Here is a 113,776-nt window from a genome sequence, read left to right as displayed (position 1 = left end):
CCGGTACATGTCCTCCGGAGGATGGTCGGTGATCTTCAGTTCCTTCTCGGTGTCGCCCGGCTCGATGGTGTGCGACGGCAGCAGGCCCAGCCCCCCGTAGGTGGTGAACACGCCGTGGTCGACCATCGTCATGACCGTGTCCAGGTGCATGAACGCCCGTTTCCGCGGCATCCGCAGCGCGACGATCCGGGAGCAGGAACCGGCGGCGAACAGCGACTGGGCGAGCATCTCCACCGCCTGCGGCTGCGTCCGCTCGCTCATCCCGACCAGGACGGCCCCGTTCCCGATGACCAGGACGTCGCCGCCCTCCAGCGTCGCCGGCGCCATCGTCATGCCCCGGTTCCACACGTGGTACCCGCCCGTCCCGGGGCGGTCGTAGCCGCCCGCGAACAGCGGGTGCCACCGGTAGATCGCCTCCATGTTCACCGTCTCGCGCATCCGGGCCTTCTTGCGCATGGTGTTGATCGAGACGCCGTCGTAGATCCAGCAGGACGTGTCGCGGGTGAACAGGTGGTTGGGCAGCGGCGGCAGGACGAACCCGTCCGGCCCGATCGAGTGGAACGCGATGGACGCCGGCTCGGGCATCCGCTCCAGCATCTCCCGCTTGGTGATCCCGCCGACGAGGAACGCGACCAGATCCTCCAGGTCCATGGAGTCGAAGCAGTTGCGGATCGCGTCCGTGGCGATCGGGCCGAACCAGTGCGGGTCGACGACGGCGTCGAGGATGTGCTTGCGCGGCTCGGGGTTCTCGATCGTCTCGCGCAGCAGGTCGAGCAGCAGGTACGTCCGGACGCCCTGCGAACGCAGCACGTCCTCGAACTCCTCGTGCTCCTCGACCGCCCGCCTGACCCACAGCACGTCGTCGAACAGCAGGCCGGCGGCGTTGGACGGGGTGAGCCGCTTCAGCGACAGCTCCGGCCGGTGCAGCAGGACCCCCCGCAGCCGGCCGACCTCCGAATCGACGTGGAACGGCATCCCCACCTCCGTCCGGGCCCGGCCACGGCACCGAAGCCCCCGGTCGCCGGGGGCGGCCCGGCGACAGGCGGTCAATTCCCCGGCTCACGGGCGCGAAACTGGGCCGGTTCCGCCCCGCCACCGGATCGGCGTTCACCCCGCGGCTTTACCGGATCTTCACGGGCCGCACCGGCTGGACCCGGCGCGGGGCGGTCGTCCCCCGGTTCTAAACTCGTCACCATGACACCCCCCGGAGACGGCGCCGTCGAGCTGGATTCGCTCGTCAAGCGCTACGGCGCGGCGACCGCCGTGGACGGCCTGTCGCTCAGCGCCGCCCGGGGCGCGGTCACCGCGCTGCTCGGGCCCAACGGCGCCGGCAAGACCACCACGATCGAGATCTGCGAGGGGTTCCGGCGCGCCGACTCCGGCACCGTCCGCGTCCTCGGCCTCGACCCCGTCGCACGCGGGCGCGCGCTGAAGCCGAGGGTGGGCGTGATGCCGCAGTCCGGAGGCGTGCCCGGGACGGCCCGCGCAGGCGAGTTCCTGGGGCTCGTCGCGTCGTTTCACGCGACGCCGCTCGATCCGTCCGCCCTGCTGGAACGGCTCGGCCTGACCGAGCACGCCCGCACCCCGTTCCGGCGGATGTCGGGCGGCCAGCAGCAGCGCCTCTCCCTGGCCGTCGCCGTCGTCGGGCGGCCCGAGCTGGTCTTCCTCGACGAGCCCACCACCGGGCTCGACCCGCAGGCCAGGCACGCCACCTGGCGGCTCATCGAGGAACTGCGGGCCGCGGGTGTCTCGGTGGTCCTCACCACGCACAACATGGAGGAGGCCGAGCGCCTCTCCGACCACGTCGTCATCGTCGACCACGGCAGGGTCGTCGCCGAGGGCGCCCCCGAGGAGCTGACCGGCGCCGAGCGCCAGCTGCGCTTCCGCGCCCGCCCCGGCCTCGGCCTGGAGGAGCTGCTGTCGGCGCTGCCCGCCGGCTGCGCCGCCAAGGAGTCGCCCGCCGGGCACTACCTGATCGAGGCGGACGTGCGGCCCGAGCTGCTGGCCACCGTCACCGCCTGGTGCGCCTCCCACGGCGTCATGGCCGAGGACCTGCGGATCGAGCGCCGCACCCTGGAGGACGTCTTCCTGGAGCTGACCGGACGGGAGCTGCGTTCGTGACCATCCCGCACAAGGCCGCACCCCACGGCCCCGCGCCGCTGGACTTCACCCCGGCGCCGGCCGCCGTCCCCCTGCCGCGGATGATCCTGTCCCAGGCCGGTTACGAGTTCCGCACGACGCTGCGCAACGGCGAGCAGCTGCTGCTGACGCTGATCATCCCGGTGGTGCTGCTGTTCCTGTTCAGCGCCACGTCCCTGCTGGACCTCGGTGACGGCCGCCGCGTCGACTTCCTCACGCCCGGCATCCTCGCGCTCGCGGTGATGTCCACGGCGTTCACCGGCCAGGCGATCGGGACCGGGTTCGAGCGGCGCTACGGCGTCCTCAAGCGGCTCGGCGCCACACCGCTGCCGCGCGGCGGCCTCATCGCCGCCAAGACCCTCACCGTGATCGCCGTCGAGGCGGTGCAGGCGGCCGTGATCTGCGGCATGGCGCTGACGCTCGGCTGGCAGCCGCACGGCGATCCCCTCTCCGTCATCGTCCTGCTGCTGCTCGGCACGGCCGCCTTCAGCGGGTTCGGCCTGCTCATGGCCGGGACGCTGCGCGCCGAGGCCACCCTCGCAGCCGCGAACCTCGTGTACATCCTGCTGCTGGCCGCCGGCGGTGTCGTCTTCCCGTTGGAGGAGTTCCCCGGCCCGGTCCGTGACGTCCTCGGACTGCTGCCCATCTCGGCGCTCGCGGAGGGCCTGCGCGACGTCCTGCGCGACGGCGCGGCCCTGCCCGGCGGTCCCCTGCTCGTGCTCGGGGTGTGGGCCGCCGCGGGGCTCGCCCTCGCCGCTCGATTCTTCAAATGGGAGTAGTGGATGGCGCTCGCTGAGGCCCCCGGCGCGCGCGGCGGCGCGTCCCGGGCCATCGGCCGTGCCCGGTTCCTGTCGCTGGGGTCGGTGCCGCCGCCCGCGCTGATCCTGTTCGGGATCATCTCCGTGCAGACCGGGGCGGGCCTGGCCAAGCACCTGTTCGACCGGATGCCTCCGAGCGTCGTCGTGACGATCCGGCTGCTGACCTCGGCGATCGTGCTGGGGTTCCTCGCGCGCAAGGCGCTGCGGACCATCCTGCGCGACCACTCCCGCTCCAGCCTCGCCATCGCCGCCGGTTTCGGGCTGGCGCTGGCACTGATGAACTTCTCCATCTACCAGTCGTTCTCGCGGATCCCGCTCGGCGTGGCGGTGACCATCGAGTTCCTCGGGCCGCTGACGGTGGCGATCGGCGCGTCCCGGCGTCCCCGGGACGGGCTGTGGGCCCTCCTGGCGGGCGCGGGCGTCCTCCTGCTGGCCAGGGGCGGCACCGGCTCCCTCGACCCCGTCGGCATCGCGTTCGCGCTCCTGGCCGGGGCGTGCTGGGCCGCCTACATCCTGCTCACCGCCGCCACCGGCAAGCGGTTCTCCGGCTCCACCGGCCTCGCGCTGGCCAGCATCGTCGGGACGGCCGCCATGCTGCCGATCGGCGTCGCGTCCGCCGGCCCCGCCGTGCTCGACCCGCAGCTGCTGCTGATCGGCCTCGGCGTCGGGCTGCTGTCGTCGGTGATCCCCTACTCGCTGGAGCTGGAGGCGCTGCGGCGGATGCCGGCCCGCGTCTTCGGCGTCCTGATGAGCCTGGAACCCGCCGTCGCCGCCCTGGTCGGGATGGCGCTGCTCGGCGAGATCCTCACCGGACGGCAGTGGGTCGCGATCTGCTGTGTCATCGTCGCCTGTGCGGGCGCGACCCGCGGACAGAAGGACCCGCCCGAGGCGCCGGAGGCATGAGCGGTGCGTGAGAGTGGCAGGTGCGTGTGGCAGCGTGGAAGGATCGGAGCGCGAGGGTCGCCAGCGAGGGGAGAGGAGCCGCCGTGATCGGCCGGACCGAGGATCAGGGGATACCGCCCGAGTTCTTCGAGGCGGGGTCGGCGTCGTTCGTCGACCTCCTGCGCCTCCACTCCCCCGAGTTGCTGCCCGTCAACCGGGTCCCGCACGCCGGTGACGTTCCGGAGCTTCCGCACGGCACCACCGTCCTGGCGCTGACGTTCCCGGGCGGGGTCATGATGGCCGGCGACCGGCGCGCCACCCAGGGCAACCGCATCGCCTACCGCGAGCTGGACAAGGTGCAGCGCGGCGACGAGTACTCCGCCGTCGCGTTCGCGGGGACGGTCGGGCTGGCGCTGGAGATGGTCCGGCTGTTCCAGGTCGAGCTGGAGCACTACGAGAAGATGGAGACGGTCCCGCTGTCGCTGCCGGGCAAGGCCCGCCGCCTCGGCGCCGTCATCCAGGCCAACCTCGCCCAGGCGCTGCAGGGGCTCGCCGTCGTCCCGCTGCTCACCGGGTACGACCCCGACACCGGCGAGGGGCGGATCTACACCTACGACATCACCGGCTCCCCGCAGGAGGCCCGCGACTACCACGCGGACGGCTCGGGCTCCCCGTACGCGCTGGGCGCCCTGAAGAAGCTGTACCGGCGCGACCTCTCCCTGGAGGACGCCGCCGCGGTCTGCGTCCAGGCCCTCTACGACGCGGCCGACGACGACACCGCCACCGGCGGGCCCGACCCGGCGCGGCGCATCTACCCGACGATCGCGGTCGTCACCGACGACGGGTACCGGCGCCTGCCCGAGGACGAGGTGTCCGCGATCGCCGGCGAGGTCGTCCGGGGACGGATGGACAACCCCGGCGGCCCCCTGGCTCCGCTGCGGTGACCATGCCCGGGATCATGCCTGTGATCACGCCGCTTATCATCGGGAACGTCGTACCCGGCTTCTAGACTCGCCGTATGGCACGGGCAAACGACGAGGCTGCGGCACTCATCCAGGAACTGGCCGATCTGCTGTCCATCACGGGCGGCGACGCGTTCAAGATCAGGGCGTACGAGAAGGCCGCACGGGCGATCGCCGGCCATCCCGACGACATCTCCGGCCTGGATCTCGCCGGGCTGCGCAAGATCCAGGCCGTGGGCGAGGCGATCGCGAAGAAGGTCCTCGACTACAACACCACCGGCACCATCCGGCAGGTTGAGGAGCTGCGCACCCAGATCCCCGCCGGGGTCAGGGCGCTGACCGCCATCCCCACCCTCGGCCCGAAGAAGGCCCTCGCCGTCTACGAGGAGCTGGGCATCTCCTCGGTCGGCGAGCTGGAGACGGCGATCCGCGAAGGCCGGCTGCGCGGCCTCAAGGGATTCGGCACCAAGACCGAGGAGAACATCCTCCACGGCATCGAGCTGATGCGCAGCTCCGGCGAGCGGGTGCTGCTCGACGCCGCCGCCGGCGTCGCCGACGAGATCGTCGAGGTACTGTCCGCGCTCCCCCAGGTGGAACGCTGCGAGCACGCCGGCTCCCTGCGCCGGATGCGGGAGACGATCGGCGACGTGGACGTCCTGGCGGCCTCCCGCGACCCGCACCCGATCATGGAGGCGTTCACCGCGCTGCCGTTCGTCGCCGAGGTCATCGCGAGCGGCGACAAGAAGACGTCCATCCGCACCGCCAAGGGCCTGCAGGTCGATCTGCGCGTCGTCCCGCCCGAGTCCTGGGGTGCGGCCCTGCAGTACTTCACCGGGTCGCAGGCCCACAACATCCGCACCCGCGAGATCGCCGTGAAGGCGGGCCTCAAGCTGTCCGAGTACGGCCTGTTCCACGCCGAGTCGAACGAGCTGATCGTCTCCGAGACGGAGGAGGAGGTCTACGAGCGGCTCGGCCTCCCCTGGGTCCACCCCACCCTCCGCGAGGACACCGGCGAGATCGAAGCGGCCCTCAGGGACGAGCTGCCCCGCCTGGTCACCGTCGCGGACCTGCGGGGCGACCTGCACAGCCACACCGACCTCACCGACGGCATCGCCTCCCTGGACGACATGGTCGCCGCCGCGCACGCCCGCGGCCTGGAGTACTACGCCATCACCGACCACGCTCCCAACCTGTTCATGCAGCGGATGACGGACGAGAAGATGCTCGCCCAGCGCGACCAGGTCGCCGGCCTTCAGCGCGCGTACCCCGGCATGGCCCTCCTCCACGGCACCGAGCTGAACATCGACCCGGACGGCGAAGTCGACTGGGACGCCGCCTTCCTCTCCGGCTTCGACGTCTGCGTCGCCTCGATCCACTCCCACTTCACCCAGGACCAGGACGCCATGACCCGGCGCCTCGTCCGCGCCTGCGAGAATCCCCACGTCCACGTCATCGGTCACCCCACGGCCCGCAGCATCGGCCGCCGCGCGCCCGTCGACGCCGACTGGGACGAGGTGTTCCGCGCCGCCGCCCGCACCGGCACCGCCATGGAGATCGACTCGTTCCCCGACCGCCTCGACCTGCCCGCCGACCTGATCCGCCGCGCCAAGCGGCTCGGTGTGAAGTTCTCCGTCGACACCGACGCCCACTCCGTCGGCCACCACCGCAACATCCGCTACGGCATCGGCACCGCCCAGCGCGGCTGGCTGACGCCCGACGACGTCATCAACACCTGGCCGCTGGACCGCCTGCGCGACTTCCTCCGGAAGCGCTGACACGGTCCCCGGTCACACGGGCTCGGTCACACGGGCTCGGTCACACGGTGCGTCAGGCGGGCTGCGGCGATTCGGCCTTCGGGGCGGCGGCCGGGGACGGCTCCGCGGCGGGGACGGGGCCGCGGTCGCGGAGCGCGAAGAAGAGGCGGAACGCCGCGATCCACATCAGCACCGAGCCGAGCATGTGCAGCAGCACCAGGCCCTCGGGGACGCCCAGGAAGTACTGGAGGTAGCCGACGGCGCCCTGGAGGACGATGAGGACGGCCAGCTCGTGCCCGCGGCGGCGGGCGGCGGCCGGGGCGCCCGTGCGGTACAGCGCGACGAGGACGAGCACCGTCAGCGCCGTGGTCACCCAGGCCAGCACGCTGTGGATGCGGGCGACGTCGGTGATGTCGAAGCCGTACCGGCGGGAATCGGCGTCGCCCGCGTGGGGCCCGGTGCCGGTGACGACGGTGCCCGCGACGAGCACGGCCGCGCAGGCGACCAGCAGCGCGGCGGTGAGGCGGCGCGTCCAGGGGCCGGTGAGCGGCCGGGGCGGGGCGTCGCCCTCCCCCACGCGGATCCAGAGGGCCACGCAGAAGACGAGCAGGGCCGGTGAGACGAGGAAGTGCAGGGAGACGGCGGCCGGGTGCAGTTCGGTGAGGACCACGATCCCGCCGATGACGGCCTGCGCGACGACGCTCATCGGCTGGGCCAGCGCCCACCAGACCAGTTCCTTGCGGCGCGGCCGCAGCCGCAGCGCCGCGATGAAAACCAGCAGGCCGGCGGCCAGCACCACGAAGGTGATCAGCCGGTTGCCGAACTCGATCGACATGTTGAGCACGTGGTGCTCGGGATTGCTGGTGGGGACGAGGCTGTCGCCGGAGCAGCGGGGCCAGTCGGGGCAGCCGAGCCCCGACTTGGTGACCCGGACGGCGCCGCCGCTGACGACGATCACCACGTTGCCGATGACGCCGAGGAGCGCGAGCAGCCGCAGCGACCCGGTGGTCGGACGCCACACGGCGTTCCAGGTCCGGAGCGGGATGTTGGACGACTGTCGCTCTGCCACGGCACCAATCGTATGGCCGGGTCCCGGTGGTCGTGATCCGGCCCCCGGTCACCGTCCGTAGGGGCCCGGGGGGCTGGGCGGGAGGAACCCGGACGGGCCCTGCGCCGCCCACGGCGGGCCGGCACCCCGGTTCGCCCCGGGGCGCGGCGGGGTGCGCAGGAACGCCTGCCTGGCCAGCGACATCAGGTTGAGCAGCGAGTCGCGGCGGGTGACGAACCACCGCTGGTCGGCGACACCGCGGTCGGCGCGTTTGTGCAGCAGCGCCAGCTCCGTCGCCGCGAGCTGGTAGTCCGTCATCGCGCGCCCGGCGGGCGGGCCGCCGACGAGGCGGGCCCAGCGGCGGGCGGCGCGGCGGGCGGGGAGGGAACGCAGCATCCGGATGTCCTGCGGCGTCACCAGGCCCGTCGCGGCGTACGTCGGCAGGTACGTCTCGATGCGGCGGACGGTGCCCCGCCGTTCGACGAAAACGATCACGATCAGGGCGACCAGGATGCAGAAGTCCAGCGCGTAGACGACGCCGAGGCCGCCGAGCCCGTACGACGCCGAGCCGTTCCACAGCCCGTGCAGGACGATCGCGCCGAGCAGCCCGGCGAGCGGCGCGATGAACTGCCCCCGCCGGTGCGTGGCGGCGTAGGCGACGCCGAGGCCGGTCATCGAGGTGAACAGCGGGTGGCTGAGCGGCATGACGAGGCCGCGCAGGATGAACACCGCCCCGAGCTGCTGCGTGCCGCCCTCCTCGAACGCCCGCATGTAGTAGGTGATGTTCTCCATCATGGCGAAGCCGAGGCCGACCATGGCGGCGTAGATGATCCCGTCGGCGAATCCGTCGATCTCGTTGCGGCGGAACCAGAGCATGCCGAACAGGACGGCGCCCTTCAGCGTCTCCTCGATGACGGGGGCGCCGAAGGTGGCGCTGACGAAGTGGCCCTCGGACTCGCCGAAGATGGGGACGGTGACGTACAGCAGGCCGGCGGTGTTGAGCACCAGGGCGCCGAGCACGGCGACGCCCGCGCCCCACATGAACGAGAACGCCAGGGCGCGCGGCGGTTCGGGCTCCATCCGGTCGAGGGTGAGCGCGAGGGCGATCAGCACCGGGATCGGGACGATGGCGAGCAGCGCGCCCACCCAGAAACCCGGCCCCCCGGCCACGGCGATGACGCCGAGCGCGGTCACGGCGCACAGCCCGGACACGCTCATGCCGATGATGAGGCCGACCGGGGGCCTGCCGGGGATCCGCCCTTCGAGCACCGCCTTGGGGTCCACACGCGCCATGACGCGAAGCGTAACGGCAGGTAGCGCGAAGTGCTAAGTCCATATCGTCACGGACGGTCACCATCCGCGGTGAAAGCCGTGGTCAGTGCAGGATCGGGTCGACGGCCACGGCGGTGAACAGCAGCGCCAGGTAGACGTTGGAGAGGTGGAAGAACCGCATCGGCCTCAGGTGGACGCCGGTCACCCCGGCGCGGACCGCCTTCAGCAGCCGGTGCCCCTCGGCGAGGAAGGCCAGGCCGAGCACCACCGCCACGGCGCCGTACACCGGGCCCATCCCGGCCACCGGCCACAGCAGCAGCGAGCAGGCCACGGTGGCGTAGGTGTAGGCGAGGCTCTCGGTGACGACGCGCCGCTCGGTGGCGACGACCGGCAGCATGGGGACCTTGGCGACCGCGTAGTCCTCGCGGTAGCGCATGGCGAGCGTCCACGTGTGCGGCGGCGTCCACAGGAACACGACGCCGAACAGGACGAACGGCGTCCAGGCGAGGTCGCCCGTGACCGCGGCCCAGCCGATGAGGACGGGCATGCACCCGGCGATGCCGCCCCACACGACGTTCTGCGACGTGCGCCGCTTGAGCAGCAGCGAGTACACGAAGACGTAGAAGAGGATGGCGAACAGCGACCCGGCCGCGGCGACAGGGTTGACGGTGAGCAGGAAACCCGCCGTGGACAGCGCCGCGAGCGTGACCCCGAAGATCAGGGCGCGCGCCGGGGTGACCTGGTGGCGGGCCAGCGGGCGGCGGCGGGTGCGGCGCATCTTGGCGTCGATGTCGCGGTCGATGTAGCAGTTGATCGCGTTGGCGGCCCCGGCGGACATCGTCCCGAACGCCAGCGTCAGCAGGACGGTGGGCAGCGGCGGGACGCCCCCGGCCGCCAGGAACATCACCGGGATGGTGGTGATCAGGAGCAGTTCGATCACGCGCGGCTTGGTCAGCGCCACGTAGGCGCGTACGCTCGCGCCGAGCGTCCTGGGGGCGGCCTGCTCGGCGGGCACCGGCACGAGCGGGATCACAGGCGCCCCCGGCCCCTGCTCGTCGAGTTCGATCTCGACCCCGCGCTTGTTACTGAGCACCGTCACAATCGGGTCCACGTCCAACTAGGGATGGGAAATCGCGTACCACCTCGGCGGCGCCCCCGCGATCCGGGCCGGCCTCGGTTGTGTGCAACTTCGGCTTCGGTCTTGCTGCCACGGCCGCTGTCGTTCGGACCGCGTCCTCACTGTAGTGCGCCCCCTCCGGAGGCCGCGCACCGGGTCGCCGGACGCGCCGCGCGCCCCCGCAGGTGCCCGGCGGGCACCCGGAAGGATCACTTCCCGGGTGCGCTCTCCGGATCACCCGTGGGATCACCCGTGCGGGGGGTTAGTCCCCGGGGCGTTCGGGCAAGGGTGCTTGAAGCGGCGCGGCCCCCCGAGGACGCGGCGTCCTGTGCCCGCCTGCGGCGGCCCTCCCGCGCGATAGGCTCGCCGGGGGCGCGGCATGATCTTCGCCTGCGGCGGACGCGGCCGGCGCACGGGGCCCGGCGGGAAGACCGATCGCGTCGTGGGCTGCGCCCGGGGCGGGTCGTGCCCGCCGTGGCGGCGCACAATCTACAGAGTCGTACAACATTCGGTTCGAGAGGAGCCTGGCGTTCCGTGAGCAGGGACAACAGCACGTTTGAGTGGTCCGACCAAGACCGGCGGGCGGTGGACCTGGTCCGCATTCTCGCCATGGACGCGGTCGAGGAAGCGGGCTCCGGTCACCCAGGGACGGCGATGAGCCTCGCGCCCGCCGCCCACCTTCTCTTCCAGAGGTTCCTCCGGCACGACCCGACGGATCCGCACTGGCCCGGCCGGGACAGGTTCGTGCTCTCCTGCGGGCACTCCAGCCTGACCCTGTACATCCAGCTCTACCTGTCGGGCTACCCGATGACGCTGGACGATCTGAAGGCGCTGCGCAAATGGGGCAGCCTCACCCCCGGGCACCCGGAGTTCGGGCACACGGCGGGCGTGGAGACGACCACGGGCCCGCTGGGGCAGGGCATCGCGAACGCCGTCGGGATGGCGATGGCGGCGCGCCGCGAGCGCGGCCTCTTCGACCCGGACAGCCCGCAGGGCGAGTCCCCCTTCGACCACACCATCTGGGCGTTCGCGTCCGACGGCGACATCCAGGAGGGCATCAGCCACGAGGCGAGCGCGCTGGCCGCCCACCAGCGGCTCGGCAACCTGGTGCTGCTCTACGACGACAACAAGATCTCGATCGAGGACGACACCGCCATCGCGCTGTCTGAGGACGTCCTGGCCCGCTACGCGGCCTACGGCTGGGACGTCCACCGGGTCGACTGGACCGAGGACGGCGACTACGACGAGAACGTCGCCGGGCTCGCCGAGGCGTTCGCGGCGGCGAAGGCCGAGACGTCCCGCCCGTCGTTCATCGCGCTGCGGACGATCATCGGCTGGCCGGCGCCGAACAAGAAGAACACCGGCAAGATCCACGGCTCGGCGCTCGGCGCCGAGGAGGTCGCCGCGACCAAGCGGATCCTGGGCGTCGACCCGGCCGAGTCGTTCCATGTCCCCGAGGACGTCCTGGCGCACGCCCGCAAGGTCAGCGACCGCGGCCGCGCGGACCACGCCGAGTGGAACAAGTCGTTCGACGCGTGGCGGGAGGCCAACCCCGGGCGGGCGGCCGAGTTCGACCGGATCGCGGCGCGCACCCTGCCGAACGGCTGGGAGGACGCGCTGCCGGAGTTCGAGGCCGGAACCGCCGTCGCGACCCGCAAGGCGTCCGGTCAGATCCTCGCGGCGCTGGCGCCGGTGCTGCCGGAGCTGTGGGGCGGCTCGGCGGACCTGGCCGACAGCAACAACACGACGATGAAGGGCGAGCCGTCGTTCATCCCCGAGGAGTTCCAGACCAAGGAGTTCCCCGGTCACCGCTACGGCCGCACCCTGCACTTCGGTGTCCGCGAGCACGCGATGGGCGCGATCTGCAACGGGATCGCGCTGCACGGCGGGACCCGCCCGTACGGCGGCACGTTCCTGATCTTCAGTGACTACATGCGCCCGGCGGTCCGGCTGGCGGCGCTGATGAAGCTGCCGGTGACGTTCGTGTGGACGCACGACTCGATCGGCCTCGGCGAGGACGGCCCGACGCACCAGCCGGTCGAGCACCTGTGGGCGCTGCGGGCGATCCCGGGCCTGGACGTGGTCCGGCCGGCGGACGCCAACGAGACGGCGGTGGCGTGGCGGACCATCCTCGGGCACGCCGACCGCCCGGCGGGCATCGCGCTGACCCGGCAGAACCTGCCGACGCTCGAACGCGGCGGCGAACTCGCGTCCGCGGAGGGCGTCGCCAAGGGCGGCTACGTGCTGGCGGACGCCGACGGCGGGCGGCCCGATGTGATCATCATCGCCACCGGCAGCGAGGTCCAGCTGGCGCTGGAGGCCCGGACGGCGCTGCAGTCGGAGGGCACCCCGACCCGGGTCGTGTCGATGCCGTGCGTGGAGTGGTTCGACGCGCAGTCCGACGCCTACCGGCAGGAGGTCCTGCCGCCCGGGGTGCACGCCCGCGTGTCGGTGGAGGCCGGGGTCGCGCTCGGCTGGCGCGCCTACGTCGGCGACGCCGGCGAGTCGGTGAGCCTGGAGCACTTCGGCGCATCGGCCGACTACAAGACGCTGTTCCTGCAGTTCGGCATCACCTCCGAGCGGGTCGTCGCGGCGGCGAAGGCCAGCCTGATCAAGGCCGGTGTCAAGCACGCCGGGCGGGGCGAGACCACCGGCAACTAGGACCGTGACGAGGAGTATCGATGAGTGAGATTCTGAAGGAGCTCTCGGACGAGGGCGTGTCGATCTGGCTGGACGACATCAGCCGGGACCGGCTGCGGACGGGCAACCTGGCGGAGCTCGTCAAGGACAAGCACGTCGTCGGCGTCACGTCCAACCCGACGATCTTCGCGAAGGCGCTGAGCAAGGGCACCGCCTACGACGACCAGGTCCGCGACCTGGCGGTGCGGGGCGTGGACGTCGAGGAGGCGTCCCGCGCGATCACCACCTACGACATCCGCTGGGGCTGCGACGTGCTGCGCCCGGTGTACGACCGGACGGACGGGCTGGACGGCCGGGTGTCGATCGAGGTGGACCCGCGGCTGGCCCGCGACACCCGCCGGACGGTCGCCGAGGCGCGGGCGCTGTGGTGGCTGGTGGACCGGCCGAACCTGTTCATCAAGATCCCGGCGACGAAGGAGGGCCTGCCGGCGATCACGGCGGCGCTGTCGGAGGGCATCAGCGTGAACGTGACGCTGATCTTCTCGCTGGAGCGCTACGGCGAGGTCATCGACGCGTTCTTCGCCGGCCTTGAGCAAGCACGTGAGAACGGTCACGACCTGTCGAAGATCGCTTCGGTGGCGTCGTTCTTCGTCAGCCGGGTGGACACCGAGATCGACAAGCGGCTCGACAAGATCGGCTCGGACGAGGCGAAGGCGCTGCGGTCGAAGGCGGGCCTCGCCAACGCCCGGCTCGCGTACGCGCTGTACGAGGAGCGGTTCGGCACCGGCCGGTGGAAGGCGCTGAAGGACGCCGGGGCCCGTCCCCAGCGGCCGCTATGGGCCTCCACCGGCGTGAAGGACCCGGACCTCAACGACACCCTGTACGTGGACGAGCTGGTCGCGCCGGGCACGGTCAACACGATGCCGGAGGCGACGCTGGTGGCGGAGGCCGACCACGGCCAGGTCCGCGGCGACACCGTCCGGGGCACCTATGACGACGCCCGCGCCCACATGGCGGCGCTGAAGGAGGCCGGCGTCGACTACGACGACGTCGTGAAGGTGCTGGAGGACGAGGGCGTCGAGAAGTTCGCGGTGTCGTGGAAGGAACTGCTCGACTCCATCACCGGCGAGCTGGACTCCAAGAGGGCCGGCGCGTGACCTCGGTGGTGACCGCCGGGGGGATCTCGGTCACCATCCGCGGCACCGTCGTCGACGAGAGCGAGACGGTCCTGGGGCGGCTCGTCTCCGACGGCGTGCCGGGCTCGCTGACGTCAGGCAACGCGAAGCTGTGGGGGCCCGACGCGGCCCCGCTGGCCGCCCGCCGGCTGGGCTGGCTGGGCCTGCCGGAGACCTCGCGGTCTCTGGCGGGCCTGCTGGCCGAGCCGGCGGGCGAGGCCCGCGACGCCGGGCTCGACCGGATCGTGCTGGCGGGCGCGGGCGGTTCCGCGGTCGCCGCGGAGACGATGTTCCGGTCCGCGTCCGGTTCCGCCGCGGGGGCGGCGGAACTGATCGTCCTGGACACCACCGATCCGCACGAGGTGTCGGGCGTCCTGGCCGGCGACCTGCACCGGACGGTCGTGGTCGTGGTCGGCGAGAGCATCGAGGCGGAGTCGCTGCGGCGCGTCTTCGGGCGCGCGTTCTCCGAGGCGGGGCTGGGCGGCTCGGAGCTGGCCCGCCGGTTCGTCGTCGTGGCGGACGAGGGGTCCGCGCTCGAACGCGCCGCCCGGGAGGTCGGCCATCACCTCATCCACACCGAACCCGACGTCGACGGGCGTTTCGGCGCGCTCGGCGCACGGGCGCTGGTTGCGGCGGGGCTCGCCGGCGTCGACGTGGACGCGCTGCTGGACGAGGCGTCCCGGCTGACGCCGACGCTCCGGCAGCCCTACGACAACCCGGCCCTGGCGCTGGGCGCGGCGCTGGGCTCCTCGGCGCTCGGCGCCCGCGACAAGCTCGTCATCGCCGACCACGGCTCCGGCCTGGACGGCTTCGGCGGGTGGGCGGAGCAGCTGGTCGGCGGCGCGCTGGGCAAGGACGGCAAGGGCCTGCTGCCGGTCGTGGTGGAGGGCGCCGACGCGCCCGGCTTCGAACTGGCCGGCGACCTGCGGCGCGTCATCCTGGGCCGCCGGCGGGACGAGCCCGGTCCCGGCCGCGAGGCGGGGGTGAGCGTCGCGGGCCCCCTCGGCGCGCAGTTCCTGCTGTGGGAGTACGCGGCGGCGGTGGCGTCCCGGGTGCTGGGCGTCGACCCGTTCGACGAGCCGGACGTCGCCGAGTCGGTGGACAGCACGGCGGCGCTGCTCCGGTCGGAGGAGGGCACCGCCCCCACGGTCGTGCGGAGGCCGCCGGAGCTGGTCTCGGGGGCCGTGGAGGTCCACGCCGCCGAGGGCGCGCTGCGGGGCGCGCAGACGCTGATCGAGGCGCTGGAGGTCATCCTGGAGGACGTCCCGGACGGCGGGTACCTCGCCGTCCTAGCGTACCTGGACCGCCGCGGCGACGCGGCGGCGGCCGGGTTGCGGCCGCTGCTGGCGGCGCGGTGCGCCAGGGTCCGCAGGAACCCGGCGCCCGTCACGTTCGGGTGGGGGCCCCGCTACCTGCACACGGCCGGCCAGTACCACAAGGGCGGGCCGCGGAACGGGGCGTTCCTGCAGGTCACCGGTGCCGTCGCGGAGGACGTCGCGGTGCCGGGGCGGCCGTACAGCCTCGGCGAGCTGCAGCTCGCACAGGCGTTCGGCGATCTGCGGGTGGTCCGGTCGCTCGGCCGTCCCGCCTTCCGCCTGCATCTGCGTGACCGCGCGGAGGGCGTCGCGCAGCTGGCCGAGGCGCTAGCCTGACGCGGGCTCTCCCTTCGCGGTGTTCGCGTGACGCGAGCCCGGGTGACGCGGGTGCCCGTGTGACGCGGTGCTCACCCGGAGCGCTGAAGAAGATCTAGGGAGAGGTCGCCAATGTCCATTCTCTCCTGAAACGATGGGGGGTCAGGAGGGAACGGTGTCCGGATTCGACGTATTGACGCGCGGCGACGTGCTGGACTCGGCGCTGCAGGCGAGGGACTACCTCGTCAGCTGCGGTGTGCCCGGCGCGCTCGCCGCCAAAGACCCGCGGCTGTGGGGGCGGCGCGCGGTCGACCACAGCAGGCTGGGCTGGCTCGACCTGCCCTTCGCCTCCCGTGGTCTGCTGACCCAGGTGGACGGCCTGGTCGCGGAGGCGCGCTACTCGGGCCTCGACCACATCGTGCTGATCGGTGTCGGGGCCGAGAGCCTCGCCGCCCAGGCGATCATGGAGGCGCACGCTCCGGCGGTCGCCGCCGGCGCCGTGGGGCAGGGCACGGGCGGGCAGGACGCGGGAGGCCGGGGCACGGGCGAGCTGACCGTGCTGGACGGCAGCGACACCGCCGCGCTCACGTTCGCGATGGAGCGGCTCGACCGCACGCTGGTCGTGCTGGCCAGCAAGGCGGGCGTGTCGCTGGAGGGCGACGCCTACCGGCGGATCTTCACCGCCGCGTTCCGTGAGCGGGGCCTGTCGGAACGGGAGATCGCCGGCCGGTTCCTGGTGATCACCGATCACGGGAGCCCGCTGCACGACTTCGCCCGGCAGTGCGGCTACCGGATCGGGCTGACCGACCCGTATCTTCCCGGGCATTTCGGGGCGCTGTCGGCGTACGGGCTCGTCCCGGCCGTCCTGGCGGGCGCCGACGCGGAACGGCTGCTGGAGGAGGCGGCGTCGCTGGTGCCGTCGCTGGGCAAGGACGAGGACAACCCGGGCCTGCTGCTCGGCGCGGTCCTCGGCGGCTGCGCCCAGCAGGGGCCGGGCGGCCTGGCCCGCGACAAGGTGCTGCTGCGCGAGCCGGGCGGGCCGGGGGCGCTGAGCAGCTGGATCTCCCAGCTCCTCGCGGTCGGCACCGGCAAGCGGGGCCGCGGGGTGCTGGCGTTCGAGCCGCCGGGCGGGCGGGGCGACTTCCCGGACGTGCACGGCGTGTCGATCAACCCGCGGTCGGCGGCGCAGGACGAGGCCGACACCTCGGTGTGGGCGCCGCTCGGCGCGCAGTTCCTGCTGTGGGAGTACGCGACGGCGGTCGCCGGGTGGCTGCTCGGCGTGAACCCGTTCGAGGCGGGCAGCACCGTCGTCCAGGAGTCCGAGGACGACGCGGCGACGATGCTGCGCACGGCGGGCGGCGGCCCGCTGACCGAGGAGCAGCCGGTGTACGCCGAGGACGGCATCGAGGTGTACGCCGACTTCCCGTGGCCGCCCGGAGCGGAACTGCGGACCGTTCTCGGCGGGCTGGTCGCCTCGGTGCCCAACGACGGATACCTGTCGGTCATGACGTACCTGTCGGGCGACTTCTCGGGCCGCTACCTCGCGCCGTCCATGGCGCGCGGGTCGGGGCGTCCCGTCGCCTACGGGCCGGGCCCGGCGTACCCGCACGCGACGGGGCCGGTGCACAAGGACGGGCCGGGCAACGGCGCGTTCCTCATCATCACCGGCGACCCCGCGCCGGGTGACGCGCTGGCCACGCAACCCGTCCCCGGCCGCCCCTACAGCCTGGCGAAGCTGCAGCTCGCGCGGGCGCTGGCGGAGCTGCGGGCGCTGCGCGACCGCAGGCTGCCGGTGATCCGGCTGCATCTGCGCGACCCGGTGGAGGGCGCGGGCAAGCTCACCGAGGCGATGCGGTCGGTGGCGGGGGCTCGCCGGCCGTGACCTTCACCGCCGTCGTCTCGGGGGAGACGGCCATCACCGCCCGCGGTCCGCTGAGGGAGGCCGCCGAGCGGGTCCTGGGCCGGCTGTGGATCGACCAGGTGCCGGTCCGGCTGGCGTCGGAGGACGCGTCCCTGTGGCCGTCGACCGCGACCGCCGGGCTGGAGGGCCGTCCGCTGTGCTGGCCGGGGCAGCCCGGGCCGGGCCGCGCGGTTCTGGAACGTGCCGAGGAGCTGCGCGCGCGGGCCCGCGCGGACGGGCTGACCGAAGTGGCGCTGCTGGGGCGCGGCGCGCCGGCCCGCGCCGCCGAGCTGATCGTCGCGGCGCACCGGCTCACCGCTCCGGCCGCGGCGACGCCCCGGGAGAACGGGGACGACGACAGAAGCGGGCACGACGCCCCGCCCGGCGCCGGTGTGTCACCGCTCACCGTGCTCGACGGGCCGGAGCCGGGCCCGCTGCTGCGCATCCGCGACGACCCGGAGCGGCTGAACCGCACGATGATCGTCGTCACCGGCGACGATCCGGGCACCGACACGCTCCGCCAGGTGTTCACCCGGATGTTCCAGGACCTCGACCTGTCCCCCGGCGAGATCGCGCGGCGGTTCGTCACCGTCGCCGAGCCCGGCGCGGCGGCGGCCAAGCGCGCGACGGAGGCGGGGCATCCGCTGATCGAGGCGCCCGCCCCGACCGCGTTCGGCGCCCTGTCCCCCTACGCGCTGGTGCCCGCCGCGCTCGCCGGCGCCGAGGTGGGGCCGCTGCTCGACGCGGCCACCGCCGTCCTGCCCTCGCTCACCCGGCCGGAGAACAATCCGGGCCTGGTCCTCGGCGCCGTCCTCGGCGGGGCGGTCCGCACCGGCCGGCGGACGGCCGTGCTCGGCGGCTACCCCGCGGCGCTGCCGGGCATCGCGGGATGGGTCGCGCTGCTGCTGGAGGAGACGGCCCGCGGCCGGCTCACGCCCGTCGTCCAGGGCGGCGGCCTCCCGCTGACCCCCGCCGACGACCTGTTCCTCGTGACGTTCGACGGCCGCCCGCACCAGGACGACTCCACCGTCACCGGCCCGCTCGCCGCGCAGCTCGTCGTGTGGGAGTACGCCGCGGCCGTCGCCGCCTACCTGCTGGAGCTGGACCCCCTCACGCCGCGCGACCGCGCGGCCCCGATGACGCTCGACGACGGTTCGGGCGACCCGCTGTTCGCCGACGGCGACCCGGGCCGCGCCGTGGAGGTGCACACGACCGTCCCGGCGCTGGCGGCGGCGCCCGACCTGCCGCGGCTGCTGGACACGCTGACCGAGCGGATCGGCGCGGACGAGCACCTGGCGATCGTCGCCTACCTGGACCCGGACGAGACACGCGGGCAGGGCACGCAGATCCGCAGGCTCGCCGCGCTGCTCGCCGCCCGCTGCGGACGCCCGGTCACGGTCGGCTGGGGCGGTGGGTGGCTGCCGAGCGGGAATGATCAGCCGGACGGAGGCGTATTCCTGTTGGTGACCGGGAACGTGGTTCGCGACGTGCCGGTCCCGGACCGGCACCACAGGCTCGGCATGCTGCAGCTCGCCCGGGCGCTCGGGGACGCCCGCGACACGCGCGCGGCGGGCCGCCCGGTGGTGCGGCTGCACCTGCAGAACCGCTGGGCCGGGCTCGCCCGGTTGCTCGACTCCGCCAGAGGAGATTCCGCAAGAGGAGGGGAATGAGCGCGCGACTAGGCACAGTGCCGTCCAACGCGGCGCCGTCGAAGGCAGTGCCACCGGAGGGGGCAACGTGACCGAGCCAGCCAATCCGCTCCGCGACCCGCGGGACAAGCGCCTGCCGCGGGTCGCCGGGCCGTGCGTCCTCGTGCTGTTCGGGGTCACCGGGGACCTGTCCCGCAAGAAGCTGCTGCCGGCCATCTACGACCTGGCGAACCGGGGGCTGCTGCCGCCGGGCTTCTCCCTGGTCGGCTTCGCCCGCCGCGAGTGGGACCACCAGGACTTCCGGGAGATCGCCCACGAGTCGGTCAAGAAGCATGCGCGGACCCCGTTCCGCGAGGACGTGTGGACGCACCTGTCGGAGGGGATGCACTTCGTCCCCGGCACGTTCGACGACCCGGGCGCGTTCGACGCGCTGTCGATGGCCGTCAAGGAGCTGGACGAGACACGCGGCACGGGCGGGAACTACGCGTTCTACCTGTCGATCCCGCCGAAGTTCTTCCCGCAGGTCGTGGAGCAGCTGCAGCGCTGCGGGCTGGCCGAGCCCAAGGAGGAGGCCTGGCGCCGGGTCGTCATCGAGAAGCCGTTCGGCCACGACCTGAAGAGCGCGGTGGAGCTGAACGACACCGTGCACCGCGTCTTCCCCGAGGAGTCGATCTTCCGGATCGACCACTACCTCGGCAAGGAGACGGTGCAGAACATCCTGGCGCTGCGGTTCGCCAACGCGATGTTCGAGCCGATCTGGAACCGCTCCTACGTCGACCACGTGCAGATCACGATGGCCGAGGACATCGGCATCGGCGGCCGCGCCGGGTACTACGACGGGATCGGCGCCGCCCGCGACGTCATCCAGAACCACCTGCTGCAGCTGCTGGCGCTGACGGCCATGGAGGAGCCCACGTCGTTCAGCGCCGAGGCCGTCCGCGCCGAGAAGGCCAAGATCCTCTCCTCGGTGCGGGTACCCGGTGATCTCGCGGAGTCCACCGCGCGCGGGCAGTACGCGGCCGGCTGGCAGGGCGGTGTGAACGTCCGCGGCTACCTGGAGGAGGACGGCATCCCCGCCGACTCCCGGACCGAGACCTACGCCGCGATCAAGCTGGAGATCGAGAACCGGCGCTGGGCGGGCGTCCCGTTCTACCTGCGCACCGGCAAGCGCCTCAGCCGCCGGGTGACGGAGGTGGCGATGGTGTTCCAGAAGGCGCCGCACCTGCCGTTCTCGCACACCGACACCGAGGAGCTCGGGCAGAACGCCCTGGTCATGCGGGTGCAGCCGGATGAGGGCATCACGGTCCGGTTCGGCTCGAAGGTCCCCGGCACCTCGATGGAGATCCGCGACGTCAACATGGACTTCGCCTACGGCGAGTCGTTCACCGAGACGTCGCCGGAGGCGTACGAGCGGCTGCTGCTGGACGTGCTGATCGGCGACCCGCCGCTGTTCCCGCGCCAGGAGGAGGTCGAGCTCTCCTGGAAGATCCTCGACCCGATCGAGGAGTTCTGGGCGAGCCGCGGGGGTCTCGACCAGTACAAGTCCGGCGGCTACGGGCCGGACAGCACCGATGAGCTGATGTCGCGCGACGGGCGCGTCTGGCGGCGGCTCTAGTTGAACGGGGGCTCTGCATGAACATCGACCTCACCGGTACCACCACCCGCAAGATCCAGGACGCGCTGACGCAGTCCCGGCATCTGATGGGCGGCCCCGCCGTCGGCATGGTGCTCACGCTGATCATCGTGACCGACGAGTCGGCGCAGTACGACGCGGTGCGCGCCGCGACGGAGGCGGCCCGCGAGCATCCCTGCCGGGTGCTGACCGTCATCTCCCGCGACCCGCGCGGCGGCTCGTCCCGGCTGGACGCCGAGATCCGGATGGGCGAGACGGGCCCGGGCGAGACGGTGCTGCTGCGCATGTACGGGCCGCTCGCCGAGCACGCCGACTCGGTGGTCGTCCCGCTGCTGATGCCCGACACGCCGGTGGTGACGTGGTGGCCGGGCGGCAAGGTGCCGAAGGTGCCGGCCAAGGACCCGCTCGGGGTGCTGGCGCAGCGCCGGGTCACCGACTCCTACGCGGCCCGCGACCGGCTCGGCACCCTCGCGCAGCTCGCCGAGGGGTACCGCCCGGGCGACACCGACTTCACGTGGACGCGGCTGACCTCGTGGCGGTCGCTGCTGGCCGCCGCGCTCGACCAGGACCACGACGAGATCACGGGCGGCGAGGTGACGGCCGAGCCGGACAGCCCGAGCGCGGAGCTGCTGGCGGCGTGGCTGTCGGTGCGGCTGGGCGTCCCGATCGGCCGGGCGGTCTCCGAGGGGCCCGGAATCACGGGCGCACGGCTGGCGACGACCGGCGGCGACATCCAGATCCACCGGCCGGACGGGCGGGTGGCGACGCTGTCCCGGCCCCGGCAGCCCGATCGGCAGGTGTCGCTGATGCGGCGCCCGATGGCCGAGCTGCTGGCCGAGGAGCTGCGCCGGCTCGATCCCGACGAGGTGTACCGCGACGCCGCAGCCCGGTTCGCCAAGGACCTCGCGGGCGGGTCGACGCAGGAGGGCGTGGCGAAGGAGCCGCTGTCGGCGACGGCGGAGGCGGCGCGGACCGAGCCGGCCGGGGAGGCCGCCGAGGGGGACGCGGACGCGTCCGGCGGGCGGGGTGAGGCGTGAACGCCCCGTCGGTCCTGGTCCACCGCGACCAGGGCGTGCTCGCCGAGGCGGCCGCGGCGCGGCTGGTGACGCGGATCGCGGACGCCCAGGCGGCGCGGGGTTCGGCGTCGGTGGTGCTGACCGGCGGCGGCGTCGGCACGGCGGTGCTGGCCGCGCTGGCCGGCACCGGTGCGCGCGATGCGGTCGACTGGGGGCGCCTGGACGTGTGGTGGGGGGATGAGCGGTTCCTGCCCGCCGGTGATCCGGAGCGCAACGAGACCGGCGCCAGGGAGGCGCTGCTCGACCACGTCCCGGTCGATCCGGCGCGGGTGCGTCCGATGCCGGCGGCGGACGGGCCGGACGGCGACGATCCGGAGGCCGCGGCGGAGCGGTACGCCGCCGAGCTGCGGTCCGCCGCGCGCTCCGGCGGCGGGGGCCCGGTGCCCTCGTTCGATGTGCTGATGCTGGGCGTGGGCCCGGACGCGCACGTGGCGTCGCTGTTCCCGGGCATGCCGGCGCCGCGCGATGAGCGTCCGGTGGTGGCGGTGCGGGGCGCCCCGAAGCCGCCGCCGACGCGGATCTCGCTGACGTTCCCGTCGCTGCGCGCCGCCCGCGAGGTGTGGCTGCTGGCGTCGGGCGGCTCCAAGGCCGAGGCGGTCGGGCTGGGCCTGTCGGAGACGGACCCCGTGAAGGCCCCGGCCGCGGGCGCGCGGGGCCTTGAGCGGACCCTGTTCCTGCTGGACAGGGCGGCCGCCGCTCAGCTTCCGCCGGGGCACGGCACCGCATCCTGAAGCCGCCGGCGAGCATGGGCGGGGCTTGACCCGCCTGAGAGAAAACCGAAGAGTACGGCTCCTTCCGCATGCCTTCCGCAAAACCGCGCATAACCTGACGAAGAGGTAACCCGCGTCGAGCGTGAGGAGTCTCAAGGTGCTCAAGGGCCGGACCTGGACGGCGAGTGCGGCGATCATCGGGGCGGCGGTCATCGCGGTCGCCGGCTGCTCGTCCGGTGGCGGCGGCGGCGAGGGCGGGGACGGCGGCAAGGCCGCGGACACGGTGAAGCTGTCCATCACCCCACCGACCGGTACGAAGCAGGTCGCACCCGACAAGCCCGTCGTCGTCCGGGCGGAGAACGGCAAGCTGACGAACGTCACCCTCACCTACGGCGAGAAGGACACGAAGGCCGAGGGCACGCTCGCGGCGGACGGCACGTCGTGGCGGTCGTCGTGGACGCTGAAGCCCTCCACCACGTACACGCTCACCGCGAAGGGCACCGGCCAGGGCGGGAAGCAGGTCGACGCGACCTCCACGTTCACGACGCTGAAGCCCGCCGGGAAGCTGGAGAGCGGCATGTCGCCGCTGGACGGCGAGACGGTCGGCGTCGGCATGCCGGTTCAGCTGCTGCTGTCACGGCCGGTGAGCACGAAGGCCGGCAAGGTCGCGGTGGAGAAGGCCCTGGAGATCCAGATGTCCAAGCCCGTCCAGGGCGCCTGGTACTGGGTCAGCGACAAGGAGGTCGACTTCCGTCCCCGCGAGTACTGGCCGACCGGCCAGAAGGTGAAGGTCACCGCTCACCTGGCGGGCGTGAAGGTCGCCGACGGCGTCTACGGCGTCGAGGACCGCGCGGCGAGCTTCACCGTCGGTGAGCGGCACATCACCACCGTCGACGCCGACAAGCACAGCGCGACCGTCACCGAGAACGGCGAGACGGTGAAGACCATGGATGTCAGCCTCGGCAAGCCCGGTCACGAGAGCTACAGCGGGACGATGATCGCGCAGGAGAAGGCGAAGAAGATCATCATGGATTCGGCGACCACCGGGAACCCGGGCGAGTACCGGATCCCCACGAAGTGGAACGTGCGCCTCACCTACAGCGGGGTGTTCGTGCACTCGGCGCCGTGGTCGACCGTCGCGCAGGGCAGCGACAACGTCAGCCACGGATGCGTGAACATGTCCGCCGAGAACGCCAAGTGGTTCTTCGACTTCACCAACCGGGGCGACATCGTCAAGGTGGAGAACACCGGCCGGAAACTGAAGTTCGGCAACGGCCCGACGCCGTGGGCGAAGTCCTGGGAAGGCTGGCTGGAGGGCAGCGCGATCGGCAAGCCGGTCACGGGCACCCCTCTCAAATGACCCCCGCCCCGCAAGCCGCCGGTGAGATCACTGGCACACTTGGTTCCATGCAGAAGCTCTCGTTGGACGCACTGGTACGGGACCATCTCAAGCGCGCCGCCGCGGCCTCCACCGGACGCAGCGCCGACACCGTCTACGGCGGTCACGAGCACGTCCTTCGCCAGACGCTCATCGCGCTGACCTCCGGCACCACGCTGTCGGAGCACGAGAACCCCGGGGAGGCGACGATCACGGTCCTGCACGGGCGGGTACGGTTGCTGAGCGGCGATGACTCCTGGGACGGGATCTCCGGCGACCTGCTGATCATCCCGGCGGCGCGGCACAGCCTGGAGGCGCTGGAGGACTGCGCGATCCTGCTCACCGTCGCCAAGACCCCCTGAGCGACGCCGCCTGACCGGGGCCTGCCGCCCCGGCCCGCCGGGCGGGGCCCGCCCGAGGTCAGCCGCGCCGCAGGTGCGCGAGGCAGGCGCCGGGTTCGGCGAAGGGCTCCAGCCGGTCGGCCTCGACCGGCGCGTCCAGTTCCGTCAGGGCCCCCTGCATGAGGCCGAGGTGGACGTCGCAGACGAGCGGCCCGTACTCCTCGGCGAGTTCCAGGAACGGGCAGTGCCGCAGCCGGATGACGTCCCCGTCGGGTTTCGGGGCGAAGTCGAGGTCGTCGAGGAGGTTGGTGAGCCGGCCGGCGGCCTCCTCCTCGGTCATCCGCTTGAACGGCGGCGGGCGGTCGACGAGGAACCGGCCCCATTCCCGCCCGGCCTGCGCGGCGTTCTCCCTCGCCTGCGGGCCGTCCGCCGCCAGCCGGCTGAGGAGGATCTGGGCGAGCAGCCGGTAGCCGCGGGCGCCGCCGCGGTCCATCCCGGCGCGGGGGGTGTAGACGGTGCGGGGCCGTCCGGGGCCGGAGGGCTGTTCGACGGTCCTCTCCACGGCTCCCTCGGTGGCCAGGGCGTCCAGGTGGAACCGCGCGGTGTTGGCGTGGACTCCGAGCCGCTCGGCGATGTCGGTGACGCCGAGGGGCCCGCCGGCGTCGCGGAGGGCGTCCAGGATCTCGCGGCGGCGCGGACCTTCCGATGTCATGGCGCTCGGCCTCCCTTCCCGATGTTCTTACGAATATACCTGTAATAATCGTGGCAATCGACGTGCGCCGTGGCGCGAATACCAAAGTCGATGGTTGCGCCGACCTGCGGCCGCTGCCCCCGACGACCCGCCGTGGCTAACGTTGAGCCCGTGGATCTCGGGCGATCGTGGCGCGACTGGCTCGGCGACCTGGCGGTCACCGCCGGGGCGGCGCTGCTCGGCACCCTGATGCTCCTGGCATCCCTGAGCGACTTCCCCGAGGGTTCCAAGACCGCGATCCCCCGGGACATCGCCACCGGGGCGGTCTCCTGCGTCATCCTGCTGCTGTGGCGGCGCCGGTACCCGGTCGCCGTCGCGCTCGTGATGCTCGCGCTCCAGCTGACGGCGGCGACCGTGCTCGGCACCGCCGCCGCGGCGGTGTTCTCCGTCGCGATGCTCCGGCCATGGCGGACGAGCGTCCCGGTCGCGGTCACGGCGGTGCTGGCGTTCCTGGGGCTGTTCTGGCTCGCGCCGCTGTCGGAGCGCGAGTTCCAGGAGGGGAGCGTCTCCTTCGGCCTGCTGTACGCGGTCCTGGTGTCGTCGGGGATGCTGGTGCGGTCCCGGCGGCAGCTCATCGCGTCGCTGGAGGAACGGGCCCGCGCCGCCGAGACCGAGCAGCGGCTGCGCGTCGAGGAGGCCCGGCTGCTGGAACGCGAGCGGATCGCCCGCGAGATGCACGACGTCCTCGCGCACCGCATCTCGCTGCTCGCCGTGCACGCGGGGGCGCTGGAGTTCCGCCCGGACGCGCCCGCCGACCAGCGCGAGGCGGCGGGCGTCATCCGCCGGAGCGCGTACGAGGCGATGGAGGACCTCCGCGAGGTGATCGGTGTGCTGCGGGACGACACGCCCGGCACCGACCCGGAACGGCCGCAGCCGACGCTGGCCGACGTGGCCGGGCTCGTCCGGGAGTCGCGGCGCGCGGGAGGCCGGATCACCCTGGACGAGGACGTCCCCGACCCGGGTCGCGTCCCGCCGCGCATCGGGCGGCACGCCTACCGGATCGTCCAGGAGGGGCTGACGAACGCCCGCAAGCACGCGCCCGGCGCCGACGTCCGGGTGCGGCTCGACACCCGCGCGGGCCTGGACATCGAGATCGTCAACGCGCTGCCGCCCGGCCCGGCGCCCGCGCTCGCGATGCCCGTTTCGGGTGCGGGCCTGGTCGGCCTCGCCGAGCGGGTCGCCCTGGTCGGCGGCACGCTGGAGCACGGCCGCACCGGCGACGGCCGCTTCCGGCTGCGCGCCCGCCTCCCGCTGTAGCCCGCGCCCACCTCGCATTGCCGCACCGAACGGTGGGAAGGTGGGAGGCATGGCATCGAACTCCGCACCCCGGCCCGTCCTGGAGGAACTCGACCGCGCCGCCTGCATGCGGCTCATCGGCGACGGCGGCATCGGCCGCATCGCCTTCGACGACGGCGAGGGGCCCACGGTCATCCCGGTGAACTACGCCGTCGACGGGGACGCGGTGATCTTCCGGACGTCGGTCTCGGGCCGGCTCAACCGCAGCCTGCTGACGGCCGTGGTGGGCGGCGAGGTCAGGGCGGCCTTCGAGGTCGACCGGTTCGACGAGCCGTCCCGCGAGGGCTGGAGCGTCCTGGTGCGCGGCGGCGCCCACCCGCTGAGCGACGAGGAGAAGGCGACCGCCGCCCAGGTCCAGCCGTGGCCCGGCGGCGAGCGCGAGGCGTGGTTCCGGCTTTCGGCGCTGGAGGTCAGCGGGCGGCGCGTGCACCGGCCCTGATGCCCGGCAGGCCGTAGGGTGACGCCATGGACTCCCCGCCCATCCGCGTGCTGATCGTCGACGACGACGCGCTCGTCCGCGCCGGCCTGTCGATGATGCTGTCGAACGCCGAGGACCTCGAGGTCGTGGCGGACGTCGCCGATGGCGCCGAGGTGGTGTCCGCCGTGAACCGGCACCGGCCCGGCGTGGTCCTCATGGACATCAGGATGCCCCGGCTGGACGGGCTCGCGGCGACCGAACTGCTGCGCGCCCGCCGCGACCCGCCCGAGATCATCATCCTGACGACGTTCGACACCGACGACCACATCGTGCGGGCGATGCGGGCGGGTGCGAGCGGCTTCCTGCTGAAGCACACCCCGCCACCGGAGATCGTCCGGGCGATCCGGGAGGTCGCGGCCGGTGAGCCGATGATGTCGCCGGCGGTGCTGCGCAAGATGATGTCCTATGTCGCCGACTCCGGCGCGGACCCGCGCCAGGCCCGCGCCCGGGATCTGCTGGGCCGGCTGAGCGACGGCGAGCGCGCCGTCGCCGCGCTCGTCGGACGCGGCCGCACCAACAGCGAGATCGGCAGGGAGCTGTCCCTCAGCGTCGCCACCGTGAAGGCGTACGTGTCGCGGCTTCTGACGAAGCTGGATCTGAACAACCGCGTCCAGATAGCCCTCCTCGTCCACGACGCCGCCCTCGACGACTAGGTCTTCGCCCCGCGCGGCTTCAGCGGGACGTTGCGGAGGAGCAGTGCCGCGACGAGGCCCGCCGCCAGGACGGGCAGGGCGGTGAGGAACAGGTCGGAGAAGGCGGCCGCGAACGCCTCCGCGACACCGTCCTGCACGGGCCCGGGGAGCGTGGACAGGACCTCGGGCCGGACGGCGTCGCCGAACGCGGGTACCTGGCCGTCGGGGACGCGCCGTCCGATCTCCTCGGCGAACCGGCTCGAGATGATGGCGCCGAAGACGGCCATGCCCGCGGCGGTGCCGAGCATCCGCGTCGCGAAGACCCCTGAGCCGGCGGCGCCCAGGTCGCGGCTCGGGGCGGCGTTCTGCGCGATGAGCATGACGACCTGCTGCGACAGTCCCGCGCCGAACCCGAGCAGCGCCATGTAGCACCCGGCGGTGAACAGGCCGGTGTGGACGTCCATCGTCGCCAGCAGCGCGACGCCGGCCGCGCTGAGCGCCATGCTCGCGGCGGGCAGCCGGTGGTAGCGGCCGGTCCGGTGGATGTAGGTGCCGGCGCCCATCGCGGCGGCGACGAGGCCGAGCATCATCGGCAGGAGCAGCAGGCCCGAGTCGGTCGCGCCCACTCCCCCGACGACCTGGAAGAACATCGGCAGGTAGGTGGCGAGCCCGAACCCGGTCGCGCCGCCCACGGCCGCGACGGCGCAGGCCACGGCGAAGGACCGGTCGCGGAACAGCCGCGGCGGGATGACCGGCTCGGCGGCCGTCCGCTCGGCGGCGACCCACACGGCGAACAGCACCACCGCCGCGGCGGCGAGCCCGAGGACGACCGGCGAGGTCCACGCGTACCGCGTCCCGGCCCAGCTGGTGAACAGGGTGAAGCAGGTGACCGCCGCGCCGAGCAGGACGATGCCGGGGTAGTCGATCCGCGGCCTGCGTTCCGGCCGGGGCAGCCGCAGGAACAGCACGGTCGTCGCGGTGGCGGCGAGGCCGAGCGGCAGGTTGACGTAGAACACCCACCGCCACGAGGCGTGGTCGGTGAGGAAGCCGCCGATCAGCGGGCCCGCGATGCTGGACACCGCGAAGATCAGCGCGGAGTAGCCCTGATACTTCGCGCGCTCGCGCGGCTCGAACAGGTCGCCGGTCAGCGCGAACATCGAGCTCAGCAGGCAGCCGGCGGCGGCGCCCTGGACGACGCGGAACACGATCAGCCAGTTCATCGACGGCGCCGCCCCGCACGCCGCCGACCCCGCCATGAACCCGAGGAGCCCGATCAGCAGGATCGGCCGGCGCCCGAACAGGTCCCCCAGCCGTCCCGACAGGGGGACGGTGACGCTGGTGGCCAGCACGTACGCGGTCGACACCCACGCGAGCCGGTCGAGCCCGCCGAGGTCCCCGACGAGCGTGGGCAGCGCGCTGCCGAGCACCGTCGCGTCCAGCGAGGACATGAGCCCGGCGAGCATCAGCCCGCCGAACACCAGCAGCCGGTGCCGGCGGCTCATCGGCGCGGTCGTGTCCGGGCCGGGTCGTTCCGTGGCAGTCATGTGCACCTCACATTTATGTGCTTTGAGCAATTGAATGCTAGACGCACACAGATGTGGGATGCAACCTAGCTAAGATGCTCACCATGAGCGAGGAGTCGTCGCACAGCGGAGCGGGGCAGGACAGCGGAGCGGGGCACGACGGGGCGATGGACGCCGTCGAGCGGAGCATGGTCAAGCTGCGGCGCGGCATGTCGCGGCAGCGGCTCGGCAAGGCGGCGATCCGGGAGCACAACCTCCCCGTGGACGTCCAGATCCTGCACGTCGTGGACATCATCGACGAGGGCCCCGACCACGCCGGCCAGGAGATGAGCGTCGGCCTGGTCGCCACCCGCCTCGGCGTCGACGCCTCCCGGGGCAGCCGCATCGTCGCCGAGGCCGTCAAGGCGGGCTACGTCCGCCGCGTCGCGTCCCAGGAGGACGGCCGCCGCATCCACCTGGAACTCACCGGCGCCGGGCAGGCCGTCGTGGACGCCACCCGCCGCACCCGCCACGAGCACTTCGCCAAGGCCATGAGCGACTGGACGGACGAGGAGCGCACCGAGTTCGCCCGCCTCCTGTCCCGCTTCGTCCACACCTACGACGACTGAGCGACCCCACCCCAGGCGAAAAGGGCACGACAGGCGTCCGCGCAACGGCGCAGAATGGCGCTCTCGGCGGCGTGCGAGGCGCCGTCCGCCCGACGGGAGCGGTCCCATGATCGACGCCGACACGGTCACGCGGTACGGCCTGCCGGGCCATCTCAGGTCGGTGCCCGACGAGATCGACGCACGCGACCTGCCCGTCACCGGGACACTGCCGCCCGAGCTGAACGGACGCTACATCCGCAACGGCCCCAACGCCCTTCCCGGCGCGGCCACCGGGCACGCGCAGGTGGGGCCCGGCATGCTGCACGGCGTCCGGCTCCGGCAGGGCCGCGCCGAGTGGTACCGCAACCGGTGGGTGCGGACGGGCGCCTTCGCAGGACGGCCGTTCGCCGGTCCCGACGGGAGGCTCGACCTCACCGCGACGTCGGCGAACACCCATGTGATCCGCCACGCCGACCGCGTCCTCGCGCTCGTCGAGGTCGGCCTCCCCCACGAGGTCACCCCGGACCTCGACACGGTCGGGCCCTGCGACTTCGGCGGACGCCTGACCACGGCGATGACCGCCCATCCCAAGCTCGACCCGGTCACCGGCGAGCTGCACTTCTTCGGCTACGGGATGCGGCCGCCGTTCCTGACCTATCACCGGCTCGACGCCGCCGGGCGGCTCGTCCACAGCCGGGAGGTCACGGTCCCGGCGGGCACGATGATGCACGACTTCGCCATCACCGAGCACCATGTCGTCTGGCTCGACCTGCCGGTCACGTTCCAGCGGCACCTCGTCGGCCGGGCCATGCCCTACATGTGGGACGACGCCTACGGCGCCCGCCTCGGCGTCATGCGCCACGACCGCCCCGGCGCCCCTGTGCACTGGTTCGAGATCGACCCCTGCTTCGTGTTCCACGTCGGCAACGCGCACGAGGACGAGGGGCGGATCGTCCTGGACGCCGTCCGGTACACCAAGGCCGAGTTCACGTCGCTGTGGGACCTGCTGTCACAGATGAAGGTCCCTCCGGGAGGGGCCACCGCCGGACGCGCCCGCCTCCACCGCTGGACCCTGGACCCCGGCACCGGCACCGCCGCCGGACAGGCGCTGGACGACCGCGTCGTCGAGTTCCCGACCCTGGACGACGAGCGCGTGGGACGTCCCGCCCGCTACCTGTACACGGTCACCGGGACCGAACCGCTCAGCCGCGACGAGTGCGCGATCGTCAAGTACGACACCGCCACCGGAGCCGCCACCGCCCACGACCTGGGCTCCGACACGATGATCGGCGAGGCGGTCTTCGTCCCCGCAGGCGGCCGCCGGGGCGAGGACGACGGCTGGCTCGTCGCCATCGCCACCACCCGCGACGGCACCGCCTCGCGGCTGCTCGTCCTGGACGCCACCGACGTCCGCCCGGTCGCCGCGGTGGAACTGCCGAGGGGCGTGCCGTCCGGTTTCCACGGCTCCTGGATCCCGGACGACTAGGCTCGCCCGAGTGGACGAGGCCGAACTTCTGACGCAGGCCCGCGCCGGGGACCCGGCGGCGTTCGACAGGCTCGCCGCCCCGTACCGGAGTGAGCTGAAGGCGCACTGCTACCGCATGCTCGGCTCCCTGCACGACGCGGAGGACGCCCTGCAGGAGACGATGCTCGCCGCCTGGCGCGGCCTGGGCGGTTTCGAGGGACGCAGTTCGCTGCGAACCTGGCTGCACCGGATCAGCACCAACGCGTGCTTGAGGTTGAGCTCGAAACGCCCGCGGCGCGTCCTGTCCCCCGACCACGGTCCGCCGCGCAGCGGCACCGACGACCTCGGCGAGCCGGTCACCGGCCCGGTGTGGCTGGAACCGTGGCCGGACGTCCCCGCCGACGATCCCGGCCCGGCCGGCGCGTTCGCCCGCCGCGAGGGCGTGGAACTGGCCTTCGTCGCCGCGTTGCAGCACCTGCCGGCCACCCAGCGGGCGGTGCTCATCCTCCGGGAGTGCTGGAGTTCTCCGCCGCCGAGGTCGCCGGGTTCCTCGACCTCACACCGGCCGCCGTCAACAGCGCCCTGCAACGCGCCCGCAAGGCCGTCCAGGAACGGGTACCGCCCACCACGCAGCGGACCGAACTGTCGGCGCTCGGCGCGGACGGGCAACGCGAGCTGATCGACGCCTTCGTCACCGCGTGGGAGCGCGCCGACGTCGACACACTCGTCACCCTCCTCGCCGAGGACGCCCGCTTCACCATGCCGCCGCTGCCCGCCTGGTTCGACGGCCGCGACAGCGTCGTCCGCTTCCTCACCGAACGGGTCTTCGCCACGCCCTGGCGCCTCGTGCCGATCCGGGCCAACGGGCAGCCCGCGTTCGCCTGCTACCAGGGAGAGCCCCGGCAAGGAGATCCTCATGTTCGGCAGTCACACGCTGTGGAACGACCTCCTCGCCGCCGGCCTGGTCGACGAACTGCACCTCATGATCGGCCCTGCCTTCCTGGGCAGCGGCACGCAGGTGTTCAAGGGCCCCGCCCCGGTCCGGCTGCGACTCCTGGAGTCCCGCGCCCTCCCGAACTCCAGCCTCGTCCTCACCCGCCACGCCCCCGCCGAATAGCGCGTCCACCCCGGCGGCCTCCGCGCCGCCGGGGTGGCCACGCAAACCGGGCCGCACTACCTTGAGTGCGGTGGACTTCGTCAAAGCGGCCGCCCTGATCGCCCTCGGCTCGGGCCTGCTGTGGGGCGGCTGGGTGGAGGTACTCGCCTGGTCCCGTCGGCATCGGCGCGGAGTACGCACGGTCGCGATCGTCGTCGGGCACCGCTCACCGGTCACCGCGAGTCCCGGAACCATGCAGCGGTCGGGAGTCTTCGAGTTCAGGACCGAGGACGGCCAGGTGGTTCAGGCGACCAGTTCGCTGTCCAGCCCGCGCGGCCCGAAGGTCGGAACCCGGATCCCCATCGTGTACGACCCGGCAGACCCCGCGGGCAGCGCGGACCGCCCCGGCGTCCTCACCTTCAAGATCGTCGCAGTGGTCCCCGTCATGCTCGCCATCGGCACGGCCCTCATCATCTACGGCGCCACGTTCCTGACCTGACGGACCTCAGGAGAGGCGCTTGCGGAGCAGGCAGAACTCGTTGCCCTCCGGGTCGGCGAGGACGACCCAGCTCTCCTCCCCCGTCTGCCCGACGTCGGCGTGCCGCGCCCCGGCGGCCAGCAGCCGCTCAAGTTCGGCGTCCTGGTCGCGATCCGTGGGGTTGACGTCGATGTGCAGCGGCAGCTTGCCCGGCCTGGCGTCCTCGCTGGGACTGAGAACGAGCGTCGGCTGGAGCCCTCCGCCCCCTTCCGGGGGACCGATCTCGATCCCGTCGTCCTCCCGGTCCAGCACGACGAACCCCAGCACCTCGCACCAGAACTCCGCGAGCCTCTCCGCATCACGGCAGTCGAGCACGAGCTCACTGATCCGACACGCCACAGCCTTCACCCTCTCCCTTCACGCGAGGTCGAACGCACCGCTCTTCACCTCGTCCAAGAACACACGCCACTCCCCCTGCGAGAACCCCAGCACCGGCCCCGCCGGATCCTTGGAGTCACGTGCGGCGACCGCCCTCCGCAACTGCGCCACCTCGACACACTGGGTGCCTTGCCCAGAGCTGTAGCTACTCGTGCGCCATACAAAGCTTGAAAGACCCTGTTCACTCATAGATCGGACAATATCCGTTCGATGAGCATCCGAGAATCCGTTTCGGACAGTGCGATCTTTCGAAGCTGGTCGAACGCTTCGTTGTAGTGGTCGACGTCCGACGGCTCGTCCACGTACCAGCTGCGGGTTAGGCTGTCGATCGCCACGACCTCGAACAGCTCGTCTGGCCCGATCCCCAGGATCGTGAAGGCACCCTCGCCGCCAGGATGGGCCCCTGCCGAGAACGGAAGGATCTGAAGCGCGATGTGCGCTAAATCTGCCATCGTCAGCAGCTTGGTCAGCTGTTGCCGCATGACCGCGGAGCCGCCCATCATTTGGCGCAGCGCGGTTTCCCCGATTATGGCCGATATGTTCGGTGGGTCTTGTTCGTGGAGCCGTTGGCGACGCAGCCGAAAGCTGACTTCGGTCTCGATATCACGCGGGCTGCGGAGCTCACTTCCCGAACCTGCGATCACGGCTCGCGCATACTCCTCCGATTGCAGGAGACCGTGCACCAGCAGCGGCTCGTAGATCCGAGCGCGCGAAGCGTCGGCCTCAAGAGCGGCGAAGTCGACGACGCCGGGTTCCAGGCGCTCGTTGAAGTCGTGCCACCAGCCGTTCTGGCGCCCCTGCTTGGCCAGGGAGAGCAGGCGCTTGCGGACGAGTTCGTCCGTGATGTCGTACATATCCAGGATGTACTTGAGGTCGCGGGGGCGGATGGCGCGATGGCCGTTCTCGTAGGCGCTGAGCGACGCCTGTGAGCGGTCGAGGAGGCGGCCGGCGGCGCCCTGGGTGAGCCCGAGATCCTCACGGAACTTCTTCAGGGCGTCGCCGATCTTTCGGCGGCGATACGTCTGCCGGTCTTCGTATCTCATACCGCGAGAATGTCACGCTGTGTACGTGATCGGTTCGATCCCGTGAAAGTTAGAGATATTCGTTCTTACGCCTATCACGGGGTCGATGGAGTGATCATCGAATACTTCTCACCTCCTCCAATGGTGTTGATGCGGTGACGGAGGGCGATCAGCCTTGGCGGGTGACATTCGGAGGAGGAATCACGATGACATCCGCCAAGGTGGGAGAGCTGGAGCTTCTCGCCGTGCTCACGCTTCCCGGCGTGGAGCGTTCCGTCCGGCATGCCCGGCTGTTCCTGCGGGACACGCTCGTCCCGGGACTCGTGCCGCCGGACGACGAACTGCTCGACGACATGGCGCTCGTTGTGGCCGAGTTCGCGGGGAACGGGATCAGGCACACCGCGTCCGGGCGGGGCGGGGAGATCCACATCGCGTTGTGGGCGGGTGACGGTGTTCTGCGGGCCGAGGTCAGTGACGACGGGGCGGGTGGGGAGCGGCCGGTTCTGCGGGACGCGCAGGACGGGGAGAGCGGGCGCGGCCTGCAGATCGTCGACGCGCTCGCGTCCCGCTGGGGACACCGGCCCGACGGCCCGCGCACGACCGTGTGGGCCGAGTTCCCCGCACGGGTGCAGCGCTGATCCGCCTACACCCGTGGTTGCGGCTCGGGCGCGTCGCGGTACCCCAGAAGTTGCGGGGAGGGTCCGCACGGCCGGGCCGTGAGGGGGAATGCCCCGGCCGGGCCGACGTCTAGGCTGGTCGCATGGGTGGTTGGTCCGGATTGCGCGGCCGGGCGGCGGACGGGATCCTGGCCGGTGGCGTCCTGCTGCTGGTGGCCGCCGGCAGCCTGCGGTCGCTGATCGGCACCCGCGAAGAGCCCTGGTCGGTCACCGCCCTGTCCTGGGTTCTGATCATCGCCGCCTGCGGTGCCCTGTACTTCGGCCGCCGTCGTCCGGTGGCGGTCGCGGCGGTCGCGGTGGCGGCCACGAGCGCCCACTACGTCATCAGCGCGTACGACGGGCCGCTGATGATCGCGCCCATCGTCGCGCTCTACATGATCGCGGCCCAGGGACGGATCCAGGCGGCCGTCGCCGTCGCCGCCCTGATCGTCATCGCGACGGGGGCGGGGACGCTCGCGGGCGCCGAGGACGTCAACGGGGTCGCGGTGTTCATGCTGACCGGGTGGGTCGTGGCGATGGTGGCGCTGGGCTGGGTCCGGCACAGCCGCCAGATCTACCTGCGCGAGGCCGAGCAGCGCGCCGCCGGTGAGGAGCGGCTGCGCATCGCCCGCGACCTGCACGATGTGGCGGGGCACCACATCTCGCTCATCAACGTCCAGGCCGGGACGGCGCTGCACCGGTTCCAGCGGGACCCGGCGCAGGCGGAGGCCGCCCTCGCCGCGATCAAAGAGTCGAGCCGGGACGCGCTGCGCGATCTGCGCGCGACGCTCGGCGTCCTGCGACAGGCCGATGAGGAGGCGCCGACGGCGCCCGCTGCGGGTCTCGACAGGCTCGGTGAGCTGGTCGAGTCGGCGCGGGCGGCGGGACTCACGGTCCATGTCCGCTCCACGGGCGGGGACGCGCCGCTGTCGGCGGGTGTGGACCTGGCCGCGTACCGCATCGTGCAGGAATCGCTGACCAACGTGGTCCGGCACGCCTCCGCCTCGGTGGCCACCGTGCGCATCGAGCGCGGGCCGCGGGCGGTTCTCATCGATGTCGCCGACGACGGCCGGGGCGGGGCCGCGGACGCCATGGGCGGCGGCGTCCGCGGGATGCGGGAACGCGCCCGCGCGCTGGGCGGCGAGCTGACCGCGGGCCCCGGGCCGGACGGCGGTTTCCTCGTCCGGGCCTGCCTGCCCCATGGGAACGGAGCCTCATGATCAAGGTTCTGCTGGCCGACGACCAGCGGCTGGTGCGCGCCGGATTCGGCTCCATCCTCGACGACGAGGACGACATCACCGTGGCCGGGGAGGCCGCGAACGGCGAGGAGGCCCTCGCCGCCTGCCGCGCGCTGCGTCCGGACGTGGCGCTGATGGACATCCGGATGCCCGGCATGGACGGGCTGGAGGCCGCCCGGCGCATCACCTCCGACCGTCGTCTCGACGGCGTCAAGGTCGTCATCCTGACCACCTTCGACCTCGACGAGTACGTGTACGGTGCGCTGCGGGCCGGCGCCGCCGGCTTCCTCCTCAAGGACACCGACCCGGAGGAGCTGATCCGCGCCGTGCGGGTCGCGGCGCGCGGGGACGCGCTGATCACCCCGTCGGTCACGCGCCGCCTCATCGCCGAGTTCGCCGGGCGGGTCAAGGCGCCCGTCCCCGGCCCCCGGCTGAAGGCCCTCACCGACCGGGAACGCGAGGTCATGCTGCTCGTGGCCGCCGGGCTCAGCAACGACGAGATCGCCGCCCGCCTCGTCCTCAGCCCCGCCACGGCCAAGACCCACGTCAGCCGCATCATGTCGAAGCTGGACGTGCGGGACCGCTCGCAACTGGTCGTCCTGGCCTACGAGTCCGGGATGGTCAACCCGGGCTGGATGACCGGCGGGCCGCAACCGCCGGGGTAGGCGGGCCGCCGCCCCGCAACTCGCGGGGTAGGACGAGTGCCAGCCGGAGGCCGATGCCGCGCGGCATGCCGTGCCCGGAGGCTGGCCTGTATGAGCGCACCATCCAATAGGGCCACCGGCGCTTTCGTCGGCCTCCTCGCCGGCGGGGCCGCGGGGTTCTTCCTCACCGAGTCGGTCGCCGCCTTCTTCCATTTCGCTCTCGACCGCACGCTCGACGTGGACGGCACCGGCGCTCTGCTGGCCGTCTTCATCGGCGTCCCGATCCTGTGCGCCGTGCTCGGCGCCGCCATCGGCGTCCGCCTCGGCGGACGTCAGGGAGGTTGACCGCCATGTCCTCGACCACAGAGTCCCCGAACGCGGGGTCCCCGAACGCGCGGACGGGCACGTTCGGCCGCCTGGCCGCCTGGTCGCAGCGCCACCGATGGACCGCGCTCCTGCTGTGGGTGCTGGCCGTCGCGGCGATCACGGTCGGCTCGCAGGCCGCCGGCGCGACCTACCACAACGACTTCTCGCTGCCCGGCACCGATTCCCAGGCCGCCGCCGACCTGCTGGAGGAGCACGGCTCGCTCCAGGCGGGCGCCACCGTCCAGATCGTCTTCAAGGACGCCCGGGGATTGAGCGGCGACCGCACCGCCATCGACGGGATGCTGAACGAGGTGCGCGGGCTGCCGAGCGTCGCCGACGTCCAGCCTCCGGGCACCGGCTCGATCTCCGAGGACGGCACGATCGGGTACGCCGCCGTCACCCTCGGCGGCTCGGCCGAGGACGTGCCGTCCGCGCACGTCACCGAGATCATCGAGACCGCGAAGTCCGCCGGCGGGGACGGCCTCCAGGTCGAACTGGGCGGGGACGCCGTCCGGGGAGCGCAGGAGGAAGGCGGCGGAGGCGCCGAGGGCGCGGGGATGCTGGCCGCGCTGGTCATCCTGATCCTGCTGTTCGGCTCCATCGTGGCCGCCGCGGTCCCGCTGGTCACCGCCCTGTTCGCGGTCGGCGGCGCGGTCGGGCTCATCGCGCTGGCCTCGCACGTCTTCACCGTCGCCGACTTCACCCCGCCGATCATGATGCTGATCGGGCTGGGCGTCGGCGTGGACTACGCCCTGCTGATCTTCTACCGCTACCGGCACGAACTCCGCGGCGGCGCGGACCCGGCGGCGGCCGCCCGCACGGCGCTGGACGCGGCCGGCCGGACGGTCTTCTTCGCCGGCTGCACCGTCATCATCGCGCTGCTGGGGCTGATCGTCCTCGGCCTGGGCTCGCTCCAGGGCGTCGCGCTGGCCGTGGCGCTGACCGTGCTGGTGACCATGGCGGCGTCGCTGACGCTGCTGCCCGCGCTCCTCGCCGTGTTCGGCGGCCGCATCCAGCGGCAGGTCCGCAAGCGCGCGGGCCGCTCCCGGGACGACGGCTGGCGGCGGCTGGCCACGGCCGTGCAGCGCCGTCCCGTCCCCGCGCTGCTCGTCGCCGTCGCGGCCCTGCTCGCCCTGTCGGCGCCCGCCCTCGACATGCGGCTCGGCTTCGCGGACGCGGGCAACGACGCTCCGTCCACCACCACCCGGCAGGCGTACGACCTGCTGGCGGAGGGGTTCGGCCCCGGCTTCAACGGCCCGCTGGTCATCGTCGCCGAAGGCCCGGCCGCGCAGCTGCGGCCGACGCTGGAGCAGACCGAGGGGATCGCCGCGACGACCCCGCCGCTGCCGTCGAAGGACGGTGCGGTGTCCACCGTCATCGCGTTCCCGGACACCGCGCCGCAGGACGAGGCCACCGCCGGACTCGTCCACACGCTCCGCGACGACGTCCTCCCGGCCCTCTCCCAGAGGACCGGCACGGACTACCTGGTCGGCGGCCCCACGGCCGCCACGCAGGACTTCGCCGACTCGGTGTCGGAACGGATGCCGCTGTTCGTCGCCGTGGTCGTCGGACTGTCCGCCGTCCTGCTCATGGTGGTGTTCCGGTCGGTGCTGATCCCGGTCAAGGCCGCGCTGCTCAACCTGCTGTCCATCGCCGCCGCGCTGGGCGCCATCACCCTGGTGTTCCAGGACGGCCGGTTCGGCGCGCAGCCCGGCCCGATCGAGGCGTTCATCCCCGTGATGATCTTCGCGATCGTGTTCGGGCTCTCCATGGACTACGAGGTGTTCCTCGTCTCCCGCATCCACGAGGAGTGGGAACGCACCGGGGACCCCGCGCACGCCGTCCGCGAGGGCCTGGCCGCCACCGGCAAGGTCATCACCGCGGCCGCCGCCATCATGATCGTGGTGTTCGCGGCGTTCATCCTCAGTCCCGGCCGGATGCTGCAGCAGTTCGGCCTGGGCCTCGCGGTCGCCGTCCTCCTGGACGCCGTGGTGATCCGCTGCCTGATCGTCCCGGCGGTCATGCAGCTGCTCGGCAGATACGCCTGGTGGCTTCCCGGTCCCGTGGCGAAGCGCTTCCCGAGGGTCGCCCTGGAACGCCCGAGCTGAACGTGACGGTCAAGCCAGGGCGGTGCAGAGGGCGTCCAGCGCGGCAGGGTAGGCGGAGCCCTGCGGGGTGCTGTAGCCGGCGATGAGGCCCTGCGGGCGTCCGGCGGGGTTCTGCCAGTGGTCGCGGAGCGGCATGAGGGCGAGGCCGAGAGCTTCCGCGCGGTGCACGATCTCGTCCTCCCCCGGGCCGTCGTCCGGGAGGAGGACGAGGGCGTGCAGGCCGGCCGCGACTCCCCGCACGCGGACGTGCGGCACCCGCTCGCGGAGCGTCTCGACCAGGAGGTCCCGGCGGCGGCGGTAGCGGAGCCGCGACGCCCGGACGTGCCGGTCGTAGGCGTGGCCGCCGATCAGGTCGGCGAGGACGAACTGCCCCAGCCGTAGGCGGCGCTCACGGTCCCGCGGGAGAAGCCCAGTTCGAGGGCGAGCGCGCGGGTCGACGGCAGCGTGGCACCGGGAGGTTCTCCTTGACGAGCCCCCTGAAGACGGGCCGGTCAACAGGGTCCACATGGTGGCGGGCGGGATGTTCGTGATGTGCGACTCCACGGTCCCCGGCGAGGATCACGGGTTCCTCGACGACGCGACCATCGACTGGCTCGACCGGGCCCTCGCCGCGGAGCCCGGCACCCCCGCGTTCGTTTGCTTCCACCACCCGCCGGTGACGCTGGGCATCCCGTACGTGGACGCGATACGGCAGTTCGGCGAAGGACGGCTGGCCGAGGTCGTCGAACGGCACCCGCACGTCGTCGCCGTCCTGTGCGGGCACGCGCACACGGCGGCGGCCACGACCTTCGCGGGGCGGCCGCTGCTCGTCGCACCCGGGGTCGTCTCCACGCTCAACCTGCCGGGGCAAGGGGGCGACATCGCCGACTACGGCGCTCCCCCGGGGCTGGCGTTCCACGTCCTGGACGACGAGGGCCGCCTGATGACGCATTTCCGCACCGTCTAGCGGCGGGTCGTCCAGGTGCGGGTGATCTCCTCGGCGGCGTCGCGGACGAGGGTCCGGTAGCGGTCGACGGCCTCGGGGGTGAAGCGGTGGCGGGGTCCGCAGACGCTGATGGAGCCGTGGACCTCGCCGTCCGGGCCGAACAGGGGCGCGGCGACCGAGCCGGCGTCGGCCTGCCGTTCGCCGAACGAGACGGCGACGCCGTCGCGGGCCGTCTCGGTGAGGCGGGCGCGGAGGGCGGCGGCGTCGCCGGGCGTCCGGTCGGTGAGGGCGGCGAGCGGGCGGGACAGGAGGGCTTCGCGGCGGTCCTCGGGGAGGAACGCGAGGATCACGCGGCCGGACGAGCCCGCGTGCAGGGGGAACCGGCGGCCGACCTCGACCGTCATCTTGACCTCGCGGGGGCTCTCGAACTGGTCGAGGTAGACCCGCTCGTCCCCGACGAGGCCGGACAGCGTGGTCGTCTCGGCCGTCGCGTCCCGCAGCCCGCGCAGGACGGGCGCGGCGGCGTCGCGGACGTTGAACCCGCGCAGCGCGCTGACACCGAGCGCGACGGCGGCGGGGCCGAGCCGGTAGCCCGCCGCGCCGGCCTCCAGCACCTCGCGGGACACCAGCGACTGCAGGATCCGGTACACGACGGCCTTGGAGATGCCGAGTTCGCGGCTGATGGCGCTGACGCCGAGGTGCTCGGGCCCGCCGGCGAACAGCAGCAGCACGTCCGCGACCCGCCCGGCGACCTCGGTCCCCCCGGGGGCGGCCGCTCCCGGCGGTGCGGTGGCGGTCTGGTCGGTCACGGGCACGATCCTAGGGTTCAGCGGCCGCGGCGCAGGTAGCGGCCGACCGGGTCGCCGGCGATCTCTCCGCCGGCGCAGACGCGGTGGCCGCGGACGAAGGTGTCGGTCACCCTGGCCGTCATGGCGAAGCCCTCGAACGGCGTGTACTCCTGCGTGGATTCGGAGTCGGCGGCGCGGACCGTCCAGGAGACGTCGGGGTCGACCAGGGCGATGTCGGCGTCGTAGCCCTCGGCGATGGCGCCCTTGTTGAGGAGCCCGTAGCGCCGGGCCGGGTTCCAGGACGTCAACCGCGCGACGCGCTGGAGCGGCAGGCCGCGTTTGAGGCCCTCGCCGACGAGTCCGGGCAGCAGGTATTCGGCGCCGCCGAAGCCGGACTTGGCGAGGAAGACGTCGTCGCGGTCGGCGCCGAACTTCATCTCGTCGCGGCAGCAGGCATGGTCGCTGACGACCCAGTCGACGTCCCCGGCGAGGACGTGCCGCCAGAGCGCCTCGACGTCGGCGCGGTCGCGCAGCGGCGGGTTGACCTTGCCGCCGAGGCCGTGGGCGGTGTCGACGTCGGCGAGGAGGTGCCCGATGGTGACCTCGCGGCGGAAGTCGATGTGGGGGAACGCGCCCGCCATGGTGAGCGCGGCCGACAGCGCCTTCTCCGACGACAGGTGCAGCAGGTTGATGTTGGGCAGGCCGGTCTCGTGCGCGAGGTAGGACGCGATGGTGACGGCGAGGCCCTCCGAGTGCGGCGGGCGGGACGCGCTGTAGGCGCGCAGGCCGGTGAGCGACGGGTCCTGCTCGGCCATCCTGGTGTAGGCGGTCATGATCTCGGCGGTCTCGCAGTGCAGCGACAGCGAGATGTACGGCGCGTGGTCGGAGAGGCGCTCACGGGTCCGCTGGACGCCGCGCATGACGAACTCGAAGTGCGCGAGGTCGTAGCGTTCGCCGGGCGGCGTCATGAGGAAGTCGCTCTGGCTGGACGAGCGTCCGTGCAGGCCGTGGCTCCCGTAGAACATGAAGACCTTGAACGAGGTGACGCCGTGCTCCTCGACCAGGTACGGGATCTCGTCGATGTGCCCGGCCGCCATCGGCGCGAGGTGGAACGCGTAGTCGACGTAGGCGTTGCCCTGCGCGGCGCTCAGGACCTCGGGGAAGAACTCGCGGTAGGGGCCGCCCTTGTTCAGGTAGTACTGGCCGGTCCGCATGTAGGTCAGGGACGTGGTGACGCCGCCCTGCGCGCAGGCACGGCTCTCGGTGCGGGTGTCGGCGGCGAGGTCGTTGTAGATGCCCCAGTGCTGGTGGGCGTCGACGACGCCGGGGAACGCGAGCCGTCCGCCGCCGTCGATCACGGTGGCGGCGTCGTCCTCGGGGAGGCCGGGGGCGACGCGGGTGATGGTGCCGCCGGCGACGGCGATGTCGAGGGACTGCGGCCCGGTGCCGTCGGGTGCGTCGGGACGGACCACCCGCACGTTCTTCAGCAGCAGCTCGGTCGTCGCCATCGTGTCTCCTTCTCGGGTGGTCAGGCACGGTACCGGGTGGTCGGGCGCCCACCTGCCACAGCTCCCCGATGCATGTTCCGCTGGCAGGAACAACGGATCACCGTTGCGTCAGGGTGGCATTCCGACCGGTGACCGGTCAATATCGAGGCCGGACTTGACGCAACATGGCCACAGGCACCGATCCGATAGCGCTGGGGCGCTTCCGCAGATCGGATTCCATGACCCATACTGTTTCTCTAAGCGGAACGACGATGCGGAAGGCGGTACCGCCCCATGACCGACGCCCTGTCCGGAGTCCGCGTCCTCGACGCGGCCACCCTGTTCGCCGGGCCGCTCGCCGCGACGCTGCTCGCCGACTTCGGGGCCGAGGTCATCAAGATCGAGCATCCGAAGGGCGACCCGGTGCGCGGCCACGGCGCGCAGCGCGACGGCGCCGGGCTCTGGTGGAAGATGCTCGGACGCGGCAAGAAGGCCGTCACCCTGTACCTCGGCTCCCCCGAGGGGCAGGAGCTGTTCCGCCGGCTCGCCGCCGACGCCGACGTGGTGATCGAGAACTTCCGTCCGGGCACGCTGGAGCGCTGGGGGCTCGGACCGGACGAGCTGCAGAAGGCCAACCCGGGGCTGGTCGTGGCGCGCGTCACCGGGTTCGGGCAGACCGGCCCCTACGCCGGGCGTCCCGGCTTCGGGACGCTCGCCGAGGCGATGAGCGGGTTCGCCGCGATCACCGGCGAGCCCGACGGCCCGCCGACCCTGCCGCCGTTCGGGCTCGCCGACGGGATCGCCGCGCTGACCACCGCGTTCGCGATCATGACGGCGCTGCGGGCACGGGAGGCCACCGGCGAGGGCCAGGTGATCGACCTCGCCATCATCGAGCCGATCCTCACCGTGCTCGGACCGCAGATCATCACCTACGACCAGCTCGGCGAGCTGCAGGCCCGCACCGGCAACCGGTCGCACAACAACGCGCCCCGCAACACCTACCGGACCCGCGACGGCGGCTGGGTCGCGGTCTCCACCAGCGCCCAGTCGATCGCCGAGCGGGTGATGCGGCTGGTCGGGCGGCCCGAGCTGATCGACGAGCCGTGGTTCGCGACCGGCGCCGACCGCGCCCGGCACGCCGACGTGCTGGACGAGGCCGTCGGCTCCTGGATCGCCGCACGCGACCGCGACGACGTCGTCGCGGCGTTCGAGGACGCGCAGGCCGCCGTCGCTCCGATCTACGACGCCGCCGACGTCATGGCCGACCCGCAGTTCGAGGCGCTCGGCACCATCGCGACCGTCCCGGACGGCGAACTCGGCCCGGTGAAGATGCAGAACGTCCTGTTCCGGCTGTCGCGGACGCCGGGGCGGATCGAGTCGGCCGGGCCGCCGCTCGGCGCGCACACCGCCGAGATCCTCGCCCGGTACGGGGTAGGCGAGGAAAAGCTGGACGAACTGCGCGCCAAAGGGGTGATCGGGTGACGCCGCGAGACCCGCTCCCCCGGACCTGGCTCTACGTCCCCGGAGACCGTCCGGACCGCATCGGCAAGGCCCTCGCATCGGACGCGGACACGGTGGTCCTCGACCTGGAGGACGCCGTCGCCCCGGCCCGCAAGCCGGCCGCCCGGCGGGCCGTCCTGGACGCCCTGGCCGCGGGGCACGCCGCGCACGTCCGGATCAACGCGCCCGCCACCCCCGACGGCGCCGCCGACCTCGCCGGCCTCGCCGCCGCGCCGGGCGCCCTCGCCGGTGTCCGCGTCCCCAAGAGCGAGGACCCCGGCGAGCTGTGCCGCGTCGCCGGAACGCTCGGCGTCCCGGTGTTCCCGGTGCTGGAGTCGGCGCTCGGCGTGGAGAACGCCCTGGCCCTCGCCACCGCGCACCCGCTCGTCGCCGGGATCTCCCTCGGCGAGGCCGACCTGGCCGCCGACCTGCGCGTCGGCGGCGGAGAGGCGCTGGCGTGGCCGCGGTCCCGGGTGGTCGTCGCCGCCCGCGCCGCCGGGCTGCCGTCGCCGCCGCAGAGCGTGTGGACGGCCGTCCGCGACCTGGACGGGCTGCGCGCCGACACCCTCGCGGGGCGGCGGGCCGGGTTCTTCGGCCGGTCGGTGATCCATCCCGCGCAGATCCCCGTCGTCCACGAGGCGTGCGCCCCGGACCCGGGGGACGTCGCGTGGGCCCGCGACCTGATGAGCCAGGTGACCGAACGCGGCGGCGCGGCGGGGAACGGCGCCGCGTGGATCGACTCCGCCGGCCGGTTCGTGGACAAGGCGGTCGTCGAGCGCGCCACCTGGCTGCTCGCCGCCGCCGACGCCGTCCGGCCCGTCAAGGAAGGCCACACATGAACGCCCACGACCCGCTGCTCGCGGCCGTCGCCGGCGGGGTCCGGCTGATCGAGCTGGGGCAGCCGTTCTTCACCGGCATGCCCTGCTCCCCCAACCACCCCGGGTTCCGGATGACGCTGATCCGGCGGCACGGCGACATGGAGCGCCCCGACGGCGGCTCCGCCGCCAACGAGATCATCGTGACCGGCGGGCACGTCGGCACGCACATCGACGCGCTCTCCCACGTCAGCCACGACGGCGAACTCCACGGCGGGGTCTCCGCCGCCGACGCGCAGCGCGGAGGGGCCTTCACCGCGCACGGCGCCGAGAACCTGCCCGGCCTGCTGTGCCGCGGCGTCCTGCTGGACGTGGCGGCGGTCCACGGCGTGGGGACGCTGCCGCCCGGCCACGGCGTTACCGCCGGAGACCTCGACCTCGCGGCGAAGCGCGCGGGCACCGAACCCGGCCGGGGCGATGTCGCGCTGATCCGCACCGGCTGGTCCCGCAACTTCGGCGACACCGCCGCCTACCTCGGCAAGGAGACCGGCGTCCCCGGCGCCACCCCGGACGCGGCGCGCTGGCTCGCCGACCGGGGAATCGCCGCGACCGGCGCCGACACGACCGCCTACGAGCAGATCCCGGCGGGCGCGGGACACGCCGTGCTGCCCGTCCACCGGATCCTGCTGGTCGAGTCGGGCATCTACATCCTGGAGCACCTCGACCTGGAGGCGCTCGCCGGCGCGGGCCTGCACGAGTTCGTGTTCGTGCTGGCCCCGCTGCGGATCAAGGGCGGCACCGGCTCCCCCGTCCGTCCCCTCGCGGCGGTGTCGGCGTGACCGGCGACGGCGCGACCCCCGTCCGGCGTCTCGCCGCGCTGGCGTCCGGCACCGTGCGGCGCGGGCTGCCCGCCGACCTGCGCGCCGACGCCGCCCGCCGGGTCCTGGACGTCCTGGGCAACAGCCTGGCCGCCACGGCGGAGCCGCCGGCGCGCGCCGTGGGAGACCTCGTCACCGAATGGGGCGGCGCGGGCCGCGCCACCGCGATCGGCACCGGCGTCCGGCTCCCCGAGCCGAGCGCCGCCCTGCTGAACGGCACCCTCGCGCACTCCCTCGACTTCGACGACACGCACCTGCCGTCCGTCCTGCACCCGTCGGCCTCGGTGGTGCCCGCCGCCCTCGCGGTGGCCGAGGCCCGCGGCGCCGGCGGCGCCCCGCTCCTGGACGCGGTCGGGGTCGGCATCGAGATCACCGTCCGGCTCGGCATGGCGGGCTACGACCGCGCCCTCGGCAACTCGGTGTTCTTCGAACGCGGGCAGCACGCCACCGCCATCTGCGGTGCGGTCGGCGCCGCCGCGTCCGCCGCCATGCTGTCCGGCCTGGACGCCGCCGGCATCGCGGACGCGATGGGCATCGCCGCCAGCATGGGCTCGGGCATCCTGGAGGCGAACCGCACCGGCGGCACCGTCAAGCGGATCCACTGCGGCTGGGCCGCGCACGCCGCCGTCACCGCCGCCGGCCTCGCCCGGACCGGCATCACCGGCCCGCCCACCGTCCTCGAAGGCCGCTTCGGCCTCCTCCAGGCGTTCTGCGGCGACCGGGTCGACCTGGACGCCCTCACCGCCGGGCTGGGCGAGCACTGGGAACTGCCCGGCGTCTTCTTCAAGCCGTACCCGTGCAACCACTTCACCCACGCCGGGATCGACGCCGCCCTACGGTTGCGCGCCCGCGGGCTGGACCCCGCCGACATCGAGTCGATCGAACTGGGCGCGCCGACGCCCGTCCTGCGCACGATCGGCGAACCCCGCGAGGACAAGATCCGTCCCAGGTCGGGGTACCACGCGGCGTTCTCCGGACCCTACACGGTCGCCGCGGCGCTCCTCGGGGGCGGCGGCCTCGGCGTGTTCCACGAGGACTTCACCGACGCGGCCGCCGCCGACGCCGGCCGGCTGGCCCTGGCGGCGAAGGTGCGCTGCGTCCCGGACGCCCGCTGCGACGAGATCTTCCCGCACCAGTTCCCGGCCGTCCTGCGCGTCCTCACCCGCGGCGGCACGCTGCTGGAGGAACGGGTGGACGCCAACCGGGGCGGGCCGGGCAACCCGCTGTCGTCCGGCGAACTGGCGGCGAAGTTCTGCCTGAACGCCGTCCGCCGCGTTCCCGAAACCCAGGCCGACCGGATCGCCGACCTCACCCGCGACCTGGCCGCGATGAAGGACCTGGCCCCCCTGACGTCCCTGCTCGCCTAGACGTGCTCCAGCGGGGTGTCCGGCGGGGATGACCGCGGGGCGTGGCAGGCTGGTCGAGCGCTCAGAACGGGCTGCGCGCACTATCGAACAGGAGCGGAACGTGGAGCATCTCGGCATCCTGGCCCACAGCGCGGAAGGCGCGGCACTGTGCTTCCGGACCTTCTGCCAGGAGGGTTTCCGGGAGCTGGGCCCCGACGACCATCCCGACGTGACGCTCGACCTCATCGCGCTGGCGCGGAGCATGCCCGCCTGGGACGCCGGAGACCACGACTCGATCCGGGCGACGCTGGCCGAGAGCGTCCGGCGGCTCGCGGCGGCGGGCGCCGGCTTCTTCGTCTGCCCGGACAACACCGCGCACCTGGCCCTCGAACGGCCCGGCGACGACCTGGCGGTGCCCGGCCTGCACATCGCGCAGGTCGTCGCCGACCAGGCGGCCCGCGACGGCAGGACGCGCGTCGGCGTCCTCGGCACCCGCTACACCATGGACGGCCACGTCTACCCCCGCGAACTGGAGGCGCGCGGCATCGCCGCCGAGGTTCCGGACGCCGGCGACCGGGAGACCGTCAACGGCATCATCTTCGAGGAACTGGTCAACGGGGTCTTCACCGACGACTCGCGCCGGCGGTACGTCCGGATCATCGAGCGGCTTGCCGAACGCGGCTGCGACGCCGTCGCGCTCGTGTGCACCGAGATCCCGCTGCTGGTGACGCCCGCCGACTCGCCGCTGCCGACGCTCGACTCGACACGGCTGCTCGCCCGCGCCGCCTTCGACGTGGCGGTGGGCCGCCGCCCCCTCCCCGCATGGCGCGGCGGACACTTCGACCGGCGGTGAAACGAACCGTCCCTAGATTCGGGGACGTGGAGAACACAGACCTGGTCGTCACCGGCCACGCCGACGTCATCGTCGTGTTGAGCGACGCCCGCTTCACCGTCCCGCCCGCCGTGGGCGACGCCCGGCCGCACTCGCTGGCGTGGCTCCGCCAGACGGTGTGCCGGTTCAGCGAGGGCGCCGACCATGAACGGCGCCGCTCCATCGTCGTGGACGAACTGGACGCCATCGACCCTGATCGCCTGCGGCTCCGCGCCCGCGACCGCGTCCTGGCCGGCGACGACCCCGAGCTGGTACCGGTCCTCGTGCTCGGCGAGGCGCTCGGCGTCACCGACCTCGGCACCCTGGGGCACGCCGTTCCCCTCGCGGCGTCCGGGTACCTCACCGGCGAGGGGCGCGACGGTGCGGACGCGGCCGTCGCGACACTCGTCCGGCTCCTCGGCCCCGGGCCGGACGAGCGGATCGCGGGCCGCATTGCCGTCCTCGTGCAGGCGTGCGAGGCGACCGCCGCGCTCGTCCGCGCGGCACTGCCGTACGCCCGGCGCCCGGAGTCGCGCGGCCGGCCCGCCAGCCGGGTCGTCGCCGAGACGCTGCGGTTCGACCCGCCCGTCCCGGTCATGCGCCGCGTCGCCGCCGAAGGCGCACGGCTGAACGGCCGCGCGATCCCCCGGGGCACCGCCGTGACGCTGGATGTGCGGGCCGCCAACCGCGACCCCGGCGTGTTCGAGAGGCCCGGCCGTTTCGATGCCGACCGGCGGGAACCTCCCCATCTGACGTTCGGCGCGGGCCGGCGGCCGTGCCCCGGCCGCGGCCACGCGCTCCGACTGGCCGCCGGCGTGGTCGAGGCGGTCCCGCACGCGACGGAGGGCGGCCGGTGAGCTTCCGCGAACTGCACCACGGTGACCGTCCGCTGGTCCTGCCGAACGCGTGGGACTTCGCGAGCGGCGCGGCCCTGGTCGAGGCCGGGTTCCCCGCGATCGGGACGACCAGCCTCGGCGTCGCCGCGGCGGCCGGGAAGACCGACGCGGCGGGCGACACCCGGGAGGAGACCCTCGCGCTCGCCCGCGTCCTGTCCCGCCTGCCCGTGCCGGTGACGGTCGACATCGAGGGCGGCTTCTCCACCCGGGCCGCGGACGTCGCCGGGCTCGTCACCGAGCTGGCCTCGTCCGGGATCGCCGGGATCAACCTGGAGGACGGGCGGTCCGACGGCACCCTCACGCCGCTCGACCACCAGGCCACCGTCATCGCCGCGGTGAAACGGGCCGCGCCGCACGTGTTCCTGAACGCCCGCACCGACACGTTCTGGCTGGGCGACCCGGACCGCGACGAGACCCTGCGGCGGGCCCGCGCCTTCGCGGAGGCGGGCGCGGACGGGATCTTCGTCCCGGGAATCGTCGACGACGCCGACATCAAGGCCGTTCTCGACGTCACCGACATCCCGCTGAACGTCCTGTTCATGCCGGGCAAGACCGAGTACTCGCGGATGGCCCGCCTCGGCGTGCACCGCCTGAGCACCGGCTCGCTGCTGTTCCGGAAGGCGCTCCAGGCGACCGTCACCGCGGCCCTCGGCGTCACGGGCGAGGACGGCGGGCCGCCCGCACCCTCGTACGGGGACGTCCAGCGACTCGTCCAGCCCTGATGCCGGCGGCGCAGGGCGGGCGCCCTCAGGGGACGGCGTCGACGATGCGGCGGGATCCGATCCAGCGGGAGCGCTCCGCCGCATAGTAGGCCGCGCCGTCGGGGCCGCCCGGACCGTCCGGCCGGCGGCGCATCCCGAGCTGCAGGGCGATGTCCGCCGACGCCGGGTTCGCCGTGTCGATCTCGGCGGTGACCCGGTGCACGCCGACCACCCCGAACGCGTAGTCGAGCACCGCGCGGGACGCCTCGGCCGCCAGGCCCTGGCCCCACCGGTCCGGCTCCAGGCTGTAGAGGATCTCCACGTCCAGGCCATGCCCGAGCGGCCCGTCGTGGTGGCTGAGCCCCGCCACACCGATCAGCGGCTCACCCGCCGCGGCCCCGTCGATCCCGGCAGTGTCGATCCCGGCCGTGTCGATCCCGGTGGGCCAGCGGGCCGGGCGCATCACCCACAGGCCGTAGCCCTCGGTGGCGAAGTCCCGTTCGCTGGCGTCGATGATCTCCGCCACCTGGACGGCGGAGATCATCCGGTCGTCGAACAGGTGGCGGCGGACGATCGGGCCCGTCCAGTGCGTCAGCAACGCGCCGTGGTCGCTCATCGCCACCGGGTGCAGGACGAGCCGGACCGTGCGCAGGACCTCAGACATCCCCGTCCTCCGCGGCGGCGTCCCCCTCGGCGGGCCACCCGGGCGGGGTCTCCCCGTCGGGGACGCCCACCCGGAACACGCGCAGCTGAAGCGCCAGCGCCTTGTAGTACCCGACGAGGGTGACCAGCTCCACGACGGCGGTGCGCCCCAGCGTGGCCACCGCCTCGGTGAACACGGCGTCGCCTAGGTCGTTCTCGGCGGCGAGCTGCCGCGTCGCCTCGTAGACGACGCGTTCGCGGACGTCGGCGAGCATGGGGGCGCGGCCCTCGCGCAGCGCGTCCATCTCGTCGTCGCCGAGCCCGGCCCGGCGCCCGATCCGCTCGTGCGCGTACCACTCGTAGTCGGACCGGACGTGCGCGGCCACGACCAGCGTCGCGATCTCCCGCTCGCGCTTGGTGAACGCGGTGCGGAAGCGCAGGGCGACCCCGAGGTCCTGCAGCGGCAGGCCCACGGACGGGCTGTAGAGCATCGCGTTGAACGGGCCGTGGAGGCGGCCCGAGTCGTCGGCCATGCCGAACGGCGGCGTGCGGCCGGTGGCGCGCGGGCCGCCGGTCAGCGCCTCGTAGACGGTTCGCTGCTCGTCGCTGAGCGAGCCGGGGAGCAGCAGGGGGAGCCGGGTCGTGGACGGACCGCGCGGAGGTCGGTCGTTGACAGGCTCACCGGTCACGGGGTCGATCACTCACCGCACGGTAGGCGGTCCGCCCTGGCCGCTCAAGTCCCCGTCCGGTATGTGAAACCCCTGGCACACCGTGACGTAGCGGTCGCGTAACACCGGTCGGCGAACCTGGTCGCCGACCGCACCGGAGACGAACGGGCACCCGGCCCCGTGAAGGGAACGTTCCAATGCCGCTGTTGCGCATCCGCACCGCGATCGAGGACAGGCCCGGACGCCTCGCCCTGCTCACCGCCGCACTCGGCCGGCGAGGCGCGAACATCCTCGGCCTGTCCGTCCAGATGGACACCGAAGGCGTTGTGGACGAGTTCATCGTGGACGTCCCGCACGGCGGCGCCGACGCGCGCGACCTCGCCGAGACGCTGGGCGCGGCCGGCGGGATCCGCACCGCCGTGCTGCCCGCCCGCCCCCACGAACTGGTCGACGAACCGACCCGCGTCCTCGTCCTGGCGTCCCGGCTGCGCACCGAGCCGCACGCCGTGCCCGCGGTCCTCGGTGAACTGCTCCGCGCCAACGAATCGTCATGGACCACCCCCGGACGGGACGAAACCAGCCAGAGGAAGACCAGGCGGGGAGAAACCGGCCGGGGCGAAACAAGGCGGGACGAAACAGACGCGTGCGTCCTCACCGTCCCGGTGGGACGGGGGCGCGCCGTCCGGCTCCGCAGGTTCGGCCTGCCGTTCACCGCGACCGAGGCGGCCCGGGCGGACGCGCTGGTCCGCGCCGCGCTGCCCGCCGGACCGCGGCGTCCCGCGTCCCACCGCGTCGTGCTGCGCGACGGCACGCGCGTCGTCGTCCGGCCGATCCGGCGGCGCGACGCGGACGCCGTCCGCGCCCTGCACGAGCGCTCCTCCCTCGACAGCCGCCGGATGCGGTACTTCAGCCCGAAGCCGTTCCCGCCGCAGCGTGCGATCGAGCGGTTCTGCGACCCCGCGTACGGCCTCACGCTGGTCGCCGAGGGGCCGGACGGGTCGCTGCTCGCCCTCGCGCACCTCATCCACGTCCTCGACCCGGGCGCCGCCGAAGTCGCGTTCCTGGTCGAGGACGGCTGGCAGGGCCGGGGCCTCGGCCGCGCCCTCGCGGGCCTGCTCATCGCCCTGGGCCGGGACCGCGGCGTGGTGGAACTGCGGGCGACGGCGCTGAGCGAGAACGCGCGGATGAGGCGCCTGCTGACCTCGCTCGGCGGCCGGACCCGGCGCACCGCCGACCCCGCCGTCGTGGAGATCCGGCTGCGGCTGGACGGCCGCCCGGCCGGCCCCGGCACGCTGGCAGGATGGCCGGGTGACCGGCATCTATGACGATCCCTGGGCGTACGAGCTGGCGTGCTCGTTCCGCGACGTGTCCGCCGAGGTGGACGTGCTGCTCGCCTGGTACGCCGAACACCGGGGGCCCGGCCGGGACACGGCGCCCGCGACGGTGCTGGAGCTGGCCGCCGGGCCCGCCGAGCACGCCCGCGAGTTCGCCCGCCGCGGCCCGGCCGCGACCGCCCTCGACCTGAACCCGCGGATGTGCGCCTACGCCGCCGGCGAGGCCACCCGCGCGGACGTGAAGGTGGAGGTCGTCCAGGACGACATGACCCGGTTCGATCTGGGCCGCCGGTTCGACCTCATCGCGACCATGCTCGACTCCACGTCCCACCTGATGACCCTGGACGCGTTCGTCGCGCACCTGCGCTGCGTCGCCGCGCACCTGTCCCCCGGCGGCCTGTACATCGTGGAGATGTCACATCCCCGGGACCGGCTGGGCGACGAACCGACCGTCAGCACCGGCTGGACGGTCGAACGCGGCGGCGTCCACGCCAGCGTGCGCTGGGGCGAGCCGGGCGACCGGCTCGACCCGGTGACGCAGATCGCCGACGACCACGTCACGATGACGATCACCGGCGACGACGAAGCAATCGCGGACGGACGCCCCCGATCCCCCGGCAACGGCGGCGTCACTGCGGGGGGTGTGCGCGTCCTGCGCGACGTCGTCCCCTACCGCTTCTGGACCGCCACCGAACTCGACGCCGCGATCCGCCTGGCCGGCGGCCTGGAGGTGGTGGCGCAGTACGGCGACTTCGGGACCGGAGCGGACACCGTGGCCCTCACCGGCCCCGAAGCCTGGCGCATGATCACGATCCTGCGCGGCGCCTAGGGCGCGGACGTCCAGCCGGGCATCGGGTAGGACGCGAGAAGCTCGCGGACCTGGCCGGCGACCCGCAGGGCGACCGTCTCGTCGTCCTTGGCGGCGGCCTGCACGACCTCGTCGATCCAGGCCGCGACCTGCGGCATCTGCGCCTCCCGCAGCCCGCGGGTGGTGATCGCGGCGGTGCCGATCCGCAGCCCGGACGGGTCGAACGGCTTGCGCGGGTCGAACGGGACCGCGTTGTAGTTCAGCTCGATCCCGGCGCGGTCGAGGGCCTGCGCGGCGGGCTTGCCCGCGACGCCCTTGCTCGTCAGGTCGATCAGGATCAGGTGGTTGTCGGTGCCGCCGGAGATCAGGTCGTAGCCGCGTTCCAGCAGCGCCGCGGCGAGGGCCTTGGCGTTCGCGACGATCTGCCGCGCGTAGCCGGGGAAGTCCCGCTGCGCGGCCTCCCGCAGCGCGACGGCGATCGCGGCGGTGGTGTGGTTGTGCGGGCCGCCCTGCAGGCCGGGGAACACGGCCTTGTCGATCGCCTTCGCGTGCTCGGCCGTCGACATGATCATCGCGCCGCGCGGCCCGCGCAGCGTCTTGTGCGTGGTCGTGGTGATCACGTCGGCGTGGCCGACCGGGGACGGGTGCGCGCCGCCGGCGATCAGGCCCGCGATGTGCGCGATGTCGGCGGCCAGCACCGCGCCGGCCTCACGGGCGATCTCGGCGAACGCCGGGAAGTCGATCGTCCGCGGGATCGCGGTGCCGCCGCACCAGATGAGCTTCGGCCGCTCCTTGAGCGCCAGGTCGCGGACCTGGTCCATGTCGACGCGCCCGGTGTCGGCGCGCACGTCGTACCGGACCGGGGCGAACCATTTGCCGGTGGCCGATACCGACCAGCCGTGCGTGAGGTGGCCGCCCATCGGCAGCGACAGGCCCATCACGGGGTCGCCGGGCTCCAGGAACGCCATGTAGACGGCGAGGTTCGCGGGCGACCCCGAGTACGGCTGGACGTTGGCGTGCTCGACGCCGAACAGCTCCTTCGCCCGGCCGATGGCCAGCAGCTCGATCGGGTCGACGTTCTGCTGCCCCTCGTAGTACCGCTTGCCCGCGTAGCCCTCGGAGTACTTGTTGGTCAGGACGCTGCCGGTGGCCTCCAGGACGGCCGGCGACACGTAGTTCTCCGAGGCGATCAGCCGGATCTTCTCGTACTGGCGGCGGGCCTCGGCCTCCACCAGCCCGGCGATCTCGGGGTCCTGGGCCTGCAGACGGGTTACGGCCGGTTCGTGCATCGTGAGCCTCCGCGCTGTTCGCGCCGGGACTTCGGGCGCCCCGGCGAAGGGGACCCGTACACCCAGGCGCGCGGTGTGCGGACTACTTTCGCTCCCCGGTGGTCGTCTCCACCTTGACTGCGCCAGTCGCGTGGGCGCCATCATACCGAGCGGCGGCCCGCCCGCGCGGTGGCCGCGCCGGAACGAGACGACGAACAACCCGCCCAGCAGGAGCAGCGACCCGGCCGCGACCGGCGCCGACATCCGCTCTCCGAGGACGACGATGGCCAGGCCCGTCGACACGGGCGCCAGCCCGACCACTGCAACGAACACCACCGTGCCAGCGGCACCAGCCACTACCTCAACCCGCAACGACCCAGACCATCGCGATCGTGTCCGAAGGCAGGTTTCGAGCGTGCGAGAAACCTGATCGCGCAGCGAGCCGCAAGGCGAGCCGAAGCGATGCAGCGATCGCACCGCAGTTCCCGCCGAAGGGAGGGCCCCCAGGGCCCGACCGCCAAGGGAAATGCAAAACAAGCAGGCGATTTCGCCGATGCGGTCGGGGCCGGGATGCCCCGACAATTGGCGGCTCACAGTTTCTGGCGCGGGTGTCCGCCGGGCGGGGAGTCGAGGTCGACCTTGAGTGGATCACATAGCGGGAAGGGTCCGCGCACGCGGGGGCGGGCGAGGCGGGTCGCCGCGGTCACGGGGGTGGCGCTGGCGGCGGTGCTCGGCAGTTCGGTGTACGCGTTGTCGGAGGTCCGGGGGTGTTCCGGCCCCGTGCTCAGGCTGGACGTCGCGGTCGCACCGGAGATCGCCGGTGCGGTGTCGGCGGTGGGCGCGGACTTCAACCGGCGGGAGCACAGCGCCGGTGGGAAGTGCGTGCGGGTCGCCGTGCGGGCCTCGGGACCTGCCGGGGTGCAGGCGCTGCTGGCGGGGCGGATTCCGCGTGACGCGGGCGTCCGGCTGCCGGACGTGTGGGTCCCGGACTCGTCGCTCTGGCTGCGGATGCTCGAGCGGCCGCCCGTCGTCGTGGGCGGCGCTCTCGCGCGTTCGCCGCTGGTGGCGGCGCTCCCCCGGAAGGAGGCGGGCCGGGTGAACGGGTCGTGGGGGGATCTGCTGAGCGCGTCGGTGCCGGGGTCGGAGGGCTCCCGGTCCTTCCGGCTGACGCCGGCGGACCCGGCCCGCACGGGTGCGGGGATGATGTCGCTGCTGATCGTCCACGATCTTTACCGGAAGTCGGAGGGGTCCTTCGCGGCGTTCGCGCGTTCGGTGCGGGAGAGCACCGCGCCGGATGTGCGGGGGCAGTTCGCCGCGTTCGAGAGAGGCGGTGACGGGCGGGTCCCGATTCTGCTGACGCCCGAGCAGGCGGTGTGGGCTCACAATCACGGTGCGCCGCCGGTCCCGGCGGAGGCCGTCTATCCCCGTGACGGCACCCTGTCCCTGGACTTCCCGCTCGCCTTGGTCGACGACGGGCCGGCGGTTCGGCTGTTCGCGCGGGCGCTGCGCACCGACCGGGCCCGGGAGGTCTTCCGCGCGCACGGGTTCCGGGACCCGGACGGCGAGCCGCCGGCGGCGTTCGCCGCGGCCGACGGGGTGAAGGCGTGGCAGCCGCCGGGCCTGCCGGCTCCGGGCGCGGCGGAGGTCCGGCGCGTCGCGCAGGCGTGGGCGCGGCTGGCGCTGAGCTCGCGGATGCTGTCGGTGATCGACCTGTCCGGGTCGATGGCCCTGCCCGTCCCCGGTACCCGCCTCACCAGGCTTCAGGCGATCGCCCAGGCGTCGCAGCGGGGACTGGCGCTGCAACCGGACGACACCGAACTCGGCCAGTGGGTGTTCTCCACGCGGATGGACGGCGACCGGGACTGGCGGGAGACCGTGCCGATGGGGCCGCTCGGCCGGCGGATCGGCTCGACGACCCGCCGCCAGCGGATCCTCAGCACCCTCTCGTCGCTGCGCCCGAAGCCGGACGGCGACACCGGCCTCTACGACACGCTGCTGGCCGCGGTCCGGTACATGCGCGAGACCCACCGGCCCGAAATGATCAACACGGTGCTGGTGTTCACCGACGGCCGCAACGAGGACCCGGACGGGCCGTCGCTCGCCGCGACGCTGACGGCGCTGCGCAAGGGGCGCGACCCGGCCCGCCCCGTCCAGATCATCGTGATCGGGTTCGGCCCGGACGTCGACACCGCCGAACTCGGCAAGATCGCCGAGGCGACCGGCGGCAGCGTCTACACCGCACAGCGACCGCAGGACATCCTGCGGATCTTCGGCCAGGCCACGGCGCGCCGCCTCTGCGCCCCCGACTGCTGATCCCGCTCACGCCGGCGGTCGGCCCGTTCACGGGCCCCCGCACGTGCACGGGCTCCCGTGACCGCACGTGCGGTCACGGGAGCCCGGTCCTTCACGGTTCAGGGAGGCAGGGGCGTCAGGGGCGCCCCGCGGACTCCAGGGCCCGCTTGACGGCGGCGCGCTTCTCGCGGAGCTTGGCGAGCGCCTCCTCGAGGATGGCCTCGCCGTCCTCGTCGCTGCGCCGCTCCTTCACGTACGCCAGGTGCGTCTTGTACGGCTCGGTCTTCGGCGGGGCCGGAGGGTTCTCCGAGTCCTGGCCGGCCGGGAACCCGCAGCGCGGGCAGTCCCATGTCTCCGGGACCGCGACGTCGGTCGCGAAACTGGGACGGGTCTCGTGCCGGTTGGCGCAGTAGAACGTCACCCAGACGCGGGGGGCGGCGTCGCCGCGCTCCGCCTCTCCCATCGGACCGGCCCCGACGCGGCTGCCCCGAATCGCGTTACCACTACCCACGGAGTTACTCCTCGCTCGGTGTTTCCGCCGCCGCCCGTGCCCTCCAGGACGGCGCGGCGCTCGCATATGCCTGACGGGTCGTTCAGCCGGCGCCGTTGCTCTTGAACAGCAGCCCGAGGACGACGATGGAGGCGAACCAGATCACGCCGACGCCGACGGTCAGCCGGTCGAGGTTGCGCTCCACCACCGACGACCCGCCCAGGGACGTCGAGATGCCGCCGCCGAACATGTCGGACAGTCCGCCGCCCTTGCCCTTGTGCATCAGGACGAGGACCACCATCAGCAGGCTCGACAGGACGAGCACGATGGACGATGCGATGATCACGTTTCTTCAGCGCCTTGTCTTCGTAGTTCCGGACGGTGGATCGGGCCGGGCGGTTTACCCGTCAGGTACGAAGGGTACGACGAACCACCCGCTGGTTCGGCAAGAACCCCCAGTTCACACAGAATTGATCAGTTTTGATCAGACGGGGAGATCCCGGTACCGGCAGATTTTGACGAACTCTCCCGGGTCCAGGCTGGCACCACCGACCAAGGCGCCGTCCACGTCGTCCTGCTTCATGAGCTTGGCGACATTGCCGCCCTTGACCGAACCGCCATACAGGATACGCACCTGGTCGGCCAGTCCACCGTCGTAAAGCTCGGCGAGCCGCGTCCTGATGGCCGCGCAGACCTCCTGCGCGTCCTGCGGGGTGGCGACCTCGCCGGTGCCGATCGCCCAGACGGGCTCGTAGGCGATGACGGTGCGCCGCACCTGGTCGGCGGGGATCTTCTCCAGCCCGCCGTCCACCTGCGCCAGGACGTGCGCCACGTGCTCGCCGGCCTTGCGGACCTCCAGGCCCTCGCCGACGCACAGGATCGGGGTGAGGTCGGCGGCGAGCGCGGCCTTGGCCTTGGCGTTGACGACCGCGTCGTCCTCGGCGTGGTACTGGCGGCGCTCGGAGTGCCCGACGACGGCGTAGGCGCAGCCCAGCTTGGCCAGCATCGCGGCGGAGATCTCGCCGGTGTAGGCGCCGGAGGCGTGCTGGGAGACGTCCTGCGCGCCGTACTGGATCCCGAGCTTGTCGGCGTCGACCAGCGTCTGCACCGACCTGATCGCCGTGAACGGCGGGATCACGGCGATGTCGACGGCGTCGTGGTCGGCCTCCTTGAGCGCGAACGCCATCTTCTGGACGAGCGAGATCGCCTCGAGGTGGTTGTTGTTCATCTTCCAGTTGCCCGCCATGAGCGGCTTGCGGCCGCTCTGCGCGCCGGAAGGGGTCGTGGGCGCCATCGGTCAGTCCTCCAGGGCCTGCAGGCCGGGCAGCGTCTTGCCTTCGAGATATTCGAGGCTGGCGCCGCCGCCGGTCGAGATGTGGGAGAAGGCGGCCTCGTCGAAGCCGAGTCGCCGCACGGCCGCGGCGGAGTCGCCGCCGCCGACGACGGTGAACGCGCCGGAGTCGATGAGGCCCTGGGCGACGGCGCGTGTGCCGTGCGAGTAGGGCTCCATCTCGAACACGCCCATCGGGCCGTTCCAGAACACGGTGCGGGCGTCGGCGAGACGCGAGGCGAACAGCTTGCCGGACTCGGGGCCGATGTCCAGGCCGAGCCGGTCGGACGGAATCGCGTCGGCGGCGACCACGTCGTGGGCGGCGTCGGCGGCGAACGCGGTGGCGGCGACGATGTCGACCGGGAGCACGAACTCCACCCCGGTGTCCTCGGCCCGCCGCAGGTATTCGCGGACGGTGCCGAGCTGGTCCTCTTCCAGGAGGCTCTTTCCGACCTCGTGCCCCTGGGCCTTGAGGAAGGTGAACACCATGCCGCCGCCGATCAGGATGCGGTCGGCCTTGCCGAGCAGGTTGTCGATCACGCCGAGCTTGTCGGACACCTTGGAGCCGCCGAGCGCGACGGCGTAGGGGCGTTCGACGTCTTCGGTGAGCCGCTTCAGGACCTCGACCTCGGCGGCGATCAGACCGCCGGCGGCGTGCGGGAGCCGCTCCGGCACGTCGTACACCGACGCGTGCCTGCGGTGCACGGCACCGAACCCGTCCCCGACGTAGATCTCGGCGAGGGCGGCGAGCCGGTCGGCGAACGCGCCGCGCTCGGCATCGTCCTTGCTGGTCTCGCCCGGCTCGAAGCGCAGGTTCTCCAGCAGCGCGACGCCGCCGTCCGCGAGGCCGTCCACGGCGGCGCGGGCGGAGTCGCCGACGACGTCTCCGGCGGCGGTCACCTCCGCGCCGAGCAGCTCACCGAGCCGTGCCGCGACCGGAGCCAGGGAGAACTCGGGCTTGACTTCGCCCTTGGGGCGGCCGAGGTGGGCGCAGACGATGACCTTGGCACCGCGGATCCGCAGCGCCTCGATCGTCGGCAGGCTCGCCCGGATCCGCCCGTCGTCGGTGATGGCGCCGTCCTGCAGCGGGACGTTCAGGTCCGCGCGGACGAGCACGCGCCTGCCGGCGACGTCGAGATCGTCAATGGTGCGCATCGGGATGCGGTGTCCTTCCGTACACGGCCGCGCCGTGGCCGCACGCCCCGGTCGAGGCACGGTGCGCGGCCACGGCGCCGGATTCCTTCGGTCAGGGCGGGCCGGCGGTCAGAGCTGCGAGCCGACGAGCTTGACGAGGTCCACGAGGCGGTTGGAGTAGCCCCACTCGTTGTCGTACCAGCCGATGACCTTGACCTGCTTGCCGAGGGCCAGGGTCAGCCCGGAGTCGAAGATGCAGGACGCCGGGTCGGTGACGATGTCGCTGGAGACGATCGGGTCCTCGGTGTAGCTGAGGTAGCCCTTCAGCGGGCCGCTCTCCGCGGCGGCCCTGAACGCCTCGTTGACCTCCTCGGCCGTGACCTCGCGGGACAGCGTGGCGGTGAGGTCGGTGGCCGAGCCGGTCGGCACCGGCACGCGCAGCGCGTAACCGGTCAGCTTGCCGTTCAGCTCCGGCAGCACCAGGCCGATGGCCTTGGCGGCGCCGGAGGACGCCGGCACGACGTTCACCGCGGCGGCGCGGGCGCGGCGCAGGTCCTTGTGCGGGGCGTCCTGCAGGTTCTGATCCTGCGTGTAGGCGTGGATCGTCGTCATCAGGCCGTTCTCAATGCCGAAGGAGTCGTTCAGAACCTTCGCCAGCGGGGCCAGGCAGTTGGTGGTGCAGGACGCGTTGGAGATCACCGTGTGCGCGGCCGGGTCGTACTTGTCCTCGTTGACGCCGAGGACGACGGTGAGGTCCTCGTTCTTGGCCGGCGCGGAGATGATCACCTTCTTGGCGCCGTTGTCGGCGTGCACCTTGGCCTTGGCGGCGTCGGTGAAGAAACCGGTCGACTCGACGACGATGTCGACACCGACGTCGCTCCACTTGAGGTTGGCGGGGTCGCGCTCTTCGAACGCCTTGATGGCCTTGCCGCCGACGACGATCTCGTCCGCGGTGGCGCGCACGTCCTCGGGGAAGCGGCCGAGGATGCTGTCGTACTTGAGCAACTGGGCCAGCGTGGCGTTGTCGGTCAGGTCGTTGACCGCCACGATCTCGATGTCGGCCCCGGATGCCTTCACTGCGCGGTAGAAGTTACGGCCGATCCGGCCGAAACCGTTGATGCCTACTCGGATGGTCACGGAACGGCTCTCCTCGCACGTCGATAGCGCCCGGTGTCAGCCGGACTGTTAACTACGGTCGATCTAGGGGGATCTCCCCCTGCTCCCGACCCTATCCAATGACCGGCGGGTAGCCTGACACCGCCGGTGTGGGAAATCCGGGGGTGAGGCCGCCTCCCCCGGGCGGGGGATCATTTCCGTCGCGTCCCCGGTCACGGCGCTCCGGCGGCCGTCACTAGACTCCCCGTTCATGCGCCGCGGGTGGTTCGTCCTAGTCCTGACCGGAATGCTCGCGTGCCTGTTCACGGGCCCGGCCACCGCGCTGGAACGTGCCGAACCGGTGAGCCGCGCCGATCACCTCGCCGCGGAGTTGCGCCGCCACCCCGTCTACGTCACCGACCACACCCCGCGGGTGCTGCCACCGGACGCCGCCGCGCAGATCGAGGCGTCCGTCGCCCGGCTCGGCGTCCCGGCGTACGTCGCGGTGACGCCCACCACCGGCCTCGGGCCGCAGAACCCCGCCGACTCCCTCATCGCGCTGCTGCGGGACCGGCTGGGCGAGGACGGGATCTACCTCGTGGTGCCCCCGTCGACGCCCGGCGGCGAGGTCCGCCAATTCGGCGGCGCCCGGCGCCTGCCGGTCGAGGACGCCTGGCGTGCCGCGAGCCAGGAACTCCCCTACGACGCCACGGCCCCCGAGAAGGTCGCGCGGTTCGTCGACATCGCGTTGTCGGGCCAGGCGCGGGAACGCGCCGACAACCCGCGTCCGAGGCCCAAGTCGGAGGTCCGCAAGGCACTGGACGCCGACGAGGCCGCGGACCGGCGGGCCGCGATCGTGGAGTGGGGGACGTTCGGCGGGGGCGCGGCGCTCAGCGGCCTGCCGATCCTCGCCCTGCTGATCTACCGCACTCGCGGGAAGAAGCCCCGACCGGCCCCGCAAAATCAGAAGCAGGCCGAGAAGAAGCAGGCGAAGGGGCGCCGATGAGACCGGCCCGCGTCCTCGCGCTCCTCGCCGCAGTCGTCCTCACCGCATGGCCCGCCGGGGCCGCGGCCGCCGACGATCCTCCGCACGCCGACGACCGCCTGGTCCGGGTCGCGGCCGCCCTCGCCGAGGACCCCCTCTTCGTGGACCCCGATATCGGCATCGCCCTCGGCGAAGCCGAACGCGGCCGGGTCCGCCGGGCCGCCGGAGAGGCCGCGGAACGGCTCGGCGTGCCCGCCTACGTCGTCGTCCTCCCGAACGGGACCGACTCGGAGTCCCAGGGCCGCAACGAAGCGTTCCTGTTCGCGCTGCATGAGCGGTCGCGGCGCGACGGGCTCTACGTGATGGTCGATTCGCACGGCCACATGGACTCCGAGGCGTTCCGGGTGCCGCGCCGCTACCGGTACTCCCCACTCGACGAGGACGAGCCGGGCAGTTCGAGCCCCGCCGACCACGACCGTCCGTTCGCCGGGCTCGCGGACCGGATCGTCCAGCGGCTGAACGGCTACGCCACGGCGCCCTCGGCGTCCCCCTCCATGCCGACGCTGTACTCGACCCCGGAACCGTTCGGGGAGGAGCACGAGCTCACACCGGACGACCCCGAGATCCAGGCACCTCTCCTCACCGGTCTCATCCTTGCCGGGCCGGTCGGTGCGGTGCTGCTGTACTGGATCGGCCTCGGCGTCCTCGCCCTCCTCGGCCGGCGCGGGGGCCCGTCCACGCGGGGCAAGGCGAGCAGCTACTGGAGCGCGACGGAACCCAGCATGCGCCAGCTGCGCCATCACGGCGCCAAGGAACTGGAACGGCTCCAGAGCCTGCTCACCACGACCGGGGCCGAACGCGGGCGCCCCTACGCCGTCTCCGCCTACGATGCCGCCCAGATCCTTTACGACGACGCCAAGGACGACGCCGACCGCGCCGTCGACCTGGTCGGCGCGATCGTCCTCGCGCGCCAGGGACGACTCGTCCTCAGCCGGGACATCGCCGAACCACCCGCCCCCTGTGTTGTGAACCCGCTGCACGGCGAGTCCACCGCGCGCAGGCGCCTGGCGAAGCTCACCCACAAGGTCCTGCCGAAGCCGTGCCCTCTGTGCGAGGCATGCAATGAGCACGACCAGCGGCAGGGGCTCACCGACCGGCACCTTCTCAAGGTCCCGGGGCCCGAACGCCACCGCCCCCACACCGCGATCCCCGGTGTGTGGCGGGACGCGTCGTGGGGCGCCACCGGCAAGAACTTCCTACCCCGTGTGATGAGGTACCTCGGTGTTGACTGAACCGTCCCCCGGCGAACGGCTGGCCGCCGCCCTCCGCCGCTCCCCGATCCACGTCGACCCGTCGCTGGCGTCCGCACTCCCCGAGGCGGAACGGCGCAGGCTCCTCGCCAAGTTGGCGAAGGCGCCGGCGCCCGTCTTCGTCGTCCTGGTCCCCCTCGTCAAGGGCGGCACCTGGACCGAGGCCGAGCAGCTCGCGACCGTCGTCCACGACCGGCTGGGGCGCGACGGCATCTTCATCACCTTCGACGACGACACCGACGACCTGAGCGCGCGCGAGTGGGGCGGCGACCACCAGGCCCGCGACGCCGCCTGGGCGGTCACGCTCGACCGCGCCATGAACGACGCGCCGCTCGCGGCCAAGCTGTCGCGCATCATCGATCTGATCGTCTCGGGCACCGGGACCCGGGAATACGATCGCGTCTCCGCCGAGATCAGCAAACGCGCCAAGGAACGGGAGAAGAACGGCGGCGGCGCGCCCGGCGACGAGTCGGATGACGGGGGTCTCGCGCTGCCCCTGGGCGCGGCCGGGGTGGCGGTGGCCGGAGCAGCGGGCCTCCTGCTGTGGCGCCGCCGCCGCATGGCGTCCGTCCGCCGCGAGAGCAGCGGCCTCCTGATGCCGCGCACGGTGTTCGCCACCGCGAGCCGCGCCAACGAGGACCAGCTCCGCGAGCAGGCGTCCCACGAGGTCATCGCGTTCGGCGAACTCCTGGACGAGAGCGGCGTCCCCACCGCGGACGAACGGCCCCGCACCCTCATGACCATGGCCCTGGACGCCTACCAGGCGGCGGGCAAGACCCTCGACGCGGCGCGCGGCATCCCCGACCTCGCGGGCGTCCTCGTCCTGGTGGACCAGGGCCGGGACGCCCTCGCGTCCGCCAAGGCCGCCGCGGAGGGCAAGGCGGAGATCCCCGCGATGCCGCTCTGCTTCTTCAACCCCCTGCACGGGGACGCCACGACCGGGGTCGACTGGCGGCCCATCGGGTCCCGCAAGCGCCTCCGCGTCACGACGTGCCGCGCCTGCGCCCGCGCGACCCGCGGCAAGCAGACCCCGGACGTCCTGATGGACCACCGCGACGGCCGCGACGTCCCCTACTACGAGGCCGATCCGTCCCAGAGCGTCTGGGCCGAGACCGGCTACGGCCAACTCCGCGACGACCTGATCCACCGAATCCTCAGAGGCGACCTGGACAAGACGAACTGACCGCCGGCCGCCCCCCACTTGGACCAAGCCTCAGCGGGGGTCGCCCCCTGGGAGTTACGGCGCGAGCATGTCCGCGGTGAGGTTGGCGTCGGTGCCGGGGATGCCCTGGTCGCCGGCGCGTTTGTCGGCCATGGCGAGGAGGCGGCGGATGCGGCCGGCGATGGCGTCCTTGGTGAGCGGCGGGTCGGCGAGCTGGCCGAGTTCCTCCAGGGACGCCTGCTTGTGTTCGAGGCGGAGGCGGCCGGCGTTGACGAGGTGCTCGGGGGCGTCGTCGCCGAGGATCTCCAGGGCGCGGGCGACGCGGGCGCCGGCGGCGACGGCGGCGCGGGCGGAGCGGCGCAGGTTGGCGTCGTCGAAGTTGGCGAGGCGGTTGGCGGTGGCGCGGACCTCGCGGCGCATGCGGCGTTCCTCCCAGGCGAGGACGCTGTCGTGGGCGCCGAGGCGGGTGAGCAGGGCGCTGATGGCGTCGCCGTCGCGGACGACGACGCGGTCGACGCCGCGGACCTCGCGGGCCTTGGCGTGGATCTTGAGGCGGCGGGCGGCGCCGACGAGGGCGAGCGCCGCCTCGGGGCCCGGGCAGGTCACTTCGAGGGACATGGACCGGCCGGGTTCGGTGAGGGAGCCGTGCGCGAGGAACGCGCCGCGCCAGGCGGATTCGGCGTCGCAGGCGGCGCCCGCGACGACGTGCCGCGGCAGCCCGCGGACGGGCCGGCCGTTGTTGTCGACGAGCCCGGTCTGCCGGGCGAGCGACTCGCCCTCGCGGAAGACGCGGACGACGTAGCGGCTGCCCTTGCGCAGGCCGCTGGGCGCGAGGACGACGACTTCGGACGTGTGACCGAACACCTCGGCGATGTCCCTGATCAGGCGCCGTGCCGCGACGCCGGTGTCGATCTCCGCCTCGATCACGATCCGCCCGCTGACCAGGTGCAGGCCTCCCGCGAAGCGCAGCAGCGTCGAGACCTCGGCCTTGCGGCAGCACGGCTTCATGACCGTGAGCCTGCTCAGCTCGTCCTTGACCACACCGGTCATCGCCATCTGATGAACCCTCCCCCTATCGGACTCCCAGCAGTGTGGCCGATTCCGGCCCCACGGGACGTCAGTCGGTGAATATCTTGTCGAAGGCTTGGGCCAGACGGGCGGGTTCATGACGCGGAGAGCCGTCGTCGGCGGCGACGTCGGCGAGGACGAGACGTCCGCCGATCTCCTTGACGGCCTTGTCGAGGGCCTCCGGGTCGTCGACCACCCCGCGGTCGGCGATGACGACGTCGACGCTAAGGTCGGGCGCGTGGGCCCGCAGGACCTCCAGATGGGTCTGCGGGGAGAAGTCGTCGGTCTCGCCGGGCTGCGGCGCGAGGTTCAGCGCGACGGCGCGGCGGGCGCGGGCGGAGGTGAGGGCGCGGGCCAGCGCGGGCACCTTGAGGTGCGGCAGGACGCTGGTGAACCAGGAACCGGGCCCGAACACGATCCAGTCGGCGTCCTCGACGGCCGCGAGGGCCTCGGGGCACGCGGGCGGGTCGGCGGGGACGAGGGACACCCCGAGGACGCTACCGGGCGTCTTGGCGCACGCCGCCTGCCCTTTGACGTGGGTGATCTCGTCGGGGCGGGACGGGTCGGCGCCGCGGACCTCGGCGACGATGTCCATCGGGACGGCGGCCATCGGCAGGACCCGGCCCTGCGCGCCGAGGAGCCGTCCGACCCAGTCGAGGCCGGCGACGGTGGAGCCCGGCCCGCCGCCGGGCCCGGGCTCGACTTCGCTGAGCAGTTCCCACAGCGCGACGATGAGGAGGTTCCCGACGGCGTGGTCGCGCAGGTCGCCCTGGCTGCGGAAGCGGTGCTGCACCACGTCCCGCCACGTCTGCCCCCACTCGTCGTCGCCGCACAGCGCGGCGAGCGCCATCCGCAGGTCTCCGGGCGGCAGGACGCCGAGCTCGCGGCGGAGCCGTCCGCTGGAGCCGCCGTCGTCGGCGACGGTGACGATCGCGGTCAGCCGGTCGGTGACGCGGCGCAGCGCCGACAGCGAGGCGTAGAGGCCGTGGCCGCCGCCAAGTGCGACGACCTTCGGGCCGTTGGGCTTCACCGTGCCGTTATCCTGCTCTCCTCGTCCGGGACCCGCGCCGCACCCCGGGGGGCCTCACTCTCGGCCGAGGTCACGATGGGCGACCTGCACCTCGATGCCCTCGTCCCGCAGCCGGGCGGCGATCTGTTCCGCCATGGCCACACTACGGTGTTTGCCGCCGGTACATCCCACGGCGAGGGTCACGTAGTGCTTGCCCTCGCGCTCGTAGCCGTCGGCGAGCAGGCGCAGGACCTCGGCGTAGGCGTCGAGGAACTCCTTGGCGCCGCGCTGGCCGAGGACGTAGTCGCGGACGGCGGTGTCGCGGCCCGTCTTCGGCCGCAGCTCCGGCACCCAGTGCGGGTTCGGCAGGAACCGGCAGTCGACGACGAGGTCGGCGTCGACGGGCAGCCCGTACTTGTAGCCGAACGACACGACGGTCGCGCGCAGGCTGGATTCGCCGGTGTCGGTGCCGAAGAATCCGATGATCTTGTTGCGCAGCTCGTGCACGTTGAGGCCGCTGGTGTCGATGACCAGGTCGGCCTCGGCACGGACCTCGCGGACCAGTTCCCGTTCCCGCGCGATGCCGTCGACGAGGCGCCCGTCGTCCTGCAGCGGGTGGGGGCGGCGGACGCTCTCGAAGCGGCGCACCAGGTCGGCGTCGTTCGCCTCCAGGAACACCACCCGCGGGTGGACGCCGCGCGCCTCCAGCTCGGCGATGGAGGAGTGCAGGTCTTCGGTGAAGGCGCGGCTGCGCACATCGACGACGACGGCGATGCGGGGCACCGCGTTCTTCACGCGGCCGCCGAGGTCGGCCATGGTGGCCAGCAGCCCCGGCGGCAGGTTGTCGACCACGAACCAGTCGAGGTCCTCCAGGGATTTGGCCGCGGTGCTGCGGCCCGCACCGGACATGCCGGTGACTATCACGATGTCCGGGATCTTCGTCTCTCTGGTCATGGCCGTCTCCCCCTGTGCTCCCCGTCTCCGCCCGCGCGGCCACCGTCTCCGCCGGGGCCCCCGGAGGGGACGGCGGCGCCGTGCAGTGCCGCGACGATGCCCTCGGCGCTGCGCCGCCCGATTCCGGGGACCTCGGCGACCTGCTCGGGTGTCGCGTCCTTCAGCCGCTTCAGCGAACCGAAGTGTTTCAGCAGCGCCGCGCGGCGCGCCGGGCCCAGACCCGGAACGTTATCGAGTTCGCTCACCGTCATGGACTTGGATCGCCGCTGCCGATGGAAGGTGATGGCGAACCGGTGCGCCTCGTCGCGGACCCGCTGGACGAGGAACATGCCTTCGCTGTTGCGCGGCAGGATGACCGGGTCGCTCTCGGCGGGCAGCCACAGCTCCTCCAGCCGCTTGGCGATGCCGCAGACCGCGATGTCGTCGATGCCGAGCTCGTCCAGCGCCCGCTGCGCGGCCGCGACCTGCGGCGGGCCGCCGTCGACGAGCACCAGGTTGGGCGGGTAGGCGAACTTGCGCGGCCTGCCCGTCTCCGGGTCGATCGGCTGGTGCGCGCCTTCCTCCGGCTGATCCCGGGGGGACGGCCCCTCAGGCCCTCCGGCGACCGCGTCGGGAGGATCCCCCAGGTGGTCGAGCTCGCCCATCTTCTCGCTCTCGGCGAGGTAGCGCCTGAACCTGCGGGTGATGACCTCGTGGATGGAGCGGACGTCGTCCTGCCCCTCGACGGCCTTGACGGTGAAGCGGCGGTACTCGCTCTTGCGGGCCAGGCCGTCCTCGAACACGATCATGGAGGCGACCACGTTCGTGCCCTGCAGGTTGGAGACGTCGTAGCACTCGATGCGCAGCGGCGCCTCGTCCAGCTCCAGCGCGTCCTGGATCTCCTGGAGCGCGCGGCTGCGGGTGGTGAGGTCGGACGCGCGGCGGGTCTTGTGCTGCTTGAGCGCCTCGTGGGCGTTGCGCGCGACCGTCTCCAGCAGGGTCTTCTTGTCGCCGCGCTGCGGGACGCGCAGCCGGACGGGCCCGCCGCGCTGCTCGGACAGCAGTTCGGTCATGGCGTCCGCCTCGGGCGGCATGGCCGGGACGAGCACCTCCCGGGGCACCGAATCGCTCTCGCTGTAGATCTGGATGAGGAAGTGCTCGACCAGGTCGGCCGTGGTGACGTCCTCGACCTTGTCGACCACCCAGCCGCGCCGGCCGCGGATCCGGCCGCCGCGCACGTAGAAGACCTGGACGGCCGCCTCCAGTTGGTCCTCGGCGAAGGCGATCATGTCGCAGTCGGTGGTGTCGGCGAGGACGACCGTCTGCTTCTCCAGCGCGCGCTCCAGGGCGCGGATGTCGTCGCGGAGCCGGGCGGCGCGCTCGTACTCCTGGGACGCGGCCGCCTCGCGCATGTCGCGTTCGAGGCGTTTGATGAACCGGGCGGTGTGGCCCGCCATGAAGTCGCAGAAGTCCTCGGCGAGGAGGCGGTGCTCGTCCGGGGAGACGCGGCCGACGCACGGCGCCGAGCATTTGCCGATGTAGCCGAGCAGGCAGGGCCGGCCGAGCTGGTGCTGCCGTTTGAACACGCCGGCGCTGCACGTCCGGACGGGGAACACGCGCAGCAGCTGGTCGACCGTCTCCCGGATCGCCCACGCGTGGGAGTACGGCCCGAAGTAGCGCACGCCCTTGCGCTTGGCGCCCCGCATCACCATCACCCTCGGGAAGTCCTCGTTCAGGGTGACGGCCAGGAACGGATAGGACTTGTCGTCGCGGTAACGGACGTTGAACCGCGGGTCGAACTCCTTGATCCAGGAGTATTCGAGCTGGAGGGCCTCGACCTCGGTGGCGACGACGGTCCAGTCGACGCGGGCGGCGGTCTGGACCATCGTCTGCGTGCGGGGGTGCAGGGCGGAGAAGTCGGCGAAGTAGGAGCTCAGGCGCTGGCGCAGGCTCTTGGCCTTGCCCACGTAGATGACCCGGCCGTGCTCGTCGCGGAATCGGTAGACGCCGGGGGATTCCGGAATGGAGCCCGGTGCGGGTCGGTAGGTCGCCGGATCTGCCACGCTCAGAAGCCTAGTGGGCGGTACCGACACGCCGTACGCCCGCGCGTCCCGTCCCAGGGTGACGGAGATCTCGCCTTTTCGTCTGGATGATCCCAAAGCGAGTGGAAAGGGAGGGTCGAACGAAGTTTACCGGCGAGGTTTCTCCACGCAGGCTGAGGGGGTCGTTGCGCAGGTGTCGGAACTGTGGGCCTGGGTCGTCCTGGCGGCGGTCGTCGCCACGTCCGCGATCATCGTGGAGTGCGGCCGGCGGCTGCTGGCCGGCCGGCTGTCGGTGCGCTGGCCGGGGGCGGGACGCGCCGCCCGGCGCTGCACCGCGCCGGCGTTCGCGTTCGCGGCCGTGGTCAGCACCAACGCCGCGATGCCGTACCACCTCCTCGCCGGCCAGGCGGAGGGCGGCGTCCGGCACGTGCTGCGGATCGCCGCGATCGGCGCCACCACCTGGCTGGTGCTGCGGATCGGCTACGCGCTGAGCGATCCGCCGCTGGAACGGCTGATGCGCATCGAGGGCGAGCGCAACCGGCGGGCCAGGCGGGCCCGCACCCAGATGCTGCTGCTGCGCCGCATCGCGGCCGTGCTGATCGTGGTCCTGGCGGTGGGCGCCGCGCTGTTCACCTTCCCGGGCGTGCGGGCCGTCGGCGCCGGGGTGCTGGCCTCGGCGGGCGTCGCCGGGCTGGTCGTCGGCATCGCGGCGAGGCCGACGCTGGGCAACCTGCTCGCCGGGCTGCAGCTGGCGTTCAGCGACGCGCTGCGGCTGGACGACGTCGTCGTCACACAGGGCAACTGGGGGCGGGTCGAGGAGCTGACCCTGTCGTACGTGGTGCTGCGCCTCTGGGACGACCGCCGGATGATCTTCCCGGTCTCGCATTTCACCGAGCAGCCGTTCGAGAACTGGACGCGGCACTCCAACCGGCTGCTCGGCTCGGTCGAACTGCACGTCGACTGGTCGGTCCCGATCGCGGAACTGCGCACCGAACTGCACTCGGCGCTCAAGGAGAACCCGCTGTGGGACCGGCGGGAATGGATCCTGCAGGTGGTCGATGTGCAGCCGAACGGGCTGGTCACGCTCCGGGCCCTGATGAGCGCCGCCGACTCCGCGAGCACCTGGGACCTGCGCTGCGACATGCGCGAACACCTCGTCTCCCACATCCGCGACCACTACCCCGACGCGCTCCCCCGCTTCCGCGTCGGCCACGAGGAGATCACCGGCGGCGGCGTCGCGGACGGCGCGGACGGCAGCGGCACGGACGGCGCGGGCGTGGACGGCCGGGAGCCCGCGGACGGGGAGATCGTCGGCGGCGAGACGGCCCGCGGACGGCCGGACGGCGATCGCGCCGCCGGCGGGCGGGCCGCCCCTCGACGGGACGGCCCGGCGCGCACGAAGACGCTCAGGCGAGCATGATCTTGTCGCCCTGAACGGTGATCCGCCGCTCCTCCAGCGGCTCGTCCGCCGGCGGGCTCGCCACCCAACCATCGGTGATCTTGAACTTGCTGCCGTGACAGGGGCAGTTGATCATGCCGCCGGACACCGAGCCGACGCTGCAGCCCCGGTGGGTACAGGTCGCGGAGAACGCCTTGACCTCACCCTCGGTTCCCGTGTGTCACCGGGGAGAACGAATCCGCGAACGAGATGGTTCAAACCGGAACCAATTTCCCGGATTCGGGCGGCCGGCCGGTTCAGGTGACGACGATGCCGCCGTTGCGCACCTGCACCGGGTACTCGGCCAGCGGCTGATCCGCCGGCCCCTTCTGCACCGAACCGTCCGCGATCTTGAACTCGCTGCCGTGGCAGGCGCACCTGATCAGCCCGTTCTGCACCTTGTCCACCGTGCAGCCCTGGTGCGTGCAGACCGCCGTGAACGCCTTGAACGTGCCCTGGGCCGGCTGGGTGACCACGACCTTCTCCGCGCCGTAGACCTTCCCGCCGCCGACCGGGATGTCGGCGGCCTTCGCGATCTCCTGGCCCTTGAGCTCCTCGGCGGTCTCCTCCCCGCCGCTCGCGCACCCGGCGAGCACGGCGGCGCCGGCGACCCCCGCACCGCACAGCACCGTACGGCGCCCGATCCCCCCGTTCCCGGCGCACCCCGCACGCTGCGAGGCTCCGGGCGTCACTTCGTCAGTCATGTCTCCATGATCCTGGACGGCGCCCCCCGCGCCGCACCGACCCGCCCGTAACCGGCGGCGGCCACGCCACGACGGCCCTTCGCCGAGAGCCACGGCGAACGGCGCCGCCCACGGCGCGCGGCGGCGCGGACGGCGCGCGGCGGCGCGGACGCGGGGTTCAGCGAACCCGGGACGGCCTCACTTGAGGATCTTGGCGAGGAACTGGCCGGTGTGGCTGGCGTCGACCTCGGCGACGTCCTCGGGGGTGCCGGTGGCGACGATGGTGCCGCCGCGGGAGCCGCCCTCGGGGCCCATGTCGATGATCCAGTCGGCGGTCTTGATGACGTCCAGGTTGTGCTCGATGATGATCACCGTGTTGCCCTTGTCGACCAGGCCGTTCAGGACGCCGAGGAGTTTGCGGATGTCCTCGAAGTGCAGGCCGGTGGTCGGCTCGTCCAGCACGTAGACGGTACGCCCGGTGGAGCGCTTCTGCAGCTCGGACGCCAGCTTGACGCGCTGCGCCTCCCCGCCGGACAGGGTGGGGGCCGGCTGGCCGAGCCGGACGTAGCCGAGGCCGACGTCGTTGAGCGTCTTCAGATGCCGGTGGATCGCCTTGATCGGCTCGAAGAACCCGGTGGCCTGCTCGATCGGCATGTCGAGCACCTCGGAGATCGTCTTGCCCTTGTAGTGGACCTCCAGGGTCTCCCGGTTGTAGCGGGCGCCGTGGCAGACCTCGCACGGGACGTAGACGTCCGGCAGGAAGTTCATCTCGATCTTGATCGTGCCGTCGCCGGAGCAGTTCTCGCAGCGGCCGCCCTTGACGTTGAAGGAGAACCGGCCCGGCTGGTAGCCGCGGACCTTCGCCTCCGTCGTCTGCGCGAACAGCTTGCGGATGTGGTCGAACACACCCGTGTAGGTCGCCGGGTTGGAGCGCGGCGTGCGCCCGATCGGCGACTGGTCGACGTGCACGACCTTGTCGAGCTGGTCGACGCCGTTGACGCGCTTGTGCTTGCCCGGGACGAGCTTGGCCCCGTTCAGCTTCTTGGCCAGCGAGCTGTACAGGATGTCGTTGACCAGCGTCGACTTGCCCGACCCGGACACCCCGGTCACGGCGGTGAGGACGCCGAGCGGGAACGCCGCGTCCACGTCGCGGAGGTTGTTCTGCTGCGCGCCCTTCACGGTGATCTCGCGGCCCCGCGTGCGGGGGCGGCGGATCTCCGGGACGGCGATCTCGCGGCGCCCGTCCAGGTAGGCGCCGGTCAGGGAGCGGTCGGACTTCTTCAAGTCCTCGATGGTGCCGGACACGACGATCTCGCCGCCGTGCTCACCGGCGCGGGGGCCGATGTCGACGATCCAGTCGGCGGCGGCGATGGTGTCCTCGTCGTGCTCGACGACGATCAGGGTGTTGCCCATGTCGCGCAGCCGGAGCAGCGTCTCCAGCAGCCGGTGGTTGTCGCGCTGGTGCAGGCCGATCGACGGCTCGTCCAGCACGTACAGGACGCCGACCAGCCCGGAGCCGATCTGCGTCGCCAGCCGGATGCGCTGCGCCTCCCCGCCGGCGAGGGTCGCCGACCCCCGGTCGAGGGTCAGGTAGTCGAGGCCGACGTCCAGCAGGAATCCGAGCCGGGCGTTGATCTCCTTGAGGACGCGTTCGGCGATGTGCGTCTCGCGGTCGCTCAGCTCCATCGCCAGCAGGAACTTCGCGGCCTCGCCGATCGGCATCGCGGCGACCTCGGCGATCGACATCCCGCCCATGGTGACGGCGAGCACGACCGGCTTGAGCCGCGCGCCGTCGCACGTCGGGCACGGGATCTCCCGCATGTAGCCCTCGAACTTCTCCCTGCTGGTATCGCTCTCGGACTCGGCGTGCCGCCGCTGGATGTAGGGGATCACGCCTTCGTAGGCGGTGTAGTACGACCTCGTCCGGCCGTAACGGTTCTTGTAGCGCACGTGAACCTGGGTCTCGTGCCCGTTCAGGATCGCCTTGCGCGCTTTGGCGGGCAGCTTCTCCCACGGCGTGTTGAGGTCGAAGCCCATCGCGTCGCCGAGCGCGGACAGCAGGCGCAGGAAGTAGTCGCTCACGTGCCCGTTCGACCACGGCTGGATCGCGCCCTCGCCGAGCGTCAGCTCCTCGTCGGGGACGATGAGCTCCGGGTCGACCTCCATGCGCGTCCCGAGACCGGTGCAGTCGGGGCACGCGCCGTAGGGCGAGTTGAACGAGAACGACCGCGGCTCCAGCTCCTCGAACGACAGGTCGTCGTAGGGGCAGTACAGATGCTCGGAGTACATCCGCGTGCGGTTCTCGTCGCCTTCCGGCATGTCGACGAAGTCGAGGACGATCGTGCCGCCCGCGAGGCCCAGCGCCGTCTCCACCGAGTCGGCGAGCCGCTGGCGCGCGGTGTCCTTCACCGAGAGCCGGTCGACCACGATCGCGATGTCGTGCTTCTCCTGCTTCTTCAGCTTGGGCGGCTCGTCCAGCCGGATCGTCCGCCCGTCCACGATCGCCCGCGAGTACCCCTTGGACTGCAGCTCGCGGAAGAGCTCCAGATACTCGCCCTTGCGGCCGCGGATCACCGGTGCGAGCACCTGGAACCGGGTGCCCGGCTCCAGCTCCAGCACCCGGTCGACGATCTGCTGCGGCGCCTGCCGGCTGATCGGCCGGCCGCACTCGGGGCAGTGCGGATGCCCGATCCGCGCGTACAGCAGCCGCAGGTAGTCGTACACCTCGGTGATCGTCCCGACCGTCGACCGAGGGTTCTTGCTGGTCGACTTCTGGTCGATCGACACCGCCGGGGACAGGCCCTCGATGAAGTCGACGTCGGGCTTGTCCATCTGCCCGAGGAACTGGCGCGCGTAGGCCGACAGCGACTCGACGTACCGGCGCTGCCCCTCCGCGAAGATCGTGTCGAACGCCAGGCTGGACTTCCCGGAACCCGACAGACCGGTGAACACGATCATGGAGTCCCGAGGGAGGTCGAGCGAGACGTCCTTCAGGTTGTGCTCGCGTGCTCCACGCACGATGAGTCGGTCATGCACGGTGTTCTTCCGGTTCCTCTTCTGGGCGCGACCGCCGGGAGAGACAGGTCGGTCTCAAGGCTAGCCAGGGGGTGCGACAGAATCCCCCGAGTCCATCAACGGCGGCGGCCGCCGCCGCATTTCATGACCCTCCCCGGAGGGCCCGGACGGCACTACCGCACCGTACACGTGTTCGAACGCCCCCCGCCACCAGAACACCCCTCGGCGGCGCCGATCGGGAATGGGGCGCCGGCCCGGGTCACTCGTCGTCCAGGGCGTGGGAGAGGTAGCGGTCGGCGGAGCGGCGGACGGCGTTCTTGCCGTCGGTGTAGACGATCTTCTTCCACCATGCGCCGTAGACGCGGTCGAACTCGTAGGGCTCCAGCAGGCGCAGGGCGCGGCGGACCGTGCGGGGGCGTTCCGGGATGAAGTTCGGATAGCTGTACATGAAGCTGACCCAGTCGCGGTCGTTGACGACCTGCAGGATGTCGCCGGAGAACACGGCGCGGGCGTCCCGCCAGTGCAGGACCTGGCCGCCGTCGAAGTGCACGCCCGCGTTGACGAGCGTGAGGCCGTCGGCCAGTTCGTGGGTGTCGCCGGACCAGAAGACCACCGCGTCGTCCGGGCGGGCCACCCAGCGGCGGTCGGCCTCGTGGATGAGGACGGGGGCGCCGAACGCGTGCGCCCACTCGATCATGGTGCCGTAGTAGTGCGGGTGGCTGATCGCGATCGCGGAGATGCCGCCCAGGTCGTCCACCTGGCGGACCAGGTCGTCGTCGATGTGGGTGATCATGTCCCAGAGGACGTTGCCGGACGGGGCGCGCAGCAGCAGGGCGCGCTGGCCGATGGCGATGGCCGGCTCGGTGCCGATGCCGATGACGCCGGGGCCCTCCTCGGCGATCCGGCACCGGTGATCGGTGCGCAGTTCCTCCAGGGTCGTCCATCTCTGACCGTCCCAGCCGACGTACTGGCGCTCGTCCTCGCAGATCGGGCAGTCGGGGCGGGGCCCGGCGTACTGGACGCCGCAGGTCACGCAGATCGGAAGTTCCATGATCGCCATTGTGTGGCATGGGGAGGGGCCGTGCGAAAGGATGGAGGCACTTTTGGTCTAGGAGGCGCGCAATGGACTGGCGAGAAGTGATCGATGAGCTTGATTCCGGCGTGGAGAGCATCGTCCGGACATTGTCGAAACTCGGCGACGAGGATCTGCGCGCGGCGTCGGCGCTGCCCGGGTGGAGTCGCGGGCATGTGGCCACCCATATTGCCCGTAATGCCGACTCCCTGTGGAATCTGCTCGAATGGGCGCGGACGGGCGTGGAAATCCCGCAGTACCCCAGCCTGGACGCCCGCAACGCCGCGCTGGAAGAGGGCGCCGGACGCAGCCGGGACGAGCTGGTCGAGGACGTCCGCGCGACGGGCGCGCGGTTCGCCGAGCAGGCGAGGACGCTGCCCGAAGAGGCCTGGAACGCTCCCGTGAAGGCGATGGGGGGCTGGTCCCACCCGGCCTGGTACACCGTTCACCGCCGCTGGAACGAGGTGGAGGCGCATCACGTCGACCTCGCGGCCGGGTACGGGCCCGCCGACTGGCCCGAGCCCTATGTCCGGTGGTCGCTGGGCGCCACGCTGGCGGACATGGCCGCGCTCCCGGAGAGGCTCCGCGGTGAACTCGGCGGGCTCCGGATCACCGCGACGGACTCCGGCGAGTCCGCCGGCCTCGGGTGGACGCCGGGCGGCCCGGAGGCGTCCGGGTCCGGGCGGGCGCTGCTCGGCTGGCTGAGCGGCCGCACGGACGGCGCCGGCGTGAGCATCCGCCCGGACGGCCGGCTGCCGGTGCCGCCGCCCTGGCCGCACCGGCCCGCCGGCTTCTGACGCATCTCCGAGGGACGCCCCCGGGCCCGCCGTCGAGGGCGCGGTCAGTCGGAGTCGTGGCCCGCCAGGCGGTGCAGGGCGTCGACGGAGCGGACGACGATGGTGTTGCGGGCGACGGTGAGGCCGCCGCGGACGGGGTCGGTGGCGAGGATCTGCGCGACCTTGCGGCGGCCCATGCCGGCCCAGCGTCCGAGGTCCTGCTGGGTGACGGGGATCTGCACCTGGACGCCGCCGTCCTCGGCCACCTCGTCCGGTCCCGCGGTGACGCCGTCCGGGCGCTCCTGTTTGACGGGCGATCCGAAGCGCGACACCAGGCGCAGCAGCCGGGTCGCGAGGCGGCGTTCGGGGTCGTCGGGGAAGTGGGCGACGCGCAGCTCGTTGGCGTCGCGCAGCCGCTCGGCGAGGACGGCGGCGACGGCCCAGGCCGAGCCGGGGTGGTCGTCGAGGACGGCGCGGAACCGCGCGGCGGGCAGCACGAAAGCCTCCACGCGGGTGAGCGCCTCGACGTTGGCGTGCCGGACGCCGCCGTCCACCGCCTCCAGCTCGCCGACGAGGTCGCCGCGGCCGAGGACGTCGAGGATGGCGACCTCGCCGTCCCGGTCGACCCAGACCTTCACCGCCCCGGCGCGCAGGACGAAGACCTGGGACGCGCGGGTGTGCTCGCGCGTCAGGTAGGCGCCCGGCCGGATCACCACCGGGGCGCCCGCCTCCCGCAGCGCCTCGCGGGCGCGTTCGGGCAGCGCGTCCCAGAACGGTGCGGTCTCCATCTCGCCTCCTCCGCCGAACCCGGGCCGGGGCACGGTGCCTCATGATCATTTATTTCATGATCCGTTGCCTCGCAGTCCAGTGAACGCGGCGCTGCGCCGATGGACCATGCCCTTTGTCACACGCCGGGCATCCTGTGTCGCACCTCGGCGTCTTCTGTCACATGTCGAGCGACCCGTCTGATTCGAGCCAGCTGTCCAGGGCGCGGACGCGGCGGACGCAGTCGGCCGCCGCAGCCTGGTCGCCCAGGGCGAGGTGGGAGTCGCGCAGCAGCTCCAGCGCGCGCCGCAGGCCCCGCTGGTCGTCCATGTCGCGGCGGATGCCGATCTCGGCGCTGACGTGCTCCACCGCGCGGGCGTGCTTGCCGAGCAGCTGGGAGGCGCGGGCCATGGAGTGCAGCGCCGACGACTGCGCGCGGGTGTCGCCGAGTTCGGCGGCCAGGTCGTGGGCGCGCCGCCCGGTGTCCAGGGCCTCGTCGGCGCGGCCGAGGTCGAGGTGGATGGCGGCGAGGTGGACCAGGGCGGTGCCCTCGCTGTGGCGGTCGCCGACCTCGCCGAGAACCCGCAGCGCCTCCAGTTCGCGTTCCAGCGCCTCCTCGGGACGGCCGGCGCGGCGCAGCACGGCGGCGAGGGTGTCCATCCCGACGCCGAGGCCGTACCAGTCGCCGCCGGACCTGCGGATCTCCAGGGCCTGGCGTGCGGCGCGTTCGGCGTCCTCGGGCAGGCCGAGCCGCGAGTACGTGCGGGCCAGGCTGCCGAGCGTGCCCGCCATCCCGCCCTGCGCGCCGAGCTGGTGCCACAGGTCGAGGGCCTCCAGGCCGAGCACGAACGCCTCCTGGTGGCGGCCGAGGCGGCGCATGACGACCGTGAGGTTCTCCAGGTCGTGGGCCTCTCCGTGCTGGTCACCGATCTCGCGGCGGATCTCCAGGGCCCGCAGGAGATGTTCGCGCGCCTCCCGGTACCGGCCGAGCCGCGCATGGACGATCCCGATCTGCGCGAGCGTCTCGGCCTCGCCGTGCCGGTCGCTGGTGTCGCGGTGCAGGCGCAATGCCTGCCCGCAGAAGGTGAACGCCTCGGCGAACCTGGTGGCGTCGCACATCAGCCTGCCCAGCGTGGTGAGCGCGCGCGCCTCCCCGTGGCGTGCGCCCAGGGCACGGTACGTCTGGAGGGCCTGTTCGGCGTCCTGCTGTGCCATGTCGCGCAGGCCGAGCGTGGCGTTCATGCGCGCCAGCTCTGTCAGCGCCTGGGCGGCCCCGTACATGTCGGCCAGTTCCTGCCGGATGTAGAGGGCCTCCAGTGCGTGTGACACCGCTTCGTGGAAGTTCCCCTGGCGCCGGTGCACCTGCGCGATGGTGAGCAGCGTCTCCGCAACGCCGGGCTGGTCGCCTGTCCGGCGCCGTATGCCCAGCGCATGGGCGGCGTGCTCCAGCGCCTGCTCGTATTCGGCGAGGCCCAGAAGCGCGCGGGCGAGGGTGTCGTTCCCCTTGGCGACTCCCCCGTCGGCGCCCTCGTCCCGCAGTTCACCGTGGATCTCCAGGGAACGGCGCGCATGCTCGATCGCCGTCAGGTAGCGGCCCAGCGCCACGTGCACGTCGGCGAGGGTGGCGAGCGTCACGGCCTCCCCGTACCGGTCGGGCGGGTCGACCGCCCGGAACCCGCGCCGCGCGTCCTCCCCGTATCCGATGGCCTGGACGGAGTCGCCCACTTCGAAGTGGGCCATCGCCAGGTTGTGCAGCATGACGGCCGCCGCCGCCCAGTCCTCCTCGGTGCGGGCCGCGTGCAGGGCCACCTGGTGGACGGCGATGTTGTCCTCGCTGTAGCGCCGGAACTCCTGGAAGTCGAAGAGCGCGTCGGCGAGTTCCCAGCACGTCCGGTGCAGGCCGAGCCGGGCCGCCTGGTGGACGGCGGCGACGAGGTTGCGCCGCTCGGACTCCAGCCAGCCGAGCCCCGCCGCGCGTTCGGCGGTCGTCGCCGGGCGGCTCGGCGTCTCGGCGGGATGCACGTTGGGGCGGGGCCGTCCCGTCAGCACCGCCCCCGCCCTGCGCGCCTCGGCGAGGTACCCGGCCAGCAGCCGCCGCTGCGCCGCCAGCTGCTCCCCGTCGGAGTCCTCCCTCAGCCCCCGCTCCCGGGCGAAGTCGCGCAGCAGGTCGTGCATCCGGTAGCGGCCCGGCCCGACGTCCTGCACCAGGTACGCCTGCCGCAGGCCCTCCAGGCACTCGCGCGCCTCGTCCACCGTCCGGTCCTGCAGCGCGGCGAGGGCGGCCGGGGTGAAGTCGTGGCCGGCGACGAGGCCGAGCCTGCGGAACGCCTCCCGCTGGTCGTGGCGCAGGCTGCGGTAGGCGACATCGAACGTCGGGCTCATGACGGCCTGCAGCCCCGGCCCGGACGCGCCGTGCGCCGCGCCGTCGCCCAGCCCCGCGCCCGCCAGTCCCGGCCCGTACGGCGGCGCCGCCTCGGCGTCCCGCGCGGTGAGTTCCCGGACGGTCGCGGCGACGGACTCGCCGGGGTTCTCCGCCAGCCGCCCGGCCATGACGCCGAGCGCCAGCGGCAGATGCCCGCACTCGCGGGCCAGCCGCACGACCGCCTTGCGCTCGTCTCGGACGCGGGCGTCCCCCGGCCCGAGGACGTTCGAGATGAGATCCACCGCCTCCTGCGAGGCCATCTCGCGCAGTTCCAGCGTCCGGACGTCGGCGCCTTCGAGCAGCGCGGGCAGCCGCCGCCGGCTCGTCACGAGCACCAGCCCGGACGTCGCCGCCGCCAGCAGCGGCCTGATCTGCTCGGGCCGGGACGCGTTGTCGAGGATCAGCAGCATCCGCCGGTCGGCCAGCATCGACCGGCACTGCGCGGCCAGTTCCCCCTCGGTCCGCGGAAGCTGGTCGCCGGGCACGCCCGCCGCGCGCAGCACCTGCCCCATCGCCTCCGCCGGCGTGACGGGGCTGCGCCGCGTGCCGCGCAGGTCGGCGAACAGGACGCCGTCGGGGAACCGGTCGACGACCCGGTGCGCCCAGTGCAGCGCCAGCGTCGTCTTGCCGACGCCCGCCATCCCCTGGACGAGCACGGCGCGCGGCCATTCGGACTGGCCGACCAGCAGGTCCAGCTTGCCGAGGCTGACCGTCCGGCCGGCGAAGAACGGGTTGTCGGCGGGCAGCCGGACCTGGGGCGCCCCGCCACCCTCCAGGCGCACCGGCTCACGCGCCGCGATCACGGCGTCCGCGTCGGGTTCGGGGCGCGGCGGAGCCTCCCGCTCCGGGTCCGGCCACTCGTCCCCCCACGGGCTGGCGGCCCGGCGCAGGCGCTCGGTGTCCAGGACGGTCAGCGGGCGCGGCCTGCTGTCGAGGATCCCCTTGGCCCGCCACAGCCGGAACCACCGCACCAGCGTCTCGCGCGAGATGCCCGCCCAGTTCGCCAGCTCCGCCTGGCTGAGCTTCAGCGGGATCCGCGTCCCCTGCCCGGCGACGGGCTCGCCGAACCGGTGGGCGAGTTCCAGCAGGTGGTAGGCGAGCCGCTGCGGATGGTCGGCCGCCCGCACCGCGTGCCGGCGGCCGCCGAACGTGACGGTCTGGGAGATCGCGTGCATCATCGCCTCGGCGACCTGGGGGCTGGCCGCCAGGAGGCTGCGGAACTTGCGGCGGTCCACCCGCAGCGCCGCGACGTGGTCGAGCGCGGCGACGGTGCCGCGCTGCGGATGCCCCCACGGGCCGAGGACGCCGACCAGGTCGCCCGCCCCGAACAGGTCGATGATCGACTCGTCGCCCTCGCTGGAGTCCACGAACTCCTTGGCCACCGCGTTGCTCGCCGCGCGGGGGGACGCCTTGAACACCACGTACACGGCCGGTGCGACCGACCCCTGGTGGCACAGCATCCCGCCGGGCGGGATGTCGGTGCGCCGGCCCATGGCGCGCAGGGCCTGCCGGTCGGAGGGGGCCAGCCGCTCCCAGAAGCTGCCCGGCCGGACGTCCAGGGGGTGCCGGGGGGTGCGGGGGGCCGCCTGCCCACCGGGGACATCGTCGATCAAAGGGGTCAGCCTCCAGCCATCGCCGCCGCCAGCGTCCAGAACAGGAACAGCACCGAGGTCGTCGCGGCCCATGCGACGGCCTGCCAGGACAGTTCGCCGCAGCGGTGCGCCGCCGACAGCAGCCGCCGCAGCTCCACGTCGCGGATGCGGTCGTCCAGCGCGACCGCCGACCCGAACGGCGTCCACGGCACCCCGGGGTCGATGGGCGAGCCGGTCCGGCCGCGCACCTCCGCGAGCACCGACACCAGCGTCCGGCGCGACCGGACCGCGTAGGCGGCCGAGATCGCGAACGATCCGGCCAGCACGGGCAGCAGCGCCAGCGCGGCGAGGCCGGGCATGCCGGCCGCCAGCCGGGACACGATCCCGACCAGCACGAGGGCGAGGAACACCGCGGCGACGGCGGAGTCCCGGCCGCACAGCCGGACCAGTGTGCAGGCGTGCCCGAGAAGGTCCTCGGGCTTCTCCCTGTCGGGTCCGGGACGGAATGCGGTTACCAAGGTTCACCGTCCTCCCGCTTCGATCCTGATCTTCCATTGACCATGATGCGCTGGCAAGACGGATATTTCCGTCCGCCCGCGCACGGTTCGGCTGCGTCTGGTGACTCATTTCCATCAGGTGGCCGGGACGGCGCGGAACCCGGGCGCCGATGGTGGAGGATGGGGCTTCGCACCACCGACGGGAGGACGCATGACCTACACGGGAAACGTCGAGACCGGCGGCCGTCCCGACGTCCGGGAGCTGCCGGGGCTGACGGTCACGAAAGTGGCGGTCGGCCCGTACGACAACAACGCCTACATCCTGCGCTGCACCGCCACCGGCGAGCGGCTGCTCATCGACGCGGCCAACGAGGCGCCCCGGCTGCTGGAGCTGATCGGGGACGCGCCCCTGGCCCGCATCGTCACCACGCACCGCCACCAGGACCACTGGATGGCGCTGAGCGAGGTGGTCCGCGCCACCGGCGCCCCGGTCGTCGCGCACTCCCGCGACGCCGAGCCGCTGCCCGAGCCGGTCGCCGAGCCCGTCGAGCACGGCGACACCGTCCGGGTGGGGCGGGCGTCCCTCGACGTCATCCACCTACGCGGCCACACGCCCGGCTCGATCGCGCTACTGTACGACGCAGGCGGCGAACTGACGGACCGCCCTCACCTGTTCACCGGCGACAGCCTGTTCCCCGGCGGCGTCGGCAACACCTGGGGCGACCCGACCCGCTTCAAGCAGCTGCTCTCCGACGTCGAGGAACGCGTTTTCGACCGGCTCCCGGACGCCACCTGGTTCTATCCGGGCCACGGCAAGGACTCGACACTGGGCCGCGAGCGTCCCGGGCTCCCCGAATGGCGGGCCCGCGGCTGGTGATCCCGGTCCCCCCGGCCGGAACAAGCGGTGGTGGGCGTTCGTTGCTTCAACCACACTTCGGGCCGATACCAGGAGACAGACAATCCACGAACTCCACCAGGTGGACCCGGGGCCCGCGCTGCGTTTCCCGGCGGGCTCCCTCGTGCTCGTCGCCGGCCTTCCGGGGGCCGGCAAGAGCACGCTGCTGAACCGCCTGTACGGGCTCGACGGTGACGAGACGGCGCCGGTGCCCGCCGGCGACGTCCTCATCATCGACTCAGGCCAGTCCCGCAACTGGTGGGCGCGGTCCCTGCGCCCCCTGCCGGTCCGGCTGCGCACCCCGCTCGTCCACGCCACCCACGTGTGGCGGATCGGCCGGGCCATCCTCGCCGGGCACGGCGTCGTCGCGCACACCCGGGGCACCTGGCCGCACATCCTGCGCTGCTTCGCCTGGATGGCGCACCAGCGCGGCAACGACCTGCACCTGATCCTCATCGACGTCGACCCCGAGACGGCCCGCGCGGGGCAGTTCGCCCGCGGCCGCGTCGTCACGTCCGTCACGTTCGCCCGCCACTGCCGCCGCTGGCGCCCCCTCATCGCCCGCGCCCGCGGCGGCGACCCCCTCCCGCCCGCCGCCGGCGTCACGATCCTCGACCGCGACGCCGCCGACAAACTCCAGGCCATCCACTTCACCTGAGCGCCGGCGGCGCCCCGCCCCGTTTCCGTGCCCGCGCGGGTTCCGGACGGCGGAAGCGATGGGGGATGCCGGCCGGGGAGGGATATATAGGGTCGGAGGAAGATCCAGATCAGGAGAGGCGGCAGCATGGCGCAGCAGGTACGCGGGGTCATCGCACCGGGCAAGGGGCAGCCGGTGCGGATCGAGACGATCACCGTTCCCGATCCCGGGCCCGGGGAGGCGGTCGTCGACGTCCAGGCGTGCGGGGTGTGCCACACCGACCTGCACTACCGCGAGGGCGGGATCAACGACGAGTTCCCGTTCCTGCTCGGGCACGAGGCCGCCGGGGTGGTCGAGTCGGTGGGCGACGGGGTGACGGAGGTCGCGCCGGGCGACTTCGTGATCCTGAACTGGCGGGCGGTGTGCGGGCAGTGCCGGGCGTGCCTGCGCGGGCGCCCCTGGTACTGCTTCGACACGCACAACGCCGCGCAGAAGATGACCCTTGAGGACGGCACGGAACTGTCGCCCGCGCTGGGCATCGGTGCGTTCGCCGACAAGACGCTGGTGGCGGCGGGGCAGTGCACCAAGGTCGACCCGGCGGCCAAGCCGGAGGTGGCGGGGCTGCTGGGGTGCGGCGTCATGGCGGGGCTCGGCGCGGCGATCAACACCGGCGGGGCCGGGCGGGGCGACTTTGTCGCGGTCATCGGGTGCGGCGGCGTCGGCGCCGCGGCGGTGCTCGGGGCTCGGCTGGCGGGCGCCTCGAAGATCATCGCGGTGGACCTGGACGAGCGGAAGCTGACCACGGCGTCCGCGCTCGGCGCGACGCACACCGTGAACGGCAAAGACAGGGACGTCGTCGAGACGGTGCGGGAGCTGACCGGCGGGAACGGCGCGGACCTCGTCATCGACGCGGTCGGCCGCCCGGAGACCTACGAGCAGGCGTTCTACGCCCGCGACCTCGCCGGGACGGTCGTGCTGGTGGGGGTCCCGACACCCGAGATGAAGCTGGAGCTGCCGCTGCTGGACATGTTCGGGCGCGGCGGCTCGCTGAAGTCGTCCTGGTACGGCGACTGCCTGCCCTCCCGGGACTTCCCGATGCTCATCGACCTGTACCTGCAGGGCCGCCTGGACCTGGACGCGTTCGTGTCCGAGACGATCGAGCTGGACGGCGTGGAGGCCGCGTTCGAGAAGATGCACCACGGCGACGTGCTGCGCTCGGTGGTGATCCTCTGATGGCGGCGCGGATCGACCACATCGTGACGTCGGGGACGTTCTCGCTGGACGGCGGGACGTGGGACGTCGACAACAACGTCTGGATCGTCGGCGACGACAGCGAGGCGATCGTCATCGACGCCGCACACGACGCTGACGCGATCGCCGGCGCGCTCGGCGGGCGGCGGCTCGTGGCGATCGTGTCCACGCACGGCCACGACGATCACATCGACGCGGCGCCGGCGCTGAAGGCCCGCACCGGCGCGCCCGTCCTGCTGCACCCGGACGACCTGATGCTGTGGAAGCAGAGGCACCCGGGCGCGAGTCCTGACGGCGACCTGTCCGACGGGCAGGTCATCACCGTCGCGGGCACCGATCTGACCGTCCTGCACACGCCCGGCCACAGCCCCGGGGCGGTGTGCCTGCACGCGCCCGGCCTGGGCACGGTGTTCTCCGGCGACACGCTGTTCAGCGGCGGGCCGGGCGCGACGGGGCGGTCGTTCTCCGACTTCCCGACGATCATCACCTCGATCCGCGAGCGGCTGCTGACGCTGCCCGCCGAGACCGAGGTCCGGACGGGGCACGGCGACTCCACCACGATCGGCGCGGAGGCCCCGAATCTGGACGAGTGGATCGCCCGCGGCCACTGACCTCAGGTCGAGGCGCGTCCGGCCGGGCGGGGTGAGGCGAGCCGGGTGGGGCGGGTGCGGCCGCGGAGGGTGACCTCGTCTCCGAGGGTCCAGTGCGCCGCCTCGTCCGGCCCGGCGCGGGCGACGAGGGAGCCGGCGGCCAGCACCCGCTCGTCGTAGGTCTTGGCGAGGTCGGTGAGGCGGGCGGCCTCGTTCACGGGGTCGCCGATGACGGTGTACTCGAAGCGTTCCTCGGCGCCGATGTGCCCGGCCACGGCCTCGCCGGCGGAGACGCCGACGGCCGCCCGCAGGCCGGGGACGTCGTCGCGCAGCCGGCGGGCCAGCTCGCGGGCGGCGGCGAGGGCGCGGCCGTGGGCGCCGTCCAGGTCGAGGGGCGCGCCGAAGATCGCCAGTGCGGCGTCGCCCTCGAACTTGTTGATCCAGCCGCCGTGCGCGCCGACCACCTCGACGACCACGGCGAAGAAGTCGTTCAGCAGCCCGACGACCTCGGCGGGCGGGCGGTCGGCGGCCAGCCGGGTGGAGCCGATGAGGTCCACGAAGATCACCGCGACCTCGCGGAGCTCGCCGCCGAGGTCGATGCCGCGTTCGACGGCGACGCGGGCGACGTCCTCGCCGACCTGGCGGCCGAACAGGTCCTGGAGCCGCTCGTGCTCGCGCAGCCCGGCGGCCATGTGGTTGAAGCCGGCCTGCAGGAGGCCGACCTCGCTGCCGTCGTAGACGGGCACCTCGACGTCCAGGTCGCCGCGTTCCACCCGGGCGAGGCCGAGCCGCACCGACTCGACCGGGTCGGCGATGGCGCGGGCGGCGCCGTAGGTGACTCCGAGCCCGACGACGAGGGCGATGCCGCCGAGGGCGAGGACGGCCAGCGCGAAGTCCCGGACGGTGATCCTGGCGATGAGGAACGAGCCGACGGCCAGGGTGATCAGGCCGAGGATCGGGACGGCGGTGCCGAGCCCCCAGGCGAGGACCGACCGCGCGACGACGCCCGGCAGGCCGGTCCGGCGCGGCAGCTCGCTGTGCAGCGCCGTGGTGACCGCGCGCCGGAGCAGCCGCTCGGTCAGCAGGTAGACGACGGTGCAGGTGGTGAGTCCGCCGAGCAGGCTGGTCAGGCCGAGCTTGACGGCGAGCAGCGCGGAGAACGGGGCGTTGATGATCACCCAGCCGACCGTCCCGATGCCCCACAGGGTCAGGTGCAGGGCCATCAGCCGCAGCGGCCCGTACAGCAGCAGGGAGCGTTCGTGCCGGCCGGGTTCCTCGTGCCGTTCGACAAGGCGGCGGACGCGGCGGAAGAACCGTTCGCCGAGGACGAGGCCGAGGGGGACGGCGGCGGCGACGTAGGCGGTGAAGACGATCAGGTTGATCAGCTGCAGGCGTTCGGAGACGTCGCCGACCGGGTCGGGGACGACGACGGCGAAGGCGAGCACGACGAGCGCGCCGACCAGGTTCGCGAGGCCGGTGGCGATCGTCACCAGGACGCGGGCGCGGCGCGCGATCTGCGCGCGCGTGTCGTCCGGGCCGCCGTCGATGAGCCGCCACAGGGGGCCGAGCAGGATCCGCCTGGACCGCGGGGCGGGCGTCGCCTTTTCGGTCTCCATGAGCGTGCAGATTATCCGGTCATATCCACCTATCTCGCCGCGCGCGTACGGGTGCTACCGTCGTCGGCCTGAGTTCATTCAAGAAACCCACCAGTTGAACCCCCTGGAGACTGCATGACGACCGTGGCGGCCTCCGGTACCGCGCGCCGCGCGCCCGGTTCCGCGGCCGCGCTGGCGGTCCCCGCCGCCGCGACCCTGCTGGCCCTGATGAACTACACGGCGCCGATGGCGGCGCTGACCGACACGGCGCGCGGTCTGCACGCGGATCCGACGGCCCAGATCTGGCTCATGAGTTCGATCAGCCTCGGTCTGGCGGCGGCGCTGCTGGCCGTCGGCAGCCTCGCCGACGACCACGGGCGGCGGCGCGTGTTCCTGATCGGCGCCGGGACGCTCGCCGCGTCCAGCGTCGCCTGTGCCGTGGCGCCCAACGCGGCGGTCTTCGTCGCCGGACGGATCGTGCAGGGTGCCGCGAGCGCGGCACTGCTGGTGACCGGGCTCGGCATCATCGCCGCCTCGTTCGGTCCGGGGCCCCGCCGGGCGCACGCCACCGGGGTCTGGGGCGCGATGCTCGGACTCGGCGTCGCGGTCGGCCCGATCGCCTCCGCCGGGTTCGCCGAGGCCGGAGACTGGCGGCTCTGGTACTGGGCGGCGGCGCTGGGGTCGGTGCTGCTCGGCGTGGCGGCGCTCCGGCTGCGGGAGTCCCGGGCCGAACGGCCGCGCGGACTGGACCTGCCCGGCCTGCTCACCATGTGCCTGGGGGTGGGGGCCCTGGTCACGGCGATCACGTGGGGACGGCTGGGCTGGACGCGTCCGGTGGTCGCGGTGCTGTTCGCCGCGGCGGCCGTGCTGCTCGCCGCGTTCGCCGTGATCGAGACGCGGCGGCGGGAGCCGATGCTCGACCTCGCGCTGCTGCGGCGGCCCGCGTTCCTGCTGTCGATCTCGGGGGCGATGGTCACCGGGCTCGGAGTCATCGGGATCATGAGCTACCTGCCGACCATGATGACTCTGGTCATGGACATATCCCCGCTCGTGGCGGCCCTCGTCCTGGTGTTCTGGTCGGGGCTGTCGTTCCTCGCCTCGCTGCAGGCCCGCCGCCTGCCCGCCCGCCTGTCCGCCGGGCGGCTGCTCGGCGCCGGGCTCGCGCTCTGCGCCGCCGGGCAGTTCGCGATGCTGGGGATGGCCCCGCAGGACCACTGGGGGCGGCTCGTCCCCGGGCTGATCGTCGCCGGGCTGGGCGGCGGCCTCTCCAACGCGATGCTCGCCAGGCTGGCCGTCGACAGCGTCCCCGCCGACCGGGCGAGCATGGGGACGGGCGCCAACAACACCGCCCGCTATGTCGGCGCGTCGGTGGGCGTCGCGATCGTGGGCGCCATCGCCACCGGCGCCGGCACCGGCGTGTCCGACCTCGCCCACGGCACCAACGTGGCGATGTTCGTGTCCGCCGTCATCGCGCTGGCCGGCGCCGTCCTCGCCGTCGCGGTCCGCGTCAGGTGAGTTCCTCGATGAAGGCCGCCAACTGGGTCAGGTTGCGGCATTCGTACATGGGGACGAGCTCGCCGTAGCGGGACGCGGCGGAGTCGCCGGTGTCCCACTGGCCGCGCGGCTCCGGGTTGAGCCAGTAGGCGTGCCGGGTGCGGTCCACCAGGGAACGCAGCACCGGCAGGGACAGCTCACCGTAGTTGGAGCGGGCGTCGCCGAGGATCAGCAGGGACGTTTTGGGCGTGATGGCGTCGCGGTACCGGTCGTCGAACACCTTGATGGCGTGGCCGTAGTTGGAGCGGCCGGTGATCCAGACGAGGTCGGCCTCCGCGGCCAGCCGGGTCATCGCCTCCGCGACGTCCGCGCCCGGCGCGAAGAACCGGGTGATCTCGTCGGTGGTGTCGATGAACGCGAACGCGCGGACCTTGCTGAACTGCTCCCGCAGCGCGAACGTCAGCAGCAGCGTGAAGTGCGCGAACGACGACACCGAGTCGCTGGCGTCGCAGAGCACGACCAGCTCCGGCTTGTGCGGCCGGCGCGGCCGGTGGTGGGTGGTGAGCGGCACTCCCCCGCTGGCCAGGGACGCGCGGACCGTCCGGCGGAAGTCGAGCCGGCCGCGCCGGCCGCGCCGCTGCTTCTGCACGAGCCGGGACGCGAGCTTGCGCGCCAGCGGGTACACCTCGCGGCGCAGCGCCGCCAGATCGGCGCGGTTCGCGGCGGAGAAGTCGAGCCGTTCCAGCGGCGGGCGGACGGCGATGCGGGCGGTGCGTTCGACGCCGGTGTCCTCGGCGATGCGGCGCCGCACCTCGCCCGCGACGAGGTCCTCGAACCGGGCGATGCGGTCGCGGAACGTCCGGCGGGCGACCCGCTCGGCCATGCCGCCGCGTTCCCGCCCGGTCAGGACGGCGTTGAGCAGCCTGCTCATGAGCGTCTCGGGCGACATGGCGCGCATGACGCCGAAGGAGAACCACGACTCCTGTCCCGGCGTCTGGCCGTACTCGGCGACGGCCATGCGGGCGAACTGCCGCAGCGCGGCGTCGTCGCCGGACAGGAGGAGCTCCGCCAGCTCGCCGCGGCGGGCCTGCACCTCCGGGTCCAGGGCGGGCGGGACGGGGCGTCCGTCGTCGTCCAGCGTCCGGGCGGGGCGGTCCGGGTCCGGGTGCGCCCCCGCGCCGTCCCCGACCGCTCCGGGGAACCACAGGTCGAAGAGGGTGTCGAACGTCGGGCGGTGCTGGGGCCGCTTGACGAGTGTCGCCGCGTAGGCGGCGCGCAGCGATTCGCGGTCGAGCAGGTCGATGGCCTGCATGGCGCGGACCGCGTCCAGGCCCTCGGCGACCGACACCGGCATCCCGGCCCGCCGCAGCTCCGCGACGAACCCCGTGTGCCGGTCGATGAGTGAGGCCATGTCTGAAATCCCGGGGTCAGCCCCGCAGCCCCAGTTCCTTGACCGCGCGCTCCTGGTCGGTGACGTGCTTGAGGACGACGCCGAGGGTGCGGGCGACGGCGGCCTCGTCCAGCTCGTCCAGGCCGAGGGCGAGCAGGGTGCGCGCCCAGTCGACGGTCTCGGCGATCGACGGGGCCTTCTTGATCTCCAGGTCGCGCAGCGTGCCGACCGTGCGGACGAGCTGCTCGGCCAGCTCCGCCTCGATCCCCGGCACCTGCGCGAGGACGATGTCGCGTTCCCGTTCCGGCGCCGGATAGTCCAGGTGGAGGTAGAGGCAGCGGCGCTTGAGCGCCTCCGACAGCTCCCGCGCCGCGTTCGAGGTGATCACCACGAACGGGCGGCGGACGGCGTCGACCGTCCCCAGCTCGGGGATCGTGACCTGGAAGTCCGACAGGACCTCCAGCAGCATGCCCTCCACCTCGACGTCGGCCTTGTCGGCCTCGTCGATCAGCAGGACGGTCGGGCCGGTGCGGCGGATCGCCGCCAGCAGCGGCCGCTCCAGCAGGAACTCCTCGGAGAAGATGTCGTCGTGGGTCTCCTGCCAGGCCCGGTCGGACGGGGCGGCCTGGATCGCCAGGAGCTGCTTCTTGTAGTTGAACTCGTACAGCGCGCGGGCCTCGTCCAGCCCTTCGTAGCACTGCAGCCGGATCAGCTCGGCGTCCGTCGCGGCGGCGACGGCCTTGGCCAGCTCGGTCTTGCCGACCCCCGCGGGGCCCTCGACGAGCAGCGGCTTGCCGAGCGCCTGCGCGAGATACACCGTCGTGGCGATCGACTCGTCGGCGAGGTAGCGGACCCGCGCCAGCCTGCGGTCCACGTCGGCGGGGGACGCGAACGCCCCGTCCACGATGTCGGTCATCCCCTGCCCCTCTGTGCGCCGCGCTTCTGCGCGGCCGCCTTCTTGTACGTCTGGTTGGTGCCGGCGAACACGATCGATCTCTGGTCCTCGCTCAGGGCGACGCCCCAGTAGGACGCGGTCTTCGGGTCGCCGCCCTTCCAGGAGAAGCGGTACTTGCCGCCGCCCTCGGGGATGGCCGTCCCGCTCCAGAGCTTCTGCTTCTGCTTCACCCACACGCCCCTGCCGTCCGCCGCGAACTGGAAGTAGTCCCCGGCGGTGCCGACCCAGCGCCCGACGAGCGGTTTCATGTCGGAGGGCTTCACCACCGGGATCGGCGCGAGCGTGGTGGGCGGGGCGGACGAGGCCGTGCCTGCGGCCTCCCCCTCGCCGCCGCAGCCGGTGAGGGCGAGCGCGGCGGCGGCCGTGCAGGCGGCGAGGGCGGCGACTCTCACGAGGACCTCCGGGGCGATCTGGGGCGAAGCGGCAGTTTACCGGCGGTTCCGTTCTCGTCCCCGCCCAGACCTGCGGTGAGACCTGCGGGGTAGGCCGCGGTTGGCGCCGGTGGGTGAGGCGGCCGCGGCGCGCCGTTGCCTATAACCGAACCATGACGACCCCACGACTTCCCCGCGACGACCTCACGGCGGCGATGGCGGCCCGGCGCGAGCTGGGGCCCGACTACGACGAAGCCTTCATCGAGACGGTCGTCGACCGCATCCAGGAGGCCCTCGACGCCCGCACCACCGCGTCGCCCCGGCCCCGGTTCGGCCCGGTACCGGAGCCGGGGCGCGGCGGCCGCGATCACAGCCTCGCCATGGCGGTGCTGTCGCTGCTGGCCGCGATCCCGCTGAGCGCGATCGCGGTCGTCCACGCGGGCCTCCCGGGCCTGGTCACGGCCCTCGCCGCGATCGTCCTAGTGAACGTCACCTACACCCGCCGTCCTCGTTAGCCCAGGGGGCGACCCCTGGGACCCGCGGAGCGAGGTTCATGGCGTTCTCTGGTCACTTGCCCGGTTCGGGGTCGCGGGGGAGGCCGAGGAGGCGCTCGCCGATGATGTTGAGCTGCACCTCGGTGGTGCCGCCGTAGATCGTCATCGCGCGGCTGAACAGCATGGCGCGCGCCACGATGCCGCTCTCGGTCAGCGGCACCTCGGTGACGGCGGCCGTGCCCTGCGCGGACCAGCAGTAGTCGGCGACGTCCTGGTTGAACTGGACGCCGAGGAGCTTGCGGACGCTGGCCTCCGCGCCGGGCTCCACACCGTTCAGCTGCTTGAGCGTGGTGCGCAGGCCGAGCAGGTCGATGGACTGGCCCTGGGCGACGAGCTTGCCGACCTCGGCGGCGGCGACCGGGTCCAGCGTCCGCCGCTTGAAGAACTTCAGCAGCTCGGGGACGCCCATGCCGAGGCCGCCGCCGGTCGACAGCGACACCCGCTCGTTGGACAGCGTGTTCCGCGCGACCTGCCAGCCCTTGTTCACCTCGCCGACCACGCGGTCGTCGGGGACGAACACGCCGTCGAGGAACACCTCGTTGAAGATGGCCTCGCCGGTCAGCTCCTTGAGGGGCCGGACGTCGACGCCCTCGGACTTCATGTCGACCAGGAAGTAGGTGATGCCGTCGTGCTTGGCCGCGTCCGGGTCGGTGCGGGCGATGCAGAAGCCCCACTGGGCGTAGTGCGCGAGCGACGTCCAGATCTTCTGGCCGGTGAGCCTCCAGCCGCCCTCGACCCGCTCGGCCTTCATCGACAGCGACGCCAGGTCGGAGCCGGCGCCGGGCTCGGAGAACAGCTGGCACCACACGATCTGCCCGCGCAGCGTCGGGCGGAGGAACTTCTCCTTCTGCTCGTCGGTGCCGTACCGGACGAGGGACGGCACCAGCCAGGCGCCGATCCCCAGGTTCGGGGCCTTGACCTGGGCGGCCTTCAGCTCCTGCTGGATGAGGATCTGCTCGACCGGCCCGGCCTCGCGTCCCCACGGCTTCGGGAAGTGCGGGACGCTCCAGCCCTCGTCGCCCAGCTTGGCGTGCAGCGCCTCCTTGTCCTCGATGGCGGCCAGCCCGGCGACCTCGGCGCGGATGCGCTCGCGGAGCGGCTGGGCATCCTCGTCGAGTTCCAGGACGACCTCGCGGCGGCCGCCGTCCAGCGCGAGCGCCGCGACCTTGGCGGCCCAGTCCTTGGACGGGCCGAGCAGCGACCGCAGCGTCAGGGCGCGGCGCAGGTAGACGTGCGCGTCGTGCTCCCAGGTGAAGCCGATGCCGCCGAGGATCTGGATGGCGTCGCGGGCGGTCTGCACGCCCGCGTCGAGCGCGATGACGGCCGAGACCGCGGTGGCGAACCCGGCTTCCTCGGTGCCCTCGTCCAAGGCGCGGGCGGCGTCCCAGGCGGCGGCGCGGGCCTGCTCCAGCGCGATGAGGCTGCGCGCGGCCTTGTGCTTGACGCCCTGGAACTGCCCGATCGGGCGGCCGAACTGCTCGCGGACCTTGGCGTACTCGGCCGCGGTCGTCACGAGCCAGCCGGCGAGGCCCGCCGACTCGGCGCCGAACAGCGCCGCGGCGAGGTCCCGGACGCGGCCGGTGGTGAGGCCGTCCAGCACCCGGTCGGCGGCGACGGCGACGCCGGACACCTCGACGGACGCGACGCGGCGGACCTTGTCGAGGCTCACGACCGGCGTGACGGTGACATCGGCGGCGTCGACCGCGATCCACTGCTCGCCGTCGCCGTCCGCGACCGGCAGGACGATCACGTCGGCGAGCGCGCCGCCGAGGACCGTCGCGGACGTCCCCGACACCACGAACGAGTCGCCGTCGCGGCTGCCGGTCAGCTCCCCGTCGAGGGCGACGGCGGCCGTCCTGGACCCGTCGGCGAGGGCGGGCAGCAGCTCCGCGCGCACCTTGGCGTTGCTGGACGCGTTGACGACGGCGCTGGCGAGCACGGTCGGCAGGAACGGGCCGGGCGCGGCGGCGCGGCCCAGCTCCTCCAGCACGACCGACAGTTCCAGGAGGCCGTAGCCCTGGCCGCCGTGCTCCTCGTCCAGATGCAGGCCGAGCAGGCCCTGCTCGGCCAGGGCCGGCCAGAACCCGGGCCTGGTCTCCTCGTCCGCCTCCAGCGCGGCCCGGACGGCCGTCACCGGAATGTTGCGCTCGGCGAAGCCGCGCACCGAATCGGCGAGCGCCTCGTGCTCCTCGGTCAGCCCGATGGCCATGCGTGAACCCTCTCTCAGCCGCTTTTGACAACGATTCTAGAACAGGATTCGGTGCTGTGGTCCAGTGCTCGCGGACTCAACCTTTGCGCGTCTGCGCGGCGTCCGCGTCAGACACCTGCCCGTCCGCGGGCATCTCGCGGGACGCCGCCCTGCCGACGGCCCTGCGGCCGGCGGCCAGGCTGGCGACGGTGGTCGCGAACAGCGTCCCCGCGATCACCGCCAGGGACAGCCAGATCGGGATCTCGGGCGCCCACGCGACACCGTACTCGTGCATCGCGTGGAAGATCAGCTTGGCCCCGATGAAGCCGAGGATGAACGCCAGCCCGTGCGCGAGGTAGACGAGCCGGTCGGTGAGCCCGCCGAGCAGGAAGAACAGCTGGACCAGGCCCATCAGCGCGAACGCGTTGGCGGTGAACACCAGGTACGGCTCGGTCGTCAGCCCGAAGATCGCGGGAATGGAGTCCAGCGCGAACAGCACGTCGGTGGACCCGATGGCGATCATGACGATGGCCAGCGGGGTGACCAGGCGCCGGCCGTGCCGCCGGACGACGAACCGGTTCCCTTCGTACGCGTCGGACGTCGGAATGACCCGCTTGGCCCACCGCAGCAGGACGTTCTCCTTGAACTCCTCCTCCTCGTCGCCGCCGCGGACCAGCCCGATCGCCGTCCAGATGAGGAACGCGCCGAAGATGAAGAAGACCCACGTGAACGTCGAGATGGCGGCGGCGCCGACCGCGATGAAGATGCCGCGCAGCACCAGCGCGATGACGATGCCCGCCATCAGCACCGTGTGCTGGGCCTGCCTCGGCACGGCGAACCGGGTCAGGATCACCATGAACACGAAGAGGTTGTCGACGCTGAGGCTCTTCTCGGTGACGAAGCCGCCGAAGTACTCGCCCGCGTACCGCGCGCCGGAGAAGATCCACACGCCGATGCCGAACAGCACGGCGAGGCCGATGTAGACCGACGACCAGAACGCGGCCCTGCGGGTGGTGAACTCCCGCGTGTCGTTCCTGTGGATCAGGAACAGGTCGGCGGCGATGACGGCGAGGATCCCTGCGATGGTCAGGGCCCACACCAAGGGTGAGACGGACAACGTGAACACCTCCAGCGGACACGAACGAGCGCTGGAGGTCTCTCCCGCCCCGGACGAGCGAGGGCCGCGGAACCCGGGCAGGTATGGACCGGCCGTATTGACGGGAACCGTGCGCGGGGATACTCCCCTCCACTGCCTCCTTCAACGCGGGCCCCATCAGGGCGGTTCCCTCCGCGCGAACTTTTTCCAGCCCTTTCTCGAACCTGACCGCCGGAAACCGCGTCCAAGGCGCCGTCACCCGCGCCTTCCGGCTCAGCGGCGGGTGCCCGCCAGTTCGCGGTACAGGCCGGCGAGCTGGTCGACGGCGTCGTCCTCGTCCGGCAGCAGGGCCGATCGCTGCGCGGCGGCCGACCCGAGCCGCGCGGCCAGGGCCGGATCGTCGAGGACGCGGCTCACCGCGCGTTCCAGGGCGCCCGCGTCGCCCGGGGGCACCAGCAGCGCGGCCTCGCTCTCGGGGCCGTGCAGCAGCGGGCCCGCCGCGCCGCCGTCCGCCGGCCGTTCCTCCGCGCCGACCATGCCGGGGATGCCTCCGACGCGGGTGGCGATGAGCGGCCGGCCCGCCCGCAGGATCTCCTGCACGATCAGCGGCTGCCCCTCCCACACGCTCGGCACGACCGCCACGTCGCAGGCGGCCAGCAGCCCGGCGACGTCCGAGCGGCGTCCCAGCAGCCGGACGGGCAGTTCCTCGGCCTCGACGCGGGCGCGCAGCCCGTCCTCGAGCGGGCCGTCACCGACGATCGCGACGAGGGGCGGCGGCGTCCGGCCGGCCCAGTCCCGCGCCGCGTCCAGCAGTGTCGGCAGGCCCTTCTGCTCGGCGAGCCGCCCCACCGTGATGATCAGCGGCCGCTCCCCTGCGCCCAGCTCGGCGCGCAGGTCGGCGCGGACGGCCGGGCCCGGCAGGGCCTGCGGCGCGGGCGCCGGGACGATCGCGTGCCCCACCGACCGGGCGCCGAGGGCCCGCATCCGCTCCTCCAGGTCGGGTGAGACGCCGAGGACGCGGGCGGCGCCGCGCGCCACGACGCGTTCCAGCGTCCCGTAGACGGCGGCCGTCCGCCCGCCGGCGATGACGGCGTTGTGCAGGGTGACGACCAGCGGCGGCCCGCCCCGCGAGAACCGCAGCGGCCCCGGCGCGACCCGCGCGCACGCCGCGACGGCGAGGGCACCGGCGCGCAGCCCGTGGGCGTGGACGACGTCGGCGCCGCGCAGCAGCGAGCGGAGCCGGGCGACGGCCTTGGCGTCGCTCACCGGGCGGGGCCGGTCGGCGAGATCGACCTCGGCGAAACGCACGCCGCCGCCGGTGAACCCGAACAGCTCCTCGGTGGACGCGGGCCCGCACACCAGCACCTGGGCGCCGCGTCCGGCCAGGCCGGCGGCGACCGACCCGACATGCCGCCCGACGCCGCCTGCGCTGGTGCCGAGGACCAGCGCGACGCGCAGCCCGTCGAGAACAAGCGCGGAGCGTTCGGGGGGGCTGGGAGCCCGCCCCCAGACGGAGCGGGGATCCTTCCTCTCCGGCATTGCCGGGTTCTCAGACATTGCGGGTGACCTTCCGGCTGAGGACGGCCCGCAGATCCCGGCCGTCGATCACGAATGCGATGAACAGGAAAACCGCGCCGGCGACCAGCGCCGCGAGCACTCCGGCGCCGACGCTGCGCAGTTCCCCGCCCGTTCCGAGCAGCGCGGCCGTCGCGTACCCGGCGGCGGCGCCCGCGGCGGCGCCCGCCAGCCCGGCGGCCAGGGCGCGCGGTATCCCGGCCACGGACGCGGCGCCCCTGGCGCGGACGAGCGTCCCCAGCAGCAGCGCGCCGGCGACGGTCATCCCGGTCGCGTTGCCGACGCCGAGCGCCGCGACCACCCACGCCGGGTCGACCGTCAGCACCAGCGCGACGTCGGCGGCCATCACGACCAGCCAGCCCGCCACGACCGCCGCGGCGCCCATCCGGCCCCGGTGGCAGGCGAACAGGACGCGCCCGAGATGCGCGACGAGCCCGTATCCGATCAGCCCGGGCGCGAACGCGAGCACCGCGCGGGACAGCACGTCCTGCTGGTCGGGAAGCCCCGGGTTGAACATCGCCGCGACGGGCGCGGCGACCGCGGCCAGCACGGCGGCCCCCGCGCACGACACCAGCACGACCGCGCGGGTGGTGGACGCGGTGACCTGGTCGAACCGCTCCTGCTCCCCCGCGCTGATCCGCGCCGACAGCGCCGGGAACGCGCTGGTCGCGATCGGCACCACCAGGATCGCCCACGGCAGCAGGTAGATCGCCCACGCGTACTGGTAGTTGGCGAGCGCGCCGCCCGTGCCCTCGTAGCTGAGCCGCACCACCAGCAGCGCCGACAGCTGCTGCGCGGCGACCGTGGCGAGCCCGGCGAGCGCGAGCCGCCGCACCCGCCGCGCCACCCCGTCCGGGAAACGCAGCGTCGGCCGCAGCCGGAGCCTCAGCCGCCACGCCGCGATCCCGGCGGTCGCCGCCATCGCGACACCGCCGAGCGTCGTCCCCACCGACAGCGTCAGCTCCGCGTCCAGCGGCAGGCCCGCCAGGTCGTTCTCGTGGCCGCGGCCGAGCGGCGCGTACGCGATGTAGGCGCCGATCACCACCAGGCTGGACATCAGCGGGGCCAGCGCCGGCGCGACGAACCGGCGGTGCGACTGCAGCAGCCCGTACAGGACGACCGCCACCCCGTACATCACCATCTGCGCCGACATCACGGTGAGCATCGAGGAACCGACGTCCACGATCCCGTCGCGGGTGCAGCCCTTCAGGTCGCCGCCGACCAGCAGCTCCATGACCGGGCGGGAGCCCAGCGCCATCAGCGCCGACAGCGGCACCATCAGGACCACGATCCAGGTCAGCAGCGCCGACCCGATCCGGCGGACCTCCTCGCGGTCACCGCGCTCGGCGGCCCCGGCCAGCACCGGCACGACCATGGCGGTCAGGGCGCCGCCCGCGACGATCTCGTAGACGATGAACGGGAACTGCGTCGATGTGAAGTACGCCTGGCTGAGACACGACGTCGTGACCGTCTGGGAGAAGGCGTAGGTGCGCCCGAACCCGGCCAGCCGCGCCAGGACGGTGATGACCGCGATGACGACGGCGGCGCCGGCGAGGCCGCCGGTGAGGCGGCGAAGATGTGACGGTGGCACGCTCGTGTGGTTCTGCGGGGGGTGTCCGGCCGGCCTACGCGGGACCGGCGGTGACGCCGTCGCCCGCCGACCCCGGCTGCGGCGGGACGGACGGGCGGAACGCGTCCCGCACGTCGGGCTTCTCCGCCGCGCCGGGGGACGCGGGTGCGGGCACGGTCGCGGCCACCGGGCGGCGGCCGAGCATGTCGAGCCGGTTCAGCACCGGGTTGCCCGCGATGACCTTGGTGAAGCTGACGAACTCGCTGGCGGCGTTCAGCCCGGCCAGCCCGGCCAGCACGGCCAGGCGCGGGCGGCGGCCGAGCCGGGTGGCGGCCAGGCCGAGCAGCGCGCCGAGCGCGTTGGAGCCGGTGTCGCCGAGCATCGCGCGTTCGGCGAGGTCCTCGGGCAGCAGCGCGGCGGCGGCGCCGAGCGGCGCGGCCACGACGGCGGACGACGGCCGCGCCAGCGCCAGCGGCGCACCGGTGATCACGCCGACCTTGATGGCGCGGCCCGGACGCAGGTCGAACAGGTTCATCAGGTTCGCGGACCCGGCGATGATCGCGCCGTTGACGAGGGCGTCGAACGCGCGGCCCGTCCGGGACGGGGCGGGCGACCCGGCGACGGCGGCGGCGGCCAGCCCGGTCGCGCCGATGCCGAGGATCTTCACGGCGCCGCTGGTGACCTCGCCGCGGGCCAGCGCGGTCAGGTGGCCCTTGAAACCGCGGGACGAGGCGGAGCCCGCCAGGTCGTCGTAGCCGCCCAGCAGCCCGGACCCGGCGCCCGCGAGTAGCGCGGCTGCGCGCATCCGGCCTTCCACGCCGGGCGCCAGCAGCCCGGCCGCGGCGGCGCCCGCGACGACCGCGGGCCCCTCCAGCAGCGTCACCGGCTCGCCGCGGTGGTTGGTGCGGCCCCACACCTCCTCGCCCGGCAGCCCGTTGAGGCCGGGGGGGTTGCGCGTCATCGCCGTGTAGGCGGCGCGTGCGGCGGCGGCGCCCAGGCCCGCACCGGCCAGCAGCCGTGCGGTCCGCGCCGAGCCGGAGGCGAAGCGTCGCTTCATCAGGTCACCCGTTCTTCCCCGCCGTGGGCGCGGGCGAGGGCAGGTAGCCGCTCACACCGGCACCCGTCCCGTACTGCCCGGACTTGCCGCCCATCTCGTTCTGCAGCGCCAGGATCGTCACGACCTGCCCCGAGGCGGTGTCCACCACGTCGACGGTGGAGACCGACTCCTCGGCGTCGGAGTCGCGCAGCGCCGCGATCAGCCCGCCCTCCTGCGCGGAGGTGGAGGGGCCACCGACGACCGTACCGCGCCCGGCGGCGTCGAGTGCGGTGGCCAGCGAGATCAGCGCCTTGTTGTCGTCACCGCCGCCGTCGTAGGCGTACGGGGTGGCGGGCCCGATCATCACGGCGAGCGTCGCGTGCTGCCCCGGCTTGCCGCTCGCGGTGATGTACCCGGCCTCCTTGAAGCCGTTCAGGACGGCGCCGCTGGCGGCGTCCTCACGGCCGGACTGGGTGGGGTCCTGGGTGACCAGGGCGTCCGCGAGGACCGCGCCCGCCTTCTCGTAGGCGCCCGCGTTCTCGGGGAACGTGACGTCGTCGGCCTTCAGTTGCGTGGCGAGTTCGTCGACGGTGATCCGCTGGTCGTCGTCCAGGAGCTTCTTCTGGATCGTGACGCGGCCGGTGACGGCGGCGCCCGCGTTCTTGGCCAGCTCGCTGACCTGCTCAATGCTGTCGTTGCCCGCGCCCGGCGTCTCGATCATCACGACGGACTGGTCCTTCAGCCGGTTCACGACGATCTGCGGCGCCAGCACGTTGGCGAACTGCTCCTGCCCGTTCACCTGCTGCTGCAGCTGCCGCTGCTGGTTGCGGGCCTGCTGGGCGGTCTTGGCGGCCTGGTTCGCCTGCTGCCGCAGGGTGTCGCTCACCGAGTCCGACAGCGTCGTGGAGCCCAGCACGATGCCGAGCGCCAGCGCCAGGAAGATCGCGACGATGGAGACGAGGTGGTATCGGAAATCGATCACGTGAAGAGTCCGGTCAGCCAGAAGACGAAGGCGTGCCAGCGGTCGGCGAGCAGGGGACTGATGACGTCCCCCGCCGGGGACATGGCGACGGCGGTGACGATGGCGATGAACGCGCCGAGGACGAGGAACAGCAGCGACCAGGTGGAGATCCGGCTGCGGTAGAGCCGGCTGACGCCCTTGGCGTCCACGAGCTTGCTGCCCACCCGGAGCCGCGTGAGGAACGTGGAGGCCATGCCGGCGCGGCCCTTGTCGAGGAACTCCACCATGTTGGCGTGCGTGCCGACCGCGACGATGAGCGTGGCGCCCTTCTCGTCGGCGAGCAGCATCGCGATGTCCTCGCTGGTGGCGGTGGCGGGGAACGTCACCGCCTCCTGGCCGAGGTCGTGCACCCGCTGCAGGCCGGGCGCGCGGCCGTCCCGGTAGGCGTGCACGACGATCTCGGCGCCGCACGTCAGCGCGTCGTCGGACACCGAGTCCATGTCCCCGACGATCATGTCGGGGCGGTAGCCGGCCTCCAGCAGCGCGTCGGCGCCGCCGTCCACCCCGATCAGGACGGGACGGTACTCGCGGATGTAGGGCCGCAGCGTCGCGATGTCCTCGCGGTAGTGGTAGCCGCGGACGACGATCAGCGCGTGCCGCCCATTGAGCTTCGTGGTGACCTCGGGGACGCCGACGCCGTCGATGAGCAGGTCGCGCTCGCGCTTGACGTACTCCATCGTGTTGGCGACGAACGCCTCCAGCTGGCTCGCGAGGCCCGCCTTCGCCTCGGTGAGCGCCGTCTCCACGGACTCGGCGGTCTGCTCGGTGCCCTTGGCGACGACGTCGTCGCCGCGGTGCACGGCGGGGCCCTCGACGCGGACCTGGTCGCCCTCCTGCAGCTTGGCGAAGATCTCCGGCCCGATGTCGTCGACCAGCGGGATGCCGGCCTGCAGCAGGATCTGCGGGCCGAGGTTCGGGTACCGGCCCGAGATGCTGGGCGCGACGTTGACGACGGCGCCGACCTGGCACGCCACCAGCGCCTCGGCGCTGACGCGGTCGAGATCGACATGGTCGATCACCGCGACCTCGCCGGGTTGCAGGCGCTTGGTCAGGTCCTTGGTGCGGCGGTCGAGCCGGACCGTGGCGCTGACCCCGGGCCGGCCGTCGTCGCGGCCGCGGCCGAGCGCGAGCACGCGCAGCGGCAGTTTCTGTGCCAGCCGGACGCGCCGCTCGGTGGTGGGTGACGGGTCGTTCATCACCGACCATCCTGCCAGAGCGCGGAGGCGATCGCCGGAAAGGACGACTGTCCAGGCGTGTCCGTTCGTGTACCCTCTGTAGCTTTTCGCGCGGTGGCGGGCTGTCACCGTTCTTCGGACGCCATGGCGAGGAGTTCTTCGGCGTGGGCGCGGCCGAGCTCGGAGTCCTCCAGGCCGGCGAGCATCCGCGACAGCTCCCGTACCCGCCCCTCCCTGTCCAGTGCGGTGACGCCGCTGCTGGTGACGGTGCCGTCGTCGGACTTCTCCACCAGGAGATGCTGGTCGGCGAACGCCGCGACCTGCGGCAGGTGCGTGACGACGATCACCTGGGCGTTGCGGGCCAGCCGCGCGAGCCGCCGCCCGATCTCCACCGCCGCCTTGCCTCCGACGCCCGCGTCGACCTCGTCGAACACGAACGTCGGCACCGGGTCGGCACCGGCGAACACGACCTCGATCGCCAGCATCACCCGGGACAGCTCACCGCCCGAGGCGCCCTTGTGCAGCGGCAGCGGGTTGGCGCCCGGATGCGGCGCGAGCCGCACCTCCACCTCGTCGAGGCCGTGGGGGCCGTAGTCCCCGGTCGGCGCGACGGTGACGATGACGCGGGCGTGCGGCATCGCCAGCGCGGTCAGCTCCTCGGTGACGGCGCCGGAGAACCGCTCGGCGGCGCGGGTGCGGACCTCGGTCAGCTCCCCCGCCTCCGCGGCGAGCCGCTCGGTCAGCTCCGCGTGCTCGGCCCGCAGCCCCTCGATGCGGTCGTCGTCGCCCTCCAGTTCCGTCAGCCGCGCCGCGGACCGCCGCGCCCACTCCAGGACCTCCGCGACCGTCGCGTCCGGGCCGCCGTACTTGCGGATCAGCCCGGTCAGCTCGGCCCGCCGCTCCTGGACGACCGCGAGCCGCGCCGGGTCGGCGTCCACCGACTCGGCGTAGGACGCGAGGTCGGTGCCGACGTCGGCGACCAGGTAGCCGGCCTCGGCGAGCCGGTCGGCGAGCGCCGCCAGCTCCGGGTCGTGCTCGCGGACGGCGTCCAGCGCGTTGCGTGCCTGGCCGAGCAGGTTCGTCACGTTCGCGGCCTCGAACGCGGCCGCCGCGTCGCCGAGCAGCGCCTCGTGGGCGGTGTCGGCGGCGCCGCGCAGCGCGTCGGCGTGCCCGAGCCGCTCCTCCTCGGCGGCGAGGTCGGTGTCCTCGCCGTCCTTCGGGTCGACCTTCTCGATCTCCTCCAGGCCGAAGCGGAGCACGTCCGCCTCCTGGGACCGCTCGCGCGCCCGCGTCGTCAGCTCCTCCAGCAGCGCGGTGACCTGCCGGTGCCGCTGGTACGCCTTGGTGTAGGCGCGCATCGGCTTGGTCAGCGCGCCGCCCGCGTAGCGGTCGAGGGCGCCGCGCTGGCGCGCCGACTGCAGCAGCCGCTGCTGGTCGGACTGCCCGTGCACGGCGACGAGATCGTCCGCGAGGTTGATCAGCACGTTCACCGGGACGGACCGCCCGCCGAGGAACGCGCGGGAGCGGCCCTCCGCCGACACCGACCGGGTGACGATCAGCGCGCCGTCGTCCAGTTCGCCTCCGGACTCCTCGACGCGTTCCACGACGCGGCCGCCCGGATCGACGACGATGCGCCCCTCCACGGTGGCGCGGTCGGCGCCGGGCCGGACCCGCTGCGGGTCGGCGCGGCCGCCGAACAGCAGCCCGAGGCTCGTGACCACCATCGTCTTGCCCGCCCCGGTCTCACCGGTCACGACGTTGAACCCCGGGGACAGATCGAGCACGGCCTCGTCGATCACTCCGAGGCCCTGAATCCGCACCTCATCGACCATCGGGCGCACCAGCGTCACAACCCTCCGCAAACAGATCCCGGATCAGCGCCTGTGGAGATTATCCCCTCTCCTCGCCGGGCGCTTCCCCGTCCGGCGCCGCGGGACCGCCGCGGCGGAGCACGCCCGGCCCCGGATGGCCGACGATGCCGCCCGCCGCCGGGGCGTCCCCGACCTGCGAATCCTGCAGCGGAGGGGACGGGCGCGCGGGCTGGCGGACCCGGCCCCGCCAGCCCGTCACGGGAAGCCCGAACTTCGTGACCAGCCGGTCGGTGAACGGGGTGAGGTGCAGCCGCGCCAGCCTCACCGGCTCGGCGCCGCGCCTGACCTCCACCCGCGCGCCCGGGGGCAGGTCGAGGGTGCGGCGGCCGTCGCACCACAGGACGGCGCGGGGCGTGCCGGGCAGCACCTCCACCGCCACCGACGAGCGCGGCGACACCACCAGCGGCCGCGCGAACAGCGAATGCGCGCTGATCGGCACGACCAGCATCGCCTCGACCTCCGGCCACACCACCGGCCCGCCGGCCGAGAACGCGTACGCGGTGGATCCGGTCGGTGTGGCGCACACCACGCCGTCGCAGCCCCAGTTCGACAGCGGCCGGCCGTCGATCTCGGCGACGACCTCCAGCATCCGCTCCCGCTCGCCCTTCTCGATGCTCGCCTCGTTCAGCGCCCACGTCGTGCCCATGACCGTGCCGTTGCGGCGCGCGGTGACGTCGATCGTCATGCGCTCCTCGACGTCGTAGCGGCGGGTCACGACGCGGTCGACGGTGGCGGCGAGGTCCTCCCGCTCGGCCTCGGCGAGGAACCCGACATGGCCGAGGTTCACGCCGAGCAGCGCCGTGCCGGACGTGCGGGTCAGGTCGGCGGCGCGCAGCAGCGTCCCGTCCCCGCCGAGGACCATGACGACCTCGGCGCCGTCGGCCGCCGCCGCCGTGCTGGGCATGACGTCGACGCCCGAGGCGCCGATCGCCGCGGCCTCGTCGTCCAGGACCCGCACGCAGATCCCGGCCTCGCTGAGCCGCTCGATGACCAGCTGGGCGCTGCGGACCGCCTCGGGACGCCCCGTGTGCGCCACGACCAGCACCGACCTTTTGCTCATGCTCTCGCCCCACTCCCCGACGCGCTACCGCGTACAGACGTCTGGACGAACATCCCCGTGGGGGACGTTCCCGGTTCGGACGCCTTCTGTACGGGCCCGTGAAGCGGCGCCGATCACTGCGGGCCCTCCGATATGGCCGTGGCCAGGTCGGCCTCGTCCAACGGCGGGGCACCTGCACGCAGCCACAAGAAATATTCCACGTTCCCCGACGGGCCCGGCAGCGGGCTGGCCGCCACGCCCCGGACGCCGAGGCCCAGCGTCGCCGCGTGCCCGGCCACGCCCCGGACCGCCTCGGCGCGCAGCTCGGGGTCGCGCACCACACCGCCCGCGCCGACCCTGTCCTTTCCGACCTCGAACTGCGGCTTCACCATGACCGCGTAGTCGGCGCCCGGTGCCGCGCACGCCTGCACCGGCGCGAGGACGAGCTTGAGGGAGATGAACGACAGATCGCCGACGACCAGGCCGGGAGGCGTGCCGCCGAGCATCCCGGGCTCCAGTTCGCGGATGTTCACCCGCTCCATGACGGTGACCCGTTCGTCCGTCCGCAATGACCACGCGATCTGCCCGTACCCGACGTCCACCGCGTACACGTGCGCGGCGCCCGCCCGCAGCAGCACGTCGGTGAACCCGCCGGTCGAGGCGCCCGCGTCCAGGCACACGCGGCCCTCGACCTCCAGGCCGCCGAACGCCTCCAGGGCGCCGGCGAGCTTGTGGCCGCCGCGCGAGACGTACTCGGGGCCGCGGGCGGCCTCCGCCACGACGATCGCGGCACCGGTCTCCACCTGCGTCGCCGGCTTCGCCGCGGTCTGCCCGCCGACCCGCACCCGCTGGTCGCCGATGAGCTGCCCGGCGTGCTCGCGCGACCGGGCCAGCCCCCGCCGCACGAGCTCCGCGTCCAGACGCCGCCTGGTGCTCACGGGCGGGGGCGGAGGGCGTCGGGAAAGGCGGGGCGGGGCTGCCCGGGCCGCTCGTCCTGGCCGTCCTGGCCGTTCTGGCCTTCCTGGCCGTCCTGGTCGGCGGAGGCGAGGAGCTCCTGGAGCCGCTGGTGGACGTCCTCGTAGATCTCCACGTGCTCGGAGACGGGCCGCGCGCCCAGCTCGGCCAGGCGGGCCACGGCGGCGTCCACGCGCGGGTCGCCGGTGGGGTCGGGTGGCGGGACGGCGGGGATCTCCGGCTCGTCCGGGGCCGGAACCACCTGCGCGGCCGGGGACTCCGGCACCTGCGCGGCCTCGTCGGACATCACGTTTACCTCCCAGTAGGCCCTGAGCGCCCGCGACGAGTCGCCTCCGGCTCATCCTGAACGCTACCGTCCCTGAACGACATCGTTGTCGCAGGAACGGGGAACGGCCTGACCATGGCGAACGAGGAGGACTGCCGGGCGGCGCTCGGCCGTGTCGCGGCGCGCCTGGAGGACGTGGACGGCGACCGGTTCGCCGAGCACGTGGTCGAGCGGACGATCAGCTGCCTGATCCCGGATCTCGGGGTGGCCTACCGCACCCGTCTCCACGGGGGCGGCCTCGACCCGTTCGAGCCGGACGACGACCCGGGCGCGGCCCAGGTCCGGCTCACCATGGACAGCGACGACCTCGTCGCGATGGCCCACGATGAGCTGAACCCGGCCAAGGCGTGGGCCGCGGGCCGCCTCAAGATCGAGGCGAGCATCTTCGACCTGCTCCGCCTGCGCAGGCTTCTCTGATCAGCGCTCCCGGTAGGCCCTGGGCAGCCTGAGGCCGCGCTCGGCCATGACGGCCCGGAGCCGGTCGGGGCGGTCGGTGATGATTCCGTCCACGCCGTCGTCGATGAGCTTGTTCATGGTCGGCTCGTCGTCCACCGTCCAGGGGACGACCTTCAGGCCGAGCCGGTGCGCCCGGTCCACCATCGCCTTCGTCACGTACGGGCGGTAACCGGGATCGGTGACCTTGCCGTTCTGCGGGAACCCGTGCACCGGGGAGAACGCCGACGCGCCGAACGACTTGACGGCCGTGAGCGGGTCACCGCCGAAGTCGTCGATGTCGATGCCGCCCAGCCAGGGCGACCTGCCCGGCTGCCCCGTCTGCAGGAAGTCGTAGTTGGTCAGCGCGACGAGGGGAAGCCGGCGCTCGACCTGCCGCATGCGCATCAGCGCGCCCCAGTCGAAGCTCTGGATCGTCACCTGCCGCAGCATCCGCGCCCGCCGGATCTCACGGACCGTGACCTGGACGAACTGCTCGCGCGGCGCGGTCTCCCTGGGTGCCCCGGCCTCGACCTTGGTCTCGATGTTCATCGTCACCCCGAACGCCCGGTACTTGCGGACGAGGCCGAAGACCTCGCTCAGCAGCGGCATCCGCTCGCCGGGCGCGGCCTTCTGCCCGGGGTGGGCGGGGAGGGTCAGGGAACCGCAGTCCAGGGTCCGCACCTGCTCAAGGGTGAGCGTGTTGACGTACTTCCCGACGTACGGGTACTCCGGGTCGTCCGGGCGGACGGGGCCGGTGTCCCGGCACTTGGCCTGGCTGACCCTGCGGTCGTGCGTGACGACCGCCTGCCCGTCCTCGGTGATCTGCACGTCCAGCTCCAGCGTGCTCACCCCGACCCGGAGGGCGTTGGCGAACGCGGGCAACGTGCTCTCCACCACCAGCCCGAGGCCGCCGCGGTGCGCCTGCAGGTCGAACGCGTGCTTGCCTCCCCGCCGGTCGGGGCCGTGCCGGTGCTCACCGGCCAGTGCGGGCCCAGCCGTCCCCACGAGGACCCCGATGAGGCCCGTCACCACTGCCGTACGGCGCCAGCCGCTCATGGCTCACTTCCTTCCGTGTCCAGCGGAACCGCCGATGCGGTCCGGGGGACACGTTCGGGCAGCGGCGCGACGTCCCGGCGTTCGCACGATGATCGTCGGGCGAACTGCCGATGTCCCTCCGGGGGGGTCAGAGGGAGAGGGACTCCACGGCGCCCGTCAGGGATTCCGCGGGCGGCGGCGTGCCGGTCTCCCAGGCGGCGGACGCGAGGGCGCGCAGGCCGTCGTAGGGGTCTCCGGATCCGGTGAGCGTGAACGCGCCGCCGTCGCGGCGGGCCGTCCATCCGCCGCAGCGGTGGCCGCCGTCCGCGCGGACGGGCTCCGGGTGCGGGACGAGCAGGCCGGTCAAGTCGGGCGCCAGGTAGGTGGGACGCCGGCCGGGCGGGGCGGTGAGGGCCTCCAGGGGGCCGGTGACGCCGGTGAACACGAGGAGGCTGTCGGCGTCCCCGTTGTTGGCGCCCTCGATGTCGGTGTCGAGGCGGTCGCCGACCACGAGGGGGCGGCGGGCGCCGGTGCGCCGGACCGACTCCTGGTGCAGCGGCCGCTCGGGCTTGCCGGTGACGATCGGCTCGACGCCGGTGGCGGAGCTGATCACGCGGAGCAGGGACCCGTTGCCCGGGTGCGGGGGCCCGTCGCCGCCGGGGATGGTGAGGTCCCCGTTGGAGCCGACGAACAGGGCACCCATGCTGACGGCCTGCGCGCCCTCGGACAGCAGCCCGTATCCGATCTCCGGGTAGTAGCCCTGCGCGACGGCGGCGGGCCGTCCGGCCGCGGTGGACACCGGGCGGAGCCCGTGCGCGTACAGGGCGTGCCGCAGGCCCATGCCGCCCACGACGAGGACCTCCGACCCGGCGGGGAGCCGTTCGGCGAGCAGCCGCGCCGCGGCCTGCGCCGAGGTGACCACGTCCTCCTCGTCCGCCGGGACGCCCACGTCGGTGAGCAGCGCCGCGACCGCCGACGGTGTCCGGGAGGCGTTGTTGGTCACGAACGCCAGCCGCTGCCCCGCCGCGCGGGCCTTGGCGAGCGACTCCGCCGCCGCGGGGACGGGTCTGCTGCCGACGTAGACGACCCCGTCGAGATCCAGCAGGGCGACGTCGTACGCCTCGCTCAGGGGACGGTCGCTGCCTTTCATCGGGCTCCTCATGACCATGATCGTACGGGGATTGTTACCGGCCGGTAAAACGTGGTGCGGGGCGGCGCGGGTCAGCCGCGGGACGCGAGCGTGGCCCTGGCGTGCCGCAGCGCCTTCGCGTAGTCCTCGTTCTCGGGGCGCATGGCGGCGGCGAGCGCCAGATGCCGGGCCGCGCCCTCGAAGTCGCCCATCCGGCTCAGGCACAGCCCGAGACCGAACCGCGCGTAGTCCTCGGCGGGCTCCTCCTCGATGATCGACTGGAAGCTCTCGGCCGCGGCACCGAACCGCCGCGCCCCGAAAAGCGCGCGGGCGAGCGCCTCACGGATGCTGTGCGACCCCGGCTCGGCCTCGGCGGCCCTGGCCAGCAGCTGCACCGCGGCGGCGGAGCTGCCCGCCCGGAGCAGCTCCAGGCCCCGCGTGTACCACTCGTAGACCCCGCCCTCCGGCGAGGCGGCCTGATCTCCCGGGGAATCCTCCGGCCGCCCAGGTCCTTGATGACTCATGTGGACCTCCCTCGCAATCCGACCGTACCCGCGTCGACCGGACGATCCGCGGCACCAGGACGGCCCGCCCCGACCAGGTACGCCCGCCAGGTGATTAGCATGCCCAGGGTGGACGACGACCTCCCCTCCGACCTCCCCTCCGGCCTCACCCCGGAGGAGTTCAGCGCCGGGATCTTCGGGACGGCGGAGCCGCGGACGGGCCGCGGCCTGGAGCTGACCCCCTTCCGCGGCGTCCGGTTCGTCCCCGAGGTCGCCGGCGACCTCGCCTCCGTCACCATGCCCCCGTACGACCTGATCGACGAGGCGGCGGCCCTGCGGCTGCTGGCGGGCGGCGGGCACAACATCGTCCGGCTCAACCTGCCGCGCGCGGCCGGGGAGGGCTACGACGCCGCGGGTGACCGGCTGCGCCGCTGGCTGGACGAGGGCGCCCTCACGACCGACCCCGATCCCGCCCTGTACGTCTACGAGGCGTCCCGGGACGGGACGGTCCTGCAACGCGGCCTGATCGGTGCCGTGGGGCTGCGCGCGGAGTCCGACGGGGTCGTGCTGCCGCACGAGAACGTCTTCCCCGGGCCGGTCCGCGACCGGCTCGCGCTGATGACGGCCGCGAACGCCAACCTGGAGCCGATCTTCCTCGTCTACGAGGGCGGCGGGGACGGCGAACGCGCCGGCGACCCGGGCGGCGGCGACGCGGCGCGGATCGTCGACGACACGGCCGCAGGGAGGCCCCTGATGGAGTTCCGTGCGGACGACGGGCTCACCCACCGGCTGTGGCGCATCACCGACCCGGCGCTGCACGCTCGCGTGTCCGCCGACATCCATGGCAAGCAGGCGCTCATCGCGGACGGCCACCACCGCTACGCCACCTACCGCGCCCTTCAGGCACGCCACCACGCCGCCGGCGACGGCCCCGGGCCATGGGACGCCGGGCTGGCGCTGCTGGTGGACTCCACGCGCTATCCGCCCCATCTGGGCGCGATTCACCGTGTCCTGCCGGGCCTCCGTCCGGACGACGCCGTCGAACAGGCCCGTAAGGTCTTCCGCGTCACCGACTTCCGGGACGAGGCGGACGCGGTCGAAGCGCTCGCCGAAGTGCCCGGCCCCGCGTTCCTCCTCGGTGGGGACGAGTCGCTGCACCTCCTCACCGACCCCGATTCCGGTGCGCTGGCCCGCTCCATGCCGTCCGAGCATTCGCCGCGCTGGCAGGGGCTCGACACCGCCGTCCTCGACCATCTCCTCATCGGGAGCGTGTGGAACGTCCCCGAGAACGAGGACGCCATCGAGGTCGTGCACGACGACCCGTCCGCCGCCATCGCCCGCGCCCGGCGCACCGGCGGCACCGCCGTCATCCTGAACCCCCTCAAGGCCGAGGACGTCCTGGCCGTCGCGGGCGAGGGCGAGCGGGTTCCCCGCAAGTCGACCTCGTTCGGCCCCAAACCCCGCACCGGCCTCGTCCTGCGCGTCCTCGACCACGGCCGATGACGGGACGGGTGGCCCCCGGGGGCCGCCGGGGACGATGATCGGGGCATGGACACCACGACCACGATCACGCCGCTCGGCGGGGACGTCTACGAGATCGACACGCGGATGGCCGGATACAGCGGCATCACCGCCGGCTACCTGATCATGTCCGACCGGCCCTGCCTGGTGGAGCCGGGCACGTCCGGCTCCGCACCCGTCGTGCAGGGGGCCCTGCGGGAACTGGGCATCGGGCCCGGCGACCTGGCGAGCGTGGTCGTCACGCACATCCACCTGGACCACGCGGGCGGCGTCGGCGACATCGCCCGGATGTACCCGCAGGCGGAGGTCGTCGTCCATGAGAAGGGCGCACGGCACCTGGCGGACCCGTCGCGGCTCATGCGCAGCGCCCGCATGGTGTACGGCGACAGCCTCGACACCTTGTTCGGCGAACTGAAACCGACGGACGCGGCACGGATCCGGGCCGTCGAGGACACCGGCATCATCGACCTGGGCGGCGGGCGGCGGCTGGAGTCGCACTACTCCCCCGGCCACGCCAAACACCATGTCGGGCTGATGGACTCCCAGACCGGCGACCTCTACGTCGGCGACGCCGCCGGGATCTACATCCCCGAGACCGCCGACGTGAAGCCCGCGACGCCGCCGCCGGACTTCGACCTCGACACCGCGCTGGCCTCGCTCGGCAGGTTCCGGTCGCTCGGCCCGCAGCGGCTGCTGTTCGCGCACTACGGCCCCGTGACCGAGGTCGACGACACGCTGGAGCGGTCGGCCGAGGAACTGCGGATCTGGGTGGACGCCGTCCGCGACGCCAAGGACCAGGGCCTCGACCTCGACCACGCCGTGGCGGCGGTCGTCGACCGCACCAAGGACCGCTACGCCATCACGGGCGACGACGTCGACCCCGATCTGGCCGCCAAGTACGAGGTCCTCAACAGCGCCGAGAGCAACGTCGCCGGGATCATGCACTCCCTGGGCAGGCACGCCTGACCGGTTCCGGGCCGCCTGCGGGTCTCAGTGGCGGAAGGGGCCGGTCACCTCGAACGTGCAGCCGTCCGTCCCGGCGATGAACCCGCTCTTGCCGCGCTGGGACGAGAAGTACAGGCGCGACCCGTCCGGGCTGAACGCCGGGCCGGTGATCTCCGACTCGTCGTGCCCGACGACGCGCAGGAACGGAGTCACGATCCCGTCGGGGGTGATGAGGTTGATCTCCATGTTGTCGCCGTCCTCGGCGACGTACAGGTCACCGGACGACGTACCGGTCAGGTTGTCGACGTTGTGCAGGGGCGCCTCGCCGTTCGTGACGAGGTCGTCGTCGTAGGCGATGTCCAGCCGCTCGGCGGCCGCGTCGTACGCCCACACACGGCCGTCGCCCTTGGTGGTGAAGTAGCAGACGCCGTTCGTGTAGTAGCAGCCTTCGCCACCGTCGAAATGCATGGCCTCCGCCACCTGCTCACGCGTCGCGGTGAGCCAGTACTCGGGGTTGGGCACCTTCGCCCACCGGACGGGGCCCGTTCCGGAGCCGACCAGCACTTCGAGCGTCCCGGACGACAGGTCGCCCCACGTCCGCGGCAGGAACCGGTAGAAGCACCCGTCGGACTGGTCCTCGGTGAGGTAGACGACCTTCCGTTCGGGGTCGGACGCCGCGGCCTCGTGCTTGAACCGCCCCATCGCGGGACGGGCCACCGCCGAGTCCTCGCCGCGCGGGTCCGTCTCCCACACGAGCCCGAAGTCGTGCTCCTCGCACGACAGCCACGTGTTCCACGGCGTCGCACCGCCGGCGCAGTTGAGCGAGGTGCCGTTCAGGGTCCGGTAGGCGGACGTGACCTTGCCGGACGCGTCGAACCGCACGGCGGACACCCCACCGACGATCGGGACCTCCGAGTTGCTGACGTAGATCCAGCCGTCCCCGTCGGTGAAGCACGCGCCGCCGTCGGGCGCCGGATGCCAGGTGTGCCTCGTCCCCTCCACACGCTGAAGGGACCGCGCCACGATCCGGCTCGAGAATCCCTCCGGGAGCTGGAGCCCGTTGCCGTCCACGGCCTGAAGCGGACCGTACGGGCTGGGGCCGGGCTGCGCCGGCCCCGAGGCGAAGGCCTGCTGCCACAGGGCACCCGAGAAGGCGGTCGTACCACCCGCGACGGCGGCGGCACGCAGGAACATACGTCGGTTCAGGGGCATGATCACTCCAGGAGTCGATCACCACCGGACATCTCCGGCGGCCCCCCGAACGGCACGGTCCCGTGAATATCTGGCGAAACCTACCCGCCAGTCAAGTAGGACACGTCATTCCGAGGACGGCGGCTGCTCCTCCTCGGCCCGCTCCGGCTCCAGGAACACCACGGAAACGTCCGGCGCCCCGTCCCCGGGCGCCTCCGGCTCCTCGGGCCCGGCGGCCTTGAACTCGATGTCGGTCGCCGACACCTCCTCGGCGCCGGCCACGCCCCCTGCGGACCCGCCGTCCTCGGCGTCGACGCCCTCAGCCCCCGCATCCACCCGAACGGCGTCATCGGATTCGGCACCCTCAGGAACGGCGCTCTCCGCAACGCCCCCCTCGGACTCGCCCCCATCGGCAGTGGCGACCTCAGGCGCGGCCTCCTGGGAAACGAGGTCCTCCGGAGCCGTGACCTCGGAAGCCACACCTTCGGCGACGACGCCTTCGGTTTCGTCGCCCTCGGTTTCGTGGTCCTCGGTGTCGACGATGTGCAGGCCTTCGAGCTCGGCGTACCGTTCGGCGGCGTCGGTGTCGCCGTCCCGGTCGGCCGCCGCGGCACGCGCGAACCAGTCGGACGCCTCGTCCTCCCGCCCGGCCTCCACCAACGCATCCGCGTAGGCGTAGAACAGCCTCGTCGACCACGGCCTGAGCCGCCTGTCGCGAAGCTCGGGGATCTGCAAGGTCACAACTGCCGCGTCAAGCTGCCCAAGGTCGCGGCGTACACCGGACTCGACGATGCGCAGCTCGACTCGGCCCATCGGGTCGAGGCTCTTCGCCTCAGGCGACTTGATCAGGTCCAGTGCGCGTTCGGGACGTCCGAGACCACGTTCGCAGTCGGCCATCACCGGCAGGTAGGACTCGTCGCCGGCGCTGAGCCGACGCGCGGCCCGCAGCTCCGCGAGCGCCTCCGACCATTCGCCCGCGTGGTAGGCCGCGATCCCGGCCGCCTCCCGCACGACTCCGACCCGCGACGCGAGCCGACGCGCGGCGCGCGCGTGCTTGTAGGCCCGCTCGGGCTCCTCCTCGGCCAGCCGACCCGCCATCACAAGATGCCGGGCGACCTTCGCGGCCAACTCCTTCGGCAGCGTGCGCAGTTCGGCCCGTGCCTCCTCGTCCAGCTCCTCGCCGGTGACGTCGTCCGGCAGGATCGGGTCGTCGTACACCGGCGCGGGACGCTCGCGCTCGTCCGAGTGTGTTCGCCGGTCCGGGCGGTCGCGGCGCGGCCCGGTAGGGCGTCCACTACCGTCCTGCGGGCGCCTCGGCCCGCCGCGTCCCTTGAAGGCCCGGTCACGATCTCCTGGGCGCCCTTCACGCTTGCCTTCGAACGGGCGTCCACCGGGCCGTCGCTCATCCCGTTTGCCGCGGTCGTCCCGTCTGCCACGGTCGTCGCGGTCCTGGAAACGGCGCTCCCCCTGGCCGCTACCGGTCTGGCGGCCGTTCGGTCGCCCCTCACGACGCGGGCCACCTCCCTCGCCGGGGCGAGAACCACGTGCTCCCGGGTAACGCCCCTCACGGCGCTCGCCACCCTGACCGCCACGAGGCGCACCGAAACGACCCTGCGGCCGCTCACCACGCGGCCCACCGGAACGACCCTCCGGCCGTCCCTCCCGGCGCTCACCGCCCTGACCACCACGAGGCGCACCGAAACGACCCTGCGGCCGCTCACCACGCGAACCACCCGGACCGCTTTCCCGACGACCCTCCGGCCGCCCCTCCCGGCGCTCGCCGCTCTGACCACCACGGGGCGCATTGAAGCGACCTTGCGGCCGCTCACCACGCGGCCCACCGGAACGACCTTCCGACCGTCCCTCCCGGCGCTCGCCGCTCTGACCGCCGCGAGGCGCATTGAAGCGACCTTCCCGGCGCTCTCCACGCGGCCCGCTGGGACGACCTTCCCGACGATCGTCAGAACGTCCCTCACGGGAGTCTGTTCGCCGGTCATCGGAGCGCTTGAACGGACGGCCGGGTTTCCGGTCATCGCGCTTACCACGCGCGTCCCGGTCCTTGTCCTTCCCGCCACCGGGACGGCCACGGCCACCCTGCTGCCCGCCGGCGCGAGGCGCTCCTCCACGAGGACCACCGCCTTGACGGCCACCGGAGCCACCCGGGCCGCCACGAGCGCCGCCCCCACGACGGGGAGGCGTGGTCCGCCTTCCGTCATCGCCCCGCCGCTCACGGTTGTCGCCGCTACGGCCGTCCTCTTCCGCGCTCATCACGTGTCCGTCACTGTTCTTGAAGGGTGGTTCCGTGGACTCTTGCAGCCTACTTTGCGGCCCCACGACATGCGTCGAGGGCCGCCCCAAAAATCGGGGCGACCCTCGACCAATATGAGTCCGGCGGTGTCCTACTCTCCCACACAGTCTCCCATGCAGTACCATCGGCGCTGAAGGGCTTAACTTCCGGGTTCGGGATGGGACCG

Annotated in this window: 101 protein-coding genes, 1 rRNA gene, 4 pseudogenes and 1 riboswitch (1 of these 107 cut by a window edge); of the genes and pseudogenes, 54 read left to right on the top strand and 52 right to left on the bottom strand. The window is 73.0% G+C overall.

Features of this window, described 5'->3' with window-relative positions; genetic code table 11:
- Window positions 1-975, bottom strand: the 5' portion of a protein-coding gene (locus ACGFIS_RS27360; RefSeq protein ID WP_392904895.1) for an arginine deiminase. The gene continues 267 nt to the left of window position 1, outside the view; only the first 975 of its 1,242 coding nucleotides appear in the window; it begins with the start codon at window positions 973-975; the stop codon falls past the left edge of the window.
- Between the two features lie 219 nt (window positions 976-1,194).
- Between ACGFIS_RS27360 and ACGFIS_RS27355 the strand changes: the two genes are divergently transcribed.
- The 5 genes from ACGFIS_RS27355 (at window position 1,195) to polX (ending at window position 6,576) form a co-directional block, all read left to right on the top strand.
- A complete protein-coding gene (locus ACGFIS_RS27355) occupies window positions 1,195-2,121 on the top strand; it encodes an ABC transporter ATP-binding protein (RefSeq protein ID WP_392973046.1) in 927 nt (308 codons plus the stop codon).
- An 80-nt stretch (window positions 2,122-2,201) separates the two neighbouring features.
- Entirely contained in the window at window positions 2,202-2,918 is a 717-nt protein-coding gene (locus ACGFIS_RS27350; RefSeq protein WP_392905141.1) for an ABC transporter permease, read from the top strand.
- 3 nt (window positions 2,919-2,921) lie between these two features.
- The gene (locus ACGFIS_RS27345; protein ID WP_392904900.1) at window positions 2,922-3,860 is read left to right on the top strand and encodes a DMT family transporter; all 939 of its coding nucleotides are present in this window, start codon (window positions 2,922-2,924) and stop codon (window positions 3,858-3,860) included.
- 83 nt (window positions 3,861-3,943) lie between these two features.
- Window positions 3,944-4,783, top strand: coding sequence for a proteasome subunit beta (prcB, locus tag ACGFIS_RS27340; RefSeq protein ID WP_392973044.1), 840 nt, complete (start codon window positions 3,944-3,946; stop codon window positions 4,781-4,783).
- A 74-nt stretch (window positions 4,784-4,857) separates the two neighbouring features.
- Window positions 4,858-6,576 (top strand): DNA polymerase/3'-5' exonuclease PolX, encoded by a 1,719-nt coding sequence (gene polX, locus ACGFIS_RS27335; RefSeq protein ID WP_392973042.1) that lies wholly within the window; start codon window positions 4,858-4,860, stop codon window positions 6,574-6,576.
- Between the two features lie 52 nt (window positions 6,577-6,628).
- Here the strand turns inward: polX and ACGFIS_RS27330 are convergent, their stop codons facing one another.
- The 3 genes from ACGFIS_RS27330 to ACGFIS_RS27320 all read right to left on the bottom strand — a co-directional run bounded on the left by ACGFIS_RS27330 (window position 6,629) and on the right by ACGFIS_RS27320 (window position 9,908).
- Window positions 6,629-7,624: a heme A synthase gene (locus ACGFIS_RS27330; RefSeq protein ID WP_392904907.1), complete on the bottom strand. Its 996-nt coding sequence runs from the start codon at window positions 7,622-7,624 to the stop codon at window positions 6,629-6,631.
- A gap of 48 nt (window positions 7,625-7,672) precedes the next feature.
- Window positions 7,673-8,896 carry a PrsW family intramembrane metalloprotease gene (locus tag ACGFIS_RS27325; RefSeq protein ID WP_392904909.1) on the bottom strand — a complete coding sequence of 408 codons (1,224 nt, stop codon included), beginning with the start codon at window positions 8,894-8,896 and terminating at the stop codon, window positions 7,673-7,675.
- Between the two features lie 82 nt (window positions 8,897-8,978).
- Window positions 8,979-9,908 (bottom strand): heme o synthase, encoded by a 930-nt coding sequence (locus ACGFIS_RS27320; RefSeq protein ID WP_392905143.1) that lies wholly within the window; start codon window positions 9,906-9,908, stop codon window positions 8,979-8,981.
- Between the two features lie 693 nt (window positions 9,909-10,601).
- Between ACGFIS_RS27320 and tkt the strand changes: the two genes are divergently transcribed.
- The 10 genes from tkt to ACGFIS_RS27270 all read left to right on the top strand — a co-directional run bounded on the left by tkt (window position 10,602) and on the right by ACGFIS_RS27270 (window position 24,146).
- Window positions 10,602-12,653 carry a transketolase gene (tkt, locus tag ACGFIS_RS27315; protein WP_392905146.1) on the top strand — a complete coding sequence of 684 codons (2,052 nt, stop codon included), beginning with the start codon at window positions 10,602-10,604 and terminating at the stop codon, window positions 12,651-12,653.
- 20 nt (window positions 12,654-12,673) lie between these two features.
- Window positions 12,674-13,789 (top strand): transaldolase, encoded by a 1,116-nt coding sequence (gene tal, locus ACGFIS_RS27310; protein ID WP_392904911.1) that lies wholly within the window; start codon window positions 12,674-12,676, stop codon window positions 13,787-13,789.
- Complete coding sequence (locus ACGFIS_RS27305; protein WP_392973040.1) at window positions 13,786-15,459, top strand: glucose-6-phosphate isomerase; 1,674 nt, start codon at window positions 13,786-13,788, stop codon at window positions 15,457-15,459. Before tal ends, ACGFIS_RS27305 begins: the two co-directional genes overlap by 4 nt.
- Window positions 15,460-15,613: 154 nt before the next feature.
- Window positions 15,614-17,320, top strand: a complete 1,707-nt coding sequence (locus ACGFIS_RS27300; RefSeq protein ID WP_392904915.1) for a phosphoheptose isomerase — start codon at window positions 15,614-15,616, stop codon at window positions 17,318-17,320.
- Window positions 17,317-19,008 (top strand): hypothetical protein, encoded by a 1,692-nt coding sequence (locus tag ACGFIS_RS27295; protein WP_392973038.1) that lies wholly within the window; start codon window positions 17,317-17,319, stop codon window positions 19,006-19,008. The genes ACGFIS_RS27300 and ACGFIS_RS27295 overlap by 4 nt, the downstream gene beginning before the upstream one ends.
- A gap of 67 nt (window positions 19,009-19,075) precedes the next feature.
- Complete coding sequence (zwf, locus tag ACGFIS_RS27290; protein ID WP_392904919.1) at window positions 19,076-20,602, top strand: glucose-6-phosphate dehydrogenase; 1,527 nt, start codon at window positions 19,076-19,078, stop codon at window positions 20,600-20,602.
- Window positions 20,603-20,619: 17 nt separating this feature from the next.
- Entirely contained in the window at window positions 20,620-21,657 is a 1,038-nt protein-coding gene (locus ACGFIS_RS27285; protein WP_392904921.1) for a glucose-6-phosphate dehydrogenase assembly protein OpcA, read from the top strand.
- A complete protein-coding gene (pgl, locus tag ACGFIS_RS27280; RefSeq protein ID WP_392904923.1) occupies window positions 21,654-22,427 on the top strand; it encodes a 6-phosphogluconolactonase in 774 nt (257 codons plus the stop codon). The genes ACGFIS_RS27285 and pgl overlap by 4 nt, the downstream gene beginning before the upstream one ends.
- A 136-nt stretch (window positions 22,428-22,563) precedes the next feature.
- The gene (locus tag ACGFIS_RS27275) at window positions 22,564-23,766 is read left to right on the top strand and encodes an Ig-like domain-containing protein (protein ID WP_392904925.1); all 1,203 of its coding nucleotides are present in this window, start codon (window positions 22,564-22,566) and stop codon (window positions 23,764-23,766) included.
- Between the two features lie 47 nt (window positions 23,767-23,813).
- Window positions 23,814-24,146: a cupin domain-containing protein gene (locus ACGFIS_RS27270; protein ID WP_392904928.1), complete on the top strand. Its 333-nt coding sequence runs from the start codon at window positions 23,814-23,816 to the stop codon at window positions 24,144-24,146.
- Window positions 24,147-24,204: 58 nt separating this feature from the next.
- Here the strand turns inward: ACGFIS_RS27270 and ACGFIS_RS27265 are convergent, their stop codons facing one another.
- Complete coding sequence (locus ACGFIS_RS27265) at window positions 24,205-24,837, bottom strand: helix-turn-helix transcriptional regulator (RefSeq protein ID WP_392904931.1); 633 nt, start codon at window positions 24,835-24,837, stop codon at window positions 24,205-24,207.
- Between the two features lie 150 nt (window positions 24,838-24,987).
- Here ACGFIS_RS27265 and ACGFIS_RS27260 point away from each other — a divergent pair, with 150 nt between their 5' ends.
- The 3 genes from ACGFIS_RS27260 to ACGFIS_RS27250 are packed head-to-tail and all read left to right on the top strand — an operon-like array spanning window position 24,988 to window position 27,303.
- Complete coding sequence (locus tag ACGFIS_RS27260) at window positions 24,988-26,133, top strand: sensor histidine kinase (protein ID WP_392973036.1); 1,146 nt, start codon at window positions 24,988-24,990, stop codon at window positions 26,131-26,133.
- Between the two features lie 49 nt (window positions 26,134-26,182).
- Window positions 26,183-26,611 carry a pyridoxamine 5'-phosphate oxidase family protein gene (locus tag ACGFIS_RS27255; protein ID WP_392973034.1) on the top strand — a complete coding sequence of 143 codons (429 nt, stop codon included), beginning with the start codon at window positions 26,183-26,185 and terminating at the stop codon, window positions 26,609-26,611.
- 26 nt (window positions 26,612-26,637) lie between these two features.
- A complete protein-coding gene (locus ACGFIS_RS27250; protein ID WP_392904938.1) occupies window positions 26,638-27,303 on the top strand; it encodes a response regulator in 666 nt (221 codons plus the stop codon).
- On the opposite strand, the gene ACGFIS_RS27245 is transcribed toward ACGFIS_RS27250, so the two are convergent.
- Window positions 27,300-28,826 (bottom strand): MDR family MFS transporter, encoded by a 1,527-nt coding sequence (locus tag ACGFIS_RS27245; protein ID WP_392973032.1) that lies wholly within the window; start codon window positions 28,824-28,826, stop codon window positions 27,300-27,302. The two genes, ACGFIS_RS27250 and ACGFIS_RS27245, sit on opposite strands and share 4 nt — an antisense overlap.
- 83 nt (window positions 28,827-28,909) lie before the next feature.
- On the opposite strand from ACGFIS_RS27245, the gene ACGFIS_RS27240 reads away from it, so the two are divergent.
- The 6 genes and pseudogenes from ACGFIS_RS27240 to ACGFIS_RS27215 all read left to right on the top strand — a co-directional run bounded on the left by ACGFIS_RS27240 (window position 28,910) and on the right by ACGFIS_RS27215 (window position 32,452).
- A complete protein-coding gene (locus ACGFIS_RS27240; RefSeq protein ID WP_392973030.1) occupies window positions 28,910-29,413 on the top strand; it encodes a MarR family winged helix-turn-helix transcriptional regulator in 504 nt (167 codons plus the stop codon).
- A gap of 106 nt (window positions 29,414-29,519) precedes the next feature.
- Window positions 29,520-30,878, top strand: coding sequence for a carotenoid oxygenase family protein (locus tag ACGFIS_RS27235; RefSeq protein WP_392904945.1), 1,359 nt, complete (start codon window positions 29,520-29,522; stop codon window positions 30,876-30,878).
- A 10-nt stretch (window positions 30,879-30,888) separates the two neighbouring features.
- On the top strand, window positions 30,889-31,536 hold the full coding sequence (locus ACGFIS_RS27230; RefSeq protein WP_392904947.1) for a sigma-70 family RNA polymerase sigma factor: 648 nt from the start codon (window positions 30,889-30,891) through the stop codon (window positions 31,534-31,536).
- Window positions 31,440-31,739, top strand: a pseudogene (locus ACGFIS_RS27225) (nuclear transport factor 2 family protein); the annotation flags it as partial. The gene ACGFIS_RS27230 and the pseudogene ACGFIS_RS27225, both read left to right, overlap by 97 nt.
- A 25-nt stretch (window positions 31,740-31,764) precedes the next feature.
- Window positions 31,765-31,974 (top strand): annotated as a pseudogene (locus ACGFIS_RS27220) (dihydrofolate reductase family protein); the annotation flags it as partial.
- Between the two features lie 70 nt (window positions 31,975-32,044).
- Complete coding sequence (locus ACGFIS_RS27215; protein ID WP_392904949.1) at window positions 32,045-32,452, top strand: DUF3592 domain-containing protein; 408 nt, start codon at window positions 32,045-32,047, stop codon at window positions 32,450-32,452.
- A 6-nt stretch (window positions 32,453-32,458) separates the two neighbouring features.
- Here ACGFIS_RS27215 and ACGFIS_RS27210 read toward each other — a convergent pair whose 3' ends face one another.
- Genes ACGFIS_RS27210 through ACGFIS_RS27200 form a run of 3 tightly spaced genes read right to left on the bottom strand, consistent with a single transcriptional unit; the run spans window position 32,459 to window position 33,912 of the window.
- Complete coding sequence (locus ACGFIS_RS27210) at window positions 32,459-32,830, bottom strand: VOC family protein (protein WP_392973028.1); 372 nt, start codon at window positions 32,828-32,830, stop codon at window positions 32,459-32,461.
- 18 nt (window positions 32,831-32,848) lie between these two features.
- Window positions 32,849-33,058, bottom strand: coding sequence for a DUF397 domain-containing protein (locus tag ACGFIS_RS27205; RefSeq protein WP_392904954.1), 210 nt, complete (start codon window positions 33,056-33,058; stop codon window positions 32,849-32,851).
- On the bottom strand, window positions 33,055-33,912 hold the full coding sequence (locus ACGFIS_RS27200) for a helix-turn-helix domain-containing protein (protein WP_392904956.1): 858 nt from the start codon (window positions 33,910-33,912) through the stop codon (window positions 33,055-33,057). Before ACGFIS_RS27200 ends, ACGFIS_RS27205 begins: the two co-directional genes overlap by 4 nt.
- 185 nt (window positions 33,913-34,097) lie before the next feature.
- Between ACGFIS_RS27200 and ACGFIS_RS27195 the strand changes: the two genes are divergently transcribed.
- The 5 genes from ACGFIS_RS27195 (at window position 34,098) to ACGFIS_RS27175 (ending at window position 38,903) form a co-directional block, all read left to right on the top strand.
- Entirely contained in the window at window positions 34,098-34,529 is a 432-nt protein-coding gene (locus tag ACGFIS_RS27195; protein WP_392973026.1) for an ATP-binding protein, read from the top strand.
- 122 nt (window positions 34,530-34,651) lie between these two features.
- On the top strand, window positions 34,652-35,767 hold the full coding sequence (locus ACGFIS_RS27190) for a sensor histidine kinase (RefSeq protein ID WP_392973024.1): 1,116 nt from the start codon (window positions 34,652-34,654) through the stop codon (window positions 35,765-35,767).
- Entirely contained in the window at window positions 35,764-36,450 is a 687-nt protein-coding gene (locus ACGFIS_RS27185) for a response regulator (RefSeq protein WP_392904962.1), read from the top strand. The genes ACGFIS_RS27190 and ACGFIS_RS27185 overlap by 4 nt, the downstream gene beginning before the upstream one ends.
- 90 nt (window positions 36,451-36,540) lie before the next feature.
- Entirely contained in the window at window positions 36,541-36,774 is a 234-nt protein-coding gene (locus ACGFIS_RS27180; protein WP_392904964.1) for a hypothetical protein, read from the top strand.
- A 5-nt stretch (window positions 36,775-36,779) separates the two neighbouring features.
- On the top strand, window positions 36,780-38,903 hold the full coding sequence (locus ACGFIS_RS27175; RefSeq protein ID WP_392973022.1) for an MMPL family transporter: 2,124 nt from the start codon (window positions 36,780-36,782) through the stop codon (window positions 38,901-38,903).
- A gap of 9 nt (window positions 38,904-38,912) precedes the next feature.
- Here ACGFIS_RS27175 and ACGFIS_RS27170 read toward each other — a convergent pair whose 3' ends face one another.
- Window positions 38,913-39,446 carry a hypothetical protein gene (locus ACGFIS_RS27170; protein WP_392904970.1) on the bottom strand — a complete coding sequence of 178 codons (534 nt, stop codon included), beginning with the start codon at window positions 39,444-39,446 and terminating at the stop codon, window positions 38,913-38,915.
- Here ACGFIS_RS27170 and ACGFIS_RS27165 point away from each other — a divergent pair.
- Window positions 39,433-39,849: a hypothetical protein gene (locus ACGFIS_RS27165; RefSeq protein WP_392904972.1), complete on the top strand. Its 417-nt coding sequence runs from the start codon at window positions 39,433-39,435 to the stop codon at window positions 39,847-39,849. The genes ACGFIS_RS27170 and ACGFIS_RS27165 overlap by 14 nt on opposite strands.
- On the opposite strand, the gene ACGFIS_RS27160 is transcribed toward ACGFIS_RS27165, so the two are convergent.
- Both ACGFIS_RS27160 and ACGFIS_RS27155 read right to left on the bottom strand, forming a co-directional pair.
- A complete protein-coding gene (locus tag ACGFIS_RS27160) occupies window positions 39,846-40,637 on the bottom strand; it encodes an IclR family transcriptional regulator (RefSeq protein ID WP_392904974.1) in 792 nt (263 codons plus the stop codon). The genes ACGFIS_RS27165 and ACGFIS_RS27160 overlap by 4 nt on opposite strands.
- Before the next feature lie 17 nt (window positions 40,638-40,654).
- Window positions 40,655-42,124 (bottom strand): dihydroorotase family protein, encoded by a 1,470-nt coding sequence (locus tag ACGFIS_RS27155; RefSeq protein ID WP_392904976.1) that lies wholly within the window; start codon window positions 42,122-42,124, stop codon window positions 40,655-40,657.
- Between the two features lie 273 nt (window positions 42,125-42,397).
- Here ACGFIS_RS27155 and ACGFIS_RS27150 point away from each other — a divergent pair, with 273 nt between their 5' ends.
- From ACGFIS_RS27150 to ACGFIS_RS27120, 7 genes are all read left to right on the top strand, one after another.
- The gene (locus ACGFIS_RS27150) at window positions 42,398-43,585 is read left to right on the top strand and encodes a CaiB/BaiF CoA transferase family protein (RefSeq protein WP_392904978.1); all 1,188 of its coding nucleotides are present in this window, start codon (window positions 42,398-42,400) and stop codon (window positions 43,583-43,585) included.
- Window positions 43,582-44,442 (top strand): HpcH/HpaI aldolase/citrate lyase family protein, encoded by an 861-nt coding sequence (locus ACGFIS_RS27145; RefSeq protein WP_392973020.1) that lies wholly within the window; start codon window positions 43,582-43,584, stop codon window positions 44,440-44,442. The genes ACGFIS_RS27150 and ACGFIS_RS27145 overlap by 4 nt, the downstream gene beginning before the upstream one ends.
- Complete coding sequence (locus ACGFIS_RS27140) at window positions 44,439-45,257, top strand: cyclase family protein (RefSeq protein ID WP_392904982.1); 819 nt, start codon at window positions 44,439-44,441, stop codon at window positions 45,255-45,257. The genes ACGFIS_RS27145 and ACGFIS_RS27140 overlap by 4 nt, the downstream gene beginning before the upstream one ends.
- Window positions 45,254-46,663, top strand: a complete 1,410-nt coding sequence (locus tag ACGFIS_RS27135) for an MmgE/PrpD family protein (RefSeq protein ID WP_392973018.1) — start codon at window positions 45,254-45,256, stop codon at window positions 46,661-46,663. Before ACGFIS_RS27140 ends, ACGFIS_RS27135 begins: the two co-directional genes overlap by 4 nt.
- A 100-nt stretch (window positions 46,664-46,763) precedes the next feature.
- Entirely contained in the window at window positions 46,764-47,495 is a 732-nt protein-coding gene (locus ACGFIS_RS27130) for an aspartate/glutamate racemase family protein (RefSeq protein ID WP_392904986.1), read from the top strand.
- A 26-nt stretch (window positions 47,496-47,521) separates the two neighbouring features.
- A complete protein-coding gene (locus ACGFIS_RS27125) occupies window positions 47,522-48,370 on the top strand; it encodes a cytochrome P450 (RefSeq protein ID WP_392904988.1) in 849 nt (282 codons plus the stop codon).
- Window positions 48,367-49,131, top strand: coding sequence for an isocitrate lyase/phosphoenolpyruvate mutase family protein (locus ACGFIS_RS27120; protein WP_392904990.1), 765 nt, complete (start codon window positions 48,367-48,369; stop codon window positions 49,129-49,131). Before ACGFIS_RS27125 ends, ACGFIS_RS27120 begins: the two co-directional genes overlap by 4 nt.
- A gap of 25 nt (window positions 49,132-49,156) precedes the next feature.
- Here ACGFIS_RS27120 and ACGFIS_RS27115 read toward each other — a convergent pair whose 3' ends face one another.
- Together ACGFIS_RS27115 and ACGFIS_RS27110 are read right to left on the bottom strand one after the other, a co-directional pair.
- On the bottom strand, window positions 49,157-49,774 hold the full coding sequence (locus ACGFIS_RS27115; RefSeq protein WP_392904993.1) for a GNAT family N-acetyltransferase: 618 nt from the start codon (window positions 49,772-49,774) through the stop codon (window positions 49,157-49,159).
- Window positions 49,767-50,453, bottom strand: a complete 687-nt coding sequence (locus tag ACGFIS_RS27110; protein ID WP_392904995.1) for a carboxymuconolactone decarboxylase family protein — start codon at window positions 50,451-50,453, stop codon at window positions 49,767-49,769. Before ACGFIS_RS27110 ends, ACGFIS_RS27115 begins: the two co-directional genes overlap by 8 nt.
- Before the next feature lie 164 nt (window positions 50,454-50,617).
- Here ACGFIS_RS27110 and ACGFIS_RS27105 point away from each other — a divergent pair, with 164 nt between their 5' ends.
- Window positions 50,618-51,745, top strand: a complete 1,128-nt coding sequence (locus tag ACGFIS_RS27105) for a GNAT family N-acetyltransferase (RefSeq protein ID WP_392904996.1) — start codon at window positions 50,618-50,620, stop codon at window positions 51,743-51,745.
- Window positions 51,729-52,583, top strand: coding sequence for a class I SAM-dependent methyltransferase (locus ACGFIS_RS27100; protein WP_392973016.1), 855 nt, complete (start codon window positions 51,729-51,731; stop codon window positions 52,581-52,583). The genes ACGFIS_RS27105 and ACGFIS_RS27100 overlap by 17 nt, the downstream gene beginning before the upstream one ends.
- Here ACGFIS_RS27100 and glyA read toward each other — a convergent pair.
- Window positions 52,580-53,851 (bottom strand): serine hydroxymethyltransferase, encoded by a 1,272-nt coding sequence (gene glyA / locus ACGFIS_RS27095; protein ID WP_392905001.1) that lies wholly within the window; start codon window positions 53,849-53,851, stop codon window positions 52,580-52,582. The genes ACGFIS_RS27100 and glyA overlap by 4 nt on opposite strands.
- A 53-nt stretch (window positions 53,852-53,904) precedes the next feature.
- A riboswitch (ZMP/ZTP riboswitch) is annotated at window positions 53,905-53,991 on the bottom strand.
- A gap of 550 nt (window positions 53,992-54,541) precedes the next feature.
- Between glyA and ACGFIS_RS27090 the strand changes: the two genes are divergently transcribed.
- Window positions 54,542-56,143 carry a substrate-binding and VWA domain-containing protein gene (locus ACGFIS_RS27090; protein ID WP_392973014.1) on the top strand — a complete coding sequence of 534 codons (1,602 nt, stop codon included), beginning with the start codon at window positions 54,542-54,544 and terminating at the stop codon, window positions 56,141-56,143.
- A gap of 115 nt (window positions 56,144-56,258) precedes the next feature.
- On the opposite strand, the gene ACGFIS_RS27085 is transcribed toward ACGFIS_RS27090, so the two are convergent.
- From ACGFIS_RS27085 to gap, 5 genes are all read right to left on the bottom strand, one after another.
- On the bottom strand, window positions 56,259-56,633 hold the full coding sequence (locus tag ACGFIS_RS27085) for an RNA polymerase-binding protein RbpA (protein WP_358458073.1): 375 nt from the start codon (window positions 56,631-56,633) through the stop codon (window positions 56,259-56,261).
- 82 nt (window positions 56,634-56,715) lie between these two features.
- On the bottom strand, window positions 56,716-56,958 hold the full coding sequence (secG, locus tag ACGFIS_RS27080; protein WP_392905006.1) for a preprotein translocase subunit SecG: 243 nt from the start codon (window positions 56,956-56,958) through the stop codon (window positions 56,716-56,718).
- Window positions 56,959-57,096: 138 nt separating this feature from the next.
- Window positions 57,097-57,906: a triose-phosphate isomerase gene (tpiA, locus tag ACGFIS_RS27075; RefSeq protein ID WP_392905008.1), complete on the bottom strand. Its 810-nt coding sequence runs from the start codon at window positions 57,904-57,906 to the stop codon at window positions 57,097-57,099.
- 3 nt (window positions 57,907-57,909) lie between these two features.
- The gene (locus ACGFIS_RS27070; protein WP_392973012.1) at window positions 57,910-59,097 is read right to left on the bottom strand and encodes a phosphoglycerate kinase; all 1,188 of its coding nucleotides are present in this window, start codon (window positions 59,095-59,097) and stop codon (window positions 57,910-57,912) included.
- 108 nt (window positions 59,098-59,205) lie between these two features.
- Window positions 59,206-60,213 (bottom strand): type I glyceraldehyde-3-phosphate dehydrogenase, encoded by a 1,008-nt coding sequence (gene gap / locus ACGFIS_RS27065; RefSeq protein WP_392905013.1) that lies wholly within the window; start codon window positions 60,211-60,213, stop codon window positions 59,206-59,208.
- Window positions 60,214-60,442: 229 nt separating this feature from the next.
- Between gap and ACGFIS_RS27060 the strand changes: the two genes are divergently transcribed.
- Genes ACGFIS_RS27060 through ACGFIS_RS27050 form a run of 3 tightly spaced genes read left to right on the top strand, consistent with a single transcriptional unit; the run spans window position 60,443 to window position 63,649 of the window.
- On the top strand, window positions 60,443-61,177 hold the full coding sequence (locus ACGFIS_RS27060; protein WP_392905015.1) for a hypothetical protein: 735 nt from the start codon (window positions 60,443-60,445) through the stop codon (window positions 61,175-61,177).
- A complete protein-coding gene (locus tag ACGFIS_RS27055; RefSeq protein WP_392905017.1) occupies window positions 61,174-62,448 on the top strand; it encodes a hypothetical protein in 1,275 nt (424 codons plus the stop codon). The genes ACGFIS_RS27060 and ACGFIS_RS27055 overlap by 4 nt, the downstream gene beginning before the upstream one ends.
- Window positions 62,438-63,649 (top strand): hypothetical protein, encoded by a 1,212-nt coding sequence (locus ACGFIS_RS27050; RefSeq protein ID WP_392905019.1) that lies wholly within the window; start codon window positions 62,438-62,440, stop codon window positions 63,647-63,649. The genes ACGFIS_RS27055 and ACGFIS_RS27050 overlap by 11 nt, the downstream gene beginning before the upstream one ends.
- Window positions 63,650-63,703: 54 nt before the next feature.
- Here the strand turns inward: ACGFIS_RS27050 and whiA are convergent, their stop codons facing one another.
- From whiA to uvrC, 4 genes are all read right to left on the bottom strand, one after another.
- Complete coding sequence (gene whiA / locus ACGFIS_RS27045; protein WP_392905021.1) at window positions 63,704-64,684, bottom strand: DNA-binding protein WhiA; 981 nt, start codon at window positions 64,682-64,684, stop codon at window positions 63,704-63,706.
- A gap of 61 nt (window positions 64,685-64,745) precedes the next feature.
- Complete coding sequence (gene yvcK, locus ACGFIS_RS27040; RefSeq protein WP_392905024.1) at window positions 64,746-65,726, bottom strand: uridine diphosphate-N-acetylglucosamine-binding protein YvcK; 981 nt, start codon at window positions 65,724-65,726, stop codon at window positions 64,746-64,748.
- A 54-nt stretch (window positions 65,727-65,780) separates the two neighbouring features.
- On the bottom strand, window positions 65,781-66,659 hold the full coding sequence (rapZ, locus tag ACGFIS_RS27035; RefSeq protein ID WP_392905026.1) for an RNase adapter RapZ: 879 nt from the start codon (window positions 66,657-66,659) through the stop codon (window positions 65,781-65,783).
- Window positions 66,656-68,701 carry an excinuclease ABC subunit UvrC gene (gene uvrC / locus ACGFIS_RS27030; RefSeq protein ID WP_392905028.1) on the bottom strand — a complete coding sequence of 682 codons (2,046 nt, stop codon included), beginning with the start codon at window positions 68,699-68,701 and terminating at the stop codon, window positions 66,656-66,658. The genes rapZ and uvrC overlap by 4 nt, the downstream gene beginning before the upstream one ends.
- Before the next feature lie 172 nt (window positions 68,702-68,873).
- On the opposite strand from uvrC, the gene ACGFIS_RS27025 reads away from it, so the two are divergent.
- Window positions 68,874-70,100 (top strand): mechanosensitive ion channel family protein, encoded by a 1,227-nt coding sequence (locus tag ACGFIS_RS27025; protein ID WP_392905031.1) that lies wholly within the window; start codon window positions 68,874-68,876, stop codon window positions 70,098-70,100.
- Here ACGFIS_RS27025 and ACGFIS_RS27020 read toward each other — a convergent pair.
- From ACGFIS_RS27020 to ACGFIS_RS27005, 4 genes and pseudogenes are all read right to left on the bottom strand, one after another.
- Window positions 70,087-70,275: pseudogene (locus tag ACGFIS_RS27020) on the bottom strand (Rieske (2Fe-2S) protein); the annotation flags it as partial. The gene ACGFIS_RS27025 and the pseudogene ACGFIS_RS27020 sit on opposite strands and share 14 nt — an antisense overlap.
- A 100-nt stretch (window positions 70,276-70,375) precedes the next feature.
- Window positions 70,376-70,822: a Rieske (2Fe-2S) protein gene (locus ACGFIS_RS27015; RefSeq protein WP_392973009.1), complete on the bottom strand. Its 447-nt coding sequence runs from the start codon at window positions 70,820-70,822 to the stop codon at window positions 70,376-70,378.
- A gap of 177 nt (window positions 70,823-70,999) precedes the next feature.
- Entirely contained in the window at window positions 71,000-73,837 is a 2,838-nt protein-coding gene (gene uvrA, locus ACGFIS_RS27010; protein ID WP_392905036.1) for an excinuclease ABC subunit UvrA, read from the bottom strand.
- A gap of 238 nt (window positions 73,838-74,075) precedes the next feature.
- The gene (locus ACGFIS_RS27005) at window positions 74,076-74,867 is read right to left on the bottom strand and encodes an MBL fold metallo-hydrolase (protein WP_392905038.1); all 792 of its coding nucleotides are present in this window, start codon (window positions 74,865-74,867) and stop codon (window positions 74,076-74,078) included.
- Window positions 74,868-74,938: 71 nt separating this feature from the next.
- On the opposite strand from ACGFIS_RS27005, the gene ACGFIS_RS27000 reads away from it, so the two are divergent.
- Window positions 74,939-75,685 carry a maleylpyruvate isomerase family mycothiol-dependent enzyme gene (locus tag ACGFIS_RS27000; protein WP_392905041.1) on the top strand — a complete coding sequence of 249 codons (747 nt, stop codon included), beginning with the start codon at window positions 74,939-74,941 and terminating at the stop codon, window positions 75,683-75,685.
- A 44-nt stretch (window positions 75,686-75,729) separates the two neighbouring features.
- On the opposite strand, the gene ACGFIS_RS26995 is transcribed toward ACGFIS_RS27000, so the two are convergent.
- From ACGFIS_RS26995 to ACGFIS_RS26985, 3 genes are all read right to left on the bottom strand, one after another.
- Window positions 75,730-76,452: a Crp/Fnr family transcriptional regulator gene (locus tag ACGFIS_RS26995; RefSeq protein WP_392905043.1), complete on the bottom strand. Its 723-nt coding sequence runs from the start codon at window positions 76,450-76,452 to the stop codon at window positions 75,730-75,732.
- Window positions 76,453-76,609: 157 nt separating this feature from the next.
- Entirely contained in the window at window positions 76,610-80,464 is a 3,855-nt protein-coding gene (locus ACGFIS_RS26990; protein ID WP_392905046.1) for a tetratricopeptide repeat protein, read from the bottom strand.
- Window positions 80,465-80,469: 5 nt separating this feature from the next.
- Window positions 80,470-80,961, bottom strand: coding sequence for a hypothetical protein (locus ACGFIS_RS26985; protein WP_392905048.1), 492 nt, complete (start codon window positions 80,959-80,961; stop codon window positions 80,470-80,472).
- Window positions 80,962-81,151: 190 nt separating this feature from the next.
- On the opposite strand from ACGFIS_RS26985, the gene ACGFIS_RS26980 reads away from it, so the two are divergent.
- The 4 genes from ACGFIS_RS26980 to ACGFIS_RS26965 all read left to right on the top strand — a co-directional run bounded on the left by ACGFIS_RS26980 (window position 81,152) and on the right by ACGFIS_RS26965 (window position 84,334).
- Window positions 81,152-81,817: an MBL fold metallo-hydrolase gene (locus ACGFIS_RS26980; RefSeq protein ID WP_392905050.1), complete on the top strand. Its 666-nt coding sequence runs from the start codon at window positions 81,152-81,154 to the stop codon at window positions 81,815-81,817.
- A 100-nt stretch (window positions 81,818-81,917) separates the two neighbouring features.
- Window positions 81,918-82,493: an ATP-binding protein gene (locus ACGFIS_RS26975; RefSeq protein WP_392973007.1), complete on the top strand. Its 576-nt coding sequence runs from the start codon at window positions 81,918-81,920 to the stop codon at window positions 82,491-82,493.
- Between the two features lie 126 nt (window positions 82,494-82,619).
- The gene (locus tag ACGFIS_RS26970) at window positions 82,620-83,705 is read left to right on the top strand and encodes an S-(hydroxymethyl)mycothiol dehydrogenase (RefSeq protein WP_392973005.1); all 1,086 of its coding nucleotides are present in this window, start codon (window positions 82,620-82,622) and stop codon (window positions 83,703-83,705) included.
- On the top strand, window positions 83,702-84,334 hold the full coding sequence (locus ACGFIS_RS26965; protein WP_392973111.1) for an MBL fold metallo-hydrolase: 633 nt from the start codon (window positions 83,702-83,704) through the stop codon (window positions 84,332-84,334). The genes ACGFIS_RS26970 and ACGFIS_RS26965 overlap by 4 nt, the downstream gene beginning before the upstream one ends.
- 2 nt (window positions 84,335-84,336) lie before the next feature.
- Here the strand turns inward: ACGFIS_RS26965 and ACGFIS_RS26960 are convergent, their stop codons facing one another.
- On the bottom strand, window positions 84,337-85,929 hold the full coding sequence (locus ACGFIS_RS26960) for an adenylate/guanylate cyclase domain-containing protein (RefSeq protein WP_392973003.1): 1,593 nt from the start codon (window positions 85,927-85,929) through the stop codon (window positions 84,337-84,339).
- A 114-nt stretch (window positions 85,930-86,043) separates the two neighbouring features.
- Between ACGFIS_RS26960 and ACGFIS_RS26955 the strand changes: the two genes are divergently transcribed.
- Complete coding sequence (locus ACGFIS_RS26955; protein WP_392905060.1) at window positions 86,044-87,423, top strand: MFS transporter; 1,380 nt, start codon at window positions 86,044-86,046, stop codon at window positions 87,421-87,423.
- On the opposite strand, the gene ACGFIS_RS26950 is transcribed toward ACGFIS_RS26955, so the two are convergent.
- From ACGFIS_RS26950 to ACGFIS_RS26940, 3 genes are read right to left on the bottom strand one after another with little or no spacing between them, the layout of a single operon-like run.
- Window positions 87,416-88,813, bottom strand: coding sequence for a VWA domain-containing protein (locus ACGFIS_RS26950; protein WP_392905062.1), 1,398 nt, complete (start codon window positions 88,811-88,813; stop codon window positions 87,416-87,418). The genes ACGFIS_RS26955 and ACGFIS_RS26950 overlap by 8 nt on opposite strands.
- Before the next feature lie 16 nt (window positions 88,814-88,829).
- The gene (locus ACGFIS_RS26945; RefSeq protein ID WP_392905151.1) at window positions 88,830-89,699 is read right to left on the bottom strand and encodes an AAA family ATPase; all 870 of its coding nucleotides are present in this window, start codon (window positions 89,697-89,699) and stop codon (window positions 88,830-88,832) included.
- 5 nt (window positions 89,700-89,704) lie between these two features.
- Entirely contained in the window at window positions 89,705-90,139 is a 435-nt protein-coding gene (locus tag ACGFIS_RS26940) for a hypothetical protein (RefSeq protein WP_392905065.1), read from the bottom strand.
- Window positions 90,140-90,291: 152 nt separating this feature from the next.
- On the opposite strand from ACGFIS_RS26940, the gene ACGFIS_RS26935 reads away from it, so the two are divergent.
- Window positions 90,292-90,633, top strand: a complete 342-nt coding sequence (locus ACGFIS_RS26935) for a hypothetical protein (RefSeq protein ID WP_392905067.1) — start codon at window positions 90,292-90,294, stop codon at window positions 90,631-90,633.
- A 52-nt stretch (window positions 90,634-90,685) separates the two neighbouring features.
- Here ACGFIS_RS26935 and ACGFIS_RS26930 read toward each other — a convergent pair whose 3' ends face one another.
- The 11 genes and pseudogenes from ACGFIS_RS26930 to ACGFIS_RS26880 all read right to left on the bottom strand — a co-directional run bounded on the left by ACGFIS_RS26930 (window position 90,686) and on the right by ACGFIS_RS26880 (window position 104,507).
- Entirely contained in the window at window positions 90,686-92,881 is a 2,196-nt protein-coding gene (locus ACGFIS_RS26930) for an acyl-CoA dehydrogenase (RefSeq protein ID WP_392905070.1), read from the bottom strand.
- Window positions 92,882-92,957: 76 nt separating this feature from the next.
- Window positions 92,958-93,977, bottom strand: coding sequence for a TerC family protein (locus ACGFIS_RS26925; RefSeq protein WP_392905072.1), 1,020 nt, complete (start codon window positions 93,975-93,977; stop codon window positions 92,958-92,960).
- A gap of 252 nt (window positions 93,978-94,229) precedes the next feature.
- On the bottom strand, window positions 94,230-95,414 hold the full coding sequence (locus tag ACGFIS_RS26920) for a glycosyltransferase family 4 protein (protein ID WP_392973109.1): 1,185 nt from the start codon (window positions 95,412-95,414) through the stop codon (window positions 94,230-94,232).
- Between the two features lie 91 nt (window positions 95,415-95,505).
- Window positions 95,506-97,122, bottom strand: a complete 1,617-nt coding sequence (gene murJ, locus ACGFIS_RS26915) for a murein biosynthesis integral membrane protein MurJ (RefSeq protein WP_392905074.1) — start codon at window positions 97,120-97,122, stop codon at window positions 95,506-95,508.
- Window positions 97,123-97,156: 34 nt separating this feature from the next.
- A complete protein-coding gene (locus ACGFIS_RS26910; protein ID WP_392973001.1) occupies window positions 97,157-98,158 on the bottom strand; it encodes a hypothetical protein in 1,002 nt (333 codons plus the stop codon).
- A gap of 4 nt (window positions 98,159-98,162) precedes the next feature.
- Window positions 98,163-99,119 (bottom strand): copper transporter, encoded by a 957-nt coding sequence (locus ACGFIS_RS26905; protein WP_392905078.1) that lies wholly within the window; start codon window positions 99,117-99,119, stop codon window positions 98,163-98,165.
- Window positions 99,116-100,354 (bottom strand): putative cytokinetic ring protein SteA, encoded by a 1,239-nt coding sequence (gene steA, locus ACGFIS_RS26900; protein ID WP_392905080.1) that lies wholly within the window; start codon window positions 100,352-100,354, stop codon window positions 99,116-99,118. The genes ACGFIS_RS26905 and steA overlap by 4 nt, the downstream gene beginning before the upstream one ends.
- 104 nt (window positions 100,355-100,458) lie before the next feature.
- A complete protein-coding gene (recN, locus tag ACGFIS_RS26895) occupies window positions 100,459-102,165 on the bottom strand; it encodes a DNA repair protein RecN (RefSeq protein WP_392905155.1) in 1,707 nt (568 codons plus the stop codon).
- 211 nt (window positions 102,166-102,376) lie between these two features.
- Window positions 102,377-103,264 (bottom strand): annotated as a pseudogene (locus ACGFIS_RS26890) (NAD kinase); the annotation flags it as partial.
- Between the two features lie 113 nt (window positions 103,265-103,377).
- The gene (locus tag ACGFIS_RS26885; RefSeq protein ID WP_392905083.1) at window positions 103,378-104,181 is read right to left on the bottom strand and encodes a TlyA family RNA methyltransferase; all 804 of its coding nucleotides are present in this window, start codon (window positions 104,179-104,181) and stop codon (window positions 103,378-103,380) included.
- Window positions 104,178-104,507 (bottom strand): hypothetical protein, encoded by a 330-nt coding sequence (locus tag ACGFIS_RS26880; RefSeq protein ID WP_392905085.1) that lies wholly within the window; start codon window positions 104,505-104,507, stop codon window positions 104,178-104,180. The genes ACGFIS_RS26885 and ACGFIS_RS26880 overlap by 4 nt, the downstream gene beginning before the upstream one ends.
- A gap of 111 nt (window positions 104,508-104,618) precedes the next feature.
- Here ACGFIS_RS26880 and ACGFIS_RS26875 point away from each other — a divergent pair, with 111 nt between their 5' ends.
- Window positions 104,619-104,960 (top strand): SCP2 sterol-binding domain-containing protein, encoded by a 342-nt coding sequence (locus ACGFIS_RS26875; protein ID WP_392905088.1) that lies wholly within the window; start codon window positions 104,619-104,621, stop codon window positions 104,958-104,960.
- On the opposite strand, the gene ACGFIS_RS26870 is transcribed toward ACGFIS_RS26875, so the two are convergent.
- The 3 genes from ACGFIS_RS26870 to ACGFIS_RS26860 form a co-directional block, all read right to left on the bottom strand.
- Window positions 104,961-106,034: a glycerophosphodiester phosphodiesterase family protein gene (locus tag ACGFIS_RS26870; protein ID WP_392972999.1), complete on the bottom strand. Its 1,074-nt coding sequence runs from the start codon at window positions 106,032-106,034 to the stop codon at window positions 104,961-104,963.
- A gap of 127 nt (window positions 106,035-106,161) precedes the next feature.
- A complete protein-coding gene (locus tag ACGFIS_RS26865; protein ID WP_392905157.1) occupies window positions 106,162-107,163 on the bottom strand; it encodes an HAD-IIA family hydrolase in 1,002 nt (333 codons plus the stop codon).
- Window positions 107,164-107,234: 71 nt separating this feature from the next.
- A complete protein-coding gene (locus ACGFIS_RS26860) occupies window positions 107,235-107,666 on the bottom strand; it encodes a tetratricopeptide repeat protein (protein ID WP_392905093.1) in 432 nt (143 codons plus the stop codon).
- A gap of 99 nt (window positions 107,667-107,765) precedes the next feature.
- Between ACGFIS_RS26860 and ACGFIS_RS26855 the strand changes: the two genes are divergently transcribed.
- Entirely contained in the window at window positions 107,766-109,148 is a 1,383-nt protein-coding gene (locus tag ACGFIS_RS26855; protein ID WP_392905095.1) for a DUF1015 family protein, read from the top strand.
- 45 nt (window positions 109,149-109,193) lie between these two features.
- Window positions 109,194-110,132: an MBL fold metallo-hydrolase gene (locus tag ACGFIS_RS26850; protein ID WP_392972997.1), complete on the top strand. Its 939-nt coding sequence runs from the start codon at window positions 109,194-109,196 to the stop codon at window positions 110,130-110,132.
- Between the two features lie 24 nt (window positions 110,133-110,156).
- On the opposite strand, the gene ACGFIS_RS26845 is transcribed toward ACGFIS_RS26850, so the two are convergent.
- The 3 genes from ACGFIS_RS26845 to rrf all read right to left on the bottom strand — a co-directional run.
- Complete coding sequence (locus ACGFIS_RS26845) at window positions 110,157-111,323, bottom strand: alkaline phosphatase PhoX (protein WP_392905099.1); 1,167 nt, start codon at window positions 111,321-111,323, stop codon at window positions 110,157-110,159.
- Between the two features lie 105 nt (window positions 111,324-111,428).
- Window positions 111,429-112,520: a hypothetical protein gene (locus ACGFIS_RS26840; RefSeq protein WP_392972995.1), complete on the bottom strand. Its 1,092-nt coding sequence runs from the start codon at window positions 112,518-112,520 to the stop codon at window positions 111,429-111,431.
- Between the two features lie 1,168 nt (window positions 112,521-113,688).
- A 5S ribosomal RNA gene (rrf, locus tag ACGFIS_RS26835) occupies window positions 113,689-113,776 on the bottom strand; the annotation flags it as partial.

This window comes from Spirillospora sp. NPDC048824 (assembly GCF_043198455.1).
GTDB lineage: Bacteria > Actinomycetota > Actinomycetes > Streptosporangiales > Streptosporangiaceae > Spirillospora.
The sequence above is the reverse complement of the archived record's forward strand: the minus strand, read 5'-3'. Positions and strand labels throughout refer to the sequence as shown.

Coding starts and splice junctions, on each gene's coding strand:
- ACGFIS_RS27185 (WP_392904962.1), top strand. CDS start 35,764: ATGATCAAGGTTCTGCTGGCCGACGACCAGCGGCTGGTGCGCGCCGGA.
- ACGFIS_RS26960 (WP_392973003.1), bottom strand. CDS start 85,929: ATGGAGACCGAAAAGGCGACGCCCGCCCCGCGGTCCAGGCGGATCCTG.
- ACGFIS_RS27255 (WP_392973034.1), top strand. CDS start 26,183: ATGGCATCGAACTCCGCACCCCGGCCCGTCCTGGAGGAACTCGACCGC.
- rapZ (WP_392905026.1), bottom strand. CDS start 66,659: ATGACCAGAGAGACGAAGATCCCGGACATCGTGATAGTCACCGGCATG.
- ACGFIS_RS27115 (WP_392904993.1), bottom strand. CDS start 49,774: ATGTCTGAGGTCCTGCGCACGGTCCGGCTCGTCCTGCACCCGGTGGCG.
- ACGFIS_RS27000 (WP_392905041.1), top strand. CDS start 74,939: ATGGACTGGCGAGAAGTGATCGATGAGCTTGATTCCGGCGTGGAGAGC.
- ACGFIS_RS27235 (WP_392904945.1), top strand. CDS start 29,520: ATGATCGACGCCGACACGGTCACGCGGTACGGCCTGCCGGGCCATCTC.
- ACGFIS_RS27285 (WP_392904921.1), top strand. CDS start 20,620: ATGAACATCGACCTCACCGGTACCACCACCCGCAAGATCCAGGACGCG.
- ACGFIS_RS27165 (WP_392904972.1), top strand. CDS start 39,433: ATGTGCGACTCCACGGTCCCCGGCGAGGATCACGGGTTCCTCGACGAC.
- ACGFIS_RS26855 (WP_392905095.1), top strand. CDS start 107,766: ATGCCCAGGGTGGACGACGACCTCCCCTCCGACCTCCCCTCCGGCCTC.
- ACGFIS_RS26870 (WP_392972999.1), bottom strand. CDS start 106,034: ATGAGCGGCTGGCGCCGTACGGCAGTGGTGACGGGCCTCATCGGGGTC.
- ACGFIS_RS26860 (WP_392905093.1), bottom strand. CDS start 107,666: ATGAGTCATCAAGGACCTGGGCGGCCGGAGGATTCCCCGGGAGATCAG.
- polX (WP_392973042.1), top strand. CDS start 4,858: ATGGCACGGGCAAACGACGAGGCTGCGGCACTCATCCAGGAACTGGCC.
- ACGFIS_RS26930 (WP_392905070.1), bottom strand. CDS start 92,881: ATGGCCATCGGGCTGACCGAGGAGCACGAGGCGCTCGCCGATTCGGTG.
- ACGFIS_RS27195 (WP_392973026.1), top strand. CDS start 34,098: ATGACATCCGCCAAGGTGGGAGAGCTGGAGCTTCTCGCCGTGCTCACG.
- ACGFIS_RS27355 (WP_392973046.1), top strand. CDS start 1,195: ATGACACCCCCCGGAGACGGCGCCGTCGAGCTGGATTCGCTCGTCAAG.
- whiA (WP_392905021.1), bottom strand. CDS start 64,684: ATGGCGATGACCGGTGTGGTCAAGGACGAGCTGAGCAGGCTCACGGTC.
- ACGFIS_RS27015 (WP_392973009.1), bottom strand. CDS start 70,822: ATGACTGACGAAGTGACGCCCGGAGCCTCGCAGCGTGCGGGGTGCGCC.
- ACGFIS_RS27175 (WP_392973022.1), top strand. CDS start 36,780: ATGTCCTCGACCACAGAGTCCCCGAACGCGGGGTCCCCGAACGCGCGG.
- ACGFIS_RS27200 (WP_392904956.1), bottom strand. CDS start 33,912: ATGAGATACGAAGACCGGCAGACGTATCGCCGCCGAAAGATCGGCGAC.
- ACGFIS_RS26910 (WP_392973001.1), bottom strand. CDS start 98,158: ATGAAGCGACGCTTCGCCTCCGGCTCGGCGCGGACCGCACGGCTGCTG.
- ACGFIS_RS26845 (WP_392905099.1), bottom strand. CDS start 111,323: ATGCCCCTGAACCGACGTATGTTCCTGCGTGCCGCCGCCGTCGCGGGT.
- ACGFIS_RS26980 (WP_392905050.1), top strand. CDS start 81,152: ATGACCTACACGGGAAACGTCGAGACCGGCGGCCGTCCCGACGTCCGG.
- ACGFIS_RS27070 (WP_392973012.1), bottom strand. CDS start 59,097: ATGCGCACCATTGACGATCTCGACGTCGCCGGCAGGCGCGTGCTCGTC.
- ACGFIS_RS27325 (WP_392904909.1), bottom strand. CDS start 8,896: ATGGCGCGTGTGGACCCCAAGGCGGTGCTCGAAGGGCGGATCCCCGGC.
- steA (WP_392905080.1), bottom strand. CDS start 100,354: ATGAACGACCCGTCACCCACCACCGAGCGGCGCGTCCGGCTGGCACAG.
- ACGFIS_RS27005 (WP_392905038.1), bottom strand. CDS start 74,867: ATGGAACTTCCGATCTGCGTGACCTGCGGCGTCCAGTACGCCGGGCCC.
- ACGFIS_RS27105 (WP_392904996.1), top strand. CDS start 50,618: ATGCCGCTGTTGCGCATCCGCACCGCGATCGAGGACAGGCCCGGACGC.
- ACGFIS_RS26875 (WP_392905088.1), top strand. CDS start 104,619: ATGGCGAACGAGGAGGACTGCCGGGCGGCGCTCGGCCGTGTCGCGGCG.
- ACGFIS_RS27060 (WP_392905015.1), top strand. CDS start 60,443: ATGCGCCGCGGGTGGTTCGTCCTAGTCCTGACCGGAATGCTCGCGTGC.
- ACGFIS_RS26950 (WP_392905062.1), bottom strand. CDS start 88,813: ATGGCCTCACTCATCGACCGGCACACGGGGTTCGTCGCGGAGCTGCGG.
- recN (WP_392905155.1), bottom strand. CDS start 102,165: ATGGTCGATGAGGTGCGGATTCAGGGCCTCGGAGTGATCGACGAGGCC.
- ACGFIS_RS27205 (WP_392904954.1), bottom strand. CDS start 33,058: ATGAGTGAACAGGGTCTTTCAAGCTTTGTATGGCGCACGAGTAGCTAC.
- ACGFIS_RS27190 (WP_392973024.1), top strand. CDS start 34,652: ATGGGTGGTTGGTCCGGATTGCGCGGCCGGGCGGCGGACGGGATCCTG.
- ACGFIS_RS26865 (WP_392905157.1), bottom strand. CDS start 107,163: ATGAAAGGCAGCGACCGTCCCCTGAGCGAGGCGTACGACGTCGCCCTG.
- ACGFIS_RS27270 (WP_392904928.1), top strand. CDS start 23,814: ATGCAGAAGCTCTCGTTGGACGCACTGGTACGGGACCATCTCAAGCGC.
- ACGFIS_RS27140 (WP_392904982.1), top strand. CDS start 44,439: ATGAACGCCCACGACCCGCTGCTCGCGGCCGTCGCCGGCGGGGTCCGG.
- ACGFIS_RS27055 (WP_392905017.1), top strand. CDS start 61,174: ATGAGACCGGCCCGCGTCCTCGCGCTCCTCGCCGCAGTCGTCCTCACC.
- tpiA (WP_392905008.1), bottom strand. CDS start 57,906: ATGGCGCCCACGACCCCTTCCGGCGCGCAGAGCGGCCGCAAGCCGCTC.
- glyA (WP_392905001.1), bottom strand. CDS start 53,851: ATGCACGAACCGGCCGTAACCCGTCTGCAGGCCCAGGACCCCGAGATC.
- ACGFIS_RS26970 (WP_392973005.1), top strand. CDS start 82,620: ATGGCGCAGCAGGTACGCGGGGTCATCGCACCGGGCAAGGGGCAGCCG.
- ACGFIS_RS26955 (WP_392905060.1), top strand. CDS start 86,044: ATGACGACCGTGGCGGCCTCCGGTACCGCGCGCCGCGCGCCCGGTTCC.
- ACGFIS_RS26850 (WP_392972997.1), top strand. CDS start 109,194: ATGGACACCACGACCACGATCACGCCGCTCGGCGGGGACGTCTACGAG.
- ACGFIS_RS27350 (WP_392905141.1), top strand. CDS start 2,202: ATGATCCTGTCCCAGGCCGGTTACGAGTTCCGCACGACGCTGCGCAAC.
- tkt (WP_392905146.1), top strand. CDS start 10,602: ATGGACGCGGTCGAGGAAGCGGGCTCCGGTCACCCAGGGACGGCGATG.
- ACGFIS_RS27265 (WP_392904931.1), bottom strand. CDS start 24,837: ATGACATCGGAAGGTCCGCGCCGCCGCGAGATCCTGGACGCCCTCCGC.
- ACGFIS_RS27245 (WP_392973032.1), bottom strand. CDS start 28,826: ATGACTGCCACGGAACGACCCGGCCCGGACACGACCGCGCCGATGAGC.
- ACGFIS_RS26935 (WP_392905067.1), top strand. CDS start 90,292: ATGACGACCCCACGACTTCCCCGCGACGACCTCACGGCGGCGATGGCG.
- ACGFIS_RS27155 (WP_392904976.1), bottom strand. CDS start 42,124: ATGGCGACGACCGAGCTGCTGCTGAAGAACGTGCGGGTGGTCCGTCCC.
- ACGFIS_RS27180 (WP_392904964.1), top strand. CDS start 36,541: ATGAGCGCACCATCCAATAGGGCCACCGGCGCTTTCGTCGGCCTCCTC.
- tal (WP_392904911.1), top strand. CDS start 12,674: ATGAGTGAGATTCTGAAGGAGCTCTCGGACGAGGGCGTGTCGATCTGG.
- ACGFIS_RS27150 (WP_392904978.1), top strand. CDS start 42,398: ATGACCGACGCCCTGTCCGGAGTCCGCGTCCTCGACGCGGCCACCCTG.
- ACGFIS_RS27250 (WP_392904938.1), top strand. CDS start 26,638: ATGGACTCCCCGCCCATCCGCGTGCTGATCGTCGACGACGACGCGCTC.
- ACGFIS_RS27240 (WP_392973030.1), top strand. CDS start 28,910: ATGAGCGAGGAGTCGTCGCACAGCGGAGCGGGGCAGGACAGCGGAGCG.
- ACGFIS_RS27345 (WP_392904900.1), top strand. CDS start 2,922: ATGGCGCTCGCTGAGGCCCCCGGCGCGCGCGGCGGCGCGTCCCGGGCC.
- ACGFIS_RS26995 (WP_392905043.1), bottom strand. CDS start 76,452: ATGGAGACCGCACCGTTCTGGGACGCGCTGCCCGAACGCGCCCGCGAG.